The organism is Tsukamurella hominis, from assembly GCF_965137015.1.
GTDB lineage: Bacteria > Actinomycetota > Actinomycetes > Mycobacteriales > Mycobacteriaceae > Tsukamurella > Tsukamurella hominis.
Genome location: NZ_CBCRZG010000014.1, coordinates 25705 through 134067, shown reverse-complemented (window position 1 = coordinate 134067; position 108363 = coordinate 25705). Strand labels below are relative to the sequence as shown.

Sequence of the window (108363 nt, the reverse complement as noted above, 5' to 3'; positions counted from 1 at the left end):
ATCGTCCCGGCGGGCGCGGCGGCCGCGGCGGCCCACTCGGCGTCGAGGGCTTCCTCGCCGACGATGAGGGCCCCGTCGAGCAAGGGGCCGCCGGTGCGCTCGATGGCGTTCTTGAAGCGGAAGTAGCTGGTGAGGTCCTCGACGGTGGCGTCGAGGCCGTAGCCCTGGCTGGCGCGGGCCGGGGGACCGAGGAGCAGTTCGCTGGCGAGGGCGTTGAGGGCCTGGCCGGAGAGCTCGGCGGACGGGCCGGTGTGGTCGAGGCTGGTGGCGAGGGGGTCGTTGAGCAGGCGGACCTGGTCGATGATCCACAGACCGAGGTTGCTCAGCTGCAGCTTCGCCATGTGTAGACGTTGTCGGTCGGTCGTGGGGAACGGGTGGTTCATGGTCGGTCCTCTCGCCGTGGTGCACTGCGTACAACATTACGAAATCATGTAACAGAAAATCAACCTTTTGATACGACATGTTTTCGCGGAGCCTGTTTGCTACCAGTGATGTCACTGGGTTTCGTGTTACCGTGGCGCTTGTCGGAACGACATCCCACTTTCTGTATCACTTCGACGGAGGCAACTCCCATGGCGACCGTCCGCACAATGCGCCCCCGGGCGCAGCACGCAGACCGGGTGACTCACGATCACGCCGTCACCGCGAAGATCTCGACCCACGACTACGACACGCTGTCCGTGTTGGGGTTCATCGAGAGCCGCGGCCACGCCGACGAGATCCGCGCGGCCCTCGATCACTACTTCACCGAGCGCAAGAACGACCCCAAGGCCCTCGCTGCGGGGATCGAGCGCGCCCGCGCGCGGCAGGAGGCCGCACTCGCTGTCCTCACCGACACCGAGGCGCCGGACGTGCCGGAGGCGCCGGACACCCTCCCCCAGGAGCACGCAGAGCCGCTCAAGAAGCCGGTCACGCTGCGCGTCGACGGCCGGACCTTCGACCTGCTGACCGCGTTCTCCGTGATCGACGAGGTCTCCCTCGCCGACGTCCTGCGGACCGCGATCTCCCACTACATCGACTTCCGCAAGGACGACGAGCGCCTGACCGCCAAGCTCGAGGAAGCCCAGGAGCGGCAGAACTCGGTGCTCGCCCTCGTCTGAGGAGCGCGAATCCCTGTACGAGACTGCACGGGGCGTCCAGCAGAGGCATGGCGCCGCGCGCTCGGGGCGGCTCGCCGTCGGACGATGGCTGGAGCCGATTCGGAGAGTGGCACGGGGCGGGGCAGGCGCCGAGCGCTGCTCCGGTGCTTACGGGGCCAACTGCCGCGAGGCCGCGTAGACGGCGGTCTCGAGCTCGGCGATAGCCGCGGCGAGGTGGGTGTGCGTGGCGGTGTCGCCGGGGAAGTCGCTGAGCAGCTCGCGGGCCTCGGCGATCGTCGCGTGCAGACGCTCGACCGCGGTCAGCGGGACGGTGGCGTCGGCGGGCGCCGGCGCGGTGGTGAGCCGGCGGCGAATCTCGGCGAGCAGCTCGTCGACGGAGCTGTCGGTGAGCTCGATCGTCACGGGCTCTCCGTCGCCTGCGTGGTCGACCAGTGACCGGGCCGCGGCCGTGCGGACGACCTCGATGGGCATGCCGAGCCCTGCGGCGAGGGCATCGAGAGTGCTGGCGTCCGGCAGTCGCCGCAGATGCGGGCGGCCGTCCTTGAGGATCCTCGAGAGCACGGTCGTCGAGAGCCCGGACCGGCGCGCAAGGTCGGCCTGCCGCCAGCCGCGTAGGTCGAGCTGAGCCTGGAGGAACTGGCGCAGCGGGTGGAACCGAGACCGCGGGTCGAACGTGAGCGCGCTCAGGTAGTCCGGGGCGCTCTGGGCGGGATGCCCGGCGGCGCGCCGGGTCGCCGCATTGTCGAGCTGCAGTGCGGTGGAGATCTTGTCGGCGGTGACCGGTCGGGGGACGCGGCGGCCGGCGAGCCAGTCGTCGACGGTGATCTGGCCGACGCCGACCCGGGCGGTCAGAGCCTCGGGGGTGACGCCCGCGGTGTCGAGGTGCTCGCGCAAGTACGCCGCGAAGGCCTCCGTGGCCATCAGGAGGGAGCGCCGTCGGTGTCCGGGGCGCTGACCTCCTGGCCGGGGTCGCGGCCGGGGCTCTGGTCGGGGGCATCGTCGCCGGTCGAAGGGTAGTCGTGGATCGCCAGCTCGACCTCGCGGATGGCGCTGCCGAGGTGTACGCGGGCAACTTCGCCGACGGGGAGCCGGTAGAGGATGTTGTAGAGCTTGCGCGAGATGACGGCGAGCTCGTCAGCGTCGGCGACGGGCAGCGGCGCCGCCGGGGCGCGGCGGGGCTTGCGCTCGAAGGACGCGAGGTCGCCGGTATCGAGGGCGGTCTCGATGCTCCCCGCGGGGAGCATGAGGGCCGATTCCGCGGCGTGCAGGACGCGCGGCGAGAAGCGGGATCCGCTGACGGTGCTCGGGCGGCCCTTGACCAACCAGCTGATGGTCTTGGGGTCGAGTTCGGCAGCCGTCCCGAAGGCCTTGAGCGTGCTGAAGCCGCACTCAAGACGCCGAGCGTCGAGGTAGCGGCCCACCCGCTCGGCGTAGATCGGGTCGTACTGGTCAGTCACGGGGGTCCTCCGTAGGCGTGTACTCGGGCGGGGTGCAGCCTCTCATGAGCATCCATGATGGCTTCACGGGAGCAGGTGGCTGTAGATCCGGGCGCATTCTCCGCAGATGGATCCGCGGATGACGTCCGAGGCATGGTTCCGGCTGCCGGCCAGTCGTGAGGCGGCCGGCCGGGCCCACCGGTCGGTCTTGCCGCAGAGGGTCTTCGCCTGCGTCCCGGCGCCGATGTGGTCCTTGCGGGTGTAGTGCAGAACTTCGAGCTCGATCGGAGTCGCGTCGTCGGGCTCGATGGCTGACTGCGTACGGGCGAGGAGGTCGACGAGGCGGCGCGCGTTCTGCGGGGAGGTGAGGAGTGCGTCGGTGCTCTCGTCGCTGGTGGTGTGGCTGTGCTGGCGCCACGGCCACGGCCAGGGCCGAGAGAGGTTCCACGCGCTGGCGCCGGCGCGTGCGAGGGCCTGGTCGACAGTGCACGTGGTGGCGTCGGTGGCGCAGTAGACCAGGCCGTCAGCGAGGACGAGGCCGAACTCGGCGGAAGACCAGGTGATCACGTCCCCAGGTTGCAGGGCTGCGCGCTCGAGCTGGGCGCTCTCGGGCAGGACGTGCTGCTGCTGGCGGAGAACGTCGGCAGCGGTGTTGAGGGGGTCGAAGGTGGCCGCATCGAGCATGGCCTGCGCCGGGGCGACCGCGGGGTCGCGCTGCAGGGCGGTCTCGAGCGTGACGATCTCGATCTGACTGGGCCGGGGGAGTTCCGCCCGATCCGTAGCGGGGGCGGTGAGGCTCCAGCGGGTCAGGTAGTCGTCGAAGCTGCGGGCGCCGAACTGCGTGACGTTCTCGACGGCAGTGCCGCGGCTGAACAGGCGGTAACCGGCCCGCATCGCCTGGCGCAGAGGGATATCGACCTCGGCGGCGGACTCGGAGCCGGTGTAGAAGCGGGCCTGCTGGTCGGCGGGCAGAAGGATGGCGTCGAGAGCCTTCGCCGTGCGGTCGAGCTGAGCGTCGACAGCGGGCAAGGAGAGGGCGGCGGAGTGGACGACGGCGTAGCCGATGGCGCGGTTCCAGTGCCGGAGCATCCACACCAGCGTGGTCGGGGCGAAGCCGTTGCCGCCGTCGTCGATGTCCACCTCGGGGTGGGGCTGGTGTAGGCGCGGGTGGCGCCGTTGTGCCAGCGGACCGTGATCAGCGGGGGACCGGGGCGCCGGACCTTCGGCTCGGCCGATGGCGTGGCAGCCTCGCTGGGAGCCGGGTCGGGGGCGAGATCTGCCGGCGGGGTGGCGGTGGTGGCGAGGTGGACGTCGGCGGGGTCGACGTTGAGCGCGGCGGCGAACTCGTCGACCANGTCCGGGCGCGGGGTGCGCTTGCCGGAGAGCCACCCGCCGACGGTCGCCGGGCTGACGCCGACGGCGGCGGCGAGGGCCTTGGCGGTGATGCCTGTCAGCTCCAGGTGCTTGCGAACGAACGCTGCCCAGGTGTCGTACTTGCCCATGGTGTGTGTCCTTCGACGGATGGCGGGGGATCTGGCGGGACCGGGGTGGTTAGAGCCGGAAGGCGACCACGTTGCGGCGGTAGGTGCCGATGAACACGTCATCGAAGGGGATGACCGCGCGGACGTCCTCGAGTGCCGGTTCGGAGTAGGAGGGGGAGAGTTCCCAGAGGCCGACCGTGACGGTGTCGTCGGAGATCGTCAAGCCCTTGCGTGAGCCGGCGCTGGGGTGGCCGTGCGCCGCGGATGCGATCGTCCGCGCGGCCACCAGGGATTCCGGCCGGGTCCAGACGTGACCTTTGAGGTCCTCGAATCGACGGATCGCCGTGGAGGAGAACTCCGGGCCGCTGATCATGGAGAGCGTGATGCCCCCGACGATCGCGCCGATGATGTCGTCGTAGGCGGCCAGGACTTGCTGGGCGGCCTTGTCGAGCTGGGCGGGTTGAGGCGCCGAAGCGAACAGCCGGACCCTCTCCAGCGTGGTGATGAGCTCGTGTGCCACTTCGTCGCCGCTGAAGAGGTAGGTCAGCGGGCTCGGCGGATCAGGCACGGGGAGGCCCCCGGCTTTCGCCAACTCGGCGGACGCCTTCGCGCGGCTGCGGGCGATGCGAGCGGCCGTCGTCAGCATCAGGGGCGCCCAGGTGTCGACGACTTCACCTCGCGGTCGCAGGAGGGATTCGAGGGCGGTGCGCGCGGCCTCCGACGACACCAGATCCCAGGTCGGATCGATCGCCACCGTGCGGTAGTTCGCCGATGAGGCGCCGCGGGGGACCACCTGGAGGTACGCGTGGGAAAGGCTCTCGGGGCCGAAGATCTGCAGGAGCGTCTTCGTGTTCGCCATGAAGGTGAACGCGGCGTTGTCCATGGCCTTGTCGACGAACCGGACCCACGCGTGCTCGTTCCACGCCGAGCGGGACAGCGCGGTCGGGCTGCTGGTGTCCAGAGCGATCCGGGTGATGCTGAATCCCTGCTCGACGGCAGCGGGGCCGCGGTCGGTCGCCGCAGCGAACAGGGTGAGGCCGCCAACGGTGGAGTACAGCGGTGCGTCGGCCTCACGCTCCGGGCGGCCGGAGATCCCGGCGTCGAACTGTGCGTCGGGCGCGATGAGCCGGAAGACCGCGGCGATGCGGCGGCCGGCGTCGGGGTGGCCGAGGCGGTCGTAGGCGATCTGCAGCTTGCGGATGCTCTGCCACGAGGGCCAGGCGCGTCCGGACTCCATCTCGATGATCGTGGTCTGGCCGGGGCCGTCGCTGCCGATGAGGGCGGCCTGCTTGATGTCGCGTTCGACGCGATGAGCCTTGATGTATGCGCCGAAGCGCGACATATCCATGGTCTGGTCGTCCATACCGGGCGACGCTACCACGCTAACGACTGCTATTGAAGGTCAAGTTTCAATCAGATGCGGTACAGTGTGTGAAGTGCTGAAACGTCAGTGTTCGCACCCGGCGCTGAGCCTCGTGCTTGGTGCCGGATGTGGCCCAGCGCACGCCGGTCCGCATAATCGAAAGAAACCGCGAAGGAGCCCCATGTCGTCGCACCGCAACCACGCCCTGCTCGCTGGTCCCGCCTTGCTCGCCGCGCTCTTCGCGGCCACCGCGTGCGGATCCTCGAGCACCCCATCCGCAGCGCCCACCTCACCCTCGGCGTCCTCGAGCTCCGCCGCGGCGTCGGCGCAACCCGACCCGGCGCTGAGCAAGGCGCTCCTCGACCAGGCCAGCCTCCCGCCTGGCTACACCCTCTTCAGCCCGGACGCCAACGCGTTGGGACAGGCCGCCGCGGGCGCGATCACCAACACCTCGGAGACGACCTTCACTCCCGCCGAGTGCACTCCCGCGAAGAGCAAGATCGACCCGAGCGTCGCCTCAGCGACGATGACGGCCACCACTGCCGGCGCGAGCGCGACGATCAGCGAGGTGGCGACCCGTCAGCTGCACAACTCCGACGCCCTGCGCACCAACATGGCCAAGTGCGGGAACTACACGGTCACGACGAAGGTGATGGGTATCGAGACATCCATCCGCGTCACCCGCGCCATCGTCGACGCGCCGCCGCGCGGCGTGGCCGATGACCTCGTCGTCGTCGAAGAGCACTCCGAAAGCGTGGACCCGGCCAACGCCGCCCCGTCGACCAGCCTCACCGCGTACGCCAACGTCGGGAAGGTGGCGATCCGCCTCACCACCAACGCGCTCGACCGGCCCGCGTTCGACAGCCTGGTCGCCAAGGCGGCCGAGCGTGCCCGCGCGGCCAGCTGACGGGATCATCCTCGCGCCTACACCGCTTGTGGCGCCCCGGGGCGGGTGATGTTCTTAACCACAGGGGATCTGGAGTGCGTAGTAGCGTGCGTACCGCTCACTGCAATGGTCTGCTGCGCGCCCCTTCTGGGATGGCGAGGGCTAAGTAGTTGACCGACAGAAGGCCCGCAGGCGGCAACCTGCGGGCCTTCGTCATGCTCGAGTGAGAGGGGGAGCCCGGCTACCGTTGCGCCGGGCGGTGGGGCCACGGGTTCACTCGCGGGTGATGCCCGACCACGCGTCGAGCAGCGCCAGCGCCTCGCGATTCGAGGTGACCGTGCGCGGCTCCTCGCCGCCGCGGGCGAGCGTCAGTCCGCCCGGGCTGCTCGATCCGAGCTCGGCGATCGCCTGGCCGGCGTGACGGACGGTGACCGCCGCGTCCTTCGGGGGAAGCGGGCAGTCGTAGCCGGCGGCGTCGAGGTACGCCACAGTGCGCACCAGCTCGCCGGGGGCGGGCATGCTCTTGGTCGCCATGTCAGCGCGCCTTCTTCGCGAGCTTCTCGTTGAACCGCCGGTCGCCCTCGCAGTCCTCGCACTCGCCGTGGGCGGAGGCCGGGACACGCCAGTACGTTTCGACGTCGGTGTCCAGCCGCCGCGCGGAGGGTTCCGCCTTGACCGCCGCGGTGAGCGCCATGCCCGCGTGGGCGAGGCACACGGTGCGCCCGTTGTTGTTCTGCCAGAGGATCACGTTCCCCTTGGAGTCCCGGGGCGGCGTCTTGAGCGTGCGAGGGGTGAGCGGCTTGGGGTTGCGCACCGCGTCGAAGGTTTTCTTGTCCCACCAGGTCCGGGTGATGGAGTGAACCTCGACGCCGGGCTTGTCCTGCTGGGCCGCCACGGCGGCCGAGGCCATGTCGGCGGCCTCGACGGCGGAGTAGGTGCCCGGGAACGTGTGGTCCTGGTGCGCGCGGTAGTCGTCGAGGTACTGGATCGAGTAGTACGGCATGATGTCCTCTTTCAGGTTGGTGCTGTGAGCATTTCGGGGGGGTGGCGGCAGTGGGGCCGCGCGGGCGCGGCTAGGCGCGCCGCGGCGCGCAGTCCTGCCAGGTCGGCCCCAGCTTGTTGAAGTAGTTGACGAGCGCCCGCTGGGCCCGCGTGCGCGCCTGATCGGCGGGCAGGGACTCGGTGACGATCAGCTCGGTGGTGAACGCCTCGACGAGGTCGGTCTCCGAGTCCGCTGCGCGGATCAGGCGGTCCATGGCGACGAGGTCGCAGAACCGCTGGGAGGTGGCGGGGGTGCGGAACTCGCTCATGGGGTTCACCTTTCGGTAGGGGCGGGGTGTTTTCCCCGCATGCCCATAGTCTACAAAGTAGACGGTCGAGTTGTCAACAAAGTAGACGGTGCGCGTAGCTTCGCACCGTTTCTGGAGTCCGAGGCTTATGGTTGAGGTGTTCTCCCTTCAAGAACACGACGCTCGTTGCAGGCCATGCCATGGTCTGGGCTGGCGAAAGAAGGCCTCCACGGTGCCAGTCGTGGAGGCCTTCATCATGTCCCGGGCCGATCAACCCGCCCGGGGCCGACGCAAGAATTCTCGGCCCGGCGAGGGACGGCGGCCCGGCGACGGCTCAGCTCTGGCGCCGGACGGGCGGAAGGCCGGCGAGCGCCGCGCGGCCCTTCTCGGTCAGCTGCACCTCCGCGCGCCACCCGTCGTCCGCGGGTGCCGCGTGGCGGATAGCCGTGTCACGGCCGGTCGTTCTCGACGTCCGCGAGGAGCCGGACCGCGGTAGCCGGATACCGTCCGCCGCCATCGCCGTCGAACTCGATGTCCACGTCCGGCGCGTGCCGCTGCACCACCGTGCCGACGCGGGTGGGGCTGAAGGTCAGCGCGCCCCGGCCGACGGTGACGCGGTCACCGGCGTAGAGCTGCTGCCCGTCGAGGATCCTCACGACGCCGGCGAGCGCGACGGCGAGCTCGACCGCCGTCGGGGAGTCGGCCCCGGTCGCGCTGTTCCAGCGGTCGAGCAGGGTGCGGGCATCGGTGACGATGCCGCGCGCCGCTGTCACGGTGTGGTCGGTGTCGGGGGTCGGCATGGCTGCCTCCAGAGATGGGGTGGGATCGGCGATCGGCCGAAGATTACCGACAATCTACTTTGTAGACCACTGGACTGTCAACAAAGTAGACGATATGGTTGCGGGTATGGATGCACTCGCTCAGCTGGAGAAGATCGCCCAGCAGATCGCCGGGCGCCCCGCCGCGATCCAACAGGCTCGCGACGAGGGCTACACCTGGGAGCAGATCGCCGCCGCCCTACAGATGTCACGCGCCGGTGCGATCAAGCTCTACAACGCGGCGCAGCCCGACTGACGCCGCAGCAACTCACCGTCACCGAACCAGAAGGAGCCCACCGTGGCACACGACCGCACCACCGCGCCGATGCAACAGCTCGAGCAGGAATGCACGCAGCTCGCGCGGCCCGTCGAGCAGGAGCTCACGCAGTTCGCTCGCCCGGTCGAGCAGAAGCCGACGCAGCTCGCGCAGCGGATCCGCTGAGCCGGCGGCCCCAAGAAGCGAACAGGGAGGAGTTCCTGGTGCCGCGGCTGACCAGCGCCTACAGCGGCGGCGCCGGTACGGACCTCTACGACGTCGTCGCCGCCGACGGCTCGACCGGTCGTCTCGCGACGAGCTCGGACGCCGAGCTGACGGTCGGGCAGGTGATCGACGCCCCGGCCGCGCCCGCCCACCTGCGCGCCATCGAGTTCAACGGGCACACCATCGACTACGTGCTCCCGTCTCAGCACTAACCGCGCGCGCGGCGCCGGGCCCCTGCTCGTGGTGCTCGCACATCGATCGCGTTGCCTAACCCCCACGCGCGGGCCGGGCCGGGGAGAATCCGTGCATGGCCGAGGGCGCACCATTTCCCGTTCCCCGACGATTCGTCGCTGTCGCCGAGCGCCGTCGCCGCCGGGAGACCGTCGCTGAACAGCGCATCCGCCGCGAGGCTCCGACGCCCGAAGATGCTGCTGCAGCGTTGCTGCAGGTCTGGCGCCACCCGGACCGGTTCCTGTCGCTGGCACGTGGCGTGCGCATCGAGCGTGCCTTCCGCGGCCGCCATCCCCGGCTGGAGTTCATGACCGCTGCCGGTGCCGTGATCACGCCGATGACGCTCGACGCGCCCATTCCCGCCGGCGCGAGCGATGCGTACTTGATCGCGGCGCAGCTCGGCACCGTCGGGCTGGTGTCGTGGACGACCGTCACCCTGTTCTGCTCCGGTCTCGCGCTCAGCCGGATGGCGACGAGGCGGGAGCTCCCGGGCACCTACGCGCTCGCGCGGGAGTGGGCCGACGCCGACGCGCTCGACCCTGAGATGGCCGCTGCGACCTTGGCGCTGACGACGGAGTACGTCAGGCTGCGGAACGAGGCCGACGGGCTCAGCGGCGCGTACGCAATCGGCGAGGCGACCCGCACGGAGCTGCGCCGGCTGGCGCTGATCACCCGCAAGCACGCCGCGGCGATCGCAGCCGAATCCGCGGCGCTCGCCAGCGGGGACGACTCGACGGCGATCGTGCCGGCGACGCTCGGCGCGGACCTGGCCGAGGAGTTCACCGCCCAGTCGCAGCGGGCCGGTGAGGCGGTCGCGACGCTGCGCTCGAGCACCGCCTCCGCGATCGCCGGCGCGAAGATGCGCGTGCTGCGGCTGCCCGAGCCCACCGGCAAGTAGATCCACGCGGGCTGCAGGAGGTGACGTGGGGTGAGTGGGAACATCGGCCCGCTGCCGGAGACCCTCGCGATGCGCGGTCTCGTCCTCGACCTTGTGCGCAGCGCCCGCGGGCCGCTGAGCACCAAGGAGATCGTCGAGACGGTGATGGCCTTCCATGGCACGCCCGACGATCTGAACGGGTACAGCGAGTATCAGTACTGGTACAACCGGGCGTACCCGCAGCTGCGCAAGCTCATGAAGCTTGGCGAAGTCACCTCGTGCTGGTCTGCGCGAGAGCGGAACACGAGTTGGACCGCAGCGGGCCGGCCGCACGTGCGGATCACGATCCGGCCCCGCGATCGGGCGCCGCAGCCCGCACCGGCAACCAGCGAGGACGACGTGCCGGATGCGCTCGGCGACAACGCGCGGCGGCACCGGGCTTGCCGCGCCTGCGAGAAGGTCCCCGAGCAGAAGACGCCGATGCGCCGCGGCCTGTGCAACCTGTGCTTTCGAGCGAACAAGATCGCGGGGACGCTGTCGAACTGGCCGCCGCTGCCCAAGGGGGCGAACTCCGGCTTCGAGATCGACTGGGCGCGAGAGGCGAGAGCCCGCCGCGCCGCGCGGGCCGCGCGACGGCTGCAAGCGGGATGACCCCGGCCATCAACAGAGGAGGAGCGAGATGGCGACGACCAGTGAACTGGCCGCCGCGCCGAGCGGCACCAGCAGCGATGCGATGCCGCAGTACATCTTCGACGGCAGGCGCTCGATCCTGTGGCAGCTGTGCGACGACGGCCGCTACGCGGTGCACACGGACGGCCGGGTCGGCGAGAACCGGAAGACGAGCAGCGTCCTGCGCGAGCTGCAGACCGGCCAGGGAGACGAGAAGGCCCCGGCCGCAGGGGCCGGGGCGGAAAGTGCCTAGCCACGCCTGCCGCGAGGTTCAGCCCTTGCAACCAGGATATCAAGCCGCGCAGACAGATTCCACAGCCACGAGAGGGGAACGACGATGAAGAGAATCCTAGCCGCGGGCACGGTGTCCCTGCTGCTCTGCCTGATCGTAGGGTGTGCCGCTGTCGCGCTCGTCGACGCCGCGGCCCCGCTGAAGGCGTGGTACGGCTGGGTGCTGGCCGTCGGGATCCCGACGCTGGTGTTCACGCCGATCGTGGCCATCCAGCTCCAGCGCATCTGGGACTTCTACTTCTACGGCGGTCCAAGGCCTGCGGCCGACCAGGACGGCCGAGGCGGAGCGCGACGATGACGGCGCGTGCGTGTGTGTCGACAACGGGCCGGACCATCTACTAAGTTGACGCCACATGGTCTACAAAGTAGACTCAGATCGTGGGTGGACAGCCTGATCCTCCCCGGTCACCAGGGCTTGTGTACGCGTCGTTGACACGTGTAGGCCCCTCGAAGGGAGTTGCCTCGTGGGCACGAAGATCGAAGTCGCCGCCGACATCGTCAAGCTCGGTTTCATCCGCATCTGCGAACACCACTACGCACTGGGCGTCTACGACGCGACCCTGGAGGGCGCCGGCGCGAAGCCGATCGAAGCCATCATCCGGCTCGCGGAACGCCACAGCAAGGTCTGGGGCGGCGACGGAGCAGACACCTATCGCCACGAGCTACAGCTCCTGGGGCCCGACAACGACCTCTACTCGACGGCGCAGATCCCCGGCGACTCGTGGGACTGGTGGGTCAAGGCCGCCGACCTTCGCCTGGCCTACACCGACGACACCTTCGGCTGCCCCTCCTGCTCCGACAACGGTTAGATGACACGCTGTCTCCTAAGAATCCCTGTCTGGCAAAGGAAGGAGTCACGGTGAGCGATCGGAAGACGGCGCACCTGGCCGAGGTTGTGCCCCGCGGCCGGGACGGATTTCCGCTCGCGCCCGGTGCCGTGTGCTACCTGCTCGACCCGCCGCACGCCGACGCCAAGGTGGTCACGATCGGCAGGATCGACCCGGTTGGCACCCGAGGGAAGTCGATACCCACGCAGATGCTGACCGCGAACTGGCCGAGCGCTGGAGAACCGCAACAGGGGGGCGAGACTCCGTGAATACCGAGCATGTGCCGCTACGGATCGTAGTCCTCACCGGGGCGGGAATCTCGGCCGAAAGTGGCCTCGGCACTTATCGAGGACCCGCCGCCGGCGACGACTGGAGCCCCGAGGTCATGACCGCCGAACTGCGCGATGACCTCCCCGCCGCGCACCGCCGGCGTCGCCGCCTACAGCAGGCAGTCGCCGAAGCTGCACCGAATGCTGCGCACCGGGCCCTTGCCGAGCTCGAGCGGTTGACTGGCGTCGACTTGGCGGTGATCACCCAGAACCTCGATGATCTCCACGAGCGCGCCGGCAGCCATGCCGTGCTGCACATGCACGGCCGCCTAGACCATATTCGGCACCTGGGTACCGGACAGGTACGGCCCACTGCAGCAGGCGAGCAAGTGGACGAGCAGCACTGGCGACCGCACATTGTCGGTTTCGGCGACCGTGTCCTGGAGATGGACCGCATCCGCGGGCTGCTCGCGGCCGCCGACCTGTTCGTCGCGATCGGCACGTCCTTAACCGTGCCGCCGGCCGCGAATTTCCCCCAGGCTGCGGCTGCGCTAGGCGCACGCACTCTCGAACTGAACCTGGCTCCCACCCAGATGACGCCGATGTTCGACGAGGCGCACCACGGCCCCGCCACGGTGCTCCTGCCGGCGCTCGTTGCGCATCTCCGCGCAATCCTTTGAGAGGCCAGCTGATGGACACCGAGCTGACTGATCGTCTGGAAATCAGTGAGGAGCGCGAGCGCGATGAATTGATGGCCTGGGCGACGTCGAGTGTCCTGCTTGATGGGTCCGCGTCGGTCGTCTAGGTGGCATGGCCCAGGAATAGGAGCGGCGTCGCTGCGACGGTGCCCGGGCTCGGGTAGTCCAGCAGGCCGAGTGTGCGCAGGCCGCCGAGGTTGTTCTCGTACCCGGAGCTCGTAGGGGTGGTGCCAGCGCGCTCGGCGAGTTCGGTGCGGGTGAGGGCCTGCGGATAGGAGGGGATGAGCTGCTCGAGGATGCGCCAGCGGGCTGGTGGGACGTGTGCGCGGATCCGCTCGTGCAGGGCCTCGATCGTCGGGGTGACGGTGGTCTCGGCGGCCGCTGCGCCGGCGTCGGTGAGCGTGACATGGCCCCCTTGTGGGTAGTCGAGGAGGCCGGCGCTGCGGAGTGCGCCGAGGTTGTTCTCGTATCCCGACGACTTGGTGCTGATGCCGGCCCAGAGCCCGAGCTGGATGCGGGACGGGGCGGTCAGGCCGAAGCTGGCGAGCTCGGCGAGGGCGTCGAGGATCTTCCGCTTGGCAGGTGGCAAGCCCGCGCGGGTTGGGGCGTCCTGGGGCTGCGTGCGTGGCGGAGCGGACGCTGAGACCGAGGTGGTGGGCGGCTGGTCGTGGGTCGGCGTCGGTGGCTGGCCTGTGACGCCGTTCGCGCGCGGGGCCGGCGCGGGGGCGGTGACCGCGCTGCTGGTGTGGTGGTCGATGAGCTGCTGCAGGCCGGCGATCGTCGTGGTCACCTCGTCGAGGGCGGCCGTGGCCTGGTCGGCGGCGGCCCGCAGCTGCGCGACCGTGGCGGCGACCTCGTCCGGGATGAACGGCGTGGGCACGGGGATCTCGACGGTCACCATCTCCGGCGCGGCGCCGGCGGAACGTAGGCGGGCGATCTCCGCCTCGAGGTCGTGGATGCGGGCGGCGAGCTGGACAGGATCGGTGGCCGCGGTGCGTTCGACGGTGGCGGCGATGCGGTCCTTGATCGCGGCGAGGTCGACGTCGGCCAGGGCCTTCGGTTCGCGGGCGGCGCTGTTGCGGCGATCGCGAGTGGGGGAGCAGTCGAAGGTGCGGGCGCGGCGTACCTGGGCGCGGGTGAGGATGTCCTTTTCGGGGACCCACCACCAGGCCTCACCGACGGCGAGGTTCGGCAGGGTCTCGGAGACGGTGGACCAGGTCGCGACGTCGCCTTGGCCGCGGACCCAGTCGGCGATCGCGGCCCGGTCGCTGGGGGCGGTCACGCGCATGGCGCCGAGGATGTCGACCTGGGACAAGACGTCCTTGTTGAGGACGGCACTTCGCTGGCTGGTCATCGTGATACCCAAACCGGAGTTGCGGCCGCGGCGGACGATGTTCTCCATCGCGGCGAGCAGGGGCGCATCGTCGCGTCGGGGCTTCTGCGGAGCGAAGAGGTCCGCTTCGTCAATAATCAGGTGCAGCAAGTTGTTCCGGTTGCGGCGGAAGATCCGGTCGAGGAAGTTGCGGGCGAAGTAGCGTTCCTGGTCGCGGCCGGCGAACGCGGACAGGTCGAGGATCATCGACAGGCCCTCGTCGATCGCCAGGTCGGCCATGAGCGGTCCGGCGGCCGGCTCGAGCGCAACGTCGCCATGCAGGCCCCCGAACACCGGCAGAGGAAGTCCCTCGCCGCGGCCGTCGGCGGTCGAACGCAGGCCCCAGAAGACGCCGACAGGGTCGATGATGACGGTCTGGATCTTGGCGGCGCTGAGCTCCTCGGCGATCACGCGGCCGGTGCCAGACTTGCCGGCGCCACGCTTGCCGAGCAGGCCGACGCTGCGGCCGGCGAAGAAGTCGACGTCCAGATCCAGTCCCTGCGCGAGGTCCATGAGGTCAGTGTGGCGCATCTTCGCCGGTCCAGGGGCTTTACCGCGCGCCCACAGCGAGCGCGCGCCCGCGCTGGAAGGGTGCGTCGCTTAACGCCGCACCCACACCGGATCGGGTTACAGTGCCGCCAGCGCCAGACCGCGGCGCCCCGGCCCGGTAACGGCGCTCCACCGCCCTGGTGCGCCCGTCCTGGATCTCGCCCGGGTTGAAGGGCCTTCGGAGAGGCCGGTCGCTTGTTCCGGCACGCCTTTCAGCGTCCCGGGGGCGGTCGGGGCGTCAACGAAAGGTGGTGAACCGGCCATGGGCCGCACCTCGAACATCGACCGCACCGCCCGCCGCATCCGCGACGAGCACCACATCCCGCTGACCGCCGCGAAGGCTATCGCCCGCGCGGTCCGCAACCCGAACCCGGACCGGCCCGAGTTGCTGGACCCGTTCATCGAGCGCGCCGTCGCACTCGCGCGCGAGCAAGGCGGCAAGCTCACCCTGGAGCAGGCCGCTGCCGCGATGACCATCCTCATCCCCGACGGCAAGGGAATGGACTACACCGAGCTGCAGGCGATGTCCGCAGCGACATGGCCGCCCGCGGCGGGCTACGTCGTCAGCTGCGTCATGTACGCCGATGCGTCGGGGCAATCGCAGATGCGCACCGTCGTGGCCGGTTCCGGGTACGTGGCGCCGGACCGCGACGACATCGTCTTCCGGACCACCGTGGACGGCTTCGGCGAGATGGTGAGCACCGCGCGCATCGCGGAGGCCCCGTGCGGAGCAGCGGAGGGTACGGAACGGACGGTGGTCGACGAGCTGGACTCATGGGACCTGTTCGGCAGCGACGATGGCGAGCGCATCGACGCGTACCTGCAGCACGCATGGGACCAGCGCACAGCCGAAGCGGCTGCCTCGGCAGGCCGGCACCGCTGGATCACCATGCACGACGACCCCGAGGCCGAGGGGTGGGTCGGCGACTTCAACAACCTGACCCGCGAGGACTATCTGGCGATCATGCACTCCGCTACCCCGGGGGCGCGGATCGTCGTCGACCCCGAGTGGCTGCACCAGGAGAGCACCGCGGGGGCCGAGCCGACCGAGGTGAGCGCGCTGGAGATGTCGGAGAGCGATGTGTCGCACGTGTTCGACATGACGCGCGACGAAGGCGTCCTGCTGCGAGTGACGGTGATCGGCCCTGCAGACGGCGATCGCCTGGAGGTGATGGTCGACGCCGTGCACGACCTCGCCGACGTCTACGCCGCGCCGGGTTCACCCGTCCGGCGCCTGCTGGACTTCTTCCTGATCGGGTCCGAGTCCGAACCCGATCCGATGAACGACCTGTGGGAGCGGTGCCCACAGGACGGATTCGGAGATCCGGTCTGGCTGGACGATCAGGAGACCGCGTACGCGCGGCAGGGCTCGCTCGCGAAGGAGCTGTCGAAGGAACTCGACCTGCCTCACGACTGGCGAATCGACTGCGTGTTCCCGGACGAGATGCTGTACGCGCTGCAGGTGCGAGGAGCGTGGACCGAGGAGTGGACTGCCGAGGGGTACCTGCGCATTGCGCTGAGGTTCGAGCGGGCCTTCGGCATTCCGCTGCATCCCGATGATGACCTGGCCTCGCCGAGGGAGGGACGGGTGGCCGCGCTGCGGGAGGCGCTACCGCTGCGGGCTCCGGCGGGCCGCTCCGCCCGGGCGGGAGGCGTGTAGATGGTCCCCACTGACCTGGCTTTTCCACTCGTCGATCAGGGCGTTCTTCGCTGCTTGCACGTCGAAGTCGGGGCGGCTGCGCAGGAAGTCGCGCAGAGGTCCTTCGTGAAGGCCGAGTTCGGCCCACTCGGTGCCGGGGGCGCTGCCTTGGGTTATCGAGCAGTGGGGGGTGATCGCGGATCCGCCGATCCCGCCGTGCCACTTCGCGGTCGACGGGAAGGTTGGGTGCGCGTCCCGGAGGATCGCGAGGAGGGATGCGGCGAGGCGCTCGGCGTGCCGGCGCAGCTCGTCGTTCTCGAGGCGGAGGGCGGCGTCGGTCATGGTGTGTTCTTCGGGCGTGGGCGGGATTGCTTCTTTGCTGCTCGTCGTGCTGCGGGCACGAGGTGCTCCCGGGCCCAGCTGCTGCCGTTGCGGGGTCCGGCGACGGCGTCGATGAGGTCCTTCTCGTCCTGGGTGAGTCGGACGGTCAGGTGCTCGGTCAGGCGTTCTGCCTCGGGCTTCGGGGGGCGTGCCATGGTCGGAGTTTATCACCCACAAAAACCCTTGCACAGACCCAGTTATTAGCGTACATTAACTATCGCATTCACCTCGCCCCGCAAGGATCAGGAGCCACCCGTCATGAGCGATCAGACCATCGACCTCACGCCCAACGTGGAAGGCGTGGTCGCCTTCGCGCGCGACATGCTCCGCGCCGCACCCCCGGGAAGCCGCGACGCGACGACCGCCCGCAAGCTCCTCGCCGAGTGCGGCATCGCGGTGGTCGACCAGCTGCTCCCCGAACACCGCGACCGGGTCTGGAGGCGCGCGCACCACCCCGACGGAGCCTTCTCCTGGAACGACGACCGCGGGATGTGGCACGACGAGCGCTACGCGGAAGCCGATCGCGCAGCGTGGATCTCGCAGGACTCGATGGAAAGCCTGTCGTCCCGCGGCCCCTACATCGAGCTGAAGACGACGCAGCGGTAGAAGGGGGCGCACACGATGAGCGAAGTCGATGATCTGGCTGCAGTGATCGAAGGCCTCGACGGCGACCGCACGCTGACCGCCGCCGCACTCGCGCAGGCGCTCCTTGCCGAGGGCTACGCCCTGGTGCAGCTGCCCAAGCCCGACGGTGTCGACGACGACGGACAGCTGCTCTTCGACGGCGGCAACTACCGGGTCGATCTGACGAGCACCAGCGGCGAGTGGCCCGTGCTCTACATCGACGGCATCCCGTACGAGCCCGCGGCGATCGTCAGCGACGCGGGGACCCGGATCGCTGCCGGCCGGGCGGCCCTCGAAGTCCAGCCGGCTCAGCGAGGCGAGCGATGATCCGCCCCGTGAGCCCCGAAGCGATCACCGTCGGCGCCTTCCGGTGGTGCCCGCACGGGTGCGGCATGAACTACCGCGGCAAGCTCGAAGGGCAGGGACTCGCGGCTGTCAGCGCGGTCGTCGATGCGGCGGTGCGCACCGGGAACATCGACGTCGCCGACGGGCGGCCCAGCGCCGCCACGCTGGACGTTCTCGACGGCATCGGCGACATCATCGGCGACTACTCCATCCCGACCGAGCAGGCCTGGGCCTGGTGGGTCACCGCGGCAGAGCTCACGCTTACCGCCACCGACTGCCGCACCTGCGACCCGGTCATCTGGCAGGCCACCGACCCCGCTCGGCGGACCCTCGCCGCTGTCGGCGGAGAGCGGTGACCATGGCGCAGATGCTGATCACCGGTCCGCCCGTGACCTACTTCGAGGCCCGGCGGCGGGTCGCTGAGCGCCTCGACACCGAGGGCATCGAACATCCCGAGGACGTGGCGATCCATGTCCTGGCCGCCATTTCCGCCGAAGGGTGGGACATCATCGCCGCCGGCGGAGCCACCGCCACCCCACACGGAGGTGCGAAGTGACCATCTCGACCAAGACGCGGAAGCTCGTCGGGCAGCGCACCGTCCAGGCCACCGTGCGGATCTCGATCCCGCTGCCGGACCAGGAGGCGACAGGCAACACCGGCCTCGCCGGTCGCGACGAAGACTTCGCGCAGCGCGCGTTCCCGAACGCCGGGCTCGCCAGGAACTGGTGCGAGCGACTTCAGCCCGCCGCCGGCACGATCGACGATGCGCGCATCGAGACCGGCCGCTGGGACGCCGACGACTACCCCAGCGACGAATACGGCCTGGTGCTCGACGCCGTGCACGTCGTCGAGCTCGAGCAGCATGGTGCGCCGGACGAGAACGGCGCCTGGATCTGGGAGGAGCCGGAGCATGCCTGAGCAGTACGTCCAGTGGTGGATCCGGATTCCGCGGGCCAGTCGCGCGGCGATGATCGCGGGGAACCGGTCCGCCCTCGAGCGCGTGGCCGCGGAACTGCACCGGCGTCGCCGGCCCGGGAAGCGGTAGAAGGGCGGGCGAGCGATGCCGAGGCTGATGAGCGTGGCCCTGACCACCGAGCAGGTGCGGGCCCAACAGAAGACGGTGACGCGCCGCGCCGGATGGCAGGTACTGCGGCCGGGTGACCTGGTGACGCTGTGCCCGAAGGTCCGCGGCCGCCGCGCCGGCGAGGCGCTGGAACGGATCGTCACCGTCGAGATCGTCTCCACGCGCCGCGAGCGCCTGGACGCGATTACCGCCGACGACGTCGTCGCAGAAGGCTTCCCCGGCATGACGCCGCCCGAGTTCGTGGCGTTCTTCATCGCCTCGCACCGCGGTGTCAGCGCGAGCAGCGAGATCACTCGGATCGAGTGGGCCTACCCGCGCGTGTGCCGTGCATGCGGCTGTACCGACTTCGCGGCGTGCGAGACCCTGACAGGGCCGTGCTCGTGGCGCACCGTCTACGACGACGGGACGGGGATCTGCAGCGGATGCCCGGGGTCCGGCGACCGATGGGATGCGGCGCGGTGAGCACGGAACCGGCGCTCGGGTTCCGGCACCTGAGACTCGTTCCCCAGCTGGGTGCATACGAGAGCGTCGCTGGTGCGATCGGGCCCACGCAGGTCGGGCAGACCGTCGCGGTGCGCAAGCAGGTGCTGGTCGTCGGGACGCTGGAAGGTGTCAGCGAATCGGTGATCAAGCCGTGGGTGATTCTGCAGGTCGGTTCTGGGTTCGACCGGCAGAAGCTGGTGCTGCATCCCGCGGACATCGTCACGGTCATCCCGAAAGGTGGCCGGGTGTCGGTCACCGTCATCGAAGGCGAGCCCGACGAGGGCTAAGACGAAGGGAGAACAGCAATGCCCGATATCAGGGAGGCGGTGCGCGTGGCGCTGGTCGAAGCACTCCACGACCGCGCGATCGTGCCGGGCTACGACCGCCAGCGCGGGTACGTGATCGACGAGGAGACCGCTCAGGAGCTCGCCGAGTACGCCGCCGACTACGTGCTCGAGGCGATCGCCGACGTCCCGCAGCTCACGCACCAGGACATCGTCGAGATCGTGCGCGCCAGCCGGGAACGCCCGCGGTACGTCCGCACCCACGCGCAAGCCGGACGGTTCCGGTCGTGAACGACGGCGAGCAGGTCGTCGCAGGGCTGGTGATCGTGGTCCTGGCGTTGCTCGGCATCGGCGGGTACGCGGGATACCGGGCCTTCACCGACACCGATGCCGGCGCGCTCGAGACGACCGCCGCGACCGACCAGAAGCACGCCCTGACCCTCGCGCAGCGCTGGCTCGCTGACGGCGGTGCGAGCCGGGACGAGAAGGAGCGGTCCGAGATCACCGTGCGGGAAGCGCCCGACGGCCGGTGGGCCGTGGTCGTCTACCCCGACCGCGCCTCGGGCAACGTGCTGATCAACCTGTTCAGCGCCGGTCTCGGCGCGACGAAGGCGCCCGCCGACTACCGGTGCGTGGCCATCACCTCCCAGCAGCGGACGATGTTCGAATACAGCAAGGTCACCGACGGTGACTGCGACCTCGGCGCCACCAGCATCACGCTTCCGCTCAGTGCCGAGCAGATCGCCGCCGACAAGGCCGCGCGAGAGCGGGACCTGAACGCCCTGATCGAGCAGATCAAGGCGAACCCGAGCGGCGCGGCCGGCGTCGTCGCCTCGTACCGCTCGCCGGTCGCGACGTACTCGGTGTTCACCGCGCAGGTATCCGCGACCGAGACGCGCCTGTCCATCACGCAGAAGGCAACGATCCTCGTCGACATCCGCCGGTGGACCAACCCGCCGACCACGACCACCGACGTGTACGTGGACACCACCAGCGGCACCGTCAGAACCGCCGTCCAATAGCCGCCGCCACCGAGCACCCAGGAGTGAGATCATGACCGCGACAACGACCCGATACGCCGTGACGGTGTACAACGCGTTCGACACCGACAGCGCGATCCAGGGAACCGACCACGATGCCATCGTCTACAGCGAGCACGTCCTCGGTGACCTGCTCAGCCCGCCACTGGTCCCCGGCGGCGGCGAGGACGACGACCGATTCCTGACCCTCGACATGATCAACCAGATCCCCGGCCTGCTCGTGGGAATCGCCGAGCAGCTGCGCGCGCACTGGATCATCCCGGGAGAGGTCGCGACGGAGGCGGACTGCGAACGCGCCCGCCAGCTCACCGACGCCGAGCTCGTCGAGCAGTGGACCATCGCGTTGGCCTCCGCCGGCGACGAGGGGCCGCCCTTCGATGTTGCGGGCACCGACTTCGGGTACCTGCTCTACGACGTCCTCGAGGAGAAGCTCCAGGCGAAGTTTCCCGGCTTGATCTGGGGAATCGGCGACCCCGCGCCGGAGGCGTTGGTGACGATCCCGCGCGCCGAGCTGGCCGCGGGGATCGACGCGCAGGCCGCGCACGAACGTCTCGTCGCGGCCGTGCCGGGCTGGCAGCAGTTCCTCGAATGGATCACCCCGACCAGGCTCTTCCAGAGCGAGAGGTGGGCGGCAGAGCTTTCAGGGCCTCCCGCGTGACCGCCACCCCGGAGGGAGGGCGGTGCGCCGCGAATGTTGCATACGGGCGCATAATATCGCCCGCTCGTGCTGTCCAGCAATAATATTCGGTCATTTGAAACCCCACCCTCAGTCCCGTGATTCGAAGGAGAACGGCATGATCGACGCGAAGGACCAGCCCGACGAGTTCCTGGCGCACGTGGTCAAGGCGACGGATTCGCTGATGCTCATCAGGGTCTACCGAGACCGCGGGGGGAAGCTGCGGGCGCACTACGCGACCGGCCAGTACAGCCTGGCCGAGATCGACCCGATGGAGGTTGTCGAACTGGCGCATGCGGCCACCGGGTGCAAGCCCGGACGCAGGATCCCCGAACCGAAGAACTCCGAGGGGCGCTCGGCGTAGACCTCGCGACACGGTTAATCGCCCACGAAAACCTCTTGCCAGGGGCAGGTTATTCGCGTACATTAACGGGTATCTACAACCTCTACCCAGTGCCCCTGAGGAGCCACCGCGATGACCACCCCCGACGCCGCGCACGGAGTCAGGTACAGCGAGCGCCGCGCCGCCCGACTCCTCGTCGACGGCTACGGCGAGCGGATCCCGTGCTTCTACTGCCTGCGCGCAGCGGTCGGGTACGGCGTCGTGATCGTGCCCCAGTTCGAGGACCACCTGCTCAAGGACGAGCAGCGGCCCCTGTGCGCGAAGCACTACGAGGTCACCGGCGGCCAGATCACCATCGGCTGGCGAGCCATGCGAGCCCTCGACAAGGCCGAGAAGCTCTACTGACCGAACCCCCGAACCACGACGTGAGCACGAGGACCAAGACCATGACGATCGAGCTGTTCGACACCGCGGGGGAGCGCCCCGCGCCGTCGGCTGCGCTGCTGGGCCAGTACCCGACCCCAGCATGGGCCGCCGCGGCGCTGGTGCGCGAACACCTCACCGACCTCGGCGCCGAGGACCTCGTGCTTGAGCCGACCTGCGGACCCGGGAGGTTCTTGGCTGCGGTGCCCGCACACGTGCCCGCAGTCGGTGTCGAGATCGACCCGCGGCTGGCCGAGCGAGCGCGGCGGCTGACCGGGCGCCGGGTGATCACCGGCGACATCCGAGAGGTCGACATCCCCGGTCGGCCCACGGTGGTCCTGGGCAACCCCCCGTTCGAGACCAAGTTGATCGAGACGATCCTCGACCGCATGCACGCCGAGATGGTCGACGACGGGCGGGTGATGTTCGTCCTGCCGGCGTTCTTCTTCCAGACCGCGCGCAGAGTGGTCCGCTACAGCGCGAGGTGGTCGATGAGCCAGCAGATCCTGCCCCGCAACCTCTACGCCGGGCTCAAGCACCCGCTAGTGTTCGCGACCTTCCGCAAGGACGAGCGACGGGTCATGGTCGGATTCTCACTCTTCCACGAGCTGGCCTACCTGCAGGAGCTGCCGAAGGCAGTGCGCGAGGATCTCGACGAGGGGCCGATGACATGGCCTGCGGTCGTACGGTCCGCGCTCGACGAGCACGGCGGCGAAGCCTCGCTCGCGCAGATCTACGAGCACGTGGTCGACCGCCGGCCGACGCGGAACCCCTTCTGGCGCGAGCAGGTCCGCAAGGTCTGCCAGACCCACGCCGACCGAGTCGGCCGAGGCCGGTACGCCGCCCGCCGCGCCGCAACCACTCCCGCCTGACCGCAAACCGCCGTCCCGACGCGATCGAATGAGCAAGGAGAACAAGGTGAACGAGCAGAAGTCCACCGCGATCCGGCACGGAAGCCTGGTACGGATCGGCAAGGGACAGAAGGTCTACCGCGTCGACCAGATCGCACGGAAGGGCACGCACCCGAACGCGCGCTACGAAGACAGGTTCATCCCAGCAGTCGATGCCGACCACCCGGATGCAGCGAAGCGGCTGCCGAACCCGCAGGCGTGCTGGTACCGCGCCGAGGAGCTGACGGTGATCGAGTGATCCACCGAGTAGCCGATGACCGACCGCGCGAACAGGCACAATCCGAAGATGCAAGACGAGGGGAAGGAACAGACGATGAGCGACCACGATTCCCACAGGGCACCCCGCGGCGGTGTCGATGGATACTCGCTGCTGATGAACGCGATGCTCGCCCCCGGCGTGACCGACGCGATCGTCAACTCGGAGAGCGTGACGACCTTGCCGCCGCCCGCATGCTCACTCGACCCTCTCAGCGAGTCGGCTCTGCGTGAGCTGAATGCGGCGCAGAGGGAGACCATCATGGCCAACAGTGGAGAGCCGGGCGGGGACCGTGCTGCCGTGGTGCGCCGCCAGACGGCGCTGGCGGCGCGTCTCGAGGAATGGCAGACCGCCGGGCTGGGGGTCGTTCTCGACGACGCCGCCGCGGACGAGCTTTCGAAGGCCCTGGCCGAAGAGGTCGGTGGGCGATGGCGGCGCGACACGACGACCGTGCCTGCTACCGATGGCGCCGAGGTGGAGTTCTCCATCAAGGGGTCGTGGTGGCGGGGTGACGTGCACGCCCCCACCGGCTACCTGAGCGTGGGAGTCGCCGACGTCGGCTTCCTGGCCGCCGAGCTGAGCCTGTGGCAGGCGAACCGGCTGCGTGAACAGCTCGCCCACGGGTCGTCGGCCGCGCTGGCGCCGGTGGAGATGTTCATGAACGTCGACGACGAGCCGACGGTGTTCCGGGTGTACTTCTCGCGCGCGCTGCCAGCGGGACGGACGCTCGACGTTCAGTAGGCGGCTCGCGAAACACCGCACAGCACAACGGCACCGGGGAAGGCGTGGGAGGCGACGACGATGAGCAGCGCGGAACCTGCACTGTTCGACCCGCAATTCACCCCTCGGTCCGCGGTGCTCTCGCCATGCGGCAGGTACCGGTACGTGCTCACGCGCCGCTGGGCCGCCGAGCCCGGCCCGGTGTGCGTGATCGTCGCACTCAACCCGTCGACCGCCGACGCGGAGCACGACGACCCGACCGTGAAGCGATGCATCGGCTTCGCGCGCCGCTGCGGCGCGACCGAACTGCGGATCGTGAACCTGTACGCCCTGCGCGCGACGGATCCCGGTGAGCTGTGGTCGGCCGAGGACCCCGTCGGCCCGGACAACGACCGGCACCTCGTTGCCGCCGCCGAAGTTGCGGTTCGCACCGTCGGGCCGATCATCGTGGCCTGGGGCGCCAACGCGCGGTCCGACCGCGTACGCGCCGGGGTGGCCCTGCTCGGCCGCAAGGACCTGCTGTGCCTGGGAACGACCAAGGCCGGTGCGCCGCGGCACCCGCTGTACCTGCCGGCCACGGCGCCGCTGATGCCGTGGACCCATCGCGCGAACGCAGGATGACGACCGAGGCGCGGGCGGTCGGGCCTGGCGGTCGATCGCGGGTGCGTGCTGGGCGCGCGGGTTAGCTGCTGCTCGTCGAGTCGTCGTCGGGTGTGCTGGGCTTGGTAGGGGTGCGCAGGTCGCCGAGGGTGGGGTTGCTGGGGTCGCTGAACCAACTGGGCTGCGCGAACGGGACGACCCAGCGGGTGAGGTCGACGGTGAGCCCGTCGGGCTCGTGCGCCGTCATGGCGATGAGCTGTCGGACGCGACCGAGCGAGCACACGGACTGCCAGACCCACTCGATGTCGGCGAGGGCGTGGCGCATCTGCTGCTCGGTGATCGTGTCGTGGTGGCGCTGCTGCTCGGTCCACCGTTCGTCACGCCAGGCGAGTTCTGCCGGTGCGCCTGTGCTCGAGCGGCGCTGCCCGGTGCCGTCGCCGAGGCGGGCGATGGTCATCTCCTGGTGCGGGGTGGTGCCATCGATGCTGACGATGTAGAGCATGTGGGCCACCTTGTGGCGGATCTTCGCGGCCTGGTCGATCGCGGCGGAGATCTCCTCGTGGGGCCACCGGACGCCGATCTGCTTGGCGATGAGTGCGAGCTCGCGGGGGATGCCCGCGCCGCGGTCCCAGGCGCCGTCGATGCCGGCGAGCTCGAACCGGGTCCAGGAGACCTCGGCGACCATGAGCTGCCAGCAGCCGAGGACCTGCAGGGCGAGGCGCTCCATCACCGGCGACGGCCGGAAGCTGTCGCGCTCACGATCGCCATGGGCGGCGAGCCGGGTGAAGGTCTCGATCAGCGCGTTCTCGGCCTGCACCCGCCGCGCGGCCTCGGTCGCTGCGGCACTTGGTGGATGGCGCGGGTCGGGGACGTTCACGGTGCGGCCTCGGCGAGGTCGGGGGCGTCGCCGTCAGGGGAGGCCATGCGGGCGTCACGGAGCGCGTTGTCCCAGCGGACGATCTCCCAGCGGGTCATCGCGAACTGGCCCAGGATGGCCGCCGCAGTCGGCTGGCCGTCGTGAAGGGGCAGCACGCGGTCCGCGCTGCCACCGAGTGCGAGCAGGTCGACGCCGAGGGGCTGATGGGTGAATTCGCGGGCTTCGGCGAGGTCGTTGCGGACCGCCTCGAGCTCGCGGTCGAGGCGGTCGAGGAGCTGCTCGGCGTGCTGCAGGAGGCGGTCGCGGCGACCGGCGATCAGGGCCACGCAGTGCGTCCAGGTGGGGACCTTGTCGCGGCGGACGTAGAGGTGTCCGGCACGGCCTCGCTCGACCCCGTCGAGGAGGCCGTCGTCGGCGAGCATCTTGATCAGGTCCATTGGGATGCCCGACAGCTTCGACGCCTCGGAGAGCTTGAGCAGCTCGTCGGCGCCGTCAGTGCTGGTTGCCATCGATCAGGTCCTTCCTCGGGAGCAGCTGCGGGCAGAAGCGGTGGACGGGGGTCTCAGGTGCCGATCGCGTAGCAGAGCACGAACGTCGCCGCGGCGGCAACGGCGAGCAGGGGCACAAGGGTCCGGCTCAGCACGGCGTCGATCGCCGTGCCGCGGACCTCCGTGGCCACCGCGGTGCCGGTGGCGTCGAAGGTGACCTGGTACAGCGGTCGTGGCGGGAAGGCGCGGCGGATCCGGATCTCGCAGATCGCCCACGCAAGGGCCGCCGCGACGATGAACAGCACGTGGTAGCCGACGAACCAGTGCAGTGGCACCGCCGGTGTCGCCGCGGCGCCGACGAGGATGCTGAGCGCGCCGACGACGAAGGCGCCAACGGTGGCGGTCGCGAAGGTCTCACTGCGAAGCACCAGCAGCTCGGTGCGGGTCGACCAGCCCGCCCAGCCGACGACGATCATCGGCGTCGCCGCGGCCAGTGCAGCCTCGATCCAGAGCGCGAGGGTATTCATCCGCGTCGCCTCCGGTACTGCTTGAGATCCTCGCGATAGTCGTTGAGGAGCGCGTCCCAGCTCTGCCCTTCGATCAAGGGCTTCAGGGTGGCCGCGCCGCGGCCGGCGAGCAGCTCGCGGAACCGGACCTCGGCGTACAAGTCCTCGCGGCCGTCCCGACTCCAGCTCAGCTCGCCGATGAACGAGCCGGACTGGACGCCGAACGAACCCGGCTGAGGGCGATACTTCTGCACCAGGCCCGTGATGTACTCGACGTCCGCGCTGAGGTTGTCGTAGGTCATCTCCATGGTGGAGCCGCCGAAGAGCGGCCGGAGCGCGTCGGTGAGGAGCCGACTCTCGGGATAGAACATCCGTCCGCCGCCGTTGTTCCAGCGCGGCAGATCGTTGACCCAGTCTCCGAGCGGTCCCTGCAGATGTAGCACCCACGCCGGGAGGGTCAGCGGACGCGCGCCAGGGTCGCCGCGCCAACGGGGAACGGTGAGCAGGTCGATCAGGACGCCGGGACGCCCCCGGTGCACGGCGACGATCCCCATTGCGCGCAGCGCCAGCAGCGCCGGGTAGTGCTGAAGATCCGCCCACCTCTCGAATCCGCCGTGGCGGTAGGCGCTCATCAGCCGGGCCAGCACGTCGCACCAGAGCTCAGAGTGGGTCCCGTCGACGTCGTGATAGATACCCTCGACCAGCAGGTGCAGCAGGGGCATCGTCTCCGCGGTCAGCCGGGTGATCTCGAGGTCGAGGACATCGTTCGCCGGCGAGGTCGTGACCGGGATGTCGCGGATCGCGGCGATCACCTCGTCGACGGAGGCCATCACGAGGTCATGCAGTTCGATGCGCCGCACTGGATCCGGTAGCGCCCGCTTGAGCCGGGCGATCGCCATCGCCGTCGTCAGTGGCGGCTGCGCCAGCGTCTCCAAGGCCTGGACGCTGGCGAGCAGCTCCTCGAACAACGTATTCGCGTCCGCCGCCGGGACCGTCGTGCCGCGGCGCTGCGCCAGGAGCTGCGCCGCGACCGTTCCTTTCGAGGACCGGCTGTCCCAGTAGAGCTGGTAGCGCACCGGTGCGGTCTCGAGTGCACGCACCAGGGCCTTGTCCCAGTCGGCGGACCACCCGGAGATCAGCAGCCCGTAGTCGCGGAAGATCTCCGCCAGGAGCTGATTCCACTCCGGCGGGTAGTCGGTGAGCTCAGCGACGGTGTTGCGGGAGTCGAGATCCTGGTAGTCGCCGTGCAGCTTGATCACCGTCGCATTGGCATGCGTCAACGGGGAACTGCCGGCGACCATCTCCGGGCGGCTGATGAGTTGGAACTCGACGCCGGACTCGGTGAGAGCCCGTTCCATCAGCTGGTCGAAGTTCGTGGTCACGATGACCCGCACATACCCGTGCTTGACCAGTTCGGCGATCGCCCTGTGCGCCGGGCTGGGCGTCTTCTGCTCGCGGTCGCGGTCGTCGTCGGTGGGGACGAAGTACTCCTTGAGGAGTCCGTGCCGGCCGGGTGCATGCGGCGCCAGCTGGTCGAGGAGCGCGGAGTAGTCGAGCGTGATGCCCCGCCCGGCCGCCCACTGCTCGGGGTTGTCCCTCGCCAGGGCGTGCGCGGCCGTGTCGTGCGGATCGTCTGCGATGGCGATCTTCTGGGCGAGGCTCTTGACCACGCCCCATCCTGTCGGGATCCCCGCGCCGGTGGAGACGCCCGAGCCGAGCAGCAATGCGTGGACGCCCGGCTGCGAGTGCATGGCCATCGCGAGCATCACCTGGGGCGTGAGGGCGGATCGGGGCGTTGGTGGGGTGGTCACGCGCGGATCGTATCCCGTGGCGCCGGCAGGTCCGGCCGATCGTCAGGCGGGCCGGAGGCGGGCTGTGGGGATGCCGCGCGGTCGGCACCGGGGCGCGCCTCGGTTAGCGGCAAGGCGGTTTCGAGTATGCCTTGCATACTCGATCTGGAAGCCTTGAGGGCTATCGAGTATGCAAGGCATACTCGAAGCATGACCACGAACGCGCCCGCCATCACCGCCACTTCCCTGGAGCTGTTCCTCGACTACGCCCGCGACGCCGGGAATTGGTCCGGCACCCCTCTCGTCGGCGGCAACGTCGGCGGATCGAAAGAGGAGCGCGGCAACCTCACCCAGCTCAAGCGAGCGGGGCTGATCACGACCTTCCGGTGGGATGGTGAAGTGTGGATCGACTTCACGGACGCCGGCAAGGCTCTCGCCGCCGAGCATGGCGTCACGGTCATCTGAAGCCGCGGTCGCCGACCCGACGAGCGTCACGCCCGGGTCGGCGACCGTTTCCAATGGGACTGGGCGGCATCACTCTCTCGAAATCAGAAGCAATTCGAAGGCGCCTTCTGATACATTCGGATTCATGGATGAGTATCACGATCTGGGCCCCGCCATCGGCGCGCTGCGCGACGGCATGGGCAAGTCTCAGCCCCAGATCCACCGCGCCGGCGGCCCGTCGGTGAGCGAGCAGAGCCGCGTCGAACAGGGCGGCCGGGGCGGCCTGCTCTCCCCGTCGATGGTGGAGAAGTACGCCACGGCCTTCGGGAATCTCGGCGCGACGCGCATCGCCTCCGCTCTGCTGCCCATCTCGCGCGTGCTGCTCGACGAGGCTCCCCCGGAGCAGCTGATCGAGCTGACACCGACTGCGATCGTCATCAACACAGCGATGGGCAAGTTCAGCTCGCAGCGGATCGAGGTGACGGAGCTGCGACTGGCGGACGACGAGCCGGCGCTGACAGGCGACCATGTCCGCACATGGGACCTGCTCGTGGAGCAGTTGCTGGAAGGCGCCGACCAGGTCTTCGCGGAGCAGAGCGGGGCCCCGGCGCCGATCACTCGGGCGCATGTCTCGCCGCCGCGGGCGCGCTTCCGCTCCAGCGGCTACAACCGGGACCAGGACGTCATCGCGATCGACCCGCTCGAAGATCTGCCGGGCAAGCCGCTACCGCGCGTCCAGCAGATGCTGGCGACGCTGACCGAGGGGAAGCCGAGTAGGAGCAGCTGGGCGGCGCTGATGCTCTACGCGATCGCCAGGCGGACTCCGATTGGATCACAGAGACCCTGGACCGAGGGGCCTCTCGCCGCCCTATTCGCCGCCAAGGACATCGCGGTCGAGCTCTCCAAGGACGGCGCGTTCGGCATGGGCGTGGCTGGAGACGTCGCCCTGTTTGCTGCTCAGCATGAGCTGCAGGACCTACTGCGGCCCTTCCTGGATTCGATTCTCGATGCGGTGGGCGAGGTCGACAGTGAAGGGCGGCTGGTGCTCGGCGAGTCCGCCGTCACGACGATCTCTGAGTTGAAGACGGTCGAGTCGGTCGCGTTCGGTCCTGACGTTGCCGCGGCTGCGGCCCTGCTGGCGGCGCTGGCAACCGGCAAGGACCGTACGGTGCTCACGGTGCGGCCGAAGTCCGTGGCGGTCGCGCGAAGCTACTACACCCCGGACCCGCCGTCGCGGCTCGAGCTCGCGCTCGTGCCCGGTCTGGAGTCGATCGCGGTCGCGCAGTGGCGCGGCGAGACCGTGGCGATGCGGCTTCGGTACTGAACACGAAAAGGCCTGAGGGGAAAGGACGCGCGGATGAGCGGAGGAAGCTTCAACTACCTCTACACCCGAACGGCTGTGGCATTGCTGTGGGATGAGCGAGGGGCGTTCGAGATGATGGCCGAGCTGCTCGAGAAGGAGTTCCCCGGGAGTGCCGCGGCAACTCGGACCCGCGAGCTGATGGTGCTGCTGGAGGCGGCTGATCGTGGTGTCGAGGCGGCCATCGACCCGTGCCGCGAGGTATGGCAGGCCGCCGAATGGTGGAAGTCCAACGACTGGGACCGTGAGCAAGTCGAGGAAGCGGTCGCCGCCCTTGAGAAGCGGGTTTCCCAGGAGGTGTCGACGTACCCGCTCGACACCGACTCGGGCTGGGCGGACGGCGCTGCCGTCGTGGAAGTTGTTGCCGGCGATGACGATGGACCGGGGGTGTACGTGGCGGCCGGTGAAGTCGTGGATCGCGATCGCGGCGCCGTCGCGACCCCGGATCAGGCTGAAGCGCTCGGCTGGGCGCTGATCGCGGCGGCCGCCAGGGCGCGGCGGCAGCACACCGGAAGGGACTGATGAGCGATGGCCTTCGGCGCGGAGCGCGGTAGCCTCGTCGGCGTGCGCGTGCTCGCCTGGGCGCGGACGTTCCCGAGCGGTGATGTTCCCGGTCGGTCGCACGAGCGAGAAGGCCTGGAGTGTGATGCTCCAGGCCTTCCGTGCGTACCGGCCAGGGGGAGGCGTTCGAAGCGAACTCGCGCTAGTATCGAACAGTCGAGCGACGGCGGCGTGATACTTGAACAGGACCGCGCGGGCATCACGCGGGAAGCGTCGTCGCTCGACACATGCACCTCGACGCACTTGCTTGCGTATCCCCAGTTGACGGAGCAGCGTGGTGCTGGCTCGGGGAGGCGAGACGCGCGACGGACGCCGAGGAAGACGGATCGTTGGTGTGTTCGACGATCCGACAGGGTGAAGAACACGGGCCCGCTGGTCGGCGCTGTCCACGGGGAGTTGATCGCACGGTGAACGGGGAGAACATGAACGAGCTTCGGCAGCCGGCGTTCGACGAGCTGGCAGACGACGACCAGGTGGCGGCCCTGGCCGCGGTTGAGCGCGTGATCGCGCGTAGTGCCCGACCGGCGTCGTCGCCTCCTCGGCCGGACCTGGCCGCGGTCGAGCGGATCACCCGGGTGCTCAACCAGGAGGACGACGAGTTTGACGTCGACGCGGTGCCGTGGCTTGCCAAGACGCCCGGGAGCTTTAACGTCAGCGGGTACGGCGCGCACCGGCCGGTGAAGGTGTTGCAGACCGAGAGGCTCTCTGCGGAGATCCGCGCGACGATCGACAACCTCGCCGCCGGCGGGTACACCGAACGCGTGTGGGCCGGTGCGGGGGACGTGGTGGTCGGCGCTCCGCACGGGAACCCACCGCCGACCCGCCGCTTCGCCATGCCCGAGGCGTCCCTGGACAAGGGGCTCGGCAGGGTCGGGAACGCGAAGCTCGTCTCGGTGGTGCTCGGCGCCGGAGGCCTCGGCGCGGTCATCGCGGCGATCTTCCTGCCGCTGGCGATCGCGGCCGGTGTCGGCGTCGCGGTCGCAGCGGTAGCGGTCCTGGTGACGGCGTGGCTCGGCGCTCTGCCGGAGCGGGCGGATCGGCCCACGCTGGCCAAGTACGCGCTGACGAGCGAGGACCGCGCGGCGATCGTCGCGGCGACGGTCGAGTTGCCGGCAGATTCCACCGAGATCCTGATCGCCCGGATGGCGGAAGACCTCGCGCAGCAGATCGAGGACTCGCCCGCGTGGAAGAGCGACTGGCTCGAGCTGCAGCGGGCGTCGTACTCGCCGCGCGCGGCGGCACAGGCCATCGCCGACGATGCCCGGGAGGTCGGGGTCGTCCGGCAGGGCTTCCTCAAGGCGGAGAAGGAATACGAGGGGAGTGCCGGGCCGGCACGGGACGCGGTGGAGCAGAACCTTCAATGGCTCGACTCGGTGCACCAGCAGGCGCTCGTGCAGCGGGTTGCAGCCATGTGGGTCTACCGCCGGCGGCTGGTCCACGTCGAGGAGGAGCTCGAGCAGATGCGGCAGCTCGAGGAGCTTGCCGGTTTCGACGACACGATGTCACAGCTCAACGCGAAGCTGGGCGTCGCGGCGCTCGACATGGATGCGATGAAGGCCAGGGTCGCCGAGCTCGACGCGCTGCGAGCGCAGCTGCGCCGCTACGTCAACGCGATGAACCAGACCCTCGCCCCCTCGTCGGGCGCCGAGCTGGTCCTCGAGGCGCCGCGGCCTACCGCCGAGAACGATGAGGCGGCCTCGTGAGCGGGCCGGCAATCGACGATGCCGCCGGGCTCGGCCCGAAGTACATCAGGGCGATGCGGCGAGGCCTCAAGGCGATGGAGTGCCCGGCGGGCACCAAGGTTCTCGTGACGGACAACTTCGTCGAGGACGTGCAGCGCGTGAGCGGAGACCGCGGGTACGACACCGCCCGGGGCGCCACCGGTGTGGTGGCCGCGAAGACGCTCCACCTCGCTGATGGGTCGCACCTGATCGTGGTGAACGCCGCTGTCGCGGACACGATGCGCGCGGCGCGGTTCGAGAGGCTGCTGGCGCACGAAACGGGGCACGTGCTGATCAATGAGCGCGGTGAGGTGCCCGCGGGGGTCAGCATGGCGCCTGAGTTCGGGGAGCCGGCGCTGCGGGCTCTCGCCGCGGCGTCGCTCGACGAGTACCGGGCCGAGGCCGCGGTGTGCCGGCGCGGCCTCGGCCCCGATCCCGGGGTATCGGCAGAGGACGCCGGCGACACAGCGGCACATCTGAACCTGGATGTCTGCGAGGCGGTGGTGACGCCGGAGGGCGGGAATGATCCCGTCGCGTTCGCGGCGGCGATCCTGAGCGCGCAGAACTGGTCGTCGGTCAAGCTCGCCTACCTCGCGGCCGCGGTCAATAGCGGAGAGCTTCCGGGCGGGGTCGAGGACCTGCCGGCCGAGCATCGGGCGGACTGGGACGACTACATCGCTCCGACGTGGGAAGCCCGGCTGGCTGCGTATCTGGCGGTGCCGGATGCGCTGGAACCGATGAGCGCGACCGCGTTGACCGCGGCGGTGGATCGGCTCGCTGGCGTGGAGCGAAACTGCTTGCGGTCGATGGGATTCGAATACCGGATCGACGGTGCGGAGGTCGGGTTCTACCGGACCGGCGCGGACGCGCTGTTCATGGATCGGATGGACCGGGCGCGGGAAGAGCTGGCGCGAATCCATGCCGCCGATGACGATGGTGCGGTGGATCGGGCCTGACTGCTCAGCTGAATTCGGGCTCCTGCTGGGAGAGGTAGGGCTGAGGGTCAGCCCCGGCGGCCGCAAACCGGCCAGGCGCCGATGCCTTGCGACTTGAGGACCCGCTCGGCGACGCGGATCTGCTCGGCGCGGGAGGCCTGATGGGGGAGGCCCTGGCCGCCGTGGGAGCGCCACGTGGAGGGGAGGAACTGCAGGCCGCCGTAGTAGCCGTTGCCCGTGTTCGTGGACCAGTTTCCGCCGCTCTCGCAGGCCGCGACGGCGTCCCAGTTGACGGTGTCGGCGGTCGCGGTGCCGGCGCCCAAGGTGATCGAGAGCGCGGCGAATGCGGTCGTGACGGTGATGGTGGTGCGGGTGCGGAGCTTCATCGGTTTCAACCTCTCGGTGCGTTTCGCGTGTGTGCCTCTTGGCGCTGACTGGCCAGGGGCGACAGGCGTCGCTGGGGTCTGAACCACGCCTGCATGTAGCCGGAACTACATGCAGGGGAAGGTATATGGAGTCCGTGACTCGTAGGGGTTTGGATACGCGCTGCCCTCGTCGCACGCCTGGTGAGTGAGCTATTTGCTCATGGCTGCGCCTGCAGCGAGGGTGTCCCCGACCTGCCTTGGTTGACCGGGCGGCTCGGAACGTCGGGGCGCCGCGGCGGCCGCTCCCGGGGCTACTGCTCCGGGTGGTCCGAGAGGTGCTGGTCGATGATCCCGCGAACGTACTTGGAGGTCCTCATGCCGGATGCTGCGGCGAGCGCGTCGAGGCGTTGGCGGGTCTTAACCGGGAGGCGCACGGTCATGTTCGGCGACGTGTCTGCTCCGGGCCCGCCCATCGGCTTGCCGCCGGGGATCAGGTTCTGCGCGCGATCTCGCGCGGCCTTGTTGGACGCCACGTAGGGGATCGTACATGCCTTGCATACTCGAAGAGAAGCCCTTGACCGCGTCGAGTATGCAAGGCATACTCGAATGCGAGACTTCCGCGAAGTACCACTGCGACCAAAAACGGCTAGCGCCAAGGGGAAACGATGACTACGACCACCACCCACGCCGTCGACTTCATGGACGCGATCACCGCGATCGCCAAGACCCACGGCATGACGCCCTGCTACGACAGCGGACCCGCCCTGGACGGCAGGCTTCTGGTGTTCGGCGACGAAAAGCATTGCGACGACTACCTCCACGGACGCGGTGTGCTCGGACGGCGGATCGAGATCGCCTTCACCACCCGCGGCGCGATCGAGACCGCGCGCGAGACGATCGACGACAAGGAGACCGCTCGCGTCCCCGCCGGCGGCGACATCGGAACACGTCTGCTGCGAGTGCTGCAGCTCTTCGACGACCCGCGGTGAGCACCGACCACCTGCGGCCCGGCCGATCTGACGTACGCCACGCGGGCCGCCGCATCGCTCACGGGCTGGTGTGGTGGGCGGAACGGCAACCGGGCAGGCGACCTATGGTGGGCGGAGAAGGCCGTCGCCAAGCCCTGGGGGCGGTCCGCGCGAACGACACCGTGCTGGGGCAGGCGGACGTGCACCAAGACAGCACCAATCACCCGATGAGGGGAGCGCGATCTTGACGACGGCTACGAACGCTGCACGCACGGTGGGGCCGGGCGTTGCTCTACGCGCGATCAAGGACTGGCGCGAGGAGCTGGTGTTCCTGCGGGTGCGACCGAAAGGGGCCCCACGAGACGTCGAGGTGGCATCGCACCCCCTGCTCGGACTCATCGCCCGATGCGGCGGCAGCGCCGATCTGGTCAACGAAATGATGGACCGGTGGTGGTCCGTTCCCGAGGTGCTCAGCCGACCGCTGCAGGTGAACGGACTTCCGTATCAGGTGTGGGTGCCGGTGGCCCTCGGCCCGGACGCTGCGGACTTGGCGGCGACGGTTCTTGTTCCCGCTGATCCGACCAACAAGATGGTGCCCTACATCGGTGAGGTGCACCCGACGATGCAGGACGCGGCGAACGCCGCGGCGGCGGCAAACGCGGCTGCGGGCCTGCCGGAAACGATCGCCGACGTCGTGCTCGAGGCATACACGGCCGGGGTCGCGCTGGAGTGGAAGCCGCCGACGATGGAGGGGATGCTGGCGCCGACGACGGAGGGCGAGGTGCTGTCGGCAGAGGCGGTCGCTGGGCGCGTCAAGGGCGGCGTCTTCCTCCTCGATCACGCTCTGGACGGACGCGTGGAGGCGATCCGCGGTTCGGCGTTGAGCGCTGATGCTCAGGCGGAGCTGGTGGCGAAGGCGGAGGTCGCCACCGAAGCTTCGCGGAGCGCGTTGCGAGCCGACGCCGCCAGGCCGGCGGTCGGCTCGGACCAGCCGTCCGAAGCCGCGGTCAAGGAGGCCCAGGTGGTCATCGAGCGGACCCAGATCGACCTGGATCTCCTCGTCGTAGGCGCTCGGGATCTCGCCTCGCTGATGCCGACGTACCTGAAAGTGGCACGGCTTCAGCTGGCGCACCTGGCAACCCTCGATGACATCCGCCGAGGTACCGCGTACGAGTGGCTGGACAACCCCGGCATCAAGAAGGTCATCGACCAGCGCCTCGAGTCGAAGGTCATCTCCGAGGAGTACCGGGAGGAGATGGAACAGACGAAGGCGATGATCGAGTCGACGACGACAGAGGAATGTGTCAGGCGAACAACGCAATTGATCACCTCCTGTGCATCGGCGGTCGCTCGCGTGTACCGGTTCGCAGCGGATCACCCGGACACGATGATCGGCGAGATGCTGAGCGACGATCCGGGCGCCGACGCGACGAGGCTGCTCGCGATGCGCGGGCGCAAGGTGCTCTGCGAGGCGGATGAGGCCTTCCTGCGAGATCGGCACGCCCGGGTGGGTGTCCTCACCGATGGTCTCGATACACAATCACCGACCGGGGAGGACGAGGGCTGATCCGGCGGGGCCTGGGATCTGAGGTTGACCCGGCTTAGCCGCGGCGGTTGAGCCGGCGCGCTTCCCGCTCGAACACGGCGAGCTTGTGCTGGGCCAAGCGGTCGGCGTCGACGCCGGTCAGCGGGTTGCCGTGCCGGTCGCGATAGATGACCCGGCGGTCGAAGTGGATGCCGAACCAGGCGAACAGCGCACCGGCGGCGCCAGCGATCCCGGCGCCGGCCCAGAGGCCCTCGATGGCCAGGATGACCGCCAGGCCCACGAACACGAGCAGCATGCCCGTCAGGGCGAGACGAGCCCTGCGTTTGCTGGCGCGCGCCCGCACGATGCGGCTGCGGCGGTCGGAGTCGTCGTTCATGGTGGGACCTCGCTTCCTCGTCGAGATGACGCTGCGGAGGGCGCCCCGGAGCGGGTGGGCCTTCCACGGAATCGGTTGCAAATCTTGCGGAAAATCTTGCAGAGCGGCGAATAGTGCCAGGTCGTGGCTCCGGTTACGCGCCCTTGGCTCGATTGCGGTGGTGGCGGTTGGCTCGCTCGATCGCCCGCTCCAAAGAGCGATGCGTCGATACCCGGACGTAGCGTGGACTCCACCCACCTCGGGCCCAGCTGTCCGGTCGCCGCTCAACGAACCTCAGGTCGTAGTCGGGCCTGAGCGGCCCGGGGTGCATCTCGATCCGGTAGGACGTGCCGCCGTCGAGTTCGGCGACCCACAGGCCATTGGTCCGCTGCTCGAACTGCAACTTGATCATCTTCCTGCTCCCTTGTTGGCCCGGCGAGGGGTGAGTCGGAGGTGTCAGCCGCGCGAGACAACACCGCCTACGCGGCGGCGTAGGCGGTGAAGGTGTAGGTGGTGTCCTCGACGTCGGAGCCGCTGATGATCACGGTCAGGCGCGAGTACTCCGGGGTGGTCTCGAGGTGGCCGGTGAGGGCGTAGCGCTCGATGTGGCCGGCGCCGAAGTTGGCGATGGTCCACATGACCATGCCCCAGTCGGTGCTGGTCTCGCGGCCGCAGTAGCGGGCGGTGTCGCAGTCCCACACCGAGGTCTCCTCGGTCCACTCTGCCGACTCGAACTGCGTGATGTTGGCGAACACGGCGGCGGCGGTCGTGAGGTTCTCGGTGGTGATGGTGCTCATGTCGGCCTCCTGGATCGGTGGTCAGGAGTGCCGTGTCGGCGCTCCGATCATTCGAGTATGCCTTGCATACTCGACGTTGACAAGCGAATGATCGTTATAAGTAGCACCGCGGCGATGGGGATGTATGATCGCTAAATGAATCACCAGTGGTCCTGGGCGGTAGACGCCGGCGCGCTCGGCCAGGCGGTCCGCAGTGCCCGCCTGGCGCGGCAGCTGCAGCAAGCCGACCTCGCCGAGCGCCTCGGTGTCAGCCGGATGACGATCTCCAGGCTCGAGCGCGGAGGCCCGGTGTCGGTCGACACCGCGGTGAGGGCACTGGCCGAATGCGGCGCCGCCCTCGCCGTGGTCCCGAAGTTCGCGCGGATCGAAGTAGCGTCCGCCGATGAGTAGGCACGGGGCGGAGCCGCTGGATGTCTGGCTCTACGGTCGCCGACTGGCGCGCGTGTCCGCGCGCAGCTCGGTCCACTACCAGCTCAAATTCAGCGACGAGGCACTGGACACATACGGCGCGGGCCGGCGAATCCTCTCGCTCGCGCTACCGGTGTCCTCGCGCGCCTACCGCGACACCGCCGGCGGCCGGCTGCCGGTGCGGCACTTCCTCGACGGGTTGCTCCCGGAGGGCAATCTGCGCACGCAGCTCGCACGAACGCAGCGGGTCTCCCCGCACGATCTGATGCCGTTGCTGGCGTCCGTCGGTGGCGACTGCGCCGGCGCGGTGCAGTTCCTGCGAGCCGACGCACCGCGGCCCCGGCCGCGGGTACGCGAGCTCACGCCGAGGCAGCTGTCGCAGATGGTCGCGGACCTGCCGACCTTCCACCTGCCCGAGGGGGCGGTGATGCAGGCGTCGCTGGCCGGTGTGCAGGACAAGGTGCTGGTGACCGACCTCGGGGGCGGCCGATGGGGCCTGCCCGAGGGCGGAGCGGCGTCGACGCACATCATCAAGCCGGAACCGCTGCACGGTGCGCTCCCGAATCTGGTTGTCGCGGAAGACTGGGCGCTGCGCGTGGCCTCCCGGGCCGGGCTTCCAGCTGCGCGCTCGCGGCTCGAGCAGTTCGACGGCCGGCGGGCGATCGTGCTCGAGCGCTACGACCGGGACGCGGCCGGTGCGCGGATCCATCAGGAGGACTTCTGCCAAGCCCTGGGGCTGGGCGTCGACGACAAGTACGAAGCGGAAGCTGAGGCCCGCGCCAGCGGGTCGCGGCTCTCGCGCGTAGTCGCAGCCGCGGCAGGACAGGCTGAGGACCCGATGGCGCTGCGCTCCTCGCTGCTTTCGGCGGTGACCTACAACGTCGTCGTCGGGAACGGGGACGCCCACTCGAAGAACTATTCGGTGCTGATCGGCGAGCACGGCGAGGTGTCGTTGGCGCCGCTGTACGACGTGGCGCCGGTGATGTACATGAACCCGATCTACCGCAGCACCGGCCACGTGATCAACGGACAGACCCGCATCGGTTCCGTGGACACCGACGACCTGGTCGCCGAGGCCCAGTCCTGGGGTATGCCGGCCGAGCTGGCGCGCCGGACCGTCGAGGAGACGGTCGAGCGGACCCGGGAGGCGATCGCCGACACCGACGTGCCCGACGAGCTCGCGGAGATGCGCGAGAACCTCGACGCAGCGCTGGCACAGCGCTGGCCCGCCCGGGCGCCCGCCGACGGCGCGGCTCCGCCGCGACCCACGGACGCGGCCGACACCGGCGCACCCTCTTCGGCGGCAGGCGAGGCCGGACGCTGCGGTGCACCCCGCGCGGCCGACGGTCAGCCGTGCCGCCGCCGCGTCGGGGACCACGGCTGTCCGTACCACCCTCCGGTCGAGCGGCGCGGCTACTGACGCTCCCCTTGGGGTGCGCCCGCTAAGTGGACGCACGGCGTCCGAACTCCTACTGTGGCGATTGCGCCTGACCGCGGCGCCCAGTCACCGGAGAATGACCCACGCCCCGCCCGGCGTCGGCCCCGGACACAGAGCTGGTTGAAGGTCTCAGGGGGATCGGTCGACTTCGACACGCCTTCCGGCGGCCGAGGGCGGTCGGTCGCACCAACGGAAAGGTGGTGACCGGTCCCATGACCCGCACCTCAAACATCACCCGCGCCGCTCGGCGTATCCGCGACACCCACGCGATCCAGCTCACCGCCGCCAAGGCGATCGCCCAGGCGCTCCACGCCCGAGGCTGGCTCTACGACGACCAGGACAACCGCGAGGACGAGGTCCGTGCCGCCGTGGCATTCGCCCGATCCAAGGGAGGACGGATCACCCAGGCGGAGGCCGATGCTGCGTTCGCACAGGGGCGCGTCACTCAGGCCGGCGCCTCGGACGAGCCTTCGGGCATCGTCGACGACGCCCAGGCGATGCTCGCTCAGCACGCCGAGACGAGGAGCGTGCTCTACCTCGGACCGCGGGATGAGGCCCGTGCTGCGATGTTCAGCGACTTCGACGGCACCGTCGAGAGCTACGACACCGCCCCCGGCACGACGGAGGCGCACGAGCAGTTCCTCACCCGCCTTCGCGATCTCCTCGAGCCGCGCCTGACCGCGCCCAGCTCGGACGACCAGGAAGTCCTCGTGCTCATCGACGCCCAGGCTCGGATCGACCAGTACCTGCGCGACGTCGGGCCGCGCCGCGAAGAGGACGCGGCCACGCTCAATCGCGCGATGCTGTACGGCCGCAAGGCGAATGTGCAGATGTACGTCGGCACCGATCTCGCCGGCGAACCGTCCGACGAGATGCGCCGCGCCCTGACCCGTCGGTGGAGCATCGACGATGACGGGCACATCGTGAGCGAGGATGTGCCGGTGCCGGCGCGGGTCTCCCTTGGCACTCCGGATCCCAGCGAGATCGCCCGCCTGTACGGATCGTCGCCGGGCGGGATGGTCGCGTTCTGGCAGGGCATCGCGGAGGACGACCCGACTCGCCACGACTCCATGCCGTCGCAGTCGCGGATCGGCGAAGGGCCGCACCCCATGCAGACCGGTCGTGGCGGAGGTCCCAAGCCGCTGAACCCGGTTGTCGTCGCCGTCACGCTCGCCCTCCATAACGCGGCCGAGGGGATCCTGGTTGTTGCGTCGCGCGAACTCCAGCTCGGGCAGGACTCGCGGGTGTCCACTGTTGAACCCGACCGTGCGGTGGCCACGCTCAGCACGTTCCTCGACCACCGAAGCCGGGAGCACTCTCGCCCGGCGCTCGTCGCCGTGGATGAATCCGCCGCGACATCGGCGCTGTTCACCGCCATCTACGACATGCGCGAGGTCCTGCACGCGACGAACACCTACCTGACCTGGAGCGGCGGCATCCCAGGAGCGCTCGGCGCAGGCCGTGGCTTCGCGATGAAGACCCTGGCCGGCGCCGGTGGGGATTCCGCCCCCGCCGGCGCCCCGGAGGAGCGTCACGTGGAGGTCATCCGCGAGCGCCACGCACGGTGGGCAGAAGCCAGGGGTGCGGAGACCCTGCGCGCGGAGATCGGTACGACCGCCGACGGTGGGCCCGCAACGGTGGACCTCGGGCCGAACACCCCGGCGCTGTGGTGCTTCACCGGTCCGGGCACGACCAACGCGCTCGACACCGCCGTGACGGCCCTCGCATACGGCTACGGCCCGGAGCGGGTCCGGTTCATTCGTGTCGCCGCGGCCAGGCCCACGCCGGTCGCGGCGGCGTTCGTGCACCCCGAGGTCGATGCGCCGCTGGGTGTCGACGACGTTGACGACACGGCTCGGCTGAAGGTCGTGATCGAGGCGGACCTGCGCTCCCGGGCGGAGCTGCGCCGATCTGGAGAATCGGTGCGCGAGGCAGTAGGCGAGCTCGTCGTCGTCGTCGACGACTACGCAGGCGCGAGCGCCGCAGCGAAGAGGCAGATCGACGACATTCTCTCGCAGATCGGACGCGTGGGGCGCTCAGAAGGAGTGCGGGCCCTGATCGGCGGTATCCCACGGTCGGGGACGGATGCTCTCTGGAGTTCGCTGAGCGTGCAGGTGACGCTGGAGCGCGGTGACGACGGCGCCTACAGCGGGACCATCACCGACCGCGAGGGGGCATTCACTCCCCACTACGCCAATGCGGCGGCGCAGCGCGGAATGCGTGCGGAGGTCGTCCTCGCCGCCGCGGACCAGGAGAGGCGCGCCCTGTAGGAGGTCCTGCAGGGCGGGCCGAGCAGGTGGGGTCGGGCCGGTGCGCACGGTAATCCCCGGCGGCGGCAGGTTGGCCATATGCTGTGGACGGCCCGCGAGAATCACCCGGCACGCGCTCGATGAAGCGTTGATGTCCCAGTGATTTCCCTCGCGGGCCCTTCATCTTCTCAGGTGTGAGACTGCTAGTTCGCGCTGGTGAGACGGGTCTTCCGATAGGCGGCGATGGCGGCGTAGGGGATCCGGCCGGCGGGTGCGACGGGATAGCCGTTGGCGGCTGCCCAGCTCCGGACGAGGGGCGCTTCGTCGGGAGTGAGTGCGAGTTCGGGGTGGGACTGCGTGGGGTGCTTGCGGCCGCCGGTGCGCCTGGCTTCGGGGATCCAGGTGCCGAGCTCGGTCCGGAGTTGCTGCGCATGTGCGCTGTTCAGATCGATTTCGTAATGCTGCCCGTCGAGCATGAAGTCGATGGTCTCGATGCTCTCGCTGGGGGTGTGGTCGAGGTCGTCAACGAGTTGGGTCTGGGTCACCTTGGTCATGCGTGCGGGCTTCCTCTCGTTGTCGGTGAGCGCGGCGGGGTGGTGCGCGCCGGGGGTGGGGTGATGGTGTCAGGTGCGGCGCGGTTGTGGGTGTTTGACGCGCAGGGCGCCGTATTTGAATGATTTTTGTCGAGACTTAAAAGGAATAGTTGCGCCGAGTTAGTGGCGTGTGTCATCGTGTGTGAGACTCGTTTGAACGACTATTTTTCGTCCGGGGAAGGGTGGCGTCGATGACGACGACGGTGCGCGACATGCTCGACAGACAGGAACTCGCCCGACAGATCGCGGTGTTACGCGGCCGTGCTCCCCAGATTGCGGGCCACGCGCCCTGCAAGAGAGGCACGGGCAGGACCGTCGCGCTGGAGATCGAATCCGCCGCGGAGACCATCTTCGGCGGCTGCCGCCGATCGCGCCATGAGCCGAAGGAAACGACGCGCCCTGGCCGTAAGGAGTTGAGGCGGAAGCAGGAAATGCTCTCTGTCCAGCGAGCGCTGTACCAAGAGCGGGCCGCGAGCCTGTGCGCCGCGTGCCCGATCCGCCGCGAGTGCTACGACCTCGCAGTCAAGGCCAAGGTCACCGGCGCTGCCGCCGGGCTCATCATGGTGAACGGTAGCACCTACGAAGAGCGGTCACGTCATAGGCTGGCCTCGTAACTCGATGATGGCGAGCCGAAGGGGCGCGAGGGGCAAATGCAGCAGCAGTGGGCCGCGCAGCAGCGTGGAGCGATGACCGAAGCCGAGCAATGGTTCGACACCGCAGTCGGGTACACGACCGTACGGCGTGACACCGAGTCGAACCCGGACGCCGCGCGCCAGGCGTTCAAGCAGGCGACCGAGCTGGACCCGGACATGTGCGACGCCTGGATGGGGCTCGCCAAGGTCGGCGTCGTCACCACAGAGACGATCTGGAACATCTACCGGTGCAGGGCCAGCCTGGGGGAGCAGTGCGAACGGGCCATGCTGCCATACGACGCGCTCGGATTCCTGTTCCCCACCGGAGTGCTGACCGTTTCGGCACCGGCGCACACCGCAGAGGACGTGGAAGTCGCCCTGGCCGCGGTCTACGCATACCCGGAGCTGTTCCACGGACACGAGACGCCGGACTACTCCGAAGCGGAGCGCGTCCTGATCCACGTACTCGAGGTGCTGGGCCCGCCGCTGAAGACGAGCGAGCCGAACACCGTGCAGCACAACATCTTGGCACGGTCGCGGGCACAGGCCGCACTCGTCCTCGCCGGCATCTACAGCACGACCGAACGGTGGACCGACGTCCTGACCCTGCCGGGCCGAGCGGACGTCACCGACTGGGGCCACCCGATGTACGACGCCGCGATGCGGCTGCTCATCGCGTTCGCCTACGCCCGACTCGGATCCTCCCAGGAAGCCAAGACCCGCCTCGCCGAGCTCGAGGACTACGCGGCCAACAACGAGGACCCACAGCTGGTGCGCGACCTCGCGTTCGTGCGCGTGCCCGTAATGGAAGGCCTCGGCTACATGGAGCGGGCCCTCGGCAACGAAGAGGCCGCCGTCGAGATCTTCACCCGGCTCTACAACGCCAACCCCCAGCGGCTGGACTACCGCGACACGGCCAGCGACCCCGAAGCCAAGCTCAAGACGGTCACCCCCGAGGCGATCGAATCGCGCACCGACCGATGGGACCCGGCGACCGCGATCGACGAGGACGACCGGGAGGAATCTGAGGCGGATGCCGCCGCGCGGGCCGCCTGCTACGCGCGGACCATGGACAAGCTCGACGCCACCGTCGGCTTGGTGGACCTCAAAGACGATATCCGGCGCAAGAACGCCTCAATCCGGCGGCGTCGTGGACGCGCGGACCGTCGCCGCAGTGCGGGGCACGATGCCCCGACCCTCATCGACGACAACCACGCGATCCTGGCCGGCCCTCCGGGAACCGGTAAGACCACGGTCGCAGAGGTCTACATCGAATCGCTCTACGGCCTGGGTGTACTGCCGACCCCGAAACTGGTTGTGGCGAACAGGGACAAGCTGGTCGCCGGCTACGTAGGGCAGACCGCGGGCAAGACCACTGCCGTGCTCGAGTCGGCCCGCGGCGGAGGCCTGCTGATCGACGAGGCATACGCACTGAGCGAAGGCGGCGAGAACGACTTCGGCAAGGAGGCGATCGCGACGCTGATCGACCACATGGAGCGTCCCGAGAACCGGAATTCGATGGTCGTGATGATCGCGGGATACCCCGACCGGATCCAAGGCTTCCTGCAGTCCAACCCAGGCTTGCAGGGCCGGTTCAGCAAGACCCTGGAATTCCCCTCCTACACCGCCGACGAGCTGACCGAGATCGCAACCCGATTCGCCGATGACGGAGCGGTCACCCTCGCCGACGACGCCCTGGAACTGCTGCGGTCTGTGTGCGAGACGCTGACCCTCAGCCCCTACGTCAGCAGCACCGGCGAAACACCCATCAATGCAGCCAACAACGCCCGGTGGATCCGCAAGGTCGTCAACGACGTGATCGACGAACAGGCCCTGCGCCTCGACGACGCCGGCGTCGACCCGGACGACCCCAACGACGAGTCCCTGGACCGAATCGAGCTGATCGACATGCGGAACGCACTGCGCCGCAAGGTCCGCGAAATCCCCGGCTTCGCCCCCGGGCAGCTGGTCTTCCCTCAGCTGAACTAGAACCAAGGCCGCACTAGTAGTGAATACCGCTCCAGTAGAGAAGGATTCGTAGATGCCGTTCCGGATGACCTCACGTCCGCAGCTGAGCGGGTTCTTCTGGTGGCGCCGCCGCGCCGAACACGCGGTGATGCGCCACGAGACCGACATGTGGGACGACCCCTCGAAGTTCCAGGCGGACCGGCAGCTGATCTCGTTCGTGATCGCCGCGCTGGTCTGCGCCGGCTGCCTGGTGATGGCCTTCTTCCGGCCCCAGGGCACGATCGGCAACGCGAAGATCGTCGAAGCCCGCGGCACCGGAGAGCTGTACGTGATGGTCAACGGGCGGCTGGACCGCGTGGAGAACCTAGCGTCGGCGCGGCTGATCATCGGCTCAGCGGACAAGCCCCAGCAGGTCACCGCAGCGGCGATTGCGAGCAAGCCGCAAGGCCCGCGAGTGGGGATCCTCGGCGCGCCGAGCCTGATGTCGCCCAACCCGTCGGACGACTCGACGTGGTCGGTGTGCGACGAGTACCAGAGCGGCGCCGCGTCACCGCTGGACCCCAACACGGGTCTCCCGACACTCGACGCGTCGGCGGTGATCACGACCGCCATCGGTGGGCCGCTGAAGATCTCGGCCGACACCGCCACCAAGATCAACCCGGGCGCCGCACGGGTGATGACCTTCGCCAACACCACGTGGCTGGTGTACCCGAAGGCGGACGGCACCGTGGTGCGGGCGCAGTTCGACCTCAACAACGCGGGTGTCGCGACCGCACTGGGGATCGATCGGTCGACGCAGATGGTGCCGATGTCACGCGGCCTGTTCAACGCGATCCCCGCGGCGCCGGCGCTCACCGTGCCGACGATCCCGGACGCCGGCGCGGTGCCAGGGTTCAAGATCGCGACGCCAGGAGTGAAGGTCGGATCGGTGCTGTCGGTGCGCGACGTGCGAGGCGAGGAAGGTTTCTACGTCGTGCTGCGCAACGGCGTTCAGCAGATCCCGCTGGTGATGGCCTCGCTGATCCGCACCGGAAACTCGCAGGGCGCGACCCGCACGGCGGACGTCACCCCGGACGTGCTGGCCGATGTACCCCGTGTGGAGCCGCTCTCGACCGACAGCTACCCGACGAGCACGTCGAAGGTACTCGACGCTAAGGCTGCGCCCGTGACGTGCTTTACATGGACGCAGAACGGCAACCAGCCGGTCGCGGTGACCGCCGTGCTGGCCGGGCAGAGCCTGCCGCTGACGGACAGCCAGCGCAAGTCCGCGTTCGACCTGGTCACCGCGGACAAGTCCAAGGGAGTCGTCGCCGACCGGGTGTATGTGCCCGCGGACGGCGGCGGCCGGTATGTTCGCGCCGCACCTGCGCAGCCGGACACCATGGTCCGCGGGACCGGCTGGTGGATCGGATCGAACGGTGTGCGGTACGGCATCGCGCAGGACGAGGCCGCAGTCGGGAGTACTGCCGCGTCGACCGGTCAGCTCGATGCGACGGCGGCGGCGTTGGGTATCGGATCGCCGGTCCCGGCTCCGTGGCCGATCGTGAGCCTGTTCGCTGAGGGCCCGACACTGTCCAAGCAGGCCGCGGCGACTCAGCGTGACGGTGTCGACATCGACCGGGGCGCTGTTGCCCTTCCCACCACGCCGGCCGCGGCGGCCGGCAAATGACCACCATCAACCTGAACGGAGCTCGGCGATGACTGCACGGCAATTCCCGTCGAACCTGAAGAGGATCCTCGAGCCGGCGAAGTCGAATGCGACGGTGGAGCTTCAGCCGCCGATCGAGCTGGATCAGAAGATCAAGATGCAGTGGGGCCGCCTGCTGATGCCCCTGATCATGATCGTGGGCATGGGCGGCATGATGGCCATGATGTTCGGCAGCGGCGGTCTGCGTTCGGGAGCCTCCGGCGGTGGCGGCATGAACATGTACGGGCTGATGTTCCCGCTCATGATGCTCGGATCGATGGGCTACATGTTCACCTCGAGTGGCGGGATCTTCGGCAACACCGCCGAGCTCAACAGCGACCGCGCGGGTTTCCTGCGCGGGCTGGGGAAGGCTCGCAAGACGGTCCGCGAGGGCGGGGAGGCGCAGTACGCGCACGCGGCGCATCGATTCCCGGCGCCGGAGACGCTCGACGGGATCATCGGCGGGCCGCGGCAGTGGGAGCGTTCTTCGCACGGTTCACCGGATGAGGGCGTGATCGTGCGCTACGGGCGTGGCCGGGTGCGCACCGACGTCGAGGTCACCCCGCCGAAGGCGGCGCCGAAGGACGACGGCTTCCTCGAGCAGGTCTCGACGATCAGCACGATGCGCTTCGTGAAGGCCCACTCGAGGATCACCGTGCCGATCGGAATCAATCTTTCTAAGATCCCTGCGCTCGGGCTACGAGGAGACCGGGCGGTGATCCGCGGGCTCACGCGGTCGATGATCGCGCAGGCGGTGACCTTCTACAGCCCCGACCGACTGTCGGTGATCAGCCTGGTCGACGATCCGGAAGACCCGGAATGGGCGTGGCTGAAGTGGCTTCCGCATCACCAGCACCCCACCGAGCTCGACGCGCTGGGACCCGCCCGGATGACCTATCGCACGCTGGCGGAGCTGCGCGCAGCCCTGCAGACGGAACTGGGGTCGCGCACCCAGTTCCACATGTCCTCCCGGAACACGGCCATGCCCGGCGCCGGCTCGAGCAACACGCTGGGTCAGCGTCACCTGCTGGTGGTGTGCGATACGGCCACCCCGTACGGAGTGGTCGACGCGCTCGACGGAGTCACCTGGCTCGAGCTCGGATCGACGGAGCAGACGCTGTCCGCGCGCAAGGGTGCGACGTTCATCGTCGACGAGGAACGCGAGCTGACTAAGCTGCTGTCCACGCCGGGTGCTGTTCCCTTGCACACGGGTGAGTTGGTGGACCAGCTGCCCGTCGAGGACGCGCGGGTGCTGGCGCGGTCGCTGGCGCACTGGAAGGCCGCTGGCGGCATCGTCTCCGCCACCACGTCTGGGGAGAAGGTCGACGAGGATCGGTCCTTCTCCGCTCTGATGGGCGTGCGGGACCTGGGGGATGTCGATCTGACTCAGAGGTGGGCGTTCCGGTCGATCACCAACAAGCAGCGCCTGCAGTTCCGGCTCGGCTATGAACGCCGCGGCGCCCCGTTCCTCTTGGACATCAAGGAGGATGGCGAGGACGGGATGGGGCCGCACGGCATGCTGATCGGCGCCACAGGCTCGGGCAAGTCGGAGACGCTGCGCACGCTCATCGCGTCGGCCGTGCTCGATCACTCCCCGGACGAGCTGAACCTGCTGCTGGTGGACTTCAAGGACGGGTCCGCGTTCGCGGGCCTGGACCGCAGCCTCAACCACATCGTCGCCGTGGTGACCAACATGGAGGAGGAGGCCGAGTTCCTCGATCGGTTCTACGACGTCCTCGACGGCGAACTCGACAAGCGTGGACGCATCCTGCGTGAATCGGGAGAGCGTACCCGCGGCGTCGGATTCCCCAACGTCAAGGAGTACGAACTCGCGCGCGAGGAGGGCGCCGACCTCGAGCCGCTGCCGGCACTGTTCATCGTCATCGACGAGTTCACGGAGCTGCTGACGCAGAAGAGTGAGTTCGCGGACCTGTTCGTGCGCATCGGCCGTCTCGGCCGCGCATACCGCATCTACATCCTCTTCGCGTCGCAGAAGATCGAAGAGGGCAAGATGAAGGGCCTGCAGTCGCACCTGTCCTACCGAATCGCGCTCAAGACCTTCTCCGCCCAGGACAGCCGCGACGTGATCGCCGATCCTGCCGCGTTCCACATCGAGAAGGGCGCCGCCGGTACGGGCTACCTGCGATACCTCACCCAGGACTTGGTCCAGTTCCGCGCGGCGTACACGGGCGGCAAGTACCGTCGTCCGATCAGCGCAGCAGTGGCGCCCGGACGTGAGGGGCGGCGCGAGAGCGCACCGACGGCGCCGGTGCCCTCCCGGTACATCAAGCCGCATGCGTTCACTGCGGGCGCGGTCGCGCTTCCCGACCCGGGTGAGGTCGAAGAGGAAGCGGTGGAAATTGCGCCCGAGCCGGAGAAGATTCATGCGCTCGCTGCGACGGAGTTCGAGAAGGTCGTCGAGCAGCTCTCCGGGAAGGGTCGCCCGGCGCGGCAGATGTGGCTGCCGCCGCTGAAGGTCTCGCTGACCCTGGACGAGTTCATCCCGGACTTCGACAAGGCCGTGCAGAATACGTCGCCGGCGACGCTCCAGGCGCCGGTGGCCCTGGCGGATTTCCCGCACGAGCACGCGCAGCGCCCCTACATGGTGGACCTGACCTCGGAGCACCTCGCCATCATCGGGGCGGGCCGAACAGGCAAGTCCACCGCCTGCCAGACGCTGATCGCCTCGCTGGCGCTCACTCACACCCCGGAGCAGCTGCAGATCTACGGGCTGGACTTCTCGCGTGGCGCGCTCGCTGCGATGACCGCCCTCCCGCACGTTGGATCAGTGGCACAGCGCAGTGACCGCGACCGGATCCGCGTGACGATGGGCGTGATGGACCAGATCCTGCGTCGCCGAGAGCGCCTGTTCCAGGAGTACGGAATCTCCTCCATGGAGGAGTACCGGCGCCGGCGCGCCGACTCGGTCGAGGGGCCCGAACTGGTGGCGAAGGATCCGCACGGCGACGTGGTGCTGGTGATCGACGGCTTCGACACCGGCATCGTCGAGAACGGGCCTCTGGGCGCGATGGAGCAGGCGACGGTCGCCGATATCGCGCGTGGCGGCCAGACCTTCGGGATTCACCTCGTGCTGACCGCGTCGCTGTGGAACTCCATTCGGCCACAGCAGGTCAAGGCCCTCATGGGCAACGCCATCGAGTTCCGGCTCTCCGAGCCTGTCGAGTCGGAGGTCAACCGCACGGTCGCCAAGGACATCCCGGTCACACTGCCGGGACGCTGCCAGGCCAAGCGCGTCGAGAAGCACATGATGATCGCCCTACCTCGAGTGGACGGTGTGAGCGACTACAACACCCTCAACGAGGGCATCGCCGACTTGGCGCAGCGGCTCGCAGCGCTCTACCCCGGCCGGCGGGCACCGTCGGCGGCAACTCTCCCGCCCCGGATCGACATGGCCGAGATCTTGACGACCCCGAGCTTGTGGACAGCCCCGGCGCCCGATGCGCCGCGGCACACCAAGCTCAGCGCCGTCCCGTTCGGACTGGCCGAGGCGACGATGAAGGCGGCTACATTCGACTTCGTCAATCAGCCGCACGCGTTCGCGTTCGGCGATCCCAAGTCGGGGCGATCGACGTGGCTGTCCGCGGTGATCAAGGGCATCTGCACGGTGCTGCCGACCGCCGACGAGGCGGTGTTCCTGACACTCGACTACCGGCGCGCCCACTACCAGGAGGTGCCTGCCGGGCAGGCCTCGGGCTACGCGACGAATCGGGAGACTGCCGACGCGATGTGCAAGGAGCTGGCTGACTACATCAAGGAGGAGCGTCGGCTGCCCGACCACGAGCTGTCGCTTGCGGAGCTGCACGCGCGATCGTGGTGGGACGGCCCGGACATCTTCGTCATCGTCGACGATTACCAGATGGTCGACGATCGGATCAGCCCGTACCCGTCACCGCTGCTGCACCTGACGGACTACATCGAAGACGGGTGGGCGCTGGGCGTTCACTTCATCATCGCTCGGAACATGGCTCAGGGCGCGTCTGCCCTGATCGGTCCGGTGATGAGCAAGATGACTGCAGCAACAGGTCTGATGCTGAGCGGTGACCGGATGGAGGGCCCGGTGATCGCCGGACACCGGCCCGAGCGGTTGATCGAGGGGCGCACGATGGTCGCTGACCTCGGCACCGGCACGGTGCAATGGGCTCAGATCGGATGGATGCCGACGATCGCGGACCGGGTAGGAGGGGCGACGTGACCCAATGTTTGCGCGTGATTAGATTGCGCCGATTCTCACAGGCGGTACTATCCAGACGTACATTTACCGAGCGTAATCGGGCGCAGTCCAGCGCCCCTGAGCGAAGAGGGAAAATATGACCGTTCCGTTCGTTCATGTCGAGCCGGACGTCCTGGCGCTGAGTTCGCTGCACGCGGCGGCCTCGGCAGCAACGACGTCCGCCGAGATCGCCACGGTGACTGGCGGCATCGCCGCGCCGGTCCCCTCGGGCTCCGACGCCGCGTCACTGCTGGCCACCGCGCAGTTCACCCAGCACGGGATGAACTTCCTGGGCGTGGGCATCGCCTCGCAGGTCGAACTCGGCGTCGCCGCTGGCGGGCTGGCGACCTCGGCCGCCGCCTACGAAATGACCGACTTCACCAACGCGGCGACCGCGTAGCGAGAGAGCTTCAGCACGATGGACTGGATGGCGCAGACCCCCGAGACGGCCTACATTCGGCTGAACGCGGGTGCTGGCGCGGCTCCGATGGAGGCCGCCAGCGTGGGCTACACAGCGATGGGGGCCCGTCTCGGGACTCTGGCTGCGGAACTCACCGGCCTCCTGTCCACGGTCGGCGCGGCTTGGCAGAGCGAGGCCGGCATGCAACTGCAGAAGGCCGGCCGTGACTACGTCACCTGGTGCGAGAGCACCGCCGTCCAGTGCGGCACGGTCGCCGGGCAGGCCCAGGCGCAGGCTGCCTCCTACCTTGCTACGGCGGCTGCGATCCCGCAGATGCCCGAGCTCGTGCAAAACCACGTCACTCACGCCACCCTGCAGGCGACGAATTTCCTCGGCGTGAACACAGTTCCCATCGGCGTCAACGAGGGGCAATACACGGAGATGTGGGGAAGGGCGGCGGCGTTGATGAGCGCGTTTTTTGCGCAGACCGTCGCGAACACGACCTTCGTTCCCTTCTTGCCGTCCCCTCCGATATTCCTCACGCCCGTCTCGCCCGGGCTGACGCCGAATCCGACAGCGGTTCCGCGGATCGCGGAAGCCGTCGCCAGGAATTTGCTTCTGGCGATCGATACTGCACGGTCAGAATTCGGCACGATGATGGGAATCGTCGGTCAGGCCACCTCGACGGCAGGCACCGCAGCGTCGATCGCGCAGATGGAAGCCAGGATGGACGGGGTCGTGGCCGCCGGCCGCGGATCCGAGACAGCCAAGGCGGCGGAGTACGACGCCCGTGCCGTCGGCCGGATCGGCATCGACCAAGTCGGCGAGACGCCTGGACAGGACACCCAGCAGGGGAGCCCGCAGGAACAGATCGCCCAGCAAGGATCAGGGCTGGTCTCGCAGGGCAGCTCTCTGGTGCAGGCACCGCTCAGTGCTGGTCAGGGGTTCATGCAGCTTCCGCAGCAACTGGCGCAGCCAGCACAGGGGCTGATGCAGCCCGTGACTCAGGCCGCCAGCAAGCTCTTCGAGGGCAAAGTCGGTGATAACTCAAACGGATCGCTCGACCACAACCTCGGCGGGGGCTTCTTCGGCACCAGCCCGATCTCCCCGACCCTGGGGCTACTGACGGGTGCGCGTGGCTTCGGCGACTACGGTGCCGTTCCCGCCGGCTCCCTCGGCACCATCAGCGGATCGTCGACGTTCGCCGGCAACGGCAGCTACGCGATGCCCAACGGGTGGAGTGGGCCGAGCTCAGGTAAGCCGTCCACCCCGACCGTCGGGGACGTCGTCGTCCCTTCGACAGCCTCGCCTGCGGGCGTCGGACCGATGGGTGCCGCTGGCGCCCGACCGGCCGAGGAGCACCGCAGCGGGCCCAGGGCGGACACCGGGGTGACTATCGTTCCGTCGGCAGCGCCGGCGAGCCTGCCCGGCAGCGAAGTGCAAGAAGTCTTCGAGGCGATCCCCGCCGTTGCGACCGCGACGAACAGCGATAACTCCGGCGGCTCCGAAAACAACGACGATGACGACAATAGGAATTTCGATGGCCTATTCGTCTAATTGTCTTCCCTGCGGCCGAGACCGCATCACATTCTTGTGCCCAGAATCGTTCGGGGCACACCTTCCGAATTACTGGAGGGGAAACAGGAACGGTGACCCGACCCCACCCTGAACGGGTCGGGGAATCCTCCTCCGCTGGAGCACAAGAAAGGAACATCCGGAAATGGCTCAGACTCAGTATTCTGCCGCGCAGCTCTCGACGGCAGCCACCACCTTCGAGGGCGATGTCGCCCAGGTCCGCACCAGCATGGTCGCGGTCGAGCAGGAGCTCACCGTCGCGATCGGCCTGGCCGGGCAGTTCGGCAACGCGCTCCGGTTCGCCAACGAGCGGTGGCAGCAGTCCTGCCGCTCCGCGAACCAGATGTTCGAGGAGGTCTCGCAGCACGTGCGGAGCGCCGGCATCAAGCTCGACGCCGCCGAGCAGGCCAACGCTGCCCAGGCCACCAAGATGCTGTCCCTGCTGCCCGGCTCGATGAAGTAAGAACCACCACCCCCCTCGAACGAAAGAGAACAGATCATGGGAAACCCCGCCGACGGGCAGACCGTCCACTACGACTACGCGAAGATGGAGACCAGCGCCGACACCGTCAAGGTGCAGGCCACCCGCCTCCACTCCGTCCTCGAGGATACGGTCCGACAGGCCGACATCCTCATGACGAGCTGGCTCGGTCAGGGCTCGGACGGCTTCAAGCTCACCAGCGCCAAGTACCACCAGATCGCCAACGACAACAACACCTGCCTCGAGGCCTGCGTCCAGTGCATCCGCGAGGCCGCGATGAACATGAAGGCCACCGACAAGAACGTCGGCGTCGGTATCACGCAGATCATCTAGGTCTGCGGTCGTGCACCACAACCGGAGTGTTCGCGTCGCTGGAAGTCAACAGGCGGTAAGCCGGTGACCTCCAGCGACGCGTTCCTCAGCTCCGCAGACATCTTCGGCGAGGCCGCAGCTACTGAGTTGATCTCGTCGGCCGACCTGACCGTCGACAGTGCCCTCTACCTGCGGCGGCTGGCCCAGATCGACCACTACCCGGACGTGCTCGCGCTGATGCCGAACATCTACGACGACGACGACCGGGCGCTCGTCGAAGCGCACCTGCGCGAACGTCTCCATGAAGCCGGCCTGATCGACGCCGAGGCCACACCACACCCCACGCTCGCGAGCTGGCTGCACGCCCTCTACCGGCCCGACGTGGAAGCGACCGCGCGGATCCGCCGCGGAGACAACATGCTCCGCCTCTCGCTGGTCCGCCGCGGAGACCTGCACATCCTCGCTACCCGGCTCGACGACTCCGTCCTGATCCAGCGCCTGCAGTCCTCGAGCCGCAGCTACACCAAGATCGTCGCCGACGCCCTCTGGGCCTTCCTCGGCGAGCGAGAACCGCTAACCATCGATCCCTTCCGCGCCTCGCTGGCCGCCTTCGACCACATCGCGCGCAACAACGCCCCCGGCGAGAGCGCCGAGGCCCTCCAGGCGATCGGCGCCACCCCGCGCACCGCCCGGGCACTCAACGCCGCCACCAGCCCCGACGCTCTGGAACAGACAGCCGAGATCGCCCTCGTCGAGCACCACGACTCCGGGCGCACCCGCTCCGGGCTCTCCGACGACGGCCACATCGGCATCAGCGTCGCAGCCACCACCGGCGCCGTCGGGGTGGGGGTGCTCGACAGCACCAACGGCCGACTCATCTCCACGCCCCGCCTCGGCGCGACCGGCGAACTCACCGTGACCTTCGGGTCCGGCACTCGGGAGCGGTTTGAACAGGGCATGGAGCAGCTGCTCGACTTCATCCCCGCCCAGTCCTGGTTCGACACCAGCCGCTGAAGGTCGCACGCCCACAGGGTCCGCGGGTCCCAGCCGAATCGCGTGCCCGACACGTGGCAAAGGGACTGGTGGAGTGGAGTGAAGATCAGGACGACGGACGTGGAGCTGCCGTCGGTGCGCTCGTACCGTCCTCGGCCGCGAACTTCTCGTGCGCGCGCTGGATCTCCTCCTGCACGCGCCGGAGCTGGTCATAGTCGTAGCGCATCGCGCCAGCGCCCGGGGGGATGCCCTGCGACGGCGTAACGGCGTCGGGGCCGGGTGCTGAAGTCGGCGCCACGGTGATCACGATGGCCGCCGCGACCGCTCCTACCAGGGCAGCTCCGACAACCCGGCGAGGTGACGTTGTCATGATCGCGGCGGTCCCCTTCGTTCTATGTGCGCAGCGTACGTGAGGTGGTCACCGTGCGTGGCGGCTACGCCGCGGCGGGTTCGGATCCTCGTCGTCGGGGGAGCCCTGGCCGTCTACCGCGTGCCGGGGCGTCTCGGCGATACGCCGCGGCGGGCGCGCCGGCTTCTCTGTCGGTGCCTGCTCGTTGGGAACGCTGCGGCCCAGCGGCTGGTCGAGCTCGGTGGCCATCCGGCGGCCTCCGTTGGCGGCCGCGTCGCTGCCCGCGCCGCGCGCAGAGCGGGTCAGGGCCGCACCGTCCTCAGTGGGGCTGGTGCGCTGGTCCTCGACGGCATCGACGTCGATGGCGCCGCGGCTCCCTCCGCCCGTGCGGGTGAGGTTCTGGCCGGGCAGCACAGGCGGATCGATGATCTCATCGGGCTCGAGCACGGGGCCGTCGAACTGAGGTGGAGCGCTGCGGGGGACCGGGTCGGCCGCGGGGTCTGCGGCCCGGTGCGCCGCAGGCTCGGCGGGGGCCGGATGGTGCGGACCTCGACCGAGCGGGGTGGCGTTCATCGGCCGCGCTGCTGCGGTGGTGGGGGCGGCATCGTCGTTCTGAGGGCGGGCGCTGCGGGTCACGTGGAACTCGATCTCCTCGGCAGGAGCTGGCGAACTCCAGACGTCGTCTGCGGTGGGCTGCTGCTCGGTCGGGGGCGCCGCCGGCATGGTGCGCGAGAGCGCGGGGGCCTGCTCGTCGTCTGCGAACGTGCGCGGGGTCTCCGGTGCCCGCTCGACGTCCGCGCCCGTCGCGGATGGCGTGAGGTCGGGACCGATCGGCGCGGTCGCCGCTGGAGCCGAAGGGGTTTCCTCGTTGGCGCCGAGAGGGGCGTCGTCTCCGGGGACGCTGGTGTGTTCCGGGCTGGCGTTAGCCAGGCGCCGCCGGCGTCGCGCTTCGATGATCCGGGCCAGGGCAGCCGCCCGGGGGTCGTCGGAGGCGGCAGGAGGCTGCTGCGCCGAATCGTCCTGCGCCGGGGTCGACGGTGCAGGGGGCGCTGCGGCAGCAGGAGTGACGTAGCGCGGGGGAATGGCACAGGCGGCCGCGGTGATGTAGCGAAGCTCATCGCGCGGGCGAGTGACCTTGAGCGCGAGCTCGGTGACGATGTCGGTCGTCAGCAGGAGCTGGTCGCTGGCCACCTGCTCAATGAGGATGTCCGGGTCGGTGGGAGGCGGAGGCGTCCCGGGCGCGCGGACGTTGATGACGGTGCCGGCAGAGGAGGGCGAGAGCTGCTGGGCGTGATCGAGCAGCACGATATCCGGTGTTCGGGCCTGCTCCGGTGAGGCGAACCAGAGCCGGTCCGGTTCGCCCACGAGTCGAGCGAACTCCTCCCATTCGCGGCGCTCCGCGGTCGAGATCTCGACCGTGGCGCCGACTGCCAGTGCGCGCAGGGTGATCTGCTGGACCAAGGGCCGGTCGGCGCGCAGATCGATCGTGAGGCGGGTCGGGCGGATCGGTGACTGATCGAAGAGCTGCAGTGCGACGAGCGCACCGGCGCGGTCGGCGCCGATGATCTGGCCGCCGGCTCCGAGAGGGATGTCGATGTCGTCGACCTCGGCGATGTCGACGGACGGGACGTCGAGCAGGGAGGTCCCACCGTGCGGAAGGGTCGCGAACAGGCCGGCGGCCTGCTCCCCGTTGAGCGCGGTCAGGTAGGGGACGGGCGGCTTGGTGTCATCGTCGCTGACGTAGCGCACGAAGGCGCTGGCCCGGATGCGCCCGCCAGCGGAAGTGGCGAGCCGGAGCACGATCGTGGTTCTGAGGGTGGGCCATGCCCACCACTGCGCGAGGTGTTCGGTGGAGATCTGGTCCGGCGAGGCCCAGTAGGTGGTCACGTGGTGCTCGGTGGTGTCGATCCGCGTCCAGCGTTCGTCGACCGCGGTGAGATCGGCGTCCTGGGTCAGCATCGCGGCTGCTGCATCCGCCTGCGTGGCGGTCAGGGGATAGGCCTGAGCGCCCGCGATCTGGAGCTGCTGAGCGAGCCGCTGCGCGGCGGTGGCCATGACGAACCAGGCGTGGACCTTGGCCGGGCCCCGCCGGGCGATCGCCGCCAGGTTTTGCTGGGGATCGAGCCGCAGAACCACCCACGTCAGCCGTTCCGACTGCAGGTCGCGGTCGGTACCGGCCTGCTGGGCGTGCAGGGTCACGTGCTGCGGGCCGCGGCGGTAGCGCCGGCCAGTGGAGACGATGTCGGCCTCGAGAGCGATGTCGTTCTGGTGCAGGGCCGCGCAGATGGTCTCGAGCTGGACGAGGTCGTTGGTCAGCGGGCTGGCGCTGTCGGTGACGACGCGCGGCTGAGCGAGATCGGATTCGAGCTGAACCATCGCGACGAGGCGGTCGCCTTCCCAGCGCACCGCGCAGGTCCCGGCGGGGGTGGTGAAGTCGATCCACCGTGAATGCTCTTGGGCATTGGTGGTTTCAGCGATTCGGCTGCGGCGGTGGCGGGTGTACGCGGCGGTGACCGCGATCCACTGTGAGGCCAGCCGGCCGCGGAAGGTGACGACGAAGGGGACCGCTACGACGAGCGCGATGAGTGCGAGCGCCCACCAGGGAAGGGTGCGGGAGAGCAGTGCTGCTCCGGAGGCCACGACGATCGCGTAAACGGCGAGATGCCCGGTGCGAGGGTCGAACCCGAGCCTGCGCGGCTTGCCGCGGTCTCGTGCTGCCTGGCTCCACTGGTCGTGCTGGTCGATCGAGGTGCTCACAGCTCCTCCTTGCGGTTCGGTGTGCGGCGGAGCCCGGCGCGCAGCAACAGCGCGACGATGGCGGCGGCGACAACTGCGCCGACGGCGATCGTGGCCGCGGTGCGGGGACGGGTGTCAGCGGGTGGGGGAGGATCGGCGATAGGCAACGTCTTCTCGCTGCGATCGCGGGGGGCGTCACCGTCAAGTGGGACGTTGTAGGTCAGCGCGGCGACCGGGTCGATGAGCCCGTGTCCGATGACGTTGTCGGGTGTCCGGGCGGGCGCCTGGGCGGTGCTGGTCAGGCGCGCGATGATCTGCTTGGCGGTCAACTGCGGGAACCTCGATCGCAGGAGCGCGGCGACTCCGGAGACGTACGCGGCGGCGTAGCTGGTTCCGGCGGCCGGCTCGAGTTGTCCTTGCGAGTTGCGGACGGCGTTGACGACGGTGTTCCCGTCGCGCGGATCGAGGGAGACGATGCCGGATCCGGGTGCTCCGAGGGTGACCCACGGGCCCTGCAGGCTGGCGTTGGTTGAGGGCTGCCCCTGCGGGGCGGTGAAGCCGACTGAGACGACGTACTTGTCGAACCAGGCTGGCGCGGAGATGGTCTTGACGCCGTTCCAGTTCCGCAGGTCCGTCGGGGTCTGGGGCGATGCGCCGGGATTCTGTTGGCAGGAGGTGGACCCCGTGGTTCCGCCGGCGTTGCCCGCTGCCGCGATGACGACGACGTCCTTGCGGACCGCCGCATACCAGATCGCGGCGCCCAGGGCGGATTGGTCGATCGGCTGGGCAGGATTGATGCAGCTGACGACGGAGATGTTGATGACGCCGCGGGGGACGAGGTCCGCTGCGTGGCGCACCGCCTTGGCGAGGTCGGCGATGTTGCCGGCTGTCTGGCTCTTGTTCGGGTCGTTCGTCGGGTTCGGGATGTTCTGCGAGAATTTGGCGCTCGACTGCCGGATCGAGTACAGGGTCGCCTCAGGTGCGACGCCGGCGAAGCCGTCGGTTGGTGCGGGGGCGGCGCCGATGATGCCCGCGACGAGAGTTCCGTGCGCGTCGCAGTCGGTCAGGCCGTCGCCGCCGGCCTGGACGTAGTCGCCGCCGGGGACGAGGCGGGGGAGGCGGCGCTGGGGTCGGACGCCGGTGTCGATGATGGCGACCTTCGCGCCGGCGCCGCGGGAGAAGCGCCACGCTTCCTGGATGGCCAGCGATGCTGAGGCGGGCGCCGGTTCCATGAGGTTGGAGTTGGGCATCACACCGGCTTCGCTGCAGGGCGATCCTTGGCGGGTCTCGTAGGTAGGTGCGGGGCGGGCGTCGTCGGGAACCTTGCTGTAGTCGATGTTCGGCGGCGTTACGGCTCCGGCGATGCCCGCGTTGCCGGGCACGGCAACGGAGCTGAGGGCCAATGAGCCAATGGCGATCAGGCGCGCGAGGGTCGCGAAGATCGGGCGGTTCGAGTCAGACCTCATCAAGGGAGGCACCTTCTTTCGGGTGTCGACCCAGGCCGGTTAGAAGAGGTTCCGGAGGTAGTTGAAGACGCCCATTTCCCAGAGCGCCAGCGGTACCGACGAGACGATCAGCAGGCTTTCGAGGCGCTCGATCCAGCGGCGCATCGGAGGATCGAGGCGGGTCTGGTCCTGGAGGTCCTCGGGAGCGGTGGCGCCGAGGAGCTCGGACTTGATGATGCCTGCGAGCGCGAGCCCGAGGAACGCTGCGGCGGTGATCCCGATGACGGTCAGCTGCACCGCCGGCCGCGGATATCCGGAGACTGCGATCGCGGCGACACCGACGGTGAGGACCATCGAGCTGAAGTACATCATCAGCGCCTGCGCGCGCCCGGTCATGGAACGACCTCGCAGAGCCAGCAGGAGCACGCAGACCACGGCAAGCGCGAACTCAATTCGGGCGTAGTACGTTCCGGGGCGGATCGAGGTCAGGACGCCGACGATCGTCGCGATTGCCGCGGCGAGGAGGACGCCGGTCAAGTACTTGCCGGCGTCTCGGGTCCGGCGCTCGGTGCTGCGGGTTGCGGCGGCCGCGTCGCGGACGCTGGACTCGCTCGGCCCGTCCGCCGGGTCGAACATCTCGAAGGCCTCGGAGAGGGTCTTTCCGGTCTCGAACTGCTCACCCGGGGCGGGCAGGTACGGGGGCTTGATCCGGGCCATCCGAGTGGAGAGCTTCGGGGCGTAGGCAAGAACAGTCAGCGAGACGACGACGAGGCCCGCGGGAATCGTCGGCGCGCCCAGCCCGGTGTAGGTGTACATCGCCGCGGTGATCGCGCACAGGATCGAGAACACGACGACCGCGGTGTGGGTGGCGATACCGACCGTGGTCAAGGTGCAAATGAGGAGGGAGGCCACCGCGACAGCGGTGAATCCGGCCAGGTAGTTCGCGGAGGTGAACTGTCCGGCGGCGTTGTCCGGCGCCGGGACCGCGAGTGCCGCGCCGACGAAGAGCAGGGGCAAGCTGACGACGGCCAGCGAGTAGCTCGTGAGGGTGCTCATCCAGCGCCGGTGTGCCACCAGCGCGGAGCCCCACGCGATCAGGCCCAGGGCGGCGGCGGGAATGGCGAACCAGAGCGCGCTGGGCGTGGAGAGCCAAGCCCGGATGAACAGCAGCGCCAGGGCGGGAGCTCCGGCCAGGAGCGCGCCGAACCCGAGGTAGCGGGCCGTGTGCCGGTTGAAGGGGCGGAAGAGGACGCGGGAGTACTCAGCGAGGGCATCGGTCAGCTCTTCGACGATCTGAACGAACCGCTCACTGGACTTGGCGACCGACAGCGTCAGCACGGCGCCGTCGAAGATCTCCGCCTCGTCGAGCGTGAGGTGCCGCGGGATGGCAGCAGGCTCACCGAGGGCGGCCAGCGACCATGCGCCGGGGCCGACGATCAGGAACGGGTCCGCAGGAGCTTCCTCGAGCCCGGTTACCGAGGGCTCCGGCGGGGCGCTATTGCTTGCGTACGTGGTGCGGAGGGTGTCGACCAGGTCGGTGATGAAGACGCGGATCGGGACGTTCGAGGGCGCCGTGGCGTCGATCTGCTGGTCGTTGACCAGGATGGTCACGCGGGTCAGCGGGGTGGACGCGCGCGCGGTCGCGGCCCGGGCGGCACCTGTGGGGTGCGCTGCGATAGCTGCCGCAGCGGTCGCGGGCACGGCTGCAGTAGCAGCTGCGCTCGCCCCAGCGGTCGCGGTGGTCTGCTCGGCCCTCGTCATCGCAGGCCTTCGTGGCGGTCGGCGGCGTAATGGTCCGCGACGCTTGCGGCGAGCTCGAGGAATGCGCGACGCGTCTTCGGTGCCAGCGACTCGAGACGGATCTGCGTCCCCTGGGCGATGTGCTCGTCGAACGGGACCTCGTGCACCTTGAGGTTCAGCTTCTCGAAGTACTGGCGGATCGCGTCGGGCTTGGCGTTGTCGTGGTCTTCCTTGGTGGTGTGGTTGATGACGATGATGGTGCGCTCGAGCAGGTGCTCGAAGTGATGATTGCGCAGCCACTTCACGGTCTTCTCGGCGGCGAGAGCCCCAGGCAACGTGGTCATGACCGGAATGATCACCGTGTTTGCCGTCTCAAGGACCGCCCGGGAAGCCTCGGTGAGCAGGTCCTTGCCGGTGTCGCTGATGGTGATGTTGAAGAACCGGTCGAGCTGGCGGAGGACGTCCGTGTGGTCGCCGTGGCTGTACTGGTCGGTCGAGTTGAGGTCGTACTGCGACCCGAGTACACGGAGGCCCTCCGGGGTGATGCCGGCGTACTTCTCGACATCGGCGCGGAACTTGATCTCCTCGTAGTTTTCCTTGAGCAGCAGCTTTCCGACGCCACCGTCGCCCTTGGCGGTGCGCTCGTCGATGTCGCCACCGTCGGAGGTGGCGTCGACGACCACCACATCGCCGCCGCGGATCTGGGCTTCGGTCAGGCCGAGGCCTGCGGCGATCACGCCGCGTCCAGCGCCGCCCTTACGGACGATGACGGCCACCTTGTAGTTGGTCAAGGTCGGCATCCGCCGGATGCTGGCGTACAGGCGCCGCTCCTCGATCTCGGCGGGCGACAGACCCAACGCGAAACCGGGGAAGCGGTTGAGGAAGGCGCGCCAGCCCACCGAGGAGAGCGCCGGCGCCACGCCCAACACGCCCAGCTGGTGGACGAGATCCGTGGAGACGCCCGCCTGCTGATTCTGTGCCACCTCGGTGCCGGGCACGTGGTGCTGCCCCGTGCCGTACTGCTGCCCAGCCCCGTACTGCTGCTGGTGCTGGGGCGGCACGTAGTACCCGTTCAACTGTGCCTGCGAGGGCTGACTGGGCGGCGCTTGCTGCTCGTGCTGCGGGACCTGGGGGACAGGCGCCGGTGCGGCCGCGGGATCCTGGCGGCCGATGAACGGCGGCTGCTGGAACTGCTGCTGCTGCTGATGCTGCGCCGGAACCGGAGGCAGCTGCGTGGTCTCCTGCTCCAGGGGGCCACCGAACGGCGAGGAAAACCGGCCGGACGGAGCGGGCGGTCGGAACTCGCCAGTACTGGGGGAGGGGCCCTGCACCGGTGTGGACTCGGGTCCTGCGGGCACAGGGAGCGAAGCCCCGGCGAGGGAGGCCGACGGATCCGCGGCGCTCGAAGCGGGCCTGCCTCGGCGCGGCTGGGCAGGTTCTCCGACGCTGCTCTGAGGCTGCTGTTCCTGGTAGTCAGTCACGATGATTCTGGTCCTTCAGCGCTCGATGTGTTCGATACGACCCGAGGCCCGGCCGGGGATCAGGTCGGCGACAGCTGGTCTTGCGCTGGAGCATAACGCAGGACCACCTACTAGCGGTCTTACGGAACGCGCTGCCGGTCCACGGACGGGCGTTCCATGGCTGTCCAGCGGGTTGTTTCGGCAGTCACGCGACGCTCACGGAAGGCCTTTGCGGGCACCTTCAATGGGCTGGTCCGAGCCCGCTTCGATAGGCTGCTCAGCAATAGGATTAGGATTAGGATCCCGATTAGGATGAACAAAACGAAGTTCACAATGAACGACCAGTAGTAGTGAACTAGGAACCAGGCGCGGAATAGTACAGACGTGTCTGAGGGGAGGGCGTCTTGGAATACGTGGCTGTACTCGCGGTCGTATCAGCCGCGTGTTGAGAACTTTGATCATGCGGCTTCGGCGCAGCTGATCAAGGTGTGCGCAGCTGACACCTATGTGGCGGATTCGGCTGTAGGATCACGGCCACGAGTTCCCCGCTGAGCCGGGCGGTGCGCCGCCGGTGCGCCGTCTCTGCTGGTCGGGATCGCGCTGGATCCGCGCCGAGGAACCGGCGTCCACCAGGAGAGGAGAAGGTCGTGGCTGACGACGAAGAGGGGCAGGGGTCGATATTCGATGCAGTCGAAGCTCGGCAGGTGGCCCCGAAGGTGCCACCCAAGATCACCCTCAACGCCCGGATTGAGGTCGACGTCAAGCGCCGGCTCGACAAGTACGTGAGGGTCAAGGGCGTCAAGATGGGGCCCCTCTTGTCCGACCTGATCGCCGAGTATCTGAGCTCCCGCGGGTTTTGATGCGCAATCTATTTGCGCGCAGCTCGGGAGGTCGACGAGGCTGGCTCGTCCGATATGCTGCCAAGGTGGCCCATCCGAATGCATCGTCTAACGCCGCCAAACGCGAGCCCCGTGTTGGGCGTAACGGTGGCGCAAATTATTCCGTCGGATACTTGCCTAATATTGTTTCAAAGGCCTTCTCTGATCAATTGAATTCTCTGATGAATTCCCATTACGTGACTGGGCGTGATGGCGTCGAGGAGCCGATGACTGTGCCCCCACTGGTGGGGTTGCTTGAAGCTCAATCGCAGGGAGAGGGCACGCTGATCTCGGTCGCCCATATGTACCGACTGAAGGAAGGCGCATCGGACCCGAGGTGGGATCTGGTCCTTGCGATCTGCGAGGTCTTCGATGTCCCGCCGAGCTACTTCAGCTCTCCGGTCCGATTGGACACCCCCGGATTCGCTCGCGAGCAGTTGGTAGGCGAGGTGTCGCACGTGGCAGTGCAGGAGGTGCCCGGTGATCAGACGCTCCTGCCGAACACCGTATCGGCGACCTTCGCAGCCCGCCTGATGGCGTTGCTCGAGGCCTACCGATCAGCTGACGGCTCGGCGCTGACGTTCGCGTCGCTCTTTCAGCGCGTGCAGAAGTACTCCGCGGAGGGATTCCCGGTTTCGAAGGCGCAGATGTACCGATTGCGCAAGGGAGACTCCATGCCTCGCTGGGGTCTCATCATGGAGATATGTCGCGTGTTCGACGTGTCGCCCGATTACTTCTCTCAAGGGTTGCTTTCTCACCAGTGAGAATGTAGTCTCTCGTTTCAAGAATTCAGTATTGAACGAGAGAAGGTGCTCAGCGCCATGACCCGAGTGATCGCCCGACTCCTCACAGGCGTCGTCGCCGTCGCGGCGGCCACCACACTGACGCAGATCCCGACCGCGTTCGCGGCAGGCGATACCTACGTTCGACCCGGTGACAAGATCGTCCAGGCGGACAAAGAGAACCGAGCCTTCTCCTGCACCGTCGGCGTGGTCGGCCGCAACAACGAGACCGGCCGCGACATCGCCATCACCTCGGGGCACTGCGACACCAACTCCGGCAATCCGGTCTACGCAGCCAACGGATCCAGGATCGGCCGCTACGTCCTGTCCTCTCGCGAAGAGACCACCGTCATGCTCCAGGCCGGCGCCGCCGGCTTCGCGATCATCGAGCTCGACCCGTCCGTGCGCGCCACCGCCGTGACCCCGAAGCTCGGGAACCTGGTCGGCCGTGGAGAAGCGGGCGAGGGAGACCAGCTCTGTCACTCCGGCATCACGACCGGCTTCAGCTGCGGCAAGGTGGTCGCCGCGCAGACCACAGCGCTCACCGTTGCCATGCCCTCACGCCCAGGCGATTCCGGCGGACCGGTGATCGCCTACGTGCGCGACGGCTGGACCGCGGGCGAATACAACCTCGTCGGCATCAACCAGGGCAGCGTCAACAAGACAGGCCAGGCAATCGTCGAACCCCTATCGACGCTGATCGCGTCGATCAACGCCTCGCACTACAGCGAGGACTGGAAGTGGTACACGAACCCTGCCTGAGCGGGCCGCGCTGTGCGTCGGCTGACGGTTCCGCCTGCGTCAGTTACCCACACCGTGCAAATAAAACGTGCTAATACTGCGAGCAACCGCTGTGGAGGGCGTCGCCCCCCATGATGAGGAGGTGGCGCGCACAGTGATCCGAGGATTCGATGGTTCCCGACTGCGTCGTGCCCGAACGGCCCTGCGCCTCTCCATCCCGGAAGTCGCACGGGAAGGCGGTATCAGCCCGTCAACGCTCCGGCGTTGGGAGAGCGGCGCGAGCACCCCGCAGGTGGACACCCTCGCAGCGGTGATGGCTGTGCTCAGCACCCCGATCGCCGAGGTCGTACGCGTCCCGCCGGACGAACGGCTCATCAGCGACTGGCGGACTCTCGCCGGACTCCTGCAGGTCGACCTCGCTCGCGAGCTCGAGGTCAAGGAGCACGTCGTCAACGACCTCGAGCGCGGACTCCTGAGGAACCTGCCCGACGATCTCGCGCGCTCCCTCGGGCACGTACTGGGCATCACCCACGCCGAGGTCATGCGCGCCTGGCGCCGCGGCCGTGAGCGCCCCGCCGCTGCCAGCAAGGTCGAGAAGGGTCGGTAGCGCGTCAGCAAAACCCCACACGGGCGGTGATGCTGGCACAATCCAGCCAGCCGACACCCGAAGGAGGATCGCGCTCGCCGCCCGATAGCGGACTCAGGGCGCGAAAAGAGCTGATGAGCAACCCAATCCAACCGATCTTGAATGTCACCTCGACAGGCGACAAGATCGTCATGTACGCCTGCTCCCAGCAGGGCCAGCCCTACGTGTGGGGCGCAGGCACCTTCACTGGCCCCTCCGCCGGACTGCCTGGCGAACCGGGGATCGGGTTCGACTGCAGTGGCCTCGTCCGGTTCGCGGTCTACCAGGGCTCGGGCGGGCGAATTCAGATGCCGCGCACCACCTACGACCAGATCAACGTCGGCGCCGCGGTGGCCAGCTTGGAGCAGGCCATCGCCGGCGATCTGATCTTCTGCAACTTCAGCGCCCCGGGCGTTCCCGAGCACGTTCAGATCTACATGGGAGGAGGCCGCGTCGTCGAAGCCCCGCAGCGCGGCGACGTCGTGAAGATCTCCTCCGTTGGCGCCGGCGAGATGACCATCCGCCGTGTCTTCTGACCTGCCCCTGCGCCACCGTCATCGACGGCTCGTCGCACTACTGGCGCTCGGCGCGCTCGTCTGCGGAGGATGCGCGGCAAATCCACCTGCGCCTGGTGTTAGCACTGACCGGGTCGGCCGCCCGTCGTTGTCGACTGTTCCCGGCCCGGTCTACCCGCTCAACAGTCGATACACCGTCGAGATCGAACCGGGGGACGATCACCAGCAGGTCGTGCAGCTCATCGATCGTGCTACCCGGACGATCGCCGTCGCCCTCGCGGGCCTCGGCGATCCGCGGGTGACCACCGCCCTCATCCGCGCGCACGAACGCGGCGTCGAGGTGTCCGTTGCCCTTCCTCGCGGACTGCACCCGTCTCCCTCCGCTCGCGCACTCGCCGATGCGAACATCACGATCGGTACCGCGGCCCCAGGCATGTCGGCCCTCTCCGTCGACGGCGACATCGCCGCGGTCGCCACCGCAGGTCTGCCGGATCTCGCCGACGGCCCGGCTCGACGCGCTGCGATCGTCTACACCCGCAACGCCACGCAGATCGACGCGGTTAACACGTTCATGACCACGGCGCGCGTGACGGAATCTGAAGGCCTCGTGCAAGGTGTCAAGGCGATTCCCGCAGCTGCCCGGATCATCGCCGCGGCCCGCGGCGACCTCGTCGTCGAGACGGGATCGCTGACAAACAGCGAGATCACCCAGGCGATCACGTCGGCGGCTCAGCGCGGCGTGCCGTGCCGGGTGGTCACCAACCGCCCGGGAGCAGGCAACCAGCTCGATGCACTCGTGCGTGCGGGATGCCGCGTGCGGGTGCATGAGAACGCCGCCATCGCGCTCAACGTCATCACCACCGACGCCGGGGTAGCGGTTGGGTCCGCATCGTTCGACGAGAGCCCCGGCGAAGGGATGCAGCTGCTGAGCTTGCCGCCCGATCCACGGACAGTGGACGGCTACGATGACCTGCGCACCACGCCGTGGGCGGACTTCGCGCAAGGCGCAACCTGGCCGGGCAGCCGCTGAAGCAAGTCGCAACGAGAACGGATGGCCTCCAATGGCACGTAAAGTGACCGTGACGCTGGTCGACGACACTGACGAGAGCAAGACCGCCGCCGAGACGCTCGAATTCGGACTGGACGGGGTTAGCTACGAAATCGACCTGAGCGAGGAAAATGCTCGCCGCCTCCGAGGCGCCCTCGAGCGCTACGTCTCCGCCGCTCGCCCGACGCCCGGCCCGGCCCGAGCCCGTCGCCCCAAGCCGCAGACAGCACCCACTCGGACGGGGACGATTCGCTCGGATGGCCAGCCGCAAGCAGTCATTCGCGCCTGGGCCCGCCGAGAGGGCATGGAGGTCAACGACCGCGGGCGCCTGAGCGCCGAGGTCGTGGCAGCGTTCCACGAAGCACATCGCTGACAACCTCGCACAAATATCGAACACCTCGTTCTCATGGGTGAGAAGCGGAACTGCGTCTCAAAAGACCACATAAACGTGATCTGAATTATCATCAGCGATATGCGAGCAGAACGCGTTGGAGTCGGGCACCAACGGCTTCACCCTGCACGCATCGCGGGCGATTCGGAAGCCGCGCCTCTTGTCGACGACGCGGGGCAGTGCCCGCGTCGCCGAGTCTCCCGCGTGAGTCCCCTCCCGCCGCGACGGCATCCCTTGCCGCTCGTGGCCGCCGGAGGAATCCATCACCGAACGGAGATCCCATGGCAACCCGCCTGACCCCACTGCGCGCTCTCGTCGCGACCGCCGCGGTGGTGCTCGCCACCGCAGCACCCGCGGCCGCGGATCCGTCGTCCGCACCCGCGTGTGCACCCGACCGCCCGTGCGCCTCCGATCCGAACTGCCCGGAAGTGGCGATCGCCCTGCCGGCCGGACCGCACGCTCAGAGCGGCGGCCCGAGCACGTCGCAGTGCGTGAACCGCACCGTCGCCCCGAAGGCCACCGTCACCGAGATCGCCGGTTCATACCGGCTGCCGTAGCCCCCCCCACACCGTCGCTCGAAAGCCGCTTGCCATGAGCTACCTCCTCGTCAACACAATCACCGCCGCCGGAACGGTCACCGTGTCCGCGGACCGACTGAGCGAGCACTTCGCGCTCGCGCCGGTCGTCATCGACACCGGCCACGGCCAGGTCCTGAGCACCGACGCCTGGACGCTGATCCACCTGGCCAGCGGCCTGCCGTTCATGCGCCTGACCCAGCACCAGCACGGCGAAACAGCCTGCCTCGATCGCACTGCGGTGGTTCGGTTCGCGCAGTGGCTCGAGACCATCAACGGCTGGGCCACGGTCGACACCGTCCACGGGTTCACCGGGATCGAAATGAACGATCGCCAGCTCGAACTCTTCCGCGCGGTGCTCGCCAACCCGAACACCGCGCACGCGCGCATCGACGAGTACGAGGCCGCCGCGACCCCGTTGCGGCCCTCCGCGCCGGAGCCAACCATCATGCACATTTCCAGAACCGACCGCCTGCGCCGGCGCGGAGTCCCCGATCCACGGCTCCAGTTCGTCCCCCCGCTCCGGTCGGCGGGCCGATGGTGAACCTTCGGTCCCGCCGCGGGCGCCGCGGCGCAGCTGCCGCGATCGCCCTCGCAGCGCTCGCGGTCGGCGGCGGAGTCCAGAATGTCGATGACCTGGCGCCGACTAAGGAGGTGTCGCTGTGATCCGGCGCGAGGTGATCGGAGTCGTGGCGGCTGCTGCCGCGGTCGCGGTGGGGGTGTCCGGCTGCTCGTTGGTGCCGGGTAGTGGCGGCGCGGTGCTGGCCGCGCCGGCATCGGGGACTGCCACGACTGGAGCTCATCGCGGTGGCGCGGTTGGTGGTGCGCTGGCGGCGTTGGAGCAGTTGCCGGTCAAGGGCCGTGCGCCGAAGACCGGGTACGCGCGTAGCCAGTTCGGTGTCGCGTGGACCGATGCGAACACCGCGTTATGGGGCGGCGACTCGTTGAGCACCCGTGAGAACATCCTGTCGCGGGACTTGACCAACATCACCTGCAAGACCCGCTCGGCGCGGGTCTCGCCGCCGTGCGCGGTGCAGTCGGGCGTGCTCCATGATCCGTATACTGGGGCGACCTTGAATTTCGTTCGCGGAGAGAAGACTTCGCCACTCGTTCCTGTTGATCACGTCGTGGCGCTTGGCGAAAGTTGGCAGAAGGGCGCGCAGCAGCTCTCGGTTGATGAGCGCGTCAATCTGGCAAACGATCCACTGAACCTCATCGCGACGACGCAGGCTCCGAACACCGCGAAGAGCGACTCGGATGCCGCGTCGTGGCTGCCGCCGAACAAGGCCTTCCGATGCACGTATGTCGCTCGCCAGGTGGCCGTCAAGGCTCGGTATCGGCTGTGGGTGACGCAGGCGGAGAAGGACGCGATCAAGGCCGTCTTGGCCAAGTGCCCCGGTCAGGCGTTGCCGTCCAACGCCGAGGCGGCCAGCCGTGTTGCGTGAGCATGCGGTGGGCCCTCGCCCGCGTGGGCCTGCGCTGAACCCCAAGCTCTCACCTGAACCATCCGAGCAAGCAGGCAAACGATCCGAGAGGGCAGTGAGATGACCAAGACCTACTGGCGGATCCCCGCGACAGCGGGAGCGATCGGGCTGTGTGCTCTGCTTTTGACCGCCTGCGACCAGGGTGAGCTGGCGAACAATCAGGTGCCCTCGACGACGTTCGCGACGATCACCGCCACGCCTCCTGACACCGTCGTGCCGGTGACGCCGCAACGGCCCGTCCCGCCGCCCGCGACCGGCACCACCCTGCCGCCTGTCCCACAAGGTGCGCCCCCGCCCGGCGCCGACGGCCTCCCGCCTCTGCCGCCGCCGGGCGCCCCCGCGCCGGGCCCAGACGGGCAGCCCCCGTCGTCGACCGCACGCGCTCGCTGAAGGGGCTCGGCGAGATGCGGACGTGCTGGTGGCGACGGACGGTAGCGATCGGGATGGTGCCGTTGACGCTCGCGGCAACCCAGGCCCACCCCGAGCCGCGCGCTGACCTCCGCGCTCCCGCCGCCGAGGCGCTGAGGCTGCCGGTCGGTGACGGCCGCTGGAGCACGACTGGCCCCCGAAAGGGCTGGGTCTACGTCTGTCCCCGCTACGGCTCCGCCATGCGCACTGCGCACCGCCCCTCCGAGACCACACGAGCGCGGCAGCCCTGGTTCAGCGCCGACGGGCAGTGGTACTTTCCTGGCCGCAAACCCGTCGTCACCGGCGATGAGCACCACCACGACGCCAGCCTCACCGTCCACAACCACGGAAACACCCTGACCGTCACCACCGCGAGCCTGCCCCTCGAGCACGGAACCGGCATCTTCCCGATCGGTGCAACCGACATCGCCTACCAGTACGACCGCAACCCCAACACCATCCGCGCCGTCGATCTGACCTTCCAGCTCCAGGACCAACCGGCCGCAGCGCCGCGGTGCGTGACAAACCAGGTCGGTGTCATGCTGACCGGCCCACTCCTGCTCTCCGCGCTCGATGCCGCAGGCCGCGACGCAGGCGCATGGGAAGTCCAGGACAGGTGCGCCGGGCACCCCGAAGCCCAAGGCACGTACCACTATCACACCGCGAGTGCATGCGGAACCAACAACGAGCCGGCCACCGAGATCATCGGCTGGGCCCTCGACGGGAACCCGATCACCGGAGCCCGAACGCGGTCCGGAAGACAGCTGATGACCGCGGATCTGGACGAGTGTCATGGCACGACAGGGCTCGTGCGCACCACCGCCGGAATGCGGGAGCGGTACCACTACGTGATGACCGCCGACTACCCCTACAGCGTCGGATGTTTCCGAGGCACCCCGGCGAGACCGACCGAGGGCGGAAGATCGGAACCATGAATCGCATCAGACAGATCCGCGGCTCTGCCGGACCCGATTTGAAGGAGAACCACAGGTGAACGTATTCGGGGTTGTGGCGGGCGTGCTCGTCGGCCTGGGGGTGGCGAGCGCATGGCAGCCGCGCACCGCTCTCGGCCGCGCCGGCACGCTAGGCGTGTTCCTGGCGGCGGCGAGCTTCACGCTCCTGGTGCCGGCGGTATCGACCCGGCTGGACAACCGGGTCGTCGAGTCGTTGAATCTGCTTGGCGCGGCGGCGATGCTGCACCGTGTGCTCCTGATCGCGGCAGTCGCTGCGTGGTGTGTGCACCTGCTGCGGCTCCTGGCTGCAGACCTTCGCGTGACCCGGGGGATCGTCGTCGTGGCGGTTCTCGCTGCGGCGGTGGTGGTCTGGCAGTGGACCGCCGAGATTGCGACCCCACCGGCTGTTCTGCCAGCTGACGTGCGTTGGTACCACCTGGCGTTCGCAGTGGGCCTGGGGATTCCCCAGCTGGTGGTCCTCGTGCGGGCCGTCCAGTACCGCGCCGCTACGACGCGCCCGTGGCCGGCGGTCCTGGCCTGCGGCGCTCTCGCTGGTGTCGGCGCCGCAGCGGAGATCGTGGGCATTGCGTTCGCGCCGGAGGCGTTGGCCGCGGTGCCGGGATGGGTGCTGTGGCTGCTGCTTGCCGTGGCGGGGACCCTGTACTGGTTCGGGAGTGTGCAGGCGCGCTCGGATACCGCTGAGCAGCCGGTCGAGGACGACCTGCAGGAAGATGACCTCGACCTGGGGGGAGAGGGCGGCGAGGTAGACGGTGCCGGCGAGGACAACGCCAGCGACGAGGAGCTCGTCGACGACCATCTCGGCGACGAAGCCGGCGTCGTCGTCCCGGCGCCGTCGCGGGTCCTCGCCCCAGCGGACTCCGAGGGACCGTCCGTGGTCGCCGAGGCGCAGTGGCGCGCCGCCGGAGCCGCCGTTGCCCTCGCGCAGCAACTGGAGGATGACGGCCGTAGCAGCGCGGTCGCCGTCGGGGCGAGCGGCGATCGACTCGTCTTCGTCACCGCCGACGGCCTGGGCTACCTGCCCGAGGGAGGGCACGGCGCCGACGATCTGACGCCGCTCATCGTGCACGTGCCGGACGAATTCATCCTCAAGTGGCTCGGATACGCCCACCCGCAGATGCCGCTGCTGGCCGCCGCCGAGAAGGGGCACATCGATCCGCTCCGGGCTGTGGTGACCGTGTCGGCGGACCGCACGATCACCGGCATCGAACTCGGGGACGGCGAGGAGATCGACCCCACCCCGCTGAGCGCGCCGCGCAGCCGCACCGACTCGGTGCCGATCTCCGAAGCGCACAGCATCCTCGCGGGGCTCCAGCAGGACTGGGCAGTCGATCCCGACATCCCGGTTGCCGAGCTGACGTCGCAAGCTGCGGCCGCGCGGTGGACCACGCGATCGAGCTCGCAGTACCCGCACCTGTGGATCGGCGTGCTCTGCGCCCGAGCAACCGACTACTTCCAGGCCGGCGACGTGGACTCCGCGCAGTACTGCCTCGCCTCCGCCATGCGGATTCCCCGACCGGAACCCGCTCCGGCGGCGCCCGCCCAGGTTGGCCGTGGGCAGCACTCGGCCGGGTCGATCGCGCCGCCCCCCGCGCCGCCAGCTGCCGCCGTAGCGTCCACTGTTGGGGCGGCCCCGGCCGGCGGGGCGCACGATTGGGTCGACGTCGAGGCCATAGAGTCCACGGACCACCCCAGTGCCTCAGCCCGGGAGAGCGCGCCGCCGCCCGCGCCCGAGGCTGTGCCTGAGGAGCCGCGGGCGCCGCAGGTGCCGCTGAGCGTGTCGCTCGTCGCGTCGCTCGCGGATCAGATCCCGGGAGACGCAGAGATCGCCGTCGCCGTCGCGATCGACGGCAGCGCGGTCTTCGCCACCTCCTACGGGCTCGGTCACCTTCCCGCCGGCGCGCAGGTCGACCCGCGCGTGGTGCCGCTGGCAATGCGCGTCGACGCGCGGTTCGCCACGGATTGGCTCGGGTGCGATGTGCCCCACCGCCCGCTGCTGGCAGCGATCGACCGAGGATTCATCCCGGCAGCGGTCGAGATCGCCACCACTAGCCAGAAGGTGGCCGAGCACGGGGTGATCTCGAGCAGCGCCGAGGTGCTGGAGAGCGCACCGCGCGTACCGCTGACCGTTCCGCGTGACGGATTCGCGCAGATCCAGGTCGACGACGTCGATCAAGCCCTGCAGGACCTCGCGGTGCTCCTTGGTCCGCCGGCCACCGACGTCGAAGGCGCAAGCAAGGCAGCGGAAGCCGCCCGCTGGCTCACCGACCGAAACCCGGACTACCTGCCCTTGTGGACGCGGTACCTGCACGCGGCGGCGGCAGCAGCGGTGGCGGTCGGCGACCTCGGTTCAGCGCGCTACCTGCTCGGCGGGGCGCTGCTAGCCGCTTCCGTCGAGTCTGTCGTCGGAGACTGACGCGATCAGCCGGACCGATTCACGCGGTCAGCCCGGCACCGTGTTCCGGCGGGCCTGCGTGTGCCTAGTCCTGGGCGGTGTTCTCGCCTGCGGTCTGCTCAGCGTCCAGGACGGCCGCGTCGGTGTCGGCGGCCGTGGTGTTGAGCTGGTCGATCAGAGTGAGGAGATCGTCGTCGGTGCCGCCGTACTTGCGCCAGGTGCGCGCGGCGTCGAGAGCGTCCTCGAGGTCGGGCCAGTCCCAGTCGGCGTCGGGGCGGCGGTTGCCGTGGCTGTACTCGGCGTCGGCGATGAACTCGTCGATGATGGCCGGCCGATTCGCGGTGGTCGAGGCCTGCAGGCGGGCGACGTACTCGTAGACGGTGTCGGTGTCGGTGATCAGCTGCGGCTCGTCCGGCCGGCTGCGGCCTTCCTCGAGGAGCCGGTAGACGGTGACCCGGCTGATGCCGGTGACGCGGCGCACCGCCATCTTGTCGGTGGTGCGCGGTAGATCCCTGATCACGCTGTACATGCGGTCTCGAGTGGCGTCGGCGGCGCGCTGGTGCGTCGTGCGTTCTGCGTGCAGGCGCGCGAGTTCTGCGAGGGCCGGGTCGTCATCCACACAGCAGAGTGTAAACCACTGGACACGCCCGAGGGTTGTGTGTACAGTGGTGTACATGCCCGATGGGCGGTCGCGCCGCAAGCGCCGTCTCGGTGCACCGCGTTCGCTAACCCCCACTCCACCACCGAAACCCTGAGGATGGAGCGATGAAGACGACCTGCCTGATCTGCGGCGGAACGAACGTCGAGGACGCCGCGGCCCACGCCGCCACCACCGGGCACGCACCGCTGGCCACCCCGCCCGCAGAGCCCAACGGCTGGCGAGCGTGGTCCGACGAGCGGATCGAGGAGATGCTCACGGAGATCGACACCTCCACCTCGCTCTACGACGCCATGACCACCGAGCTCGAGGACCGCGCCCGTGAGCGCGAGCTTCTCGCCGCCACCAAGGAGCGGCAATGAACGAGCTGGACATCATCTTCGGACGGCCCCTGCAGCTCGCCGCGGGCGCACACAAGGACGCGCACGGCCGGTACTGCCCGATGAACCTGATCTGCGTCCTTCTTGGCGAGCCCACCACCGGCTACCCCTCCTGCACCGCCCGGCCGCTCGCGCGGATGGTGCAGGTACTCACCGACTCCAAGGCCGGCGCGGACGGAGTCCTTCCCCCGGGCCGCCCCAGCTGGGCGATGTTCAACCTGGCTCTCAACACCGTCGGCACGACCGACCTCCCCGGCCCGGCCACGGCGACGTGGATGGCCGAACTGCTCACCGCGCCCTGGGGTGCCACCGCATGGGCAGGATCCGGCGAGCACACCGAGGTAGCGGCCGAGGTCGCCGCGGACCTGCTCCGTGGCGCAGGGGGCGGGGGCAGCCCTCAGCATCGTCGCGCGCAGCTGCGCTCCAAGGCGGAGAAGGCGGCGTGGAGCGGGCGAGACCCGGTCGTCTTCGCCGTCGCCGACGCCGCCGTTTACGCGTCGTACAGCGACCCGATCATGGTCGCTGGCAGGCTCACCCAGGCCGCGGCCGCGCGCCTGGGCGCCCCCGGTGCCGAGCAGTTCTTCCAGCACGCGCTCCAGCGGTGGCAGAGCCTCGCCCTGGCCATGCGCAAGGATCAGGAGATGCGCTGATGGTGCTCCCCAACCCGTTTCAGGGCCGCGCGCTGACCGATCTCGACGACGGCGAGCTCGAGCAGGGGGTGCGCTACCACGCCCTGGTGAGCGCACTCAGCCAGCACTCTCAGTCCGGATACGTCACCGAGGCCGCAGTCGAGCACCTGGTGGCCAGCTACGGCTACCCGGAGGTCGGCACCAGCCGCATGGTGTTCCTCGACGAGGCCCACGGCCGCGTTCTCAAGATCGCGTTCAGCGATGTCGGTGCCACCGAGTGCGGCCACGAACTCGCCGGCATCCCCGGGATCCCGATCGCCCGCGCCGAGCCGGCCGCCGTCGACGGCGTGCGGTGCGGGATCTGGATGGAGTGGGTCGATCCGATCGACCCGCGGACCGAGATCCCCGCGGGCGACCGCGACCAGTACGCCTGGATCCTGCGCGTCGACATGATGCAGGTCGGCCGCACCCGATCCGGGGTGATCGTCGCCTACGACGCCGGCCGAGCCGGGCAGGCCCACGCCCACGGCCAGCGCTGGTGACACCAAGCGCTCATAACTCCTGAACAGGGCGCCAGAACAGTACGATTCGACCAGACGAGGAAGGGGGCAGGGCGTGGAGACCACGAACAGCACCCGTCGGCCCGCCGCCGAGGTGGCCACCCGTCCCGCGGGCGTGCACTGGACGCCTGCCCACGCCGTCGCCGCGCCCGCGACCGGCCCCGGAGGATCGCAATGAACGACGATGAGAAGATCGTGCCGTTCTCCCCGGACCGACGCGGTCGGCACGGTGGGCATCAGCCGGGAGAGACCGACGACGACGGGCAGCAGCCACGGCGTGACGACAACGCCGGGGACTTCGGCCGTCAGCCTCCGCAGGACATCCCGGCCGAGCAGTCGGTGCTCGGCGCGATGATGCTGTCGAAGGACGCGATCGCCGATGTCCTGGAGGTGGTCAGCCCCGGGGACTTCTACCGGCCGGCGCATCAGTCGGTGTACGACGCGATCCTCGACCTCTACGGTGCGGGTGAGCCCGCGGATGCGGTCACGGTCTCCGCGACCCTGGATCGCAAGGGCGAGCTCAAGCGGATCGGCGGCGCGCCGTACCTGCACGACCTGATTTCCACGGTGCCCACCGCGGCCAACGCGGGCTACTACGCGGAGATCGTGGCCGAGAAGGCGATCCTGCGGCGCCTCGTCGAGGCGGGGACGAGGATCGTCCAGTACGGCTACTCGGGGTCCGACGGTGCCGACGTCGCCGAGGTCGTGGATCGGGCCCAGGCGGCCGTCTACGACGTCACCGAGCGCAAGGCGTCCGAGGATTACGTGGTGCTCGAGGAGCTGCTGCAGCCCACGATGGACGAGATCGACGCGATCGCCTCGCGTGGCGGCGTCAGCATGGGTGTGCCCACTGGCTTCACGGACTTCGACGCGCTCACCAACGGCCTGCACGCCGGCCAGATGATCATCGTCGCCGGGCGCCCTGGCGCGGGGAAGAGCACCCTCGGCTTAGATATATTGCGGTGCTGTGCAATTGAGCACCAGATGCCGGGTGTGCTGTTCAGTCTGGAGATGAGTAAGACCGAGGTGGTCATGCGTCTGTTGTCCGCGGAGGCGCGGATCAAGCTGGCCGATATGCGTGCGGGCAAGATGTCCGACGACGACTGGACGCGCCTCGCGCGACGGATGTCGGAGATCTCGGAGGCGCCGCTGTTCGTCGACGATTCGCCGAACCTGACGATGATGGAGATCCGCGCGAAGGCCCGCCGGCTCAAGCAGCGGCACGACCTCAAGCTCATCGTGATCGACTACCTGCAGCTGATGACGTCGGGCAAGAAGGTCGAGTCGCGTCAGCAGGAGGTCTCGGAGTTCTCCCGGCAGCTGAAGCTGCTCGCGAAGGAGCTCGAGGTCCCGCTCATCGCCGTCGCGCAGCTCAACCGTGGTCCTGAGCAGCGTACCGACAAGAAGCCGCAGGTGGCCGACCTCCGTGAGTCCGGCTCGCTCGAGCAGGACGCGGACATGGTGGTCCTGGTGCACCGTCCTGACGCGTACGAGCGTGACGATCCTCGTGCCGGCGAGGCCGACTTCATCCTGGGTAAGCACCGCGCTGGTCCGACCGGCACGGTCACTGTCGCGCACCAGCTGCACTACTCACGCTTCGTGAACATGGCGAAGGGGTAGATTTTTTCCCGGATTGGAAAGTGCTGCATCGGTTTCGAGTGCAGAACGTCTGTGCACACTCTACCGCAAATTCTCGCCGAGGACCAGAGGTAGGGGCGTGTCGTCGGTCCTGACGGGCCACAGCTCACCGCCGCCCTGCGTTCTTCGCTCGTGCGAAGGGGAGTGCCGCTGTATTCTTCGGCGGCAGAACAGTTCCGGTTCCCTCGTGAAGGGTGGGCTCACATGCTCGAGCGAATTCGCACGCGTCGGGCGGCGGCCGCGGCCGAGACTGAGTTCGCCGAGGAGCGTCCCCGAGGCGTCGCAGTCCAGGGAGGTGACCCCTTCGCTGTGGGGTACCGCGCCGCGGAGCAGGCGGGCCCCGGTGCTTCCCTTCCGGAGGTCCCGGCGGGTCTCGACGGTCCAGCCGCGGCAGCGGACTTCGCCAGCGGATTCCGCGCCTACTCCGAACTGTTCACGCCAGGGCTCGAGCTCCAGATCAGCGGGTATCGCGCTGCCGGCGTCCGGAGCATTGACAGCCCGTTCACCAGCCCCGATGACGTCGACGACTGGGCGCCCCGCGGAATGACCGCCGGCGAGCGGCGAGCGTTCGAGGAAGGCTGGAGGTCCTACTGGGGCCACCGGCAACTACCAGGACCGCGCCCGGGGACTCCCTCCGCAGGCCAGAAGATGCGATGGCTGACGCCGCCCTCGGGGCCGCGTGGGCAGGAAGTCGCCATCGTCGAGATCCACTCCCGCGGAGCCGTCGACGTCACGGACAACGCCGGGCGGCGACACCGAACGCACCTTGGCACACTCGCCTACCAGGGGTGACGAGGCCGCAGCTGCTTCTGTGCGTCGGTCAGCGATCGTGTCGGGGGGCGCCGATATCCTGAAGGGCGGACCACACGACCCGTCAGGGCGAGCAGGGGAAGAGGCCTTCGATGATCAAGTGGGAGCACATCGGACAGCCCGACTTCGACCGCGTAGTGGAGGTGTTGCTACGCCGCCGGTACGGATCGGACCGGTGGGAAGCCGGCGCGATGAAGGTGACCGCGTTCGACGGCCGGGGCGGCGATGGCGGCCTAGACATCCTGATCGAGGGCCCCACCGAGACAGCGATCTACCAGCTCAAATACTTCCCGGAAGGCTTCTCCGGAGGTTTCGTCAAGCGCCGCGACCAGATCACGGGCTCGTTCAAGGCAGCGCTCCAGCACAACCCTGACCGATGGGTGCTGGTCATCCCCGCGAACACGACCCCGACGGAGCGGGACGTCGTCGAGGGGCTGGCCGCCAAGCACTGCCCCGCCGGAGAGGGCCCGCTCATCGAGATCGTCGATCGCGCGGAGCTGGACTCGATGATCATCGACGACCCTCAAGTTGAAGCGTGGTTCACCAGGGACACGCTCAAGGAGAACGCGATCCTCTTCCAGCGGGAGACAGACAGCCTGCTGAACCCCGGAGACCTCGTTGATCGGGTAGCGGCTCTTGGTGGCCTCGCCGGCGGAATCAACCCGCACTGGACCTGGGGCTTCCGGTGGACCGGAGACGCCGTGATCTGCTCGCTGATCGCGCGTCACAACCAGGCCCACATCGAAGCACCGATCACCACCAGCGTCACCTTCACCGCCGCCGACGGCACCGTGCAGCACGCGCAGGTCGAGAAGTTCCGGCTCTACGGACGGCCGATCGAAGACCTGGTCCCCGCGACCGTCACCATCAACCTGCCCGAGGGGCTCGCGCTCGGCCCGACCGAGAACCTCGAGAGCATGGTCCGACTGGTCGCCGCAGACGAAGGGGACGCCGTGGCCACGGTGGTCATCGACCTACTCGATGACGAAGGGCAGGTGATCGCCAGCCGCCGGTTCGACGTCCACCGGATTGGGGCCAGCGCGGATGGACTGGGCGGCACCCTCCGCGGTGACGACGCCGCCGGCGTCGCCCACTTCGAGGCGCTCCACCGCTCCAGGAACGACGGTTCGAAGCTCGTGGACGGCGGATTCCGGTTCTACACCACCGCGATCAACGGCCGGTTCCCCGACGACGTCCTCGACAGCGTGGACTTCCTCGCCGGGTTCACCAAGGCCACCGCGATGCGGGTCCGCCCGGCTCGCGGTGCCGCCGCCGACGCCGCGATCATCGACCTCCCGATCGGCCCCTCGAGCGAGGCGAAGGACGAGGCCCGGTTCCTCGCCACATACGTCCGCGCTCTCAACGTCGTCCAGCAGTACGTCCCCGGCGGGCTGCCGATCCCCGCGGAGCTCGATCCGGACGAGGTCTCCACGGTCCGGCTCGCCGCGACGCTCCTCGAGGCGAAGTCCACCGACCTGGTGTGGGACGAATTCGACGTGGTCCTGTGGCCGGACCTCGATCCGGAGGCAGCGGAGATCTTCGACAACGAGCACGGCTTCCAGCTGCTGCAGACCCTCGAACTGGACGTGACCGTCGATGGCGTCACCCACGTGATCGGCGCCTACACGAGGATCTTCCACCGCGCCCTCGCAACCAGCAGGACCATCAACGAGGACGGCCGCACCGTCGTCCACGTCACCGCCCACCCCGACAACGCCACCCTCACTGCGCACCTCGGCGTCCCCGAGGGCGAACAGGCGGCGTAGCCCGCGCACAACCAAGGCCTCGGCCCGGCCGGCAAACGACGATCCAGGAGAACGAGATGCACATCCGCACACGAGCCGCCGCGATGTACGCCGTCGCACTCGCTCTGATGGCCACGGGGTTCGTCCTGGCCATCGTCGTGCGCTGATCCACTCCCGCACACCAGCGCCCGAGGTCTGGCGTACGCTGGCGACCACGAAACGCCCGTAGGTGGAGTGGGTGGAACGCACCCAGAATCGGCTCGTATTCCCGTAGTGGGGTGCGGGCCGATTCGTCTGCCGGGAGAGTGGCCTGCGGGTGTAAGATCGGCTCTGTGCGATGAAGACTGGTTCATCGCCTCCCAGCATGGAAGATGCACATGACCATCAGCAGCGGCTCCGCAGCCCAGTTCGTACCCGACTACTGGCGCTGGTTCACTGGTGCCGACCTTCTTGCCCGCTCGACCGCGGTCGGCCTGTTCGATACCCATTCGCTAGGCAGGATCATCGGCAGGCCCGTCTCGAAGATCGAAGAGTGGCGCCACGACGAGCAGCTCGGTGAGGACTTCAACCGGGCGATGATCCGGCTCGGCCGCGTCGAGAGTTACGCTGCCGCCCTCACTGAGGACCTCGTCGCCGAATCGCGCACCACAGGCGTGATCCGCACGTACCGCGACGACGACGACGCGGCCGCGGCGGGAGAGCTGGTCCCGCTCGACGAGATCCGCGGTGCTGCCGGCGCCGCGGGCGGTGCGCCCGCCGCTGCATTGCACCGGGTATGCGCCGGCCGCGCGGCCGCGGAGAACCCGGACGCAGCGCTGACCGTCGCCGGCCTGCAGGACACTGGGGTGGGCGCAAGCGCCGCGCTGCGCGCCGAGGTACTGGTGCAGATGGCCATGCTCGGTCTGAACATGAAGGACGCCGCCGGCGTGATCGGCGTACCCGCCCGAGCACTCCAGAACTGGATCGCCGGGACGCTGCGGGCTGACGGGACACCGCGAGAGGTATTTCATCCGGAGCGCCTTGCCCGGTTCGATGCCCTGGGGCAGGCCTACGACGAGCACCAGGCGGTCCTCGACGCCCACCCGCTGCGGGCGCAGGGGTATGTGCCGGTCGCCCGCGACATGGAGGCCCTCCAGGAGATCGATCCGGGCACGGTTCTGCCGCTCGCGGCGCACCGCGCCGCTGCCGGCGAGATCCTGGCCGCCGACCACGACCTGCGCGCCCAATGGCAGGGAGAGCGCTGGACCGCGCAGATGCGGGCAGAGCGCCGCGCCGAATAGTGTTCAGTGGTGGGGCAGGAACGCTTCGTGCTGTGTTGAAGGATGCAGGTAGGGTGCGCGGACGGCGGTGACCCGCACCGGGTGCTGCTCGCCGAGATCAGCGGGCGCGTCGCGATGCTCGAGGCAGCGGCCAGGCGTGGCGCGGCCGAGGATCCCCGGGGCGTGTTCGTGCCCAGCGGACCACCCAGTGAGGTGGTCGGCGTCGTCGACCGTCCATCGTGCGACGACCCCCTCGCCGGTACCGGTGTACTTGCCGATCGCCGGGAGTTCCTCGAGGAGCTCCCGGACCCGGTCCGGGTCGCCCACAGCGCGCCAGGTCAGCGACAGGGTCTGGTGCACCAAGACGGGGATCACCCGATTCTGGTAGCGGCCCCTGCGATCAGAAACCCGGGAGTGACTGATCACCGGGGATAGCTGCTGGAGGCGGGTGTGATCGGTGCGAGAGGTTCGCCACCGGGTGTCGGGACGCTCGATCGTGCCGGTCTCGGTCTGCCCGAAGGTGCACATCCAGTGCCAATCCGGGTCGGTAGCAGGGTCGCCACAGCGCTGCAGCGGCAGCGGCAACTCCTCCGGCGCCCGCGTTGGACTGAATCGCTCCCAAGGCAGGCCGGCCGCGCGGGCAGCGAACTTGCGCTCATGCCAGATCACTGACGACAGGAGCCCATCAAGGGCGATTCCCCACGGCCGGGACAAGACCACCCCGTGCGGGGTGTCCGCCTTGACCAGGATCGGCCGGAACTCGTGTCGGGGCATCAGGTGAGCGCGGTCAGAGCAGCGATTGCCGCGTCACGATGGGAGGTCAGGTGCGCGGTCCAGTCGCTCTCTGCAGGGGCGGGGAGTGCGCCCCGGCGCACGGTGGTGGTGATCGAGGCGGTGATCTGGCCGTGGCCGACGCTGCGCCGGCCGCCGAGGTGGCCGTGCGCGGCGAACTCAGCGAGGACCGACTGGAAGTAGGCGACCTGCAGCGGCGTGGCGTGCCTGAGGTGGATCCTGCTGTGCAGGCGCGTGCCCGCCACCATGACCTCGAACCCGAACCGGAGCTGGGGTGAGCCTTCGTCGGTGAGCACCGCGGGGCCGCTGGGTGTGCGGGCATCGGCGAGGTGGGTGCTGTACTCGGCGGTCATGAAGAGGTCGACCGGCTGCAGCGGCTGCCGGACCGGTCGGCCGGTGAGCACGTGCTCGAGCTCGGCAACCTCCGGCAACACCTTCTCGACCGCGAGGAGCCCGGACATGATCCGCGCCGACGCCGCTCCACCGAACAGCGCCAGGTGCGGAATCAGAGCCCGGAGCTCGCGCTCGCGCTCGTCGCTGAGCGGGGTGGCGGCCTTCGCGAGCCGACCGCCATTGCGGACCAGGTGTGCTGCGGGCGTGGGCAGCTTTCCGGGGTACCGGAGGACCTCCGCGGTCATCTCCTCGCTGATCCGGCGCAGCACCCCACGGAGGGAGCTGCCGGAGATGACCGGGATCATCTGCAGCTCACCGTTGCTGGTGATCATCGACTCCCGGTTGAACAGAGTCGTGGTATCGGAGCCGTAATCGAAATCGTCCCCGCGGTGCACGATCGACGACTCGGCCGTGATCTGCAGGTCGAACACGATCGTCGACAGCACCGGCGGGTCGGTGACGGGGGGCGTAGTGGGCTTGCGTGCCATCAGCTGTTCCTCGCCGTGCGGGTGGACCGGGGTGTCTTCTTCGCGGCTGACTTCTTGTCCGCGGACGCTTCGGCCTTCGCCCCTGACCTCGGCGCCGGGGTCTTCCTCGCTCGCGTCCCGGTGCCAGCCCCCTCCTGGGCTTGCGCCTGGGCGGCGACACGGAGTTCCCCGACTTCGGCGGCGATGATCTGCACCCTCAGCAGTAGGGCAGGCAACTCGGTACGCATCACCGCGAGGACCGCGCCGGGGCGTTCGCCGCGCAGCAAGGTCGCCACCTCGAGCGTCCGGTCATCGCGCACGTTCACCTCGAGTTTCAGTGCGATCAGCGACCAGAACCTGTCCAGGCTCGCGGAGCGGAGCGCGGCGTTCAACACGCGTCCCGGCAGGATGTCGTCCCAGTACCGATGACGACGGTCGCCGATCCAGCTGCTCCAGTCGATGCCGTAGTGCACGTGCAGCAGTAGGGCCTCGGCGGTCTGCGCGGCGGGATCGGTCAGCGGCGGCAGGTCCGGTGCAGCCGCCCGCCATCGCTCCACCGCGCTCCCGGACTGGGGTGTGGCGCGGGTAGTCACAGCACAGCCTCCGGGATTGGTGGGTGGGCGTGCGCGGCGCCGAGCATGACCCTCGTCGGTCGTGATCCGCGGCGCGAGAAGAACTTGCGCAGCGCAGACGCGTCGTCGCGGGCAACAACGTCCTCGTCCAGGAGGCCGGCCCGGTGCAACGGGCCGCGGAAGTCGCGGGCCACCCACACGGAGGGGTCAGGGTCCGGGGGAGCGGACAACCACAGCTGCAGCTGGCCCTGCTCGATCACCACCGGATACGTGATGACGGGGCTTCCGGTGAGGATTCCCGCTCGCCGCGCATGTCGCTGCGCCGACGTCTCCGAGCTGAACCCGGCATCACGTGCGGCCTCAGCGGAGGTGAACACGGTCCCGCGACGATCGCCGCGGGCCCACTCAGGCAGGTTCGGTCGGTCGAGCCAGTCCAACCAGAGCATCAGCCCCTCGCTGTGCAAGGGGATCCGGGCACGGAACAGGTCGAGCGACTCTTCGTGGCCCGGGACGACCTGCGGGACGCCGATGCAGTAGTCGTTCGGCGTCAACGGGTTCCACAGCGGCTGCTGGGTATGCACCTGCGTCACGTGCGCGACGCGCTCGTGGGTGACCGCCACCGCGAGATCCGGATCGACCCCGACCGTCTCGAGCATCTGCTGTCCGGTGAGAGGTCCCGCACCGGAGTAGCCGACGTTGACGCTGGAACTGGCGCTCAACCAGCGCCCGTCCTGCAGACGCATCAGCATGTGCGGCGGGTCGATCTTGCCGTTCGGCAGGACGAATCGCGCTGGCGAGAGCCGCGAGAGCGCCAGCACCGCCCTCACGTCGCCCGCGTCCGGGCCCGCAGCGATGATCTCGACGACCGGCCCGGCCGCCGCGACGGCCTTGACCAGCTCGCTCGCGCCCACCCGCTTCACGGGAGCGGGGACACCGAGGTCCAACGACGACGAGACCACGGTGTCCGTGGCGACCGCGGCGTTGGCGTAGTCGTTGAGCGTCGACAAGGGCAGGCCCGTACGGCGGGCGATCTCCGCCGAGGTCAGTCCGATCGACCGCAGAGCGTGGACGTCGCGGCCCACCGCCAGTGTCAGCTCGCGGCCGAGCTCCGTCGTCGCGGCGCGGCGGTGTGCGCGATCGGCGACCCGGTCGAGGAGAAACCCTCGTAGCTCAGGCTCACCGTCGGTAGGGGGTGCCGCACGCGGAGTGTATTTGCGGTGCAGCCCCTCTGGGGTGGATGCGAACTCGCGTCCTGTGGTGAGGTTGCGGAGTCGGAGGGGACGATTTCCCATGCCCTGCTCGTGATGCAGATCGGCGATCACCTCGAAGGTGCCGCCGTCGGACCGCCGGCGCCAGGTGCCGCCCTCATACGATGCGGTGTAGTCGGGCATGAAGGTGCTCCGTTCAGCCGGGTGGGCGCGACCCCCGCCACCTTAGCGGGGGGACGTGCACGATGCACACGGAATACCGCTACAAAGCGGTAGGGGTGTGGTTAAGCTCGGCAGACACGCCCACTCGCCGATCCGAAAGCCGCATCGTGCCCCTCGAAACCGTCCTCGAAGCCCACGACGAACTCCGCGCCGCCTTCGTCGCGATGAACGAGTGCGACCGGGGAGCAGTCCCCGCGCGCGCCGCGCTCACCGTGCTCCGCCGCCTCGTAGACGCTGACACCGCGGTCGCGCGCGCCGCCGCGGCCTACGCCGCCGAACCCGCACCCGACCCCGCGACCACACCCGGCGGCGCCTTCGCCCTGGCCCTGCACGCGATCTCGACACGCGCGGTCGCCGAGGGCCTGGTCGACGACATGGAGCGCTACGCCGACGCGACGCTGAACCGGCCCGGTACGCCGCACCCGCAGCCTCGCCGTCCCGAGCTTCAGGCCGAGATCGTTCTCGCAACGATGGATCTCATCGAGCACCTGCGCGAACACAGCATCGACCAATGGCGCCAGGACCTGATCGACCACATCGAGCGACTGGGTGGGACGGCGAGCAGCAGCATCAAAGTCCACCCCGCCGAGAGCGCCGACCATCACGAGACGGCCATGGACGACGACACCGTCGACATCGAGGACATCCTCACCGGCGGCCTCGCCGCGATCGAGAGGGCAGGCGGGCCCGCCGACGCGATCCGCATCGGCGAGATCCGGCACGCCGTTGAACCGATGGCCCAGCACCTACGTCGGCCGGCGTGGCGAGCCGCGATCCGGGTCGTCGGCCGCGGCTCCTGCGACAGCGACATCGCCGAAGGCGCGCGCCTCCCGCAGGTCCTCGCCGCTGCGCTGCCCGCCCGTCAGGGCCTGCCCGCAGGGTGCACGATCGACCTGTACCGCCGAACTCTCGTCGGATGGAAGCTCCACGACACTCTTCCCGCGACGTCCCGCGAGAAGTGTCCGCTCGGCGGAGAATTCTCCGGCGGCGAGTACATCCGCGCCGGAGACCACGTGATCGGGGTCCTCGTCCATGACGCCGGGCGCTGGCGCTACGGCTACGCCGCCGACGAACCGGGGGCCGACCGCGTCCAACGCCTCACCGAGTCGACGCGGGCCGCCGCCGTCGCCCGACTGCGCGACCACCACTGCGGCCAATGAGCGAGGTTCGCCCCACGCCAGTGCCCCCGCAGATCGTCGTCGTGGATGCCCAGGTGGCTTTCCTCACCGCGAAGGTCCCCGCTGACCTGCCCGCACGGATCGCCAGCTTCCTCGACACCCAGCCCGCTGCGCGCTGCCTGGCCACCCGCTACCGCAACCACCCGACGGCGCCCTGCAGCACGCTCATGGGCTGGGCCGGAGCCAGTAGCGAGGACGACACGGCACTCCACCCCCTGATCGCCGCACGCGTCGACACCGTGATTGACAAGGACACCTACAGCGCCGACCTCACCGGGCACCTTCAGCCCGGCGGCCCCGTGTACCTCGCCGGGCTCGACACCGACGTGTGCGTACAGGCGATCGCGACCGCACTCTTCGACCACGGCACCGACGTCCACGTCGTCACCGACCTGTGCGCCTCATCCGGCGGGCCCTCCGCGCACACCGCCGGCCTGCAGGTGCTGCGCCGCATCGTCGGCCAGAGCCGCCTGGTGCGCTCTGCCGACCTCGCTACCAAGAGTCGCTGAGCGAGACCGCACAGCACGCTCGGTCGGTGGCCGCGCGCAACCTGGTCAACTCGCGACGCGGGCACCGCGCAGCGCATCGTCGTGATGCCCGACCTGGGCCAGCTCGACCCGCCCGTCCACAAGCTCCCACCACAGCAGGCGGGCGGCACCGTGCGCTCGGCTCTTGACGCTCGCCCGGTAGGCGGCCGCACCGTCACTGCGCACCACAGGCCGGCCTCCGCGTCGCTCCAGATGAGGATGCACGGCCCGAGTCGGCAAGGTGTACGCGCGGCGGGTGAGCACGTCGACGATGACGGCGAGAATCCGGTCATGCCCCGCCAGATCGATGTCCAACGGCAGCAAGTTCGGGCCGATCACGTACTGCCGGAGCGGCCACTGCTCTCGCTGCTCCTCAGGCAGGTGGCCGAGCCATGCCAGGTTGATCTCGTGTCGTAGCTGCCTCTCCGGATCCGCGTAGACCGGGCAAGGGGTGCTCGTCGCCTCGAGCTCAGCGACACGCTCAGCGAGCTCGTCCGACCGCTGACGCTCCGCATCGAGGGCCTGGCGCAGGCATGCGACCAGCGCTGCAGTATGACGAGAGAAGTTGGGCGCCAGAGCGGGCTCTGCGGGCCGTGGGGTGTTGGCGGGGGGCGCGGTCTCAGACCGTAGCGCAGGGGTGACGGTGCCCGCGGGCGGCCGCAGTGTGGCCGCCGCCTCACGCGGTGGCGATTGGACAACGACAGCGGGGGAGGCCGGCGGGACGTCGCGTTCGCGGAGACCACGCACGATCCGGGAGATGACCTCGCCCTCGGAGCGGATATCTGTTCGGACTACCGCGGTCCAATCCGTCGCGCCGATCACTCGCAGCGCGCCTCCGAAGGTCGCGCGATCGCCACGCCGTTCGGCGGGCCAGGCGTCGGCGAACTGCTCGTTGTGTGCAGCGCTGGGCAAGAGCCACACCTGCGCGCGGTCACCCACAGCCCTCGCCACTCGCGCCGGCGAAAGCCCGTAGAGGCGCTCACCTCGGTGGCAGGCGGAGACGATCACGATCGCCCGCGTGCGAGCGGGATCCTCGACGGCGCGGACCAAGTCGAGGACGTCGCTCGCGGTGATCGGTTCATGCGGGTGCATAGTTGAACGTCACGATACGACACATGTCGCCTGGCGTTGGTTAGGTCACACGCAACACATAGACTAGCTCATATGTTCGATCCGGCGGTGTGGCGACGATGCAGCCCTCCGAAGCCGTGCCTGGTGTCCACGACCGCTGTGTTCCCTCGCCTCGGATTCGGCGGCAGCTGGCGTGCGGATCGTGTCACCTTGTTCGTCAAGGCCAACGGCCTGCGGCTGCAACACGACATGCCGGGCACTGTCCTCGGCTGGATCCGGCTCGTCGACGGCTCCTGGATGGCGCACGTAGAAATCAGGCCCATCCTCGCGCAGCGGGAGTTCCCGATGCGCCTCTGGGTCACCGCAGACGCGATCGCCGCGGTGCCAGCCGATAGCGGCACCTGAGCAGCTCACTGCGCTACGCCGCGGGGACGTACAGCGGCGGCCTCTCGTCCCAGGTTCGGCCGTCCAGCTCGCGGCCGAGCCTCTTCGGCTGCCAGCCGGACCACTGCTTGAACAAGAACGGGATCCCGGCGGCGGTGCACTGGTCACGCAGGGAGCGTGCCCAATCGGGATCCATCGGGCGAGCGTTGGCGCCGCTCTCTCCGCCGACGATCACCCAATCGAGCGCCGCCAGGTGTTCGGCGGCGAGGACGATTCTCCCGAGCAGAGGCTCGCCGGAGATGAATCGTATTGCGGCCGGCGTCTCAGCCAAGGCGTCGATCCGGATCTCGGCCCACTTCTGGTCCTCCGTGCTGACGCCGAGCCACACATTGGGCAATGGCCACTCCGCCGGGCCCCACACATTCACGCCGTCGGTGGTGGTGCGGTCGAACCGGACCGGCCACCGCCGGGCAGGCGGTTTCGCCGCGCGCATCATGTCGGTGATCTCCTCGGCCACCTGGTCGCGGAAGTCGCTGTTGAGCAGCGAGCGCATCCGAGAGTGCCTCTTGGTTAGGATTTGAAAAGTATGTTGCTCCGAAATGGCCATGACGGCAAAAACTTTCGCGATGTAGTCGTCATGAATGTCGGCGTGGAACAAGTCGCTCATACTGTTGACGAACACCATGCGCGGCCGGCGCCACCGCATCGGCTGGTCCAGCTTGTGCTCGCGGAGCGTGACGTCGAAGCCATTGGGGTACGCCGGCGCGCCGTACCTGACGGCGATCGTCTCGGCGTAGCAGTGATCGCATCCTGGTGAGACTTTCGTGCACCCGGTCACCGGGTTCCACGTCGCATCGGTCCACTCGATGCCGGACCTATCGCCCATTGCCCTCTCCTTGCTGGGGGATCGCTACCTACTTGTCGGTGGCGCCGGCGGTCGGTGAGCTCACCATCCGGGCCAGGGCCTGCATCTCATCGCTGTCGGCGAGCTCGCGCCACCCCCGCGCGTACGGCAGCGAACCACCGAACACAGCGTGCTGCCGCGCCGCGAGCGCCTCCACCACGTCGACCGGGCCGTGCGGGCGGACCTCCACCGTCGTACCGGACGCGTCGACACCGACGACCCGGCCGAGGTTCTCTACCACGATCCGCGCGCGTCGCTCATGCATCGGCATCTTGAGACTGCGCTCTAACGGCGGCATCGTCAGCGGATCCGCCGACCCGACCGCCACGAACACATCCGCCTGCGCGACCGAGTTGAATCCGAAGACCTGCTCCTCCGCGGCACCGTGCCCGGCGGGCAGATCCAGCACCACCACATCCGTCTGCGACGCGTCGATCGTCTCCCCCAGGAACCGCACCCAATCCTCGACCACGGCATCGCTCCACCGCGCCGGCAGCAACCCGGGGGCGACACCGTCATGGCTGAACACCCGCAGGCCGGGCAGCACCTCGTGCGGCACGATCGCGCTCATGTCCTCCGAGATCGGCACCGTCGCCGGCAGCCCGAACATGACCCGCAGACTCGGGCTCTCGAAATCGAAGTCCAGCAGCAGCACCCGCCGCCCGGCGCCGGCGAGCGCCACGGCCAACGCCGCCGCGGTGGTCGACTTCCCCACCCCGNCCTTCCCTCCGCCGACCGCGACGATCCGCGCCGTGCCGAACGCCCTCTGCCGGGCATGCTGGGTCTCCATCAAGGTCTCCTTCAACAACAGTCGGGCGTACTCGCTCGCGGAGGTCCGCGCCGGCCACTGCACTCCAGTGGCGGCCACCGCCGCCTTCGCGTCCTTCGACAGCCGCGACGCCGTCATCGTCACGCCCGCCACCAACCGCGGCTCCGGTGCCACGACCTGCTCACCGGCGAACCACCGCCGCTGCAGGTCCTCCACCTCCGCGTCGAGCGCGTCCGGCGACAGAGTGTCCAGCATCCCTTTCGCCCGTGGGCCGCACCCCCTGGTCGCAGCCAGGAGCATGTCGATGCGCCCGCGCTCGACGAGCGCGTGCCGCTGCCCGTAGTACGCACGGGGCGACTCCAATCCAACCGCGAGGAGCTCGAACACTCGCCTCACCTCAGGGGTGATCGGTCGCGCCTGCGCGCCCGCCATGTAGCGGTAGTCAACGCTCGACGACGGCCGCCAATCCGGCCGGACACTGCGGATCCGCGAACCGTCCGCCCCGAGCCCGAAAGCCCGGTACAACTCCGTACGATCCAGTCGCTGGCCCGCAGCACCGTCGATCCGCGGCCGACCTCCACCACTGGCAGCTCCATCGCTGTTCAGGAAGGTCTGCAGGAACCCCGGCAGCCCCGGCAAGAGATCCCGGCCACTGACGTCGATTCGGTCGCGAGGCCCCTGGTACTGGTACTGGCGGTGGTGCCCCGGAGTCGTCCTGCCCCATCTGATGTCGGTCTCGATCCGGCCGGTCGCGGACAACCTGGCCAACTCGAACCGCCCCGCCCACGCGGTGAGGAACGGCGTCCCCGCCGGCAGCACTTCCGGCAGCGGCACCGACTCGCAGAGCTCCGCGAGGTCAAGCCGCTCACCGTGCTGGGCCCCGCACAGATCGCAGGCCCAGATCGGCGTGGAGACGTTCGACGGCATCAGCCCTGCATCCCCAGCGCCAGCAGCTCACTCGGGTCGCGCCGCTCGTACTCGTCGATCAGCAGCGTCGCGTACGCCGAGCCGTCCGGGTGCGCAGCCATCTCCGCATTCACCGCCTCGGCCAGCTCCCTGTTCGGCATCAGCGCCACGGCCGCGGCGGTCGCGTCGGCGCTCGCCGTTCGCGCGAGCTGCTCGAGCGCATCGGCCGCAGCCATGCCGGAGGCGCGCTCGAGCAGTCGCAGACCGCGCACGATCCGCGTCAGCTCGGGGTCGATGCCGACGCGGTCCGGGAGCAGCTCCTCGAGCCTGGCCAGTCCGGCGCTGACGGGGGTGTCGGTGGAGTTGGTTGCCTTCGTCATGGTGATCAAACCCCTTCCGGATGATCCGAGGCGACTGAGGAGGTGTCGGGCTGATTCGACGGCGCAGCAGCGCAATTGGGACACGTGTGACGCCAGGAGAAGTACTCGTCTTGCCAGATGGTCCAACCGGCGCGCCGACGCTGCCGGGTGGTTTGAGCGTTGCCGTACTCCCAGAAGCCGCACGTGTCGCAGTGGACCGTTACCTCGTGGTGGATGCTCATTGGAGGTTCGTGCTTTCGTTGAGTGGTGGGGCCTATTCGGGCCGGAGGCCCTGACCGAGTGACACGTCGGCGTTCATGTCGAGCACGGTGCCTGGCGAGGCCACGCCCGCCCACGAGTCGCGGCAGCGGCGCCATTGCCGTGTTGATCAGACCGTCGCGGGTCATGGCCAGCTTGCGTCCCCTGCGGTACTCCGCGAGGGACGCGGCCCGCTTCGAAGGCGGCCAGTTCGCGCTGCGTCAGAATGACCGCGCCTGCGCACTCGCGGGTTCGCTGGGAGTCCTTGACGGGCTGGTTCTCCGGGTCAGTGGGATGGCAAGTCATGCCTTCGGCTTCGCCGGTCCGCAATCCGTTCCACAGGAACCGGCGGTTGGCATCGGTGTAGTAGCCCTGCGGGTGCGGTCGCCGATGGTTCGCGGTGAGCCACGGGCACGCCGCGCACGGGGTTGCGTGGGGTGCATCGATCTCGGTGCGCTGCTCCTTCATGCAAGTTATTGTGCGCGAAAAACTCCAATTTCGCAAGGTTTTTGTGCGCGAAAAACTCGCCTCGAACGCGGCGGCGCTGGGGCTGGCGAGCGCTCGTGCACCGCGGTGCGTCAGCCCGTGCACCGTCGGGCGGTTTGCGCGGGGCGGCGGGTTACCGTCGGCGCCGAGGTGGACTTTGTCACCACGCTCTCGACCGGTAGAATTCGATCCAGGTAATTCCGCGTGTGTGACTTCGACACTGCCATCGGTGAGAAGCCTCCACACCCGACTGATAGGCCCCGCGCATGGACGAGCAGCTGCAACTCGGATTCGACGACGTCGAGCCCGAGGCCTTCCCCGAACGCACCGCTCCGGCGACCGCAGGGGACGGCTGGACTGGCCCCCAGGTCTGCCAGCTCGCAGGCATCACCTACCGCCAGCTCGACTACTGGGCCCGTACCCGGCTGGCTGAGCCGAGCCTGCAAGCCGCCGCCGGCTCCGGGAGCAAGCGGTTCTACTCGTACCGCGACATCATCGTCATCAAGACGGTCAAGCGGTTCCTCGACACCGGGCTGAGCCTGCAGAACATCCGCACGATCGTCGGGCAGCTCGCCACTCTCGGCGTCGATGACCTCGCTGCGGCGTCCCTGTTCAGCGACGGCACGACCGTGTATCTCGTCCACACCGCCGAAGAGATCGTCGACCTCCTCAACGGCGGCCAGGGAGTCTTCGGCCTCACGCTGCGATCCCTCGTCGCCGACACCGACGCGCAGCTCCTCCAGCTGCCCGGACAGCCCGTCGGCGCCACCTCCGGTCCGGTGGTGCGTGACGAGCTGCAGGCGCACCGCGAACGTAAGCTCCGCACCGCCGGATAGCGGAGTACTCTCGCCGGTGCGGGCAGAGCTTCGGTGCTCACACCCGCGTGTTGCGGCCAGAGATCTCGGGCTCACAGCTGCGGCGCTCAAGGGCGGGTATCCCACACAGGGGTGCCCGCCCTTCGTCGTCGGGTGGAGGGAAGAGCAGAGGCTCACGGGGGCGTAGCGGCCATCGTCACCAGCTCGGCCACCAGCTCGCCCAAGCGGTCGACGGCTGGGCTGTCGAGCTCTCCGCCAGGGCGATAGACATCGCGGCGGATCTCAATCATCAGGCCTGTGACGCGGCGATCGGCGGCCCGGTAGTGCTCAAGCGGGATGTAGCAGCCCGCGTACGGGGTATTGATCTCGACGGAGTACCCAGCGTCGCTGAACAACCCGCGGGCCGCGGCCGTCAGCGCGGGCGGCGTGTGGAAGTCATCGGTCCCGAGGCAGACCTGCGGCCGCGACGCTGCAGGTTCCTCGAACCCTGACGGAGTCAGCGGATACGAGTGCAGGTCAAGCACGACGGCGTGGCCGTGCTCCGCCAGCGCCGCTGTGACGAGCTCATGCATGGCCGCAGCGTGCGGGGTGAAGTACTCGGCGAGGAGCGCCTGGCGGTGCTCGGCGCTCGGTGCACGCAAGGGGAAGCCGCGGCAGGTGCGGGTGTAGACGGCGCCTCGCCCAACCTGGTCAGCCGGATCAGCATCGGGGAACCGCTCCGGATCGATCACGAGGCGGGAGAACGGATTGAGCACCAGCGACGGAGCGGAGAGCGCCCGGGAGGCCGCGCCGCGGGCGATGCGGTCGGTGGCCCAGTCCGTGGCCTCCTCGAGCTCGGCGGCCAGGTCGTGATCGTCGAGCAGCAGATCGCGCCGGACCGCCGGCGGGATGTGGGTGCCGGCGTGTGGCACGTGCACGATCACCGGCGACGAGGAGTTCGCGACGATGCTCGGGCCGGGGGAGCGGCCCAGCTCCACCGCGGCGCGGGCGATCGCGTCGAGGCGATCGGCAGGGAGGCCGGCGCGCCGAAGGTCCGCGACGGTGCGAGCGATGCTGGTGACGGGAAGTCCGTTGATCGCGGTGACGGCGTCCGCGGTCAGGGTCGGCGCGTGGTGCAGCGCGATACCGGTCGAGCGCGTGCGATGAGGCCGGTTGACGCTCACGTCGACCGGTTCACCCGGCGCGGCGGGTAGGAGGCCGTGCGCGACTGCGGCGGACAGATGCGAGATGACGACGGCGGTGGTGTCGCCTCCGTGGCGGGCGGCGATGGTCAGCCACGCGGCGCGCAACGGGTCGAGCGTCGGATCGACGGGTACGCCGGCGATGCGGTAGAGGCCCTGCGCGCGTCGGATGATCGCGCCGCGGCGTTGCCAGCGGCGCAGCATCATCGCGTCGGCGCCGGCGCGCTCGGCGTCGCGGGTGGTGAACAGTCCCCACTGGGTGGCCGCGCGGTCGGCCGTGGCGGCGTAGGCGGCATCTCCCAACGAACTCACCGCACGATCCTATCGCTATCGACGGGTAAGTGTGCAAAACTTGTCAGTGGGTGCTCATACAGTGATCCTCATGAGCACGCCGAAGCGCCTCCGCACCATCGTCGAACTGGCCGAAGCCCAGGGCTGGACCTACGGCGAGACCGCCGACGGGCACCCTCAGCTGGTGCCACCGGCCGGGATGATCAACCCGGCCACAGGTCGCCTCGCCCCGCCCGTCTCGTTCGCCAAGACGCCGTCCGACGTGCGCGGAGATCGCAACTCCATTGCCCAACTCCGTAGACTGGGCCTACAGGTCCCCCACAAGGGGCACACGAAGAAGAAGGGAGCACGCTGATGCCGACGCTGTACAGCGTGGAGCTGCGAATGCCTGCGGTGCCCGACGGGCAGTTCGGGCCGCTGCGTGCCGCCCTGGACCTGATGCCGAACGCCGCGCTGCTCGAGGATCCCGTCTCGCCCACGATCGTGGTGCCCGTAGACGCTCCGACCCCGGCCCGCGCCCACCTGTTCGCCGAAGCGGTCCTCGCCATCGCAGGCATGGCTGCTGCCGAGGTGACCGTCAGCGAGATCCAGGACGACGACATCGACTACGCCGCGCTCGGCATCACCGACGACAGCGTGGTCACCGACGCCGAACTCCCGCCCGAGGTCCGCAAGCTCCAGCAGTGGGTCCAGTCCCTGCCTGCCGCCGTCTGAACCAGATGATCCGCCGCGCCGCCGCCCGCGCCCGCTGGGCGGTCAGTGACCTCCGGATCGCCCGGCGGACCCGTGCCGCGAGCGAGCTCACCGAAGACCGCAGCACGGGAGGCGGTTTCCAGCCGATCGCCGCACTGCCGCTCACCGACGCGGCGATCGGCGCGGCGATCGCCAGCATCCGAACTCGCGCCGGCATCGCCGTCGACGACGCCGCCCTGAGCGCCGCGATCGACGCCGAGCTTCTGCACGCCGTCGAACGGGGCCAGACCGCCTGCACGGTCCTGATCCTCGACGCCCTGGTTCGAGGGCTCGATAGCACCGTCGACGAGGTGCTGCGGATCGCGCACCTGCGCGTAGCCACCGACCAGCTCTGCCGCGCCGACGACGTGGTGTAGCCGCGCGTCCTCGCCGCTTAGGTCGCGGTGAGTAGCCTCGCCGCACCCCACAGCGACGGAAGAGGCCGCCAGGGCGCAAGGTCATGCCACACACGGCCGATCTCCATCCACAGTGCCGGCGGGTGCTGGCGAAGGCCCGGATGCGGTGGTTGACGCCGCCCCAGGGCGGCCCAGCTAAATCCGAGCTCGCGCAGCCACGCTGCACCTTCGAGGCGGCGCGCCTGGTCGGCGGTCCAGTCGATGCTCAGCCGATCGCAGGTCAGGCGTCCCCACTCGGCGTGGGGGAGGACGTACTGCTGGCGCGACACCGACAGCACCGCGGCGGCGGTCGCCGGGAGAGGGCCGGCGGTGAGCTCGCCCGCGAGGGCGGCGTTGGTGCTGAGCCAGCGGGTCTCGGTCGGGGTGATCATGCCGACGGTCCGTGCGGTCGGCGCCGCTGCGGTGTGCGCCCACGCGCACGGCGTGCACAGCCGCCGCATCCCGTAGGGCCATTGATCGAAGCCGGTGAACTGCTCGCTGACGATCACTGCCGACCGCGCCGTCTCGCCGGCATCGCCGCAACGAGCGCACGGCTCGGCGTCGACTCGCAGAGGCACGCCAGGCAGGGCGGGGCGTCCGGCTGCGCGCCAGGCGGCAGCTGCAGGATCATCGCGCATGCGACCACGGTATTCGACATAGAATGATTCCGTCGCGCGGCTGCGCGCGCATGAGGTGGAGACGTGGAGGTGAAGGTGTCAGTGCGCAAGCCCGACGAGGGCCAGTTGCAGCTCCGCGAGAACGACCTCCCGCCCCGCTGGGACGGTGAGCTCGTCCTCTGGCAGGGCTGGCAGTGCGAGCTCGAGGCGGTCGCGATGTGCCCGCCGCCCCGCTCGCCGATTCGCTGCACGGTGTGCCGCAGCACGGCCGCTCCGCTGTCCAACCGAGGGCTGATCTGGCATGGCATGAGCGCGAGCGAGCGCCGGCCACCGCGCGCTCCAGATGCGATGCTCGTGGCGTTCCGTTGCCCGGGCTGCGAACACGACCACGTGCTCGACGGATTCGGGCCCAGCGCACAAGCATGGGATCTTGACCCGTCCGACTACTCCGACAACGGGTCTCGATGGCCATGAGCGAAGCCGGCGTCTACACGGCGACCGACCTACGACTGCGCCGTCGCGCCCTCGGGCTGACCACACGCGAGCTCGCTGACCTCGTCGGCAAGTCCCAGGGCAACCTCTCCGCTGCCGAGAACGGCAGCCGGCCCGTCACCGCGGAGCTGATCGGCAAGGTTCGGGCGGTCGAGGAGTGGGTGCTGCGGCAGTACCAGATATCCCTCGGTGTCGCCGCTGAGCGGGCGGAGCCGATCGTCCTGCAGCGGTTGACCGCGGAGCAGTTCGCTGCCGAGTTCCCGCAGGCGCGGACCGATCACGCCGCGCTCCCTGTTGCCCTGTACGACCTGATCCTCGCGCGTGTGGCTGCGCAGCTCGACCGAGGTGGTGTGCGCGTGCGCATCGCGGAACCCTGAGGTACCTGGAGGATGTGCTTGCGTCACTCCCCGCGGTCGGCATAGAATAATTCCACAATCGTGGCGGAAGTCGCCGCGGTCCACCTCACCCCGAGGAGCTCCACGATGAACAGCACCATCGACTCCGTCAGCGAAGTCGCCGCCGGCGCGACGATCAGCGTCACCTACGAGGGCATCGGCCCCGACCCTGACACGGACCGCATCTGCCCCCGTTACAAGCTCTCCGTGGCCGCAGCGAGCCACATCTACAGCGACTCGGTCCTCATCTCCGACGAGACGGATCTGCCCGACGACCTCGAGTCCCTCCTGACCTTCTGGTTGCGCGAGCTCGCCGCAGCGGCGGTCGCCGTTCCCTGGATCCGCACCTGGGCAGCGACGGCGCGCTCCGTCCTCGACGACCTCATCGCTACCCGTGCCGGAGCTGATGCGCGATGAGCCGCCCCGTCGAGCTGCGCCTCGTGGGGGCGCGCAACGCGCGCACCAATCGCGCCCTCGCCGCGCTGCTCACCGCGACCAGTGCACGCATCGACTTTCCGCCCAACCTCGCCCTGGTGAGCATTCCCGTCGGCGCTGATCCGAAGGTGCTCATCAAGCACCTGGACGTGCTCAACGAGGTGCACGGAGCGCCGGAGAAGGGCAATGTCGGTGCGGTGCGTCAGACTGCCTACGACGAGACCATCTCAGCAGGACAGGAGCCGTAGCCGTGGATCCCACCCAGCTCGCCATCGCCGGCGTCATCATCGTGGTCGTGATCTCGGCGATCTCTGCCGCGATCAAGTTCTTGACGCGCCTGTTGACCAAGGTCATCACCATCGCGCTGATCGCGGCCGCGGGCACCTTCGGCGTCGGCACGACCGCCGAGACGTGTGTGCTGCCTGGGGTGAGCCAGACCTGCTCGGCGCCGGCGACAACGACGGGAGGTGCGAAGTGACGGCCGATTTCGACGCGGATGAGTTCGAAGCCGCAGCCGCGAGGGCCGCCGCGGACGCGGAGCGGATGCTTGCTGCCGCCCGCCCGCACATCATGCTCGTCGCCCCTGACGGCGTGTGGTGGAGCGACCGCAAGGCCGGGCCGCCCGTGCAGAGCGTCGGGGAGCTCGCCAACTACGTCAACCGGATCTTCGACGCGAAGTACCTGCAGCCGACAGGGTGGTTCACCGACTACGTCGACGAGAAGGGCAAGGAGCGCAAGAAGTTCGTCGGTGAGCCCCCGCAGGTCTGGGTCATGGGCGAGGAACTGCTCACACGACTGGGATGGTGGAACGACCGGGAACAGGGCGATGCCGAGACCGACGCCGCGTTCGTCGATCGGACGCGTACGGAGTTCGCCGAGCAGGTCACCGCAACCTTGGATCCGTTCCTCGGATCGGGGTGGGAGATCCTCGGCCGCCCGGGCTACTACATCCAGCTCAAGCGGCAGGTCGCGAAGATGCAGTGGTACCGCATCAACCTGGTCATCGACGCCATGGCGTGGCTGCCAATCGCCGACGACGAACGGATGGAGTACGGCATCGTCGGAGTGGCCGGGAAGGCCGGTTCGGAGCTTCCGGACGACGACACAGACGCCCGTGTTGAACTGACCCGCCGCCTGGCCTGGAGCATCGAACATCTCGCGACACTGCCCAGCCAGGTGCCCTCGTCGACGGGTGCGACCGTGCTGGACATGGAGATCGCCCGCAAGAAGCGCCGCGATGACATCATCGGCCAGCCCACGCCGCTGCCGGTCCTGCGCGGCATGGCCGAGGCGGACGCGGAGCCGGAACCGACGCAGAAGTGGACGATCAACTACGTGCCGATCTCGATGCTCGGGACCGCCGGCCGCGGCGACGTCGATGGGATCTTGGAGATCGACCAGACTGCCTCGTTCCTCGCCAGCGCCGGCGCGGTCAACGTCGGCTACGGCAAGCAGTTCTTCCTCGAAGGAGACGCCGCCGTCGCCGCGGTCCTCGACCGCGAGGACAAGGCCGCCCCGGCCGGGCTCTACCAGGTGACCCTCCCTGCAGGACGGGAGCTGGTGATCACCAAGGGCATCCCGGACGCGCGCGTGCGCGACCTCGACAGCGAGGATCCCGGCGCGGGCGGTGCCTACCTCCCCTGGCCGCACCCGCGGATGCGGGACGACGAGCCCGTCACTACCTGGGTCACCGGCCCCAGCCTGGATCTGCTGCGCGAGCCTGTAGACCTCGGCGGCGCCGGTCTGGATCTCGACGAGCTCGGCCTCGAGGCGGCGCACGTCTGGGAGCACGAGACGCGCATGCTCATGGGCTGGCAGAAGCGTCTGGCGAAGGCCCGGAAGACCGCCGTCGAGACCAGGGATGTCGCGATGGAGGACTACATCAAGTCCATCTACCGCGGCTACATCGGCCGACAGAAGTACCAGAGGAACTGGGATTTCGAGCCCAAGCGACACCACCACCAGCCGATCCTGCGGGCCTCGATCATCGCGCACGCCCGCAACCGCGGCCGCCGCTGGGCCGCCCGCCTCGGAGCCGAGTACGGCCGCTGGCCCCTCTACACCGACACCGACAGCTGGTTCTACCCCTTCTACGACGACGAGATCCTGTGGGGCGAAACCTGGGCCACCCGACTGGATCACCCGGAACCCCTGCGGGCATCGGGAAGGACCGGCGCCTTCGTGGTCAAGCGCTACGCCCGCACCGCCGACATGGACTCCGAGCACATCGCGGCCCTGCTGAACGCGACGACCTCGCGCGAGGTGTCCGAGGCCCTCGCACTGATCCTCCCCAAGCCCGCCGCCGACGATGACGACGAGGAAGAGCCTGAGCTGGAGGTGAATTCGTGAGCCGCATGGCCCGAGGCAAGAAGCGCAAGCCTCTCCCCAAGCCAGTCGACAGCGGCCAGCGGGGCCCCGGCCGGCAGATCAGCGACACAGCAGTCGCCGGCGAGCTGCAGAACAGTCTCGAAGACACGCTCGGCTACCGGCGGGTCACCGGCGAGGGGCTCAGCGACGCCGAGCTGAAGGAACGCCACGCCGACGACGTTCGGCGCGCCCTGCGATCGCTCACGGACGAGGAGATCAACGCCGCCATCGTCGCCGCCGGCGGTACAAAGCGCAGAGACCGCACCCTCCGTCGGTGGCGGCAGCGCGGACAGATCCCCGCCCGCGTCGTCCCTGCGCCCGACGATGGCAAGCCCCGGCCGAGCGTCGAGGAACTGGTGTATCGGCGTGCTGCGGTCAAGGAGCTCGGCGGCGTCGACGAGGCCGCGTCCAAGCTCGGACGCAAGAAGCGGTCCGTGCAGCGCTGGATGACCGGGGAGACGAAGTCGTTCAGCAAGGAGGCCAAGACGACGATGCACAAGCATCGGGTCGTGACCGCCGCGCGACGGCACGCCGTCGCACCGAAGAAGCAGGCCGCGGCGAAGACGCCGCCGAGGGCAACAAAGGGACACCCCGCCGCACCGAAACCGGCCCCGCCGGCACCGAAGTTCCGAGTCACGGGGATGTTCGCCGTCGTCGACGACGGCAACGAATACCCGGCCCGGTTTCGCACTATCGATATGACGACCGTCGGGTGGCCGGAGGAAGATGTCGATGCGCTGCTGTTCGCGGTGCGCGAAGATGACACCGCCAAGGTGCAGGAGCTGATTGAGCGTGCTCTGACCGAGCGGTACATGCAGGGCGCTCACGACCATGAGTACAACGAGAACAACCACATGCGGGTCGAGTCGATCGAACGCATCGACTTCTACTTCGAGGGAGGAGGAGAGTGATGCGTGCAACCGACACCTCGCCTACCGTCGAAACGGTGAAGGCCTACACCGGCGCCGACCTGCAGGCCAGGCGCACCGCGATCGGCCTACTCGACCTCGCCGTCCTCCCGCGGCTGCTCGACATCCCCCCAGCGCTCATCGCCCGGTGGGAGCGCGGCGCCGGGCACCCAGAGCAGATCGAGGCCGCGGTGCGCCAGATCGCCAAGCTCGAGCGCCGTGCGACACGGATCGCCGACGGCCTCCTCACCCAGTCCCTCGAGACCGGCGAGATCATCACCTTTCGCAGCGACGCCGACGTCGCGGAACACGCCGGCTTCCCGGTCGCCTCCGTTCACCGTGCGATGGCCGCCCGGGCCGCGCAGCAGAACCCGGCAGCGACGGTGTTGGTGCACGGCCTGACCGACGCAGGAGAGTCCACCCGCGTGGAGAAGTCGGCGCTGCTCGTGCGGCTCAGCGCGCTGGGGATCAGCGGCAGCGCGGCCCACGCCACGATCGGCGTCCACTACCGCGTCCTGCAGCGCTGGCTGGCCGGCAAACCCGACCTGGTGATGTTCCCTGAGCACCTCGAGCGCCTCGCCGAGATCGAAGAGGCAGCGAGCGCCCACCGCGCGATGCTCGCCGCGAAGATCGGCGATCACGGCGCGGTCCTGTTCGCCCAGACCGACGCCGATCTCGAACTGATCGACCCGGGATCGCGGATACCGCTGATCACACATCACACGGTCGCTGGTGAGCTTCTGGCCGGCGACCCCGAGGCCCGGGCGGCATGGGTCAGCGATCCACGCCGGCACCGGGAGGACTGAACCGAGGAAGGCGCTACCGTGGTTCCCAAATCCAGCGTCCGCCCGAACCGGGCGCGCGTCATCGACATCGAGGGCGGCGTCGTGCCCGCGGCCCGCGACCTCAAGGCAGCCGCCGAGGTCAGCCGGGAGCTGCTCGACGAAGCCACCGTTGCCCGGGTGCACAACGAGCTCGCCGACCTCGCCCGCGATGACGACCAGACCCTCACCCGCGCCACCCGGGACCGCGACCGCGCCACCCCACGCGACGCCGCGCCCACGGTGGAGGAGATGTCGAGCCGGCTGCGGCGAGAACTCCCTGAGGACCCCACGGCGTTCCGTCTGGGGATCAGCGGCCGGCAGCGCAAGATCCGCTCTGCAGCGAAGAACCGCGTCATGGCCAAGGCCCCGATCAAGCAGACGGAGGCCATCGAGAAGCTCCTCGGTGACGAGGACCCCACCAGGTGGCGCAGCATTCAGGCTCAGCTGCACGGCGCGCACGGCAACGTCCAGGACCTCGAGCCGGACGACCGCCGCGAGGTGCAGCGTCTCGATCGAGCGATCCAGTCCTACGAGCGCGAGAACGACCGCGACCACGTCGTCTACTTCGCGGTCCGGATGCCCCGCACCATCGACCCGATCCTGAACAAGAAGGACCTGCCGGCGACGATGCGGGAGGGGGAGCGGGCGACGCTGGACCAGTTCACGCTCGCCGCCCACGACCCTGCTGAGCTGCCCGGCAATGATGACGGGCGCTACGTGATCGTCGAGATGGTCACCAACCGCGGCCTCTACCTGGGCCGCTCCGACACGATCGCCGACTCGACCCATCTGTTGCCCCGCGGCATGGACATCGAGTTCGGCAAGGCAGCACAGGCGCCGGTCTTCTCCGGCGTCCAGGTCGGGCGCCGGATGGTCGTCCAAGCCCGCGAGCGTAAGCCCATCCACGAGGGCGCCGCCCGCTCCGATGACCCATGGGGCGATACACCGCAACCGAATCTGTTTGACGAAGGGACGAACTGATGTCCGAGGATCGCTGGGTAGTCCACCCGAACCGCTTTCAGGAGCCGGTGCTGATGCGCCCGAACTCGATGGGGCGTAGCGCCTCGATCGCACTCACCGGGGCCACCTCGGAACACGGAGTCGACCGGCCCGACATGAGTGAGCCGTGCCTGGCGGTGCTGCCGCTGCCCCAGCGATACCGCCGGCGCCGCACCGCAGACGGGAACATCGTGATCGAGGGCGACAGCTGGTGGGAAGTGGTCGGCACAGTGCTGGCACTGGCGGCGACCGTCGACCCGGCGGCGGCCGAGTTCGGGATCAAGTTCCCCTGGGAGGAGCACTACCGGTGGTGGGACGGCACCACCACCGCCGAGGACCTGCTCGCCGGCCCCGCGGCCGCCGCCCTGATCACCCCGTGGCTCGAGCAGATCTTCCCCGACGCGACAGGTTCGTTCGAGCTGATCGACAACCGCGCCCTCGCGCGTGAGTCGTGACCCGGGGCTGGACCTGGACCAGCTGCGCGGGATCCGCGGCCGGCAACGCCTGAAGGCCGGCTGGGGTGCTGCGCAGCTCGAGCGGATCGCGCAGCACCTCGACGAGCACGACGGGTTCGTCGCATGGAGCGGAGGGAAGGATTCGACCGCCGTGGTCGACCTCGCCCGGCAGGTCGACCCGCACATTCCGGTCGTGGTGTACGACTCGGGCCTGCTGTTCCCCGAGACGATCTCGTACATCCGGCAGTTGACCGACCGGTGGCAACTGAACCTGCACCGCATCAAGGCGGAGCCGGACCTGCTGACCATGCTCGCGGCGGGCGGAGGTTTCAACCATGACAGCCCCGACCAGCCGTTCATCGGGAAGCCCGGAGACATCCTGATCACAGAGCCGGCCCGCCGCGCGCACGAACAGTTCGGTAACGGCTCGATGTGGGGCGTGCGGTCCGCAGAGGAGCCGGCGGGCCGGGCGCACCTGTATCGCACGGCGCTCGCCGCCGCGGGGCGCGCGCACCCGGAGCTCACTCGTGCCGAGGTCCGGGCGCGCTTCGGTGGCACCGTCGAGCGCCTCGACGGAACTGTGACGTACGGGCCGATCTGGGACTGGAGCACCCCGCAGGTCTTCGAGTACTTGCGCGGCCGCGGGATCGAGCCCAACCCGCTCTACCGCAAGCTTGAGGCGGTCGGCGCGCCCGTCGGCCGGATCCGGGTGGACTCGATCCTCGATGCCGGGCATCTCGCGCACGGCGAGATGGCCTGGCTGCAGAAGGGCTGGCCGACGCTCTTCGACCGGCTCGCCGAGGTGCTGCCGCGCCTGCGGGAGTGGACCTGACCGCTCAGAACGATACTTAGAAGGCCGGACTAGAGCGTGATCGGCCTCCACTGCGGCGCCGGCAGCTCGCGCAGGTACTCACCGGCTAGGACGTGCTCGACGTCGATCGGGGCGATGGCCGCGACCAGAGGGTGGCCGGCCTCGCCGGTCTCGCGCGCGGGATGCCGGCGTACCTGGTCCCGGCGCGGTTCGGCATGGGCGATGGTGACGATCGCCGACGGCGGCACGGTGAGTTCGAAGACCAGATCGCCGTGGGTGTTCTGGCGCTGGAGCGCTCTGGTGCTGCCGGCGCGCCAGGGCTCGTTGTAGCAGGCGACGGCGTTGGGGCGCGCTGTGCGGCCCGCGCTGGCGAGAAGGAACCGCCGGAAGGTGATCACCGGCGGCAGGTCGAGAAGGAGCGCCAGGTCCTGCGAGAGCAGCCCGAAGCGCAGCGCGGCCGACCAGGCGACGGCGCGAGCGCGGGGCGTCTGCTCGATCCCCGGTCGCTCCGGCATCCAGCGCAGGCCCTCGCGCAGGTCCTCGTCGCCGCAGGCGGTGATCTTCGCGGCGAGGGCCGCCTCGAACAGGTGCAGGTGGTCGGCGGAGCCGAGCGAGTTGAACGTCAGGTCCGCCTGGTAGCGCGCGAGCTCGGCGGCGTCGATGTCGTCGCGCTGCGGGTCCAGCGGCGCGCGGGCGGCGAACTCGGCCTCGAGGCGCCGGCGGTCGAGGGACACCGCGAGCAGCGCGAGGTGGAGCAGCTCGAGGTGGTCGTAGCGGTCCTGGGGCTCGACACCCAGCAGGCCGTGGACCGTCTCCGGCGCTTCCTCCCAGGGCTGGTCGCCGGCGGCCCAGCTGGTGAGGGGCCTCCAGTGCGCGGTGCGGGCCTGCCAGTCGCCGGTGCGGGCGTAGCTGGGGCGATCGGTGGTGGACATGTGGCCTCCATAGGGGTCGACGGTGCGCTCAGGCCGGCGCACCATCGCACGAGGTGCCCCGCGGCGGGGTGTGCGGCGCGGCTACGCCAGGCCGGCGGATGGCCGCCCTACGCCGCGGCGCTCTCGGCGATCGCCGGCCCGGCCATGTCCAGGAGCAGGGCGCGGGTCGCCTGGACGTCGCCGAGCGCTCGGTGGGTGCCGCCGAGGCGGCGGTACCGCCAGCGCAGGCCGAGCCAGGTGGATCGCTCGACCATGGCGCAGTCCCACCGCTCGTAGTCGGTCAGCGGGGTGTGCAGGCGCCAGCGGTCGGCCTCGAAGACGACGCGCCCGTGATCGAAGGCGGCGTTGTACGTGATGCAGACGCGGCCGCGGCATACGCGCTCGAGGTGGGGGAGCAGCTGCGGGAAGGTGGGCGCGCCGGCGGTGTCAGCGTCGCTGATGCCGTGCACGCGCTGGGCTTCGCCGGAGATCGGTGCGCACGGGTTGATCAAGGTGTCGAGGAGGATCTGGCCGGTATCGGCGGCGATGACGGCGACCTCGCACACGGCGCCGTCGAAGCTGCACGTCTCGAAGTCGAGGATCACCGCGGTCTTCGGCGTGAGCATGCGCTGCGCCCAGGCGCTGGGTGCAGCGCCGCGTCGGGGCCAGGTGGTGTTCATGGCGTCGACGATATGCGAGCGCACCGACAAGTCCAGGCCGCGCGCCGGCCGCGCCGGGCGGGCACCGGCAAAGACTTCTCCGATTGTCTTCCACCCTCCCAACCCGCCGTGGGTGGGGAGGGTGGAAAATGCGGTGCTTTCGGTGGGTGGTCGAGTATCGAATAGTGCTGGTGGACAGCGTTATTTGTCGGTCGTGGTCGCTATACTGGGGCTATGGGTTCGGTAGTCGAGCCTGGTCCTTATCCCGGTTGTCGGGGTGGGGTGTTCGGTCTCTGGATGGAGGATGACATGGCTGATCTTGGTACGTCGGTGACGGTGTTGGATGCGGCGGGCAGGGCGCAGGTTTCGGCGCTGCTGGTCTCCGATCCCGGCTTCGGTAAGACCTCGTTGGTGACGGCGCTGGCGCAGGCCGATCAGGTGCCGATGCAGGTGCTGATCGGGTCGCAGCGCGATCCGGTCGAGGTGGGCGGCTGGCCGTGGATGAATCACGACACCGGCGTGGTGACGCGCAGCGTGCCGGATTGGGCGGGGCCGCTGATCGCGGCGAACGGCGGCTACCTGCTGCTCGATGAGCTGAATACGGCAAGTGCGGCAACGCAAGCGGCGATGCTGACGGTGGCGTTGGAGCGGGTGGCAGGCTCGGCACCGTTGCCCGATGCGGTGCGGATCGTGGCGGCGATGAATCCGCCCGACCGGTCTGCGGGTGGTGTGGAGTTGGCCGCGCCCATGGCAAATAGGTTCCTGCACATTGATTTCGAACCGACCGCCGCCGAGTGGCTTACCGGTATGCGCGGCGGGTTCGTGACCCCGGCGTCGCGGGCGGTCTCTGCGGACCCGGCTCGGATCGCGGAGGAAGTCGGCTTGGTGACGGCGTTCATCGAGGCCCGCCCGGAGCTGTTGCACCGGCTCCCGGACAACGAGGTCGATGCGGGGCGTGCGTGGCCCTCGCGGCGGTCGTGGAGGGCCACGGCGCAGGTGCTCGCGCGGCTGCGGCCCGACGATGCGGCTGCGGTGCAGACCGCCGTGTTCGGTCTGGTGGGCGACGGTACGGGCAGCGAGTACGTCGAGTGGCGCGCAGCGCTGGACCTGCCGCCGGTGCTGGACGTGCTCGCGGACCCGTCGGTGATGGACTGGGAGGGTGCCCGCCCGGATCAGGTGTGGGCGGTGCTGTCGGCGGTGACCGCGTGGGCGGCGGGCCAGGGGAGCCAGTCGGCGTGGATCGAGGCGTGGGGGCCTCTGGTGGCTGCTGCCACGGGCGGTGCGCCCGACGTGGCCGGTGCGGCGGCGCGGTCGCTGGCCGTCTCGCGCCCCCCGAAGGCGAAAGTTCCTGCGGCGGCGCGGAAGTTCCGTGACGTGCTGATCGCTGCCGGTCTCGACACGGAGGCGGCGGCGTGAGTGGCGAGCTGCGGGCGCTGACCGGCGCGGAGTGGCGGCGGCTGCGCCTGGCGCGGATGAACGCCGTCGAGCAGATGCCGTATTTCGCGTCCGCCGTGTTCGCGATGGTGCCGGTGGCCTACCCCGGGCTGGCAACGTTTGCGGTGGACCGGTATTGGCGGCTCTACGTCGATCCGGCGCTGCTGGAAGAGGGCGGGGCGTGGTCGATCCCCGAGGCCGGGGCGGTGCTGCTGCATGAGGTAGGGCACCTGCTGCGCGAGCACGGCGTGCGGGTGGACGGACTCGACGCCCCGGTCTCCCGGCTGCTGTGGAATCTGGCCGGTGACGCCGAAATCAATGACGACCTGCTGGCGGCGGGACTGGGCCTGCCCGAAGGATGCGTGACCCCGCAGTCGCTCGGATGCGAGGCGGGGCACGCCGCCGAGGTCTACTACCGGGAGCTGGTCGGCTCGGTACCGCCCGAACAGCGCGGCGACCCGGCACAGAGCGGCGCGGCGGGCACCGGGGACGGTGCCGGTGCGGGGTGCGGCTCCGGTGCTGGGGACGCGCCGCTGGCCGGGGAACTGCCCGAAGCTGCTGACTTGGGAAGCGGTGCCGGATTGTCCAGCGCGGCGGGCGAGTTGGTACGCGTAACGGTGGCGCGGGCGGTGCAAGAAGCCGCGATGCGCGGCGGCACGGATCGGGGCACGGTACCGGCGGGGATCGCGCGGTGGGCGACGGCTGCACTGACCCCGCCCGTGATCCCCTGGCAGCGGGTGTTGCGGGCGACGGTGCGGCGCAGCGTGGCGGACATGGCGGGGCAGGTCAAGCACTCGTTCACCCGCCCGAACCGGCGCGCGCCGCGCGGTCTGCTGCTGCCGTCGATGCGCGCGCCGAAGCTGACCGTAGACCTGATCGTGGACACGTCCGGGTCGATGGGTGACGGCGACGTGGCGGCGGCGCTGTCCGAGGCGGCGGCGGTACTGCGGCAGGCGTCGGTGAACCTGGTGCGGGTCACCTGCTGCGATGCCGGGGCGACCGCGCCGCGCCCGGTGCGGTCGATCCGGGACGTGCAGGTGATCGGCGGCGGCGGCACCGACATGCGGGTCGGGATCGACGCGGCGCTGGCCGCGCGGCCCGCCGCCGACGTGATCGTGGTGCTCACCGACGGGGGTACCCCGTGGCCTGCGCACCGGCTGCCGGTGCCGCTGATCGTGGCGCTGATCGGCAAGCATGCGGTCGATTCCGCCCCGGACTGGGCCAAGACGGTGCGCGTGACCCCGGCTCCCACTGCTGCCGGTGGGCGGTGGGCCGCATGACCGCGAAGGCGGCGCGGGCCGCGTTCGATGAATGGCTCGACGGCGCGCTCGCGGGCAGCGGGTGGACGGCGGCGACGGTGCGCGGTGCCGCTGCCCGCCCGGACGGCTCGGTGACCACGGTGGCGCTGGCCGACGGGTTCGCCGCCGCCGCGCGGGCGCTCGCGGTTGCCGGGGGTGCACGGTGAGCGGGGCACTGTTCGACGCGGCCCTGCGGGTCGCTGCCGCCGACGCCGGGACTCCGGTAGCGCGGCTGCTGCATGTCCCGGTGCTGGTGCGCCCCTGCGCGGTGGCGGTGACCGCGCGCCGTGCCGGGAAGGGCGTGCGGGTGCAGGCTATCGGCGCTGACGGAACGGTGCACGAGGGCGTGGGCGCTGCCGGTCTGGCCGCGATTGCTACGGCGGCGGGCGGGCCGGTCGATGCGCTCGCGGTCGGCCCGACCGGGGTGCTTTCGGACGCGGTGACGCTGCCGCTGCTGGCCCGGTTGGCAGGCCAGCACACCGACCCGGCGCGGGAGGGCGCGGCGGTGCTGGCCGGTTCGGCGGTCGCGGGCTGGTGGTGCGAGCGCGCCGATCACCCGGGATCGGGCGCGGTGTGCGAGCTGCTGCCGACGACCCGGCAGCGGTGGGTGCTCGGTGTTGTTCCCGGGCAGGACACCGCCGCGCTGTGGCGGCGGGCACTGCGGATCGGCGGCGGCACGCGGGCGGCGCTGCGCTGGCAGCGGGCAGTCACCGCCGGTACCGTGCTGCCGGGACTGGGCGTGATTGCGGCGGATGATGATTGGCTGTTGGAACGGTACCGGGATTCGGTGGACGCGGGCCGGTCGTGGCAGGTGCCCGAGTCGCTGGGCCTGGCGGCGCAGCGCTTGCGGTCGCGGTGCGATGCAGCGGACGTGTATGCCGCCGCGCTGCTCGAAGATCCGATCTGGCGGGCGCGCAGTGTGCACACCGGGCACGTCCTGGCCGGGACGGTCGCGGTGGGTGCGGCGTCCGGGCAGGGCAGGGTCCAGGTCGCGGCGCAGCGGCTCGATACCCGGCTGCGCGTCGGGTCCGAGGTTGTGGGCTGGGCCGGTGCGCCTCTCGATCCGATGCCGGGGCCGGGGGACCGGTTCACCGGGACGGTGACCGCTACCGCCGTCGAGCACGGCACGTTGGTGGTCACGGTCGGTGGTCTCGGACGCAGCGGCTACCGCCCGACGGCGAGCGAGCCGGTGACGGTGATCGGTGCTCCGCCGTCGCCGTCCACGATCCGGTCGGCGCGGATGATGCTCGCGCGGCTCTACAAGCGCCGGTTCTCGTGGCTCTCGCAAGGCGCAACCCCGGAGCCGGTACGCCGTGACGTGCCGCTCGATGTGCTGATCGCCGCCGCCGAAGACGATGACGAACCGGCCACGGCGGGGCCGACGATGCGAAAGGGAACCTGATGCGCACGATGCCGAAGAACCTGCGGCGCAGCACTACCGGTGCCGCGACCGCGCCGGGGGCACGCCCCGCCGCTCGGACGGCCCCCGCGCGCGGGAGC

Annotated in this window: 132 protein-coding genes and 1 pseudogene (1 of these 133 only partly in view); 91 read left to right on the top strand and 42 right to left on the bottom strand. The window is 69.3% G+C overall.

What is annotated here, in order from left to right; genetic code table 11:
- Positions 1-341, bottom strand: the 5' end (the start) of a protein-coding gene (locus ACM9LD_RS17480; protein WP_415677842.1) for a hypothetical protein. 718 nt of this gene lie to the left of the window's left edge; the window shows 341 of its 1059 coding nt (coding positions 1-341); it begins with the start codon at positions 339-341; its stop codon lies beyond the left edge, outside the window.
- Positions 342-620: 279 nt separating this feature from the next.
- Here ACM9LD_RS17480 and ACM9LD_RS17475 point away from each other — a divergent pair, with 279 nt between their 5' ends.
- Complete coding sequence (locus ACM9LD_RS17475) at positions 621-1100, top strand: hypothetical protein (protein WP_415677841.1); 480 nt, start codon at positions 621-623, stop codon at positions 1098-1100.
- A gap of 147 nt (positions 1101-1247) precedes the next feature.
- Here the strand turns inward: ACM9LD_RS17475 and ACM9LD_RS17470 are convergent, their stop codons facing one another.
- The 5 genes from ACM9LD_RS17470 to ACM9LD_RS17450 form a co-directional block, all read right to left on the bottom strand.
- The gene (locus ACM9LD_RS17470; RefSeq protein WP_415677840.1) at positions 1248-2021 is read right to left on the bottom strand and encodes a helix-turn-helix domain-containing protein; all 774 of its coding nucleotides are present in this window, start codon (positions 2019-2021) and stop codon (positions 1248-1250) included.
- Positions 2021-2557, bottom strand: coding sequence for a hypothetical protein (locus ACM9LD_RS17465; RefSeq protein ID WP_415677839.1), 537 nt, complete (start codon positions 2555-2557; stop codon positions 2021-2023). Before ACM9LD_RS17465 ends, ACM9LD_RS17470 begins: the two co-directional genes overlap by 1 nt.
- Before the next feature lie 63 nt (positions 2558-2620).
- Positions 2621-3676: a hypothetical protein gene (locus tag ACM9LD_RS17460; RefSeq protein ID WP_415677847.1), complete on the bottom strand. Its 1056-nt coding sequence runs from the start codon at positions 3674-3676 to the stop codon at positions 2621-2623.
- 215 nt (positions 3677-3891) lie between these two features.
- A partial coding sequence (locus tag ACM9LD_RS17455) for a helix-turn-helix domain-containing protein (protein WP_415677846.1) occupies positions 3892-4038 on the bottom strand: 147 nt, incomplete at its 3' end.
- A 49-nt stretch (positions 4039-4087) separates the two neighbouring features.
- On the bottom strand, positions 4088-5380 hold the full coding sequence (locus ACM9LD_RS17450) for a hypothetical protein (RefSeq protein ID WP_415677838.1): 1293 nt from the start codon (positions 5378-5380) through the stop codon (positions 4088-4090).
- A 181-nt stretch (positions 5381-5561) separates the two neighbouring features.
- Here ACM9LD_RS17450 and ACM9LD_RS17445 point away from each other — a divergent pair, with 181 nt between their 5' ends.
- Positions 5562-6287: a hypothetical protein gene (locus tag ACM9LD_RS17445; protein WP_415677837.1), complete on the top strand. Its 726-nt coding sequence runs from the start codon at positions 5562-5564 to the stop codon at positions 6285-6287.
- A gap of 252 nt (positions 6288-6539) precedes the next feature.
- Here the strand turns inward: ACM9LD_RS17445 and ACM9LD_RS17440 are convergent, their stop codons facing one another.
- The 4 genes from ACM9LD_RS17440 to ACM9LD_RS17425 all read right to left on the bottom strand — a co-directional run bounded on the left by ACM9LD_RS17440 (position 6540) and on the right by ACM9LD_RS17425 (position 8355).
- On the bottom strand, positions 6540-6800 hold the full coding sequence (locus ACM9LD_RS17440) for a hypothetical protein (RefSeq protein WP_415677836.1): 261 nt from the start codon (positions 6798-6800) through the stop codon (positions 6540-6542).
- Between the two features lies 1 nt (position 6801).
- Positions 6802-7269, bottom strand: coding sequence for a hypothetical protein (locus tag ACM9LD_RS17435; RefSeq protein WP_415677835.1), 468 nt, complete (start codon positions 7267-7269; stop codon positions 6802-6804).
- Positions 7270-7339: 70 nt separating this feature from the next.
- Positions 7340-7576 carry a hypothetical protein gene (locus ACM9LD_RS17430; RefSeq protein WP_415677834.1) on the bottom strand — a complete coding sequence of 79 codons (237 nt, stop codon included), beginning with the start codon at positions 7574-7576 and terminating at the stop codon, positions 7340-7342.
- 428 nt (positions 7577-8004) lie between these two features.
- Positions 8005-8355 (bottom strand): hypothetical protein, encoded by a 351-nt coding sequence (locus tag ACM9LD_RS17425; protein ID WP_415677833.1) that lies wholly within the window; start codon positions 8353-8355, stop codon positions 8005-8007.
- A gap of 106 nt (positions 8356-8461) precedes the next feature.
- On the opposite strand from ACM9LD_RS17425, the gene ACM9LD_RS17420 reads away from it, so the two are divergent.
- The 10 genes from ACM9LD_RS17420 (at position 8462) to ACM9LD_RS17375 (ending at position 12698) form a co-directional block, all read left to right on the top strand.
- Entirely contained in the window at positions 8462-8629 is a 168-nt protein-coding gene (locus ACM9LD_RS17420; RefSeq protein ID WP_415677832.1) for a hypothetical protein, read from the top strand.
- Positions 8630-8671: 42 nt separating this feature from the next.
- Positions 8672-8815 carry a hypothetical protein gene (locus ACM9LD_RS17415; protein ID WP_415677831.1) on the top strand — a complete coding sequence of 48 codons (144 nt, stop codon included), beginning with the start codon at positions 8672-8674 and terminating at the stop codon, positions 8813-8815.
- Between the two features lie 38 nt (positions 8816-8853).
- Positions 8854-9066, top strand: coding sequence for a hypothetical protein (locus ACM9LD_RS17410; protein WP_415677830.1), 213 nt, complete (start codon positions 8854-8856; stop codon positions 9064-9066).
- A gap of 95 nt (positions 9067-9161) precedes the next feature.
- Positions 9162-9983 carry a hypothetical protein gene (locus ACM9LD_RS17405; RefSeq protein ID WP_415677829.1) on the top strand — a complete coding sequence of 274 codons (822 nt, stop codon included), beginning with the start codon at positions 9162-9164 and terminating at the stop codon, positions 9981-9983.
- A gap of 30 nt (positions 9984-10013) precedes the next feature.
- On the top strand, positions 10014-10613 hold the full coding sequence (locus tag ACM9LD_RS17400; RefSeq protein ID WP_415677828.1) for a hypothetical protein: 600 nt from the start codon (positions 10014-10016) through the stop codon (positions 10611-10613).
- 28 nt (positions 10614-10641) lie between these two features.
- Complete coding sequence (locus tag ACM9LD_RS17395; protein WP_415677827.1) at positions 10642-10884, top strand: hypothetical protein; 243 nt, start codon at positions 10642-10644, stop codon at positions 10882-10884.
- 84 nt (positions 10885-10968) lie between these two features.
- The gene (locus tag ACM9LD_RS17390) at positions 10969-11220 is read left to right on the top strand and encodes a hypothetical protein (RefSeq protein WP_415677826.1); all 252 of its coding nucleotides are present in this window, start codon (positions 10969-10971) and stop codon (positions 11218-11220) included.
- Between the two features lie 166 nt (positions 11221-11386).
- Positions 11387-11731: a hypothetical protein gene (locus ACM9LD_RS17385; RefSeq protein WP_415677825.1), complete on the top strand. Its 345-nt coding sequence runs from the start codon at positions 11387-11389 to the stop codon at positions 11729-11731.
- A gap of 50 nt (positions 11732-11781) precedes the next feature.
- Positions 11782-12018, top strand: a complete 237-nt coding sequence (locus ACM9LD_RS17380; RefSeq protein ID WP_415677824.1) for a hypothetical protein — start codon at positions 11782-11784, stop codon at positions 12016-12018.
- Positions 12015-12698, top strand: coding sequence for a Sir2 family NAD-dependent protein deacetylase (locus tag ACM9LD_RS17375; RefSeq protein ID WP_415677823.1), 684 nt, complete (start codon positions 12015-12017; stop codon positions 12696-12698). Before ACM9LD_RS17380 ends, ACM9LD_RS17375 begins: the two co-directional genes overlap by 4 nt.
- A 121-nt stretch (positions 12699-12819) precedes the next feature.
- Here ACM9LD_RS17375 and ACM9LD_RS17370 read toward each other — a convergent pair whose 3' ends face one another.
- A complete protein-coding gene (locus tag ACM9LD_RS17370; protein ID WP_415677822.1) occupies positions 12820-14601 on the bottom strand; it encodes a helicase HerA domain-containing protein in 1782 nt (593 codons plus the stop codon).
- Positions 14602-14899: 298 nt separating this feature from the next.
- Here ACM9LD_RS17370 and ACM9LD_RS17365 point away from each other — a divergent pair, with 298 nt between their 5' ends.
- Positions 14900-16297: a hypothetical protein gene (locus ACM9LD_RS17365; RefSeq protein ID WP_415677821.1), complete on the top strand. Its 1398-nt coding sequence runs from the start codon at positions 14900-14902 to the stop codon at positions 16295-16297.
- On the opposite strand, the gene ACM9LD_RS17360 is transcribed toward ACM9LD_RS17365, so the two are convergent.
- Positions 16247-16618, bottom strand: coding sequence for a hypothetical protein (locus tag ACM9LD_RS17360; RefSeq protein ID WP_415677820.1), 372 nt, complete (start codon positions 16616-16618; stop codon positions 16247-16249). The two genes, ACM9LD_RS17365 and ACM9LD_RS17360, sit on opposite strands and share 51 nt — an antisense overlap.
- A complete protein-coding gene (locus ACM9LD_RS17355; RefSeq protein WP_415677819.1) occupies positions 16615-16812 on the bottom strand; it encodes a hypothetical protein in 198 nt (65 codons plus the stop codon). Before ACM9LD_RS17355 ends, ACM9LD_RS17360 begins: the two co-directional genes overlap by 4 nt.
- A gap of 103 nt (positions 16813-16915) precedes the next feature.
- On the opposite strand from ACM9LD_RS17355, the gene ACM9LD_RS17350 reads away from it, so the two are divergent.
- The 17 genes from ACM9LD_RS17350 to ACM9LD_RS17270 all read left to right on the top strand — a co-directional run bounded on the left by ACM9LD_RS17350 (position 16916) and on the right by ACM9LD_RS17270 (position 24467).
- A complete protein-coding gene (locus tag ACM9LD_RS17350) occupies positions 16916-17263 on the top strand; it encodes a hypothetical protein (protein WP_415677818.1) in 348 nt (115 codons plus the stop codon).
- Between the two features lie 15 nt (positions 17264-17278).
- Positions 17279-17608, top strand: coding sequence for a hypothetical protein (locus tag ACM9LD_RS17345; RefSeq protein WP_415677817.1), 330 nt, complete (start codon positions 17279-17281; stop codon positions 17606-17608).
- Positions 17609-17616: 8 nt separating this feature from the next.
- Positions 17617-17982 (top strand): hypothetical protein, encoded by a 366-nt coding sequence (locus ACM9LD_RS17340; RefSeq protein WP_415677816.1) that lies wholly within the window; start codon positions 17617-17619, stop codon positions 17980-17982.
- A gap of 2 nt (positions 17983-17984) precedes the next feature.
- Positions 17985-18182 (top strand): hypothetical protein, encoded by a 198-nt coding sequence (locus ACM9LD_RS17335; RefSeq protein ID WP_415677815.1) that lies wholly within the window; start codon positions 17985-17987, stop codon positions 18180-18182.
- Positions 18179-18544 (top strand): hypothetical protein, encoded by a 366-nt coding sequence (locus ACM9LD_RS17330; RefSeq protein ID WP_415677814.1) that lies wholly within the window; start codon positions 18179-18181, stop codon positions 18542-18544. Before ACM9LD_RS17335 ends, ACM9LD_RS17330 begins: the two co-directional genes overlap by 4 nt.
- Positions 18537-18671 (top strand): hypothetical protein, encoded by a 135-nt coding sequence (locus ACM9LD_RS17325; protein ID WP_415677813.1) that lies wholly within the window; start codon positions 18537-18539, stop codon positions 18669-18671. Before ACM9LD_RS17330 ends, ACM9LD_RS17325 begins: the two co-directional genes overlap by 8 nt.
- A gap of 27 nt (positions 18672-18698) precedes the next feature.
- Positions 18699-19172, top strand: a complete 474-nt coding sequence (locus ACM9LD_RS17320; protein WP_415677812.1) for an ASCH domain-containing protein — start codon at positions 18699-18701, stop codon at positions 19170-19172.
- Positions 19169-19480, top strand: coding sequence for a hypothetical protein (locus tag ACM9LD_RS17315; protein ID WP_415677811.1), 312 nt, complete (start codon positions 19169-19171; stop codon positions 19478-19480). The genes ACM9LD_RS17320 and ACM9LD_RS17315 overlap by 4 nt, the downstream gene beginning before the upstream one ends.
- Positions 19481-19498: 18 nt before the next feature.
- On the top strand, positions 19499-19768 hold the full coding sequence (locus ACM9LD_RS17310) for a ferritin family protein (RefSeq protein ID WP_415677810.1): 270 nt from the start codon (positions 19499-19501) through the stop codon (positions 19766-19768).
- The gene (locus ACM9LD_RS17305; RefSeq protein ID WP_415677809.1) at positions 19765-20499 is read left to right on the top strand and encodes a hypothetical protein; all 735 of its coding nucleotides are present in this window, start codon (positions 19765-19767) and stop codon (positions 20497-20499) included. Before ACM9LD_RS17310 ends, ACM9LD_RS17305 begins: the two co-directional genes overlap by 4 nt.
- Before the next feature lie 31 nt (positions 20500-20530).
- Positions 20531-21175, top strand: coding sequence for a hypothetical protein (locus tag ACM9LD_RS17300; RefSeq protein ID WP_415677808.1), 645 nt, complete (start codon positions 20531-20533; stop codon positions 21173-21175).
- Between the two features lie 136 nt (positions 21176-21311).
- On the top strand, positions 21312-21557 hold the full coding sequence (locus ACM9LD_RS17295; protein WP_415677807.1) for a hypothetical protein: 246 nt from the start codon (positions 21312-21314) through the stop codon (positions 21555-21557).
- Between the two features lie 111 nt (positions 21558-21668).
- Positions 21669-21941, top strand: coding sequence for a hypothetical protein (locus ACM9LD_RS17290; RefSeq protein WP_415677806.1), 273 nt, complete (start codon positions 21669-21671; stop codon positions 21939-21941).
- A 41-nt stretch (positions 21942-21982) separates the two neighbouring features.
- A complete protein-coding gene (locus ACM9LD_RS17285) occupies positions 21983-22831 on the top strand; it encodes a class I SAM-dependent methyltransferase (protein WP_415677805.1) in 849 nt (282 codons plus the stop codon).
- A gap of 28 nt (positions 22832-22859) precedes the next feature.
- On the top strand, positions 22860-23108 hold the full coding sequence (locus tag ACM9LD_RS17280) for a hypothetical protein (protein ID WP_415677804.1): 249 nt from the start codon (positions 22860-22862) through the stop codon (positions 23106-23108).
- A 15-nt stretch (positions 23109-23123) separates the two neighbouring features.
- Positions 23124-23867, top strand: coding sequence for a hypothetical protein (locus ACM9LD_RS17275; RefSeq protein ID WP_415677803.1), 744 nt, complete (start codon positions 23124-23126; stop codon positions 23865-23867).
- Positions 23868-23927: 60 nt separating this feature from the next.
- Entirely contained in the window at positions 23928-24467 is a 540-nt protein-coding gene (locus tag ACM9LD_RS17270; RefSeq protein WP_415677802.1) for a DUF1643 domain-containing protein, read from the top strand.
- A 61-nt stretch (positions 24468-24528) separates the two neighbouring features.
- Here ACM9LD_RS17270 and ACM9LD_RS17265 read toward each other — a convergent pair whose 3' ends face one another.
- From ACM9LD_RS17265 to ACM9LD_RS17250, 4 genes are read right to left on the bottom strand one after another with little or no spacing between them, the layout of a single operon-like run.
- Positions 24529-25323: a hypothetical protein gene (locus ACM9LD_RS17265; protein ID WP_415677801.1), complete on the bottom strand. Its 795-nt coding sequence runs from the start codon at positions 25321-25323 to the stop codon at positions 24529-24531.
- Positions 25320-25832, bottom strand: coding sequence for a DNA-binding protein (locus ACM9LD_RS17260; protein WP_415677800.1), 513 nt, complete (start codon positions 25830-25832; stop codon positions 25320-25322). Before ACM9LD_RS17260 ends, ACM9LD_RS17265 begins: the two co-directional genes overlap by 4 nt.
- Positions 25833-25885: 53 nt before the next feature.
- A complete protein-coding gene (locus tag ACM9LD_RS17255) occupies positions 25886-26338 on the bottom strand; it encodes a hypothetical protein (RefSeq protein WP_415677799.1) in 453 nt (150 codons plus the stop codon).
- Positions 26335-28128 (bottom strand): SIR2 family protein, encoded by a 1794-nt coding sequence (locus tag ACM9LD_RS17250; RefSeq protein ID WP_415677798.1) that lies wholly within the window; start codon positions 28126-28128, stop codon positions 26335-26337. Before ACM9LD_RS17250 ends, ACM9LD_RS17255 begins: the two co-directional genes overlap by 4 nt.
- A gap of 189 nt (positions 28129-28317) precedes the next feature.
- On the opposite strand from ACM9LD_RS17250, the gene ACM9LD_RS17245 reads away from it, so the two are divergent.
- The 5 genes from ACM9LD_RS17245 (at position 28318) to ACM9LD_RS17225 (ending at position 33149) form a co-directional block, all read left to right on the top strand.
- Positions 28318-28572, top strand: coding sequence for a hypothetical protein (locus ACM9LD_RS17245; RefSeq protein ID WP_415677797.1), 255 nt, complete (start codon positions 28318-28320; stop codon positions 28570-28572).
- A 124-nt stretch (positions 28573-28696) separates the two neighbouring features.
- Entirely contained in the window at positions 28697-29875 is a 1179-nt protein-coding gene (locus ACM9LD_RS17240; RefSeq protein WP_415677796.1) for a hypothetical protein, read from the top strand.
- Positions 29876-29908: 33 nt separating this feature from the next.
- Positions 29909-30433 carry a hypothetical protein gene (locus tag ACM9LD_RS17235; RefSeq protein WP_415677795.1) on the top strand — a complete coding sequence of 175 codons (525 nt, stop codon included), beginning with the start codon at positions 29909-29911 and terminating at the stop codon, positions 30431-30433.
- Between the two features lie 371 nt (positions 30434-30804).
- Positions 30805-32175, top strand: coding sequence for a hypothetical protein (locus ACM9LD_RS17230; protein WP_415677794.1), 1371 nt, complete (start codon positions 30805-30807; stop codon positions 32173-32175).
- Positions 32172-33149 (top strand): hypothetical protein, encoded by a 978-nt coding sequence (locus tag ACM9LD_RS17225; RefSeq protein ID WP_415677793.1) that lies wholly within the window; start codon positions 32172-32174, stop codon positions 33147-33149. The genes ACM9LD_RS17230 and ACM9LD_RS17225 overlap by 4 nt, the downstream gene beginning before the upstream one ends.
- Positions 33150-33196: 47 nt before the next feature.
- Here ACM9LD_RS17225 and ACM9LD_RS17220 read toward each other — a convergent pair whose 3' ends face one another.
- Positions 33197-33514: a transglycosylase family protein gene (locus ACM9LD_RS17220; protein WP_415677792.1), complete on the bottom strand. Its 318-nt coding sequence runs from the start codon at positions 33512-33514 to the stop codon at positions 33197-33199.
- A 290-nt stretch (positions 33515-33804) separates the two neighbouring features.
- Positions 33805-34026 carry a hypothetical protein gene (locus ACM9LD_RS17215; RefSeq protein WP_415677791.1) on the bottom strand — a complete coding sequence of 74 codons (222 nt, stop codon included), beginning with the start codon at positions 34024-34026 and terminating at the stop codon, positions 33805-33807.
- A gap of 132 nt (positions 34027-34158) precedes the next feature.
- Between ACM9LD_RS17215 and ACM9LD_RS17210 the strand changes: the two genes are divergently transcribed.
- Together ACM9LD_RS17210 and ACM9LD_RS17205 are read left to right on the top strand one after the other, a co-directional pair.
- Positions 34159-34482, top strand: a complete 324-nt coding sequence (locus ACM9LD_RS17210) for a hypothetical protein (RefSeq protein ID WP_415677790.1) — start codon at positions 34159-34161, stop codon at positions 34480-34482.
- A gap of 223 nt (positions 34483-34705) precedes the next feature.
- On the top strand, positions 34706-36028 hold the full coding sequence (locus ACM9LD_RS17205) for a hypothetical protein (protein ID WP_415677789.1): 1323 nt from the start codon (positions 34706-34708) through the stop codon (positions 36026-36028).
- Positions 36029-36062: 34 nt separating this feature from the next.
- Here the strand turns inward: ACM9LD_RS17205 and ACM9LD_RS17200 are convergent, their stop codons facing one another.
- The 3 genes from ACM9LD_RS17200 to ACM9LD_RS17190 all read right to left on the bottom strand — a co-directional run bounded on the left by ACM9LD_RS17200 (position 36063) and on the right by ACM9LD_RS17190 (position 37159).
- Positions 36063-36383, bottom strand: coding sequence for a hypothetical protein (locus tag ACM9LD_RS17200; protein WP_415677788.1), 321 nt, complete (start codon positions 36381-36383; stop codon positions 36063-36065).
- A gap of 133 nt (positions 36384-36516) precedes the next feature.
- Positions 36517-36774, bottom strand: a complete 258-nt coding sequence (locus ACM9LD_RS17195) for a hypothetical protein (RefSeq protein ID WP_415677787.1) — start codon at positions 36772-36774, stop codon at positions 36517-36519.
- A 67-nt stretch (positions 36775-36841) separates the two neighbouring features.
- Positions 36842-37159, bottom strand: coding sequence for a hypothetical protein (locus ACM9LD_RS17190; RefSeq protein WP_415677786.1), 318 nt, complete (start codon positions 37157-37159; stop codon positions 36842-36844).
- A 135-nt stretch (positions 37160-37294) separates the two neighbouring features.
- Here ACM9LD_RS17190 and ACM9LD_RS17185 point away from each other — a divergent pair, with 135 nt between their 5' ends.
- From ACM9LD_RS17185 to ACM9LD_RS17175, 3 genes are all read left to right on the top strand, one after another.
- Positions 37295-37549, top strand: coding sequence for a helix-turn-helix transcriptional regulator (locus ACM9LD_RS17185; RefSeq protein ID WP_415677785.1), 255 nt, complete (start codon positions 37295-37297; stop codon positions 37547-37549).
- Complete coding sequence (locus ACM9LD_RS17180; protein ID WP_415677784.1) at positions 37542-38987, top strand: type II toxin-antitoxin system HipA family toxin; 1446 nt, start codon at positions 37542-37544, stop codon at positions 38985-38987. The genes ACM9LD_RS17185 and ACM9LD_RS17180 overlap by 8 nt, the downstream gene beginning before the upstream one ends.
- A gap of 230 nt (positions 38988-39217) precedes the next feature.
- Positions 39218-41275: a hypothetical protein gene (locus ACM9LD_RS17175; RefSeq protein WP_415677783.1), complete on the top strand. Its 2058-nt coding sequence runs from the start codon at positions 39218-39220 to the stop codon at positions 41273-41275.
- Positions 41276-41457: 182 nt separating this feature from the next.
- On the opposite strand, the gene ACM9LD_RS17170 is transcribed toward ACM9LD_RS17175, so the two are convergent.
- The gene (locus ACM9LD_RS17170; protein WP_415677782.1) at positions 41458-41808 is read right to left on the bottom strand and encodes a histone-like nucleoid-structuring protein Lsr2; all 351 of its coding nucleotides are present in this window, start codon (positions 41806-41808) and stop codon (positions 41458-41460) included.
- A gap of 230 nt (positions 41809-42038) precedes the next feature.
- Between ACM9LD_RS17170 and ACM9LD_RS17165 the strand changes: the two genes are divergently transcribed.
- The 9 genes from ACM9LD_RS17165 to ACM9LD_RS17125 all read left to right on the top strand — a co-directional run bounded on the left by ACM9LD_RS17165 (position 42039) and on the right by ACM9LD_RS17125 (position 54147).
- Positions 42039-42461, top strand: a complete 423-nt coding sequence (locus tag ACM9LD_RS17165; protein ID WP_415677781.1) for a WhiB family transcriptional regulator — start codon at positions 42039-42041, stop codon at positions 42459-42461.
- A gap of 72 nt (positions 42462-42533) precedes the next feature.
- Complete coding sequence (locus tag ACM9LD_RS17160) at positions 42534-44468, top strand: AAA family ATPase (protein ID WP_415677780.1); 1935 nt, start codon at positions 42534-42536, stop codon at positions 44466-44468.
- 52 nt (positions 44469-44520) lie between these two features.
- On the top strand, positions 44521-46116 hold the full coding sequence (gene eccB, locus ACM9LD_RS17155; protein WP_415677779.1) for a type VII secretion protein EccB: 1596 nt from the start codon (positions 44521-44523) through the stop codon (positions 46114-46116).
- 28 nt (positions 46117-46144) lie between these two features.
- A complete protein-coding gene (eccCa, locus tag ACM9LD_RS17150; RefSeq protein WP_415677778.1) occupies positions 46145-50347 on the top strand; it encodes a type VII secretion protein EccCa in 4203 nt (1400 codons plus the stop codon).
- A gap of 115 nt (positions 50348-50462) precedes the next feature.
- Positions 50463-50765 carry a PE domain-containing protein gene (locus ACM9LD_RS17145; RefSeq protein ID WP_415677777.1) on the top strand — a complete coding sequence of 101 codons (303 nt, stop codon included), beginning with the start codon at positions 50463-50465 and terminating at the stop codon, positions 50763-50765.
- A gap of 27 nt (positions 50766-50792) precedes the next feature.
- Positions 50793-52322 carry a PPE family protein gene (locus ACM9LD_RS17140; protein ID WP_415677776.1) on the top strand — a complete coding sequence of 510 codons (1530 nt, stop codon included), beginning with the start codon at positions 50793-50795 and terminating at the stop codon, positions 52320-52322.
- 163 nt (positions 52323-52485) lie between these two features.
- A complete protein-coding gene (locus ACM9LD_RS17135) occupies positions 52486-52803 on the top strand; it encodes a hypothetical protein (protein WP_415677775.1) in 318 nt (105 codons plus the stop codon).
- 36 nt (positions 52804-52839) lie between these two features.
- Complete coding sequence (locus tag ACM9LD_RS17130) at positions 52840-53154, top strand: WXG100 family type VII secretion target (RefSeq protein ID WP_415677774.1); 315 nt, start codon at positions 52840-52842, stop codon at positions 53152-53154.
- A gap of 63 nt (positions 53155-53217) precedes the next feature.
- The gene (locus tag ACM9LD_RS17125; RefSeq protein ID WP_415677773.1) at positions 53218-54147 is read left to right on the top strand and encodes an ESX secretion-associated protein EspG; all 930 of its coding nucleotides are present in this window, start codon (positions 53218-53220) and stop codon (positions 54145-54147) included.
- Positions 54148-54232: 85 nt separating this feature from the next.
- Here the strand turns inward: ACM9LD_RS17125 and ACM9LD_RS17120 are convergent, their stop codons facing one another.
- The 5 genes from ACM9LD_RS17120 to ACM9LD_RS17100 form a co-directional block, all read right to left on the bottom strand.
- Positions 54233-54424: a hypothetical protein gene (locus tag ACM9LD_RS17120; protein WP_415677772.1), complete on the bottom strand. Its 192-nt coding sequence runs from the start codon at positions 54422-54424 to the stop codon at positions 54233-54235.
- 120 nt (positions 54425-54544) lie between these two features.
- Complete coding sequence (gene eccE, locus ACM9LD_RS17115; RefSeq protein ID WP_415677771.1) at positions 54545-57232, bottom strand: type VII secretion protein EccE; 2688 nt, start codon at positions 57230-57232, stop codon at positions 54545-54547.
- Positions 57229-58677, bottom strand: coding sequence for a type VII secretion-associated serine protease mycosin (gene mycP / locus ACM9LD_RS17110; protein ID WP_415677770.1), 1449 nt, complete (start codon positions 58675-58677; stop codon positions 57229-57231). Before mycP ends, eccE begins: the two co-directional genes overlap by 4 nt.
- 39 nt (positions 58678-58716) lie before the next feature.
- Complete coding sequence (eccD, locus tag ACM9LD_RS17105; protein ID WP_415677769.1) at positions 58717-60417, bottom strand: type VII secretion integral membrane protein EccD; 1701 nt, start codon at positions 60415-60417, stop codon at positions 58717-58719.
- On the bottom strand, positions 60414-61754 hold the full coding sequence (locus ACM9LD_RS17100; RefSeq protein WP_415677768.1) for a MinD/ParA family ATP-binding protein: 1341 nt from the start codon (positions 61752-61754) through the stop codon (positions 60414-60416). The genes eccD and ACM9LD_RS17100 overlap by 4 nt, the downstream gene beginning before the upstream one ends.
- A 749-nt stretch (positions 61755-62503) precedes the next feature.
- Here ACM9LD_RS17100 and ACM9LD_RS17095 point away from each other — a divergent pair.
- The 13 genes from ACM9LD_RS17095 to ACM9LD_RS17035 all read left to right on the top strand — a co-directional run bounded on the left by ACM9LD_RS17095 (position 62504) and on the right by ACM9LD_RS17035 (position 72690).
- On the top strand, positions 62504-62716 hold the full coding sequence (locus tag ACM9LD_RS17095; RefSeq protein WP_415677767.1) for a hypothetical protein: 213 nt from the start codon (positions 62504-62506) through the stop codon (positions 62714-62716).
- A gap of 65 nt (positions 62717-62781) precedes the next feature.
- The gene (locus tag ACM9LD_RS17090) at positions 62782-63498 is read left to right on the top strand and encodes a helix-turn-helix domain-containing protein (RefSeq protein WP_415677766.1); all 717 of its coding nucleotides are present in this window, start codon (positions 62782-62784) and stop codon (positions 63496-63498) included.
- A gap of 45 nt (positions 63499-63543) precedes the next feature.
- On the top strand, positions 63544-64278 hold the full coding sequence (locus ACM9LD_RS17085; RefSeq protein ID WP_415677765.1) for a chymotrypsin family serine protease: 735 nt from the start codon (positions 63544-63546) through the stop codon (positions 64276-64278).
- A gap of 67 nt (positions 64279-64345) precedes the next feature.
- The gene (locus ACM9LD_RS17080; RefSeq protein WP_415677764.1) at positions 64346-64864 is read left to right on the top strand and encodes a helix-turn-helix domain-containing protein; all 519 of its coding nucleotides are present in this window, start codon (positions 64346-64348) and stop codon (positions 64862-64864) included.
- Positions 64865-64977: 113 nt separating this feature from the next.
- Entirely contained in the window at positions 64978-65418 is a 441-nt protein-coding gene (locus tag ACM9LD_RS17075; RefSeq protein ID WP_415677763.1) for a C40 family peptidase, read from the top strand.
- Positions 65408-66427 (top strand): phospholipase D-like domain-containing protein, encoded by a 1020-nt coding sequence (locus tag ACM9LD_RS17070; RefSeq protein ID WP_415677762.1) that lies wholly within the window; start codon positions 65408-65410, stop codon positions 66425-66427. The genes ACM9LD_RS17075 and ACM9LD_RS17070 overlap by 11 nt, the downstream gene beginning before the upstream one ends.
- 31 nt (positions 66428-66458) lie before the next feature.
- Positions 66459-66818 carry a histone-like nucleoid-structuring protein Lsr2 gene (locus ACM9LD_RS17065; RefSeq protein ID WP_415677761.1) on the top strand — a complete coding sequence of 120 codons (360 nt, stop codon included), beginning with the start codon at positions 66459-66461 and terminating at the stop codon, positions 66816-66818.
- 299 nt (positions 66819-67117) lie between these two features.
- Complete coding sequence (locus ACM9LD_RS17060) at positions 67118-67393, top strand: hypothetical protein (protein WP_415677760.1); 276 nt, start codon at positions 67118-67120, stop codon at positions 67391-67393.
- Positions 67394-67427: 34 nt separating this feature from the next.
- Positions 67428-67955 (top strand): hypothetical protein, encoded by a 528-nt coding sequence (locus tag ACM9LD_RS17055; RefSeq protein WP_415677759.1) that lies wholly within the window; start codon positions 67428-67430, stop codon positions 67953-67955.
- Between the two features lie 118 nt (positions 67956-68073).
- Positions 68074-68856, top strand: a complete 783-nt coding sequence (locus ACM9LD_RS17050; protein ID WP_415677758.1) for an HNH endonuclease family protein — start codon at positions 68074-68076, stop codon at positions 68854-68856.
- Positions 68857-68955: 99 nt separating this feature from the next.
- Positions 68956-69285, top strand: coding sequence for a hypothetical protein (locus tag ACM9LD_RS17045; protein ID WP_415677757.1), 330 nt, complete (start codon positions 68956-68958; stop codon positions 69283-69285).
- A gap of 53 nt (positions 69286-69338) precedes the next feature.
- Complete coding sequence (locus tag ACM9LD_RS17040; RefSeq protein ID WP_415677756.1) at positions 69339-70238, top strand: YHYH protein; 900 nt, start codon at positions 69339-69341, stop codon at positions 70236-70238.
- Between the two features lie 55 nt (positions 70239-70293).
- A complete protein-coding gene (locus ACM9LD_RS17035; protein ID WP_415677755.1) occupies positions 70294-72690 on the top strand; it encodes a hypothetical protein in 2397 nt (798 codons plus the stop codon).
- Positions 72691-72754: 64 nt separating this feature from the next.
- Here ACM9LD_RS17035 and ACM9LD_RS17030 read toward each other — a convergent pair whose 3' ends face one another.
- Positions 72755-73288 carry a hypothetical protein gene (locus tag ACM9LD_RS17030; protein ID WP_415677754.1) on the bottom strand — a complete coding sequence of 178 codons (534 nt, stop codon included), beginning with the start codon at positions 73286-73288 and terminating at the stop codon, positions 72755-72757.
- 146 nt (positions 73289-73434) lie between these two features.
- Between ACM9LD_RS17030 and ACM9LD_RS17025 the strand changes: the two genes are divergently transcribed.
- From ACM9LD_RS17025 to ACM9LD_RS16995, 7 genes are all read left to right on the top strand, one after another.
- Complete coding sequence (locus ACM9LD_RS17025; protein ID WP_415677753.1) at positions 73435-73689, top strand: hypothetical protein; 255 nt, start codon at positions 73435-73437, stop codon at positions 73687-73689.
- Positions 73686-74357, top strand: a complete 672-nt coding sequence (locus tag ACM9LD_RS17020; protein ID WP_415677752.1) for a hypothetical protein — start codon at positions 73686-73688, stop codon at positions 74355-74357. The genes ACM9LD_RS17025 and ACM9LD_RS17020 overlap by 4 nt, the downstream gene beginning before the upstream one ends.
- On the top strand, positions 74357-74878 hold the full coding sequence (locus ACM9LD_RS17015; protein ID WP_415677751.1) for a hypothetical protein: 522 nt from the start codon (positions 74357-74359) through the stop codon (positions 74876-74878). The genes ACM9LD_RS17020 and ACM9LD_RS17015 overlap by 1 nt, the downstream gene beginning before the upstream one ends.
- A 73-nt stretch (positions 74879-74951) precedes the next feature.
- Positions 74952-75074 carry a hypothetical protein gene (locus ACM9LD_RS17010; protein WP_415677750.1) on the top strand — a complete coding sequence of 41 codons (123 nt, stop codon included), beginning with the start codon at positions 74952-74954 and terminating at the stop codon, positions 75072-75074.
- Positions 75071-76516, top strand: a complete 1446-nt coding sequence (gene dnaB / locus ACM9LD_RS17005) for a replicative DNA helicase (protein ID WP_415677749.1) — start codon at positions 75071-75073, stop codon at positions 76514-76516. Before ACM9LD_RS17010 ends, dnaB begins: the two co-directional genes overlap by 4 nt.
- A 920-nt stretch (positions 76517-77436) precedes the next feature.
- Positions 77437-79110 carry a hypothetical protein gene (locus tag ACM9LD_RS17000; protein WP_415677748.1) on the top strand — a complete coding sequence of 558 codons (1674 nt, stop codon included), beginning with the start codon at positions 77437-77439 and terminating at the stop codon, positions 79108-79110.
- A 356-nt stretch (positions 79111-79466) separates the two neighbouring features.
- A complete protein-coding gene (locus ACM9LD_RS16995) occupies positions 79467-80369 on the top strand; it encodes a hypothetical protein (protein WP_415677747.1) in 903 nt (300 codons plus the stop codon).
- Between the two features lie 3 nt (positions 80370-80372).
- On the opposite strand, the gene ACM9LD_RS16990 is transcribed toward ACM9LD_RS16995, so the two are convergent.
- From ACM9LD_RS16990 to ACM9LD_RS16975, 4 genes are all read right to left on the bottom strand, one after another.
- Positions 80373-80723: a hypothetical protein gene (locus ACM9LD_RS16990; protein ID WP_415677746.1), complete on the bottom strand. Its 351-nt coding sequence runs from the start codon at positions 80721-80723 to the stop codon at positions 80373-80375.
- Positions 80724-81121: 398 nt separating this feature from the next.
- Complete coding sequence (locus ACM9LD_RS16985) at positions 81122-82021, bottom strand: RAMP superfamily CRISPR-associated protein (RefSeq protein WP_415677745.1); 900 nt, start codon at positions 82019-82021, stop codon at positions 81122-81124.
- On the bottom strand, positions 82021-82593 hold the full coding sequence (locus ACM9LD_RS16980) for a hypothetical protein (RefSeq protein WP_415677744.1): 573 nt from the start codon (positions 82591-82593) through the stop codon (positions 82021-82023). The genes ACM9LD_RS16985 and ACM9LD_RS16980 overlap by 1 nt, the downstream gene beginning before the upstream one ends.
- Positions 82590-83963, bottom strand: a complete 1374-nt coding sequence (locus ACM9LD_RS16975; protein ID WP_415677743.1) for a hypothetical protein — start codon at positions 83961-83963, stop codon at positions 82590-82592. Before ACM9LD_RS16975 ends, ACM9LD_RS16980 begins: the two co-directional genes overlap by 4 nt.
- 146 nt (positions 83964-84109) lie before the next feature.
- Between ACM9LD_RS16975 and ACM9LD_RS16970 the strand changes: the two genes are divergently transcribed.
- Complete coding sequence (locus ACM9LD_RS16970) at positions 84110-85162, top strand: hypothetical protein (RefSeq protein ID WP_415677742.1); 1053 nt, start codon at positions 84110-84112, stop codon at positions 85160-85162.
- Positions 85163-85182: 20 nt separating this feature from the next.
- Positions 85183-85689 (top strand): isochorismatase family protein, encoded by a 507-nt coding sequence (locus tag ACM9LD_RS16965; RefSeq protein ID WP_415677741.1) that lies wholly within the window; start codon positions 85183-85185, stop codon positions 85687-85689.
- Positions 85690-85734: 45 nt separating this feature from the next.
- On the opposite strand, the gene ACM9LD_RS16960 is transcribed toward ACM9LD_RS16965, so the two are convergent.
- The gene (locus ACM9LD_RS16960) at positions 85735-86799 is read right to left on the bottom strand and encodes a hypothetical protein (protein WP_415677740.1); all 1065 of its coding nucleotides are present in this window, start codon (positions 86797-86799) and stop codon (positions 85735-85737) included.
- A gap of 72 nt (positions 86800-86871) precedes the next feature.
- On the opposite strand from ACM9LD_RS16960, the gene ACM9LD_RS16955 reads away from it, so the two are divergent.
- Positions 86872-87183, top strand: a complete 312-nt coding sequence (locus tag ACM9LD_RS16955) for a hypothetical protein (protein WP_415677739.1) — start codon at positions 86872-86874, stop codon at positions 87181-87183.
- 13 nt (positions 87184-87196) lie between these two features.
- Here ACM9LD_RS16955 and ACM9LD_RS16950 read toward each other — a convergent pair whose 3' ends face one another.
- The 4 genes and pseudogenes from ACM9LD_RS16950 to ACM9LD_RS16935 form a co-directional block, all read right to left on the bottom strand.
- On the bottom strand, positions 87197-88048 hold the full coding sequence (locus ACM9LD_RS16950; protein WP_415677738.1) for a DUF5131 family protein: 852 nt from the start codon (positions 88046-88048) through the stop codon (positions 87197-87199).
- Between the two features lie 28 nt (positions 88049-88076).
- Positions 88077-88785, bottom strand: a pseudogene (locus tag ACM9LD_RS16945) (P-loop NTPase); the annotation flags it as partial.
- A gap of 1 nt (position 88786) precedes the next feature.
- Positions 88787-88856, bottom strand: a 70-nt coding sequence (locus ACM9LD_RS16940; RefSeq protein ID WP_415677845.1) for a hypothetical protein, incomplete at its 3' end; no start/stop codon positions are given.
- A 905-nt stretch (positions 88857-89761) separates the two neighbouring features.
- A complete protein-coding gene (locus tag ACM9LD_RS16935) occupies positions 89762-90121 on the bottom strand; it encodes a hypothetical protein (protein ID WP_415677737.1) in 360 nt (119 codons plus the stop codon).
- 989 nt (positions 90122-91110) lie between these two features.
- Here ACM9LD_RS16935 and ACM9LD_RS16930 point away from each other — a divergent pair.
- The gene (locus ACM9LD_RS16930) at positions 91111-91680 is read left to right on the top strand and encodes a MerR family transcriptional regulator (protein ID WP_415677736.1); all 570 of its coding nucleotides are present in this window, start codon (positions 91111-91113) and stop codon (positions 91678-91680) included.
- Between the two features lie 152 nt (positions 91681-91832).
- Here the strand turns inward: ACM9LD_RS16930 and ACM9LD_RS16925 are convergent, their stop codons facing one another.
- Complete coding sequence (locus tag ACM9LD_RS16925; RefSeq protein WP_415677735.1) at positions 91833-93152, bottom strand: N-formylglutamate amidohydrolase; 1320 nt, start codon at positions 93150-93152, stop codon at positions 91833-91835.
- Between the two features lie 70 nt (positions 93153-93222).
- Between ACM9LD_RS16925 and ACM9LD_RS16920 the strand changes: the two genes are divergently transcribed.
- The 3 genes from ACM9LD_RS16920 to ACM9LD_RS16910 are packed head-to-tail and all read left to right on the top strand — an operon-like array spanning position 93223 to position 94240.
- On the top strand, positions 93223-93486 hold the full coding sequence (locus ACM9LD_RS16920) for a hypothetical protein (protein ID WP_415677734.1): 264 nt from the start codon (positions 93223-93225) through the stop codon (positions 93484-93486).
- Entirely contained in the window at positions 93486-93845 is a 360-nt protein-coding gene (locus ACM9LD_RS16915) for a hypothetical protein (RefSeq protein ID WP_415677733.1), read from the top strand. The genes ACM9LD_RS16920 and ACM9LD_RS16915 overlap by 1 nt, the downstream gene beginning before the upstream one ends.
- Before the next feature lie 5 nt (positions 93846-93850).
- A complete protein-coding gene (locus tag ACM9LD_RS16910; protein ID WP_415677732.1) occupies positions 93851-94240 on the top strand; it encodes a hypothetical protein in 390 nt (129 codons plus the stop codon).
- A gap of 17 nt (positions 94241-94257) precedes the next feature.
- Here ACM9LD_RS16910 and ACM9LD_RS16905 read toward each other — a convergent pair whose 3' ends face one another.
- Positions 94258-94896: a hypothetical protein gene (locus ACM9LD_RS16905; protein WP_415677731.1), complete on the bottom strand. Its 639-nt coding sequence runs from the start codon at positions 94894-94896 to the stop codon at positions 94258-94260.
- Between the two features lie 63 nt (positions 94897-94959).
- Between ACM9LD_RS16905 and ACM9LD_RS16900 the strand changes: the two genes are divergently transcribed.
- The 11 genes from ACM9LD_RS16900 (at position 94960) to ACM9LD_RS16850 (ending at position 102582) form a co-directional block, all read left to right on the top strand.
- Complete coding sequence (locus ACM9LD_RS16900) at positions 94960-95349, top strand: hypothetical protein (RefSeq protein ID WP_415677730.1); 390 nt, start codon at positions 94960-94962, stop codon at positions 95347-95349.
- Entirely contained in the window at positions 95340-95744 is a 405-nt protein-coding gene (locus ACM9LD_RS16895; RefSeq protein WP_415677729.1) for a helix-turn-helix domain-containing protein, read from the top strand. Before ACM9LD_RS16900 ends, ACM9LD_RS16895 begins: the two co-directional genes overlap by 10 nt.
- Positions 95745-95849: 105 nt before the next feature.
- The gene (locus ACM9LD_RS16890) at positions 95850-96179 is read left to right on the top strand and encodes a hypothetical protein (RefSeq protein WP_415677728.1); all 330 of its coding nucleotides are present in this window, start codon (positions 95850-95852) and stop codon (positions 96177-96179) included.
- Positions 96176-96445 carry a hypothetical protein gene (locus ACM9LD_RS16885; protein ID WP_415677727.1) on the top strand — a complete coding sequence of 90 codons (270 nt, stop codon included), beginning with the start codon at positions 96176-96178 and terminating at the stop codon, positions 96443-96445. The genes ACM9LD_RS16890 and ACM9LD_RS16885 overlap by 4 nt, the downstream gene beginning before the upstream one ends.
- 2 nt (positions 96446-96447) lie before the next feature.
- On the top strand, positions 96448-96675 hold the full coding sequence (locus ACM9LD_RS16880; protein WP_415677726.1) for a hypothetical protein: 228 nt from the start codon (positions 96448-96450) through the stop codon (positions 96673-96675).
- A complete protein-coding gene (locus ACM9LD_RS16875; RefSeq protein WP_415677725.1) occupies positions 96672-98546 on the top strand; it encodes a hypothetical protein in 1875 nt (624 codons plus the stop codon). Before ACM9LD_RS16880 ends, ACM9LD_RS16875 begins: the two co-directional genes overlap by 4 nt.
- Positions 98543-99475, top strand: a complete 933-nt coding sequence (locus ACM9LD_RS16870) for a hypothetical protein (protein WP_415677724.1) — start codon at positions 98543-98545, stop codon at positions 99473-99475. Before ACM9LD_RS16875 ends, ACM9LD_RS16870 begins: the two co-directional genes overlap by 4 nt.
- Positions 99476-99510: 35 nt before the next feature.
- Positions 99511-100278 (top strand): hypothetical protein, encoded by a 768-nt coding sequence (locus tag ACM9LD_RS16865; RefSeq protein WP_415677723.1) that lies wholly within the window; start codon positions 99511-99513, stop codon positions 100276-100278.
- A gap of 18 nt (positions 100279-100296) precedes the next feature.
- Positions 100297-101277, top strand: a complete 981-nt coding sequence (locus ACM9LD_RS16860; RefSeq protein WP_415677722.1) for a hypothetical protein — start codon at positions 100297-100299, stop codon at positions 101275-101277.
- A gap of 134 nt (positions 101278-101411) precedes the next feature.
- Positions 101412-101750, top strand: a complete 339-nt coding sequence (locus ACM9LD_RS16855) for a hypothetical protein (protein ID WP_415677721.1) — start codon at positions 101412-101414, stop codon at positions 101748-101750.
- A complete protein-coding gene (locus tag ACM9LD_RS16850) occupies positions 101740-102582 on the top strand; it encodes a phosphoadenosine phosphosulfate reductase family protein (RefSeq protein WP_415677720.1) in 843 nt (280 codons plus the stop codon). The genes ACM9LD_RS16855 and ACM9LD_RS16850 overlap by 11 nt, the downstream gene beginning before the upstream one ends.
- A gap of 29 nt (positions 102583-102611) precedes the next feature.
- On the opposite strand, the gene ACM9LD_RS16845 is transcribed toward ACM9LD_RS16850, so the two are convergent.
- Together ACM9LD_RS16845 and ACM9LD_RS16840 are read right to left on the bottom strand one after the other, a co-directional pair.
- On the bottom strand, positions 102612-103493 hold the full coding sequence (locus ACM9LD_RS16845; RefSeq protein WP_415677719.1) for a hypothetical protein: 882 nt from the start codon (positions 103491-103493) through the stop codon (positions 102612-102614).
- A gap of 107 nt (positions 103494-103600) precedes the next feature.
- Entirely contained in the window at positions 103601-104152 is a 552-nt protein-coding gene (locus ACM9LD_RS16840) for a 3'-5' exonuclease (protein WP_415677718.1), read from the bottom strand.
- Between the two features lie 288 nt (positions 104153-104440).
- Here ACM9LD_RS16840 and ACM9LD_RS16835 point away from each other — a divergent pair, with 288 nt between their 5' ends.
- From ACM9LD_RS16835 to ACM9LD_RS16820, 4 genes are read left to right on the top strand one after another with little or no spacing between them, the layout of a single operon-like run.
- Complete coding sequence (locus tag ACM9LD_RS16835; RefSeq protein ID WP_415677844.1) at positions 104441-105547, top strand: AAA family ATPase; 1107 nt, start codon at positions 104441-104443, stop codon at positions 105545-105547.
- Positions 105544-106845 (top strand): vWA domain-containing protein, encoded by a 1302-nt coding sequence (locus ACM9LD_RS16830; RefSeq protein WP_415677717.1) that lies wholly within the window; start codon positions 105544-105546, stop codon positions 106843-106845. Before ACM9LD_RS16835 ends, ACM9LD_RS16830 begins: the two co-directional genes overlap by 4 nt.
- On the top strand, positions 106842-107030 hold the full coding sequence (locus ACM9LD_RS16825; RefSeq protein ID WP_415677716.1) for a chemotaxis protein: 189 nt from the start codon (positions 106842-106844) through the stop codon (positions 107028-107030). The genes ACM9LD_RS16830 and ACM9LD_RS16825 overlap by 4 nt, the downstream gene beginning before the upstream one ends.
- Entirely contained in the window at positions 107027-108265 is a 1239-nt protein-coding gene (locus ACM9LD_RS16820) for a hypothetical protein (protein WP_415677715.1), read from the top strand. The genes ACM9LD_RS16825 and ACM9LD_RS16820 overlap by 4 nt, the downstream gene beginning before the upstream one ends.
- The last annotated feature ends 98 nt before the right edge of the window (positions 108266-108363 follow it).

What these genes read in the sequence shown, in the direction of transcription:
- ACM9LD_RS17470 (WP_415677840.1), bottom strand. Translation starts at nt 2,021, where the DNA reads ATGGCCACGGAGGCCTTCGCGGCGTACTTGCGCGAGCACCTCGACACC.
- ACM9LD_RS17450 (WP_415677838.1), bottom strand. Translation starts at nt 5,380, where the DNA reads ATGGACGACCAGACCATGGATATGTCGCGCTTCGGCGCATACATCAAG.
- ACM9LD_RS17445 (WP_415677837.1), top strand. Translation starts at nt 5,562, where the DNA reads ATGTCGTCGCACCGCAACCACGCCCTGCTCGCTGGTCCCGCCTTGCTC.
- ACM9LD_RS17440 (WP_415677836.1), bottom strand. Translation starts at nt 6,800, where the DNA reads ATGGCGACCAAGAGCATGCCCGCCCCCGGCGAGCTGGTGCGCACTGTG.
- ACM9LD_RS17435 (WP_415677835.1), bottom strand. Translation starts at nt 7,269, where the DNA reads ATGCCGTACTACTCGATCCAGTACCTCGACGACTACCGCGCGCACCAG.
- ACM9LD_RS17430 (WP_415677834.1), bottom strand. Translation starts at nt 7,576, where the DNA reads ATGAGCGAGTTCCGCACCCCCGCCACCTCCCAGCGGTTCTGCGACCTC.
- ACM9LD_RS17425 (WP_415677833.1), bottom strand. Translation starts at nt 8,355, where the DNA reads ATGCCGACCCCCGACACCGACCACACCGTGACAGCGGCGCGCGGCATC.
- ACM9LD_RS17420 (WP_415677832.1), top strand. Translation starts at nt 8,462, where the DNA reads ATGGATGCACTCGCTCAGCTGGAGAAGATCGCCCAGCAGATCGCCGGG.
- ACM9LD_RS17405 (WP_415677829.1), top strand. Translation starts at nt 9,162, where the DNA reads ATGGCCGAGGGCGCACCATTTCCCGTTCCCCGACGATTCGTCGCTGTC.
- ACM9LD_RS17395 (WP_415677827.1), top strand. Translation starts at nt 10,642, where the DNA reads ATGGCGACGACCAGTGAACTGGCCGCCGCGCCGAGCGGCACCAGCAGC.
- ACM9LD_RS17390 (WP_415677826.1), top strand. Translation starts at nt 10,969, where the DNA reads ATGAAGAGAATCCTAGCCGCGGGCACGGTGTCCCTGCTGCTCTGCCTG.
- ACM9LD_RS17370 (WP_415677822.1), bottom strand. Translation starts at nt 14,601, where the DNA reads ATGGACCTCGCGCAGGGACTGGATCTGGACGTCGACTTCTTCGCCGGC.
- ACM9LD_RS17365 (WP_415677821.1), top strand. Translation starts at nt 14,900, where the DNA reads ATGGGCCGCACCTCGAACATCGACCGCACCGCCCGCCGCATCCGCGAC.
- ACM9LD_RS17360 (WP_415677820.1), bottom strand. Translation starts at nt 16,618, where the DNA reads ATGACCGACGCCGCCCTCCGCCTCGAGAACGACGAGCTGCGCCGGCAC.
- ACM9LD_RS17355 (WP_415677819.1), bottom strand. Translation starts at nt 16,812, where the DNA reads ATGGCACGCCCCCCGAAGCCCGAGGCAGAACGCCTGACCGAGCACCTG.
- ACM9LD_RS17350 (WP_415677818.1), top strand. Translation starts at nt 16,916, where the DNA reads ATGAGCGATCAGACCATCGACCTCACGCCCAACGTGGAAGGCGTGGTC.
- ACM9LD_RS17345 (WP_415677817.1), top strand. Translation starts at nt 17,279, where the DNA reads ATGAGCGAAGTCGATGATCTGGCTGCAGTGATCGAAGGCCTCGACGGC.
- ACM9LD_RS17335 (WP_415677815.1), top strand. Translation starts at nt 17,985, where the DNA reads ATGGCGCAGATGCTGATCACCGGTCCGCCCGTGACCTACTTCGAGGCC.
- ACM9LD_RS17325 (WP_415677813.1), top strand. Translation starts at nt 18,537, where the DNA reads ATGCCTGAGCAGTACGTCCAGTGGTGGATCCGGATTCCGCGGGCCAGT.
- ACM9LD_RS17320 (WP_415677812.1), top strand. Translation starts at nt 18,699, where the DNA reads ATGAGCGTGGCCCTGACCACCGAGCAGGTGCGGGCCCAACAGAAGACG.
- ACM9LD_RS17310 (WP_415677810.1), top strand. Translation starts at nt 19,499, where the DNA reads ATGCCCGATATCAGGGAGGCGGTGCGCGTGGCGCTGGTCGAAGCACTC.
- ACM9LD_RS17300 (WP_415677808.1), top strand. Translation starts at nt 20,531, where the DNA reads ATGACCGCGACAACGACCCGATACGCCGTGACGGTGTACAACGCGTTC.
- ACM9LD_RS17295 (WP_415677807.1), top strand. Translation starts at nt 21,312, where the DNA reads ATGATCGACGCGAAGGACCAGCCCGACGAGTTCCTGGCGCACGTGGTC.
- ACM9LD_RS17290 (WP_415677806.1), top strand. Translation starts at nt 21,669, where the DNA reads ATGACCACCCCCGACGCCGCGCACGGAGTCAGGTACAGCGAGCGCCGC.
- ACM9LD_RS17285 (WP_415677805.1), top strand. Translation starts at nt 21,983, where the DNA reads ATGACGATCGAGCTGTTCGACACCGCGGGGGAGCGCCCCGCGCCGTCG.
- ACM9LD_RS17280 (WP_415677804.1), top strand. Translation starts at nt 22,860, where the DNA reads ATGAGCAAGGAGAACAAGGTGAACGAGCAGAAGTCCACCGCGATCCGG.
- ACM9LD_RS17275 (WP_415677803.1), top strand. Translation starts at nt 23,124, where the DNA reads ATGACCGACCGCGCGAACAGGCACAATCCGAAGATGCAAGACGAGGGG.
- ACM9LD_RS17270 (WP_415677802.1), top strand. Translation starts at nt 23,928, where the DNA reads ATGAGCAGCGCGGAACCTGCACTGTTCGACCCGCAATTCACCCCTCGG.
- ACM9LD_RS17260 (WP_415677800.1), bottom strand. Translation starts at nt 25,832, where the DNA reads ATGGCAACCAGCACTGACGGCGCCGACGAGCTGCTCAAGCTCTCCGAG.
- ACM9LD_RS17255 (WP_415677799.1), bottom strand. Translation starts at nt 26,338, where the DNA reads ATGAATACCCTCGCGCTCTGGATCGAGGCTGCACTGGCCGCGGCGACG.
- ACM9LD_RS17245 (WP_415677797.1), top strand. Translation starts at nt 28,318, where the DNA reads ATGACCACGAACGCGCCCGCCATCACCGCCACTTCCCTGGAGCTGTTC.
- ACM9LD_RS17240 (WP_415677796.1), top strand. Translation starts at nt 28,697, where the DNA reads ATGGATGAGTATCACGATCTGGGCCCCGCCATCGGCGCGCTGCGCGAC.
- ACM9LD_RS17235 (WP_415677795.1), top strand. Translation starts at nt 29,909, where the DNA reads ATGAGCGGAGGAAGCTTCAACTACCTCTACACCCGAACGGCTGTGGCA.
- ACM9LD_RS17220 (WP_415677792.1), bottom strand. Translation starts at nt 33,514, where the DNA reads ATGAAGCTCCGCACCCGCACCACCATCACCGTCACGACCGCATTCGCC.
- ACM9LD_RS17210 (WP_415677790.1), top strand. Translation starts at nt 34,159, where the DNA reads ATGACTACGACCACCACCCACGCCGTCGACTTCATGGACGCGATCACC.
- ACM9LD_RS17200 (WP_415677788.1), bottom strand. Translation starts at nt 36,383, where the DNA reads ATGAACGACGACTCCGACCGCCGCAGCCGCATCGTGCGGGCGCGCGCC.
- ACM9LD_RS17195 (WP_415677787.1), bottom strand. Translation starts at nt 36,774, where the DNA reads ATGATCAAGTTGCAGTTCGAGCAGCGGACCAATGGCCTGTGGGTCGCC.
- ACM9LD_RS17190 (WP_415677786.1), bottom strand. Translation starts at nt 37,159, where the DNA reads ATGAGCACCATCACCACCGAGAACCTCACGACCGCCGCCGCCGTGTTC.
- ACM9LD_RS17185 (WP_415677785.1), top strand. Translation starts at nt 37,295, where the DNA reads ATGAATCACCAGTGGTCCTGGGCGGTAGACGCCGGCGCGCTCGGCCAG.
- ACM9LD_RS17180 (WP_415677784.1), top strand. Translation starts at nt 37,542, where the DNA reads ATGAGTAGGCACGGGGCGGAGCCGCTGGATGTCTGGCTCTACGGTCGC.
- ACM9LD_RS17175 (WP_415677783.1), top strand. Translation starts at nt 39,218, where the DNA reads ATGACCCGCACCTCAAACATCACCCGCGCCGCTCGGCGTATCCGCGAC.
- ACM9LD_RS17170 (WP_415677782.1), bottom strand. Translation starts at nt 41,808, where the DNA reads ATGACCAAGGTGACCCAGACCCAACTCGTTGACGACCTCGACCACACC.
- ACM9LD_RS17165 (WP_415677781.1), top strand. Translation starts at nt 42,039, where the DNA reads ATGACGACGACGGTGCGCGACATGCTCGACAGACAGGAACTCGCCCGA.
- ACM9LD_RS17160 (WP_415677780.1), top strand. Translation starts at nt 42,534, where the DNA reads ATGACCGAAGCCGAGCAATGGTTCGACACCGCAGTCGGGTACACGACC.
- eccB (WP_415677779.1), top strand. Translation starts at nt 44,521, where the DNA reads ATGCCGTTCCGGATGACCTCACGTCCGCAGCTGAGCGGGTTCTTCTGG.
- eccCa (WP_415677778.1), top strand. Translation starts at nt 46,145, where the DNA reads ATGACTGCACGGCAATTCCCGTCGAACCTGAAGAGGATCCTCGAGCCG.
- ACM9LD_RS17145 (WP_415677777.1), top strand. Translation starts at nt 50,463, where the DNA reads ATGACCGTTCCGTTCGTTCATGTCGAGCCGGACGTCCTGGCGCTGAGT.
- ACM9LD_RS17140 (WP_415677776.1), top strand. Translation starts at nt 50,793, where the DNA reads ATGGCGCAGACCCCCGAGACGGCCTACATTCGGCTGAACGCGGGTGCT.
- ACM9LD_RS17135 (WP_415677775.1), top strand. Translation starts at nt 52,486, where the DNA reads ATGGCTCAGACTCAGTATTCTGCCGCGCAGCTCTCGACGGCAGCCACC.
- ACM9LD_RS17130 (WP_415677774.1), top strand. Translation starts at nt 52,840, where the DNA reads ATGGGAAACCCCGCCGACGGGCAGACCGTCCACTACGACTACGCGAAG.
- mycP (WP_415677770.1), bottom strand. Translation starts at nt 58,677, where the DNA reads ATGAGGTCTGACTCGAACCGCCCGATCTTCGCGACCCTCGCGCGCCTG.
- eccD (WP_415677769.1), bottom strand. Translation starts at nt 60,417, where the DNA reads ATGACGAGGGCCGAGCAGACCACCGCGACCGCTGGGGCGAGCGCAGCT.
- ACM9LD_RS17075 (WP_415677763.1), top strand. Translation starts at nt 64,978, where the DNA reads ATGAGCAACCCAATCCAACCGATCTTGAATGTCACCTCGACAGGCGAC.
- ACM9LD_RS17065 (WP_415677761.1), top strand. Translation starts at nt 66,459, where the DNA reads ATGGCACGTAAAGTGACCGTGACGCTGGTCGACGACACTGACGAGAGC.
- ACM9LD_RS17060 (WP_415677760.1), top strand. Translation starts at nt 67,118, where the DNA reads ATGGCAACCCGCCTGACCCCACTGCGCGCTCTCGTCGCGACCGCCGCG.
- ACM9LD_RS17055 (WP_415677759.1), top strand. Translation starts at nt 67,428, where the DNA reads ATGAGCTACCTCCTCGTCAACACAATCACCGCCGCCGGAACGGTCACC.
- ACM9LD_RS17045 (WP_415677757.1), top strand. Translation starts at nt 68,956, where the DNA reads ATGACCAAGACCTACTGGCGGATCCCCGCGACAGCGGGAGCGATCGGG.
- ACM9LD_RS17040 (WP_415677756.1), top strand. Translation starts at nt 69,339, where the DNA reads ATGGTGCCGTTGACGCTCGCGGCAACCCAGGCCCACCCCGAGCCGCGC.
- ACM9LD_RS17025 (WP_415677753.1), top strand. Translation starts at nt 73,435, where the DNA reads ATGAAGACGACCTGCCTGATCTGCGGCGGAACGAACGTCGAGGACGCC.
- ACM9LD_RS17020 (WP_415677752.1), top strand. Translation starts at nt 73,686, where the DNA reads ATGAACGAGCTGGACATCATCTTCGGACGGCCCCTGCAGCTCGCCGCG.
- ACM9LD_RS17015 (WP_415677751.1), top strand. Translation starts at nt 74,357, where the DNA reads ATGGTGCTCCCCAACCCGTTTCAGGGCCGCGCGCTGACCGATCTCGAC.
- dnaB (WP_415677749.1), top strand. Translation starts at nt 75,071, where the DNA reads ATGAACGACGATGAGAAGATCGTGCCGTTCTCCCCGGACCGACGCGGT.
- ACM9LD_RS17000 (WP_415677748.1), top strand. Translation starts at nt 77,437, where the DNA reads ATGATCAAGTGGGAGCACATCGGACAGCCCGACTTCGACCGCGTAGTG.
- ACM9LD_RS16995 (WP_415677747.1), top strand. Translation starts at nt 79,467, where the DNA reads ATGACCATCAGCAGCGGCTCCGCAGCCCAGTTCGTACCCGACTACTGG.
- ACM9LD_RS16985 (WP_415677745.1), bottom strand. Translation starts at nt 82,021, where the DNA reads ATGGCACGCAAGCCCACTACGCCCCCCGTCACCGACCCGCCGGTGCTG.
- ACM9LD_RS16975 (WP_415677743.1), bottom strand. Translation starts at nt 83,963, where the DNA reads ATGCCCGACTACACCGCATCGTATGAGGGCGGCACCTGGCGCCGGCGG.
- ACM9LD_RS16960 (WP_415677740.1), bottom strand. Translation starts at nt 86,799, where the DNA reads ATGCACCCGCATGAACCGATCACCGCGAGCGACGTCCTCGACTTGGTC.
- ACM9LD_RS16955 (WP_415677739.1), top strand. Translation starts at nt 86,872, where the DNA reads ATGTTCGATCCGGCGGTGTGGCGACGATGCAGCCCTCCGAAGCCGTGC.
- ACM9LD_RS16950 (WP_415677738.1), bottom strand. Translation starts at nt 88,048, where the DNA reads ATGGGCGATAGGTCCGGCATCGAGTGGACCGATGCGACGTGGAACCCG.
- ACM9LD_RS16935 (WP_415677737.1), bottom strand. Translation starts at nt 90,121, where the DNA reads ATGACGAAGGCAACCAACTCCACCGACACCCCCGTCAGCGCCGGACTG.
- ACM9LD_RS16930 (WP_415677736.1), top strand. Translation starts at nt 91,111, where the DNA reads ATGGACGAGCAGCTGCAACTCGGATTCGACGACGTCGAGCCCGAGGCC.
- ACM9LD_RS16920 (WP_415677734.1), top strand. Translation starts at nt 93,223, where the DNA reads ATGAGCACGCCGAAGCGCCTCCGCACCATCGTCGAACTGGCCGAAGCC.
- ACM9LD_RS16915 (WP_415677733.1), top strand. Translation starts at nt 93,486, where the DNA reads ATGCCGACGCTGTACAGCGTGGAGCTGCGAATGCCTGCGGTGCCCGAC.
- ACM9LD_RS16910 (WP_415677732.1), top strand. Translation starts at nt 93,851, where the DNA reads ATGATCCGCCGCGCCGCCGCCCGCGCCCGCTGGGCGGTCAGTGACCTC.
- ACM9LD_RS16905 (WP_415677731.1), bottom strand. Translation starts at nt 94,896, where the DNA reads ATGCGCGATGATCCTGCAGCTGCCGCCTGGCGCGCAGCCGGACGCCCC.
- ACM9LD_RS16895 (WP_415677729.1), top strand. Translation starts at nt 95,340, where the DNA reads ATGGCCATGAGCGAAGCCGGCGTCTACACGGCGACCGACCTACGACTG.
- ACM9LD_RS16890 (WP_415677728.1), top strand. Translation starts at nt 95,850, where the DNA reads ATGAACAGCACCATCGACTCCGTCAGCGAAGTCGCCGCCGGCGCGACG.
- ACM9LD_RS16885 (WP_415677727.1), top strand. Translation starts at nt 96,176, where the DNA reads ATGAGCCGCCCCGTCGAGCTGCGCCTCGTGGGGGCGCGCAACGCGCGC.
- ACM9LD_RS16855 (WP_415677721.1), top strand. Translation starts at nt 101,412, where the DNA reads ATGAGTGAGCCGTGCCTGGCGGTGCTGCCGCTGCCCCAGCGATACCGC.
- ACM9LD_RS16845 (WP_415677719.1), bottom strand. Translation starts at nt 103,493, where the DNA reads ATGTCCACCACCGATCGCCCCAGCTACGCCCGCACCGGCGACTGGCAG.
- ACM9LD_RS16840 (WP_415677718.1), bottom strand. Translation starts at nt 104,152, where the DNA reads ATGAACACCACCTGGCCCCGACGCGGCGCTGCACCCAGCGCCTGGGCG.
- ACM9LD_RS16835 (WP_415677844.1), top strand. Translation starts at nt 104,441, where the DNA reads ATGGCTGATCTTGGTACGTCGGTGACGGTGTTGGATGCGGCGGGCAGG.
- ACM9LD_RS16825 (WP_415677716.1), top strand. Translation starts at nt 106,842, where the DNA reads ATGACCGCGAAGGCGGCGCGGGCCGCGTTCGATGAATGGCTCGACGGC.